Here is a 114,229-nt window from a genome sequence, read left to right as displayed (position 1 = left end):
CTCGAGCAGGAAGGTGGTTTCCGACAGGTTGGTCCAGTGCGCGATGCTCTGCATCTGCTGCGTATCGAGCGCTTCGGCGTCGAATACGACCGCTAGCGGATTGCCTTTGAACGGCACCGACGTGAACACGTCGACCTGTCTGAAACGAACCATGTTGGCGGGCATCGGGCGCGATCCTGCGAGTGCGGCGATTGAAAGGGCATCGCGGATTCTATCTGGTGAAGCGGTCGCGAGCCACCTCGTCACAAAGGTGGAGGGCCGCTGCCAGAGACAGGCGCAATAAAAAACGCGCCGCGGGTGCAGGGCACCTCGCGACGCGTCGAGTACAGCGCAGCCTTGTAGCCGACGCTTATTCGACTTCGGCGATCAATTCGATTTCGACGCATGCGCCCATCGGGATCTGCGCCACGCCGAACGCCGAACGCGCATGTTTGCCGCGCTCGCCGAACACGTCGGCGATGAGTTCGGACGCACCGTTCGTGACCAGATGCTGTTCGGTGAATTCGAGCGTCGAGTTGACGAGGCTCATCAGCTTGACGATGCGCGTGACACGGTTCAGGTCGCCCACGTGCGCGTGCAGCGTGGCGAGCAGGTCGATGGCGATCGAGCGTGCCGCGGCCTTGCCTTCTTCGGTGGTGAGCGTGGCGCCCAGCTTGCCGGCCCAGACCTTGCCGTCCTTCTTTGCAATGTGGCCGGACAGGTACACGGTGTTGCCGCTTTGCGCGCTCATCACATAAGCGGCTGCCGGTGCGCCGGCGGTGGGCAGTTCGATGCCCAGTTCCTTGAGCTTGTCGTAGACGTTGCTGTGTGCCATTTCGAGTCCCTGATTCGCGAGTTGGATAAAGCCGATAGGTCCGTTCGGGCGAGCGTGCCGCTCAAACCTTCGTGCGGATCAGCGCGGCGAGCGTCGACACGCCTTCGTCGATCTTCGCCGGCGGCACCGTCACGAACGACAGGCGCAGCGTGTTGTGTTGCGCTTCGTTCGCATAGAACGGGCCGCCCGGCACGAACGCGACGTTCTGCGCGACCGATTCTTCGAGCAGTTTCATCGTGTCGATCTGCGCGGGCAGCGTCACCCAGATGAACATGCCGCCTTCCGGGCGATTCCAGCTCACGCCGGCCGGCATGTGACGTTGCAACGAATCGAGCATGGCCGCGCACTGGTCGCGATAAAGCTCGCGGATGGTTGGCACGTGCGTGTCGAGGAAGCCGTCCTTGATCACTTCGTAGACGATGCGTTGCGTGAAGCTCGGCGTATGCAGATCGGTGGCCTGCTTGGCCTGCACGAGTTTGAAGATGAGTTCTTCCGGCGCGATGATGTAGCCGACCCGCAGGCCCGGCGCCAGCACCTTCGAGAACGAGCCGAGGTGGACGATGTGATCCGGCGCCATCGAGAGCATGGTGGGCAGCGGCTCGCCGGCGTAATCGAGTGCGCCGTACGGGTCGTCTTCGATGATGGGGAACGGCGCGGTCTTCGCGAGTTCGGCGAGTGCGCGGCGGCGTTCTACCGGCAGACGGCGGCCCGTGGGATTCTGGAAATTCGGTTGGGCGTACAGGAGACGGGCGCCGGCGGTCAGTTCGGGCGTGAGCGCCTCGGGAATCAGACCCTGCTCGTCGGTCGGCACCTGGACGTAGTTGGGTTCGTACATCGAGAACGATTGCAGCGCGCCGAGGTAGGTCGGGGTTTCGACCAGCACCGGGCTGTCCGGGCAGACCAGCACTTTGCCGAGCAGGTCGAGCGCCTGTTGCGAACCGGTGGTGATCAGCACCTGCGATGCGCGAATTTTCGCGCCGTTCACCGAGTAGCGTTGCGCGATCCATTCGCGCAGCGGCGCGTAGCCTTCGGTCGCGCTGTATTGCAAGGCGGCGGCGGGCGCGTCGCGCAGAATGCGGTCGGCGGCTTCGCGCATGCGTTCAGCCGGGAAGGTGGCCGGCGAGGGCAGGCCGCCTGCGAACGAAATGACTTCCGGCCGCTCCGTGACCTTCAGAATTTCGCGAATCGCCGAACTCGTGAGCTTGCGCGCGCGTTCTGACAGTTGCCACGTAGGGGCTTTCAAGTCGCTCTGGTCCATGCTTTCCTCTGCTCGTATCTCTGGGACGGGTCAAAAAAACGTCGATTATCGCGCGAGTTGGCGAGCTGCGCGCATTGCTTATTTAAGGGTCCGTAGACCTTCGGGTGTTTCGAACTCGGCGATCAACGCCGGAGCGCCGTCGTCGGGCTGGGGTTCCAGCGCAATCAGGTGTGCGGCGCCGAGCCATTGCAACTGCTCGGCGAGCGCCTCGATTCGGGGATGCTTGCCTTTCAAGGCTTTCAGCACGATGCCGGTTTCCGGCAGCACGTCCGACGGATGCCGCGGCGTGTCCCACTGGATCAGCGAGGGCAGCACGCCGTCGCCGACACCTTGCCAGGCCGGGAACGCGCCGTCGTCGGGGACGCTCAGGCTCCAGCCGAAATCGCCGCGCGTCATCGGCACGATCGGCGCGATGCGCTGCGGATACTGCTTTTGCCACGCTGCGAGTTGCCTGGGACGTTCGACGCGGGCTACCCAGTGAGACAGGTACGGGCCGCTCGCGAGACGGTCTTGCGTCGCCGGATCGTCGAGCGCGAAGAGTCGGGGCCGGGCGGGACTGCTGTCGTGCACGGCAGCCGCGGCCAGCGGATCCACTGCGATCACCTCCAGATACACGCCGCCCCACAGGTTCAGAAGCCGGTTGTGCGTGCGCATCAGCGGATGCGCGCCGCCGCCGGACGGCGCGACGCCCAGCGAATCGGCGACGTATTGCGTGCCTTCGTCCAGGGTACGGGCGGAAATCACAAGGTGATCGAGGCGGATCGAGTGAACGGTCATGGTGGATCGATGAATCGGTTACTGCGCCAACCACATGCGAAACCCGCGGCGAAATTCGGTGAGCGGGGCGACGGCTGGCGCTGCCGGGTCGTAAGCATAACCGTTTGCCGCTTCTCCCCGGCATCCCGTCTTGAATAAGTTCCCGAATGTAACGGCGCCCACCGGCACAGTAACGGTACAATCGCCGCGATACTATTCGGTACAGTCGGAGCCCCTGTCATGTCCGTGACGCTTGCCCATATTCCCGCCCCGCACGACACGGCGTCGCTGACGCTGGTCGAACAACTCGTTCAGTGGGCGCGTCGCCGCATCGAGGAACGCGTGTTCCGGCCGGGCATGCGCATGCCGTCCATCCGCAAGCTGGCGCTCGACAAAGGCGTGTCGCGCTTTACCGTGGTCGAAGCCTACGAACGGCTGGTCGCGCAGGGTTATCTGGAATCGCGGCGCGGCTCGGGTTTCTACGTACGCGAGCGGTTGACCGGCGCGGCGAGCGTCGACAGTTATACGAGCAGCCAGACGAGCGCGCAGGCCGCGCCCGCGCCCGCCACGATCGATGTGGTCTGGCTGCTGCGCAACATGCTGCACACGAGCGCGCGGCCCGAGCGCAGTCCCGGCCTCGGGTTTCTGCCGGCGCGCTGGCTCGACGGCGATCTCATCACCAACGCGTTGCGCACGCTGGGTCGCCAGAGCGGCGCGCATATGCTCGGCATCGGCTCGCCGCAAGGTTTTTTGCCGTTGCGCCAGCAATTGCAGACGCGGCTCGAAGAGATCGAAATCGGCGCGTCGCCGGATCAGATCGTGATGGTGTCCGGCATCACGCAGGCAATCGACCTGATCTCGCGCATCTACGTCAAGCCGGGCGACGCGGTGATCGTCGGCGATCCGGCCTGGTTCCAGATGTTCGGGCGCTTTGCGTCGCAGGGCGCGCGGCTCGTCGGCATGCCATACACGCCGGACGGCCCGGACCTCGATGCGCTCGAAACGCTGGTGCAAACCTGGCGCCCCAAAATGCTGGTGATCAATTCGGTGCTGCAGAACCCGACCGGCACATCGCTCACGGCCGCGCAGGCGTTCCGCATTCTGCGGCTGGCCGAAGCCTACGACTTCATCGTCGTCGAGGACGATATCTACGGCGACCTCTGTCCGCCCAGCCATGCCGGCACGCGGCTCGCCAGCCTCGACCAGTTGAAGCGCGTGATCTACCTCGGCAGTTTTTCGAAGACGCTCGCGCCGAATCTGCGCGTGGGCTTTGTCGCCTGCGCGCCGGAAGTGGCGACGGCGGTGGCCGATCAGAAGATGCTGGTCGGCATGACGAGCCCGGAGTTGAACGAGCGCGTGCTGTACAAAATTCTCACGGAAGGCCATTACCGGCGCCACGTCGAACGCCTGCGCGCGCGGCTCGACAGCGTGCGCGAGAAGTCGGTGCGCATGCTCGAGAAGACCGGGCTGAAGCTGTTCCTGACGCCGCCGGCCGGTATGTTCCTGTGGGCCGACACCGGCGTGGACGCCGACGGACTCGCTGCCGCCGGTCACGAAGCGGGCTTTCTGCTCGCACCGGGCAGCCTGTTCTCGCCGCAGCAATCGCCGACGACGTGGATGCGCTTCAATATCGCCAATTGCGGCGATCCGGAACTGGCCAGTTTTCTCGGCCGCTATCTGGAGAGCGTGGCGCGGCGCGGAGGCGTCCCCCTTGAAACCGCGCCGGATCGTCCCCAGTTAGGCGAACGATCTGGCGGCCCGGCTGGCAGTCCGGCTTGAACACCACTTCGGGCCCTGCGCCGCGCCCGACCCGAACCCCATTCGCAACGAAGAGGAAGTCCGACCATGGCACAAGAAACCATGAGCTTTCAGGCAGAAGTGAAACAGCTTCTGCACCTGATGATTCATTCGCTGTACAGCAACAAGGAAATTTTTCTGCGCGAGCTGATTTCGAACGCGTCCGACGCGTCCGACAAGCTGCGCTTCGAAGCCATCGAGAACAGCGCGCTGTACGAAAACGATCCGAATCTGCGGATTCGCGTGTCGTACGACAAGGCCGCGCGCACCATCACGCTCGAAGACAACGGCATCGGCATGAGCCGCGACGAGGCGATCGCCAACCTCGGCACGATCGCGCGCTCGGGCACCAAGGAATTCTTCGGCAAGCTCTCCGGCGACCAGCAGAAAGACGCGGCGCTGATCGGCCAGTTCGGCGTGGGCTTTTACTCGGGCTTCATCGTCGCCGAGCGCATCACGGTCGAATCGCGCCGCGCGGGCTTGCCCGCTTCGGAAGGCGTGCGCTGGGAAAGCGCGGGCGAGGGTGACTTCGCCGTCGAGCAGATTGAACGCGCGGCACGCGGCACGACCATCACGCTGCATCTGCGTGCCGACGAAGACGAACTGCTGTCGTCGCACCGCCTGAAGTCGATCATCCAGAAGTACTCGGACCACGTCGCGCTGCCCATCCTGATGGCCAAGGAAGAATGGGATGCGGAAAAGAGCGAGATGGTCACGAAGGACGAGGACGAGACCGTCAACCAGGCGAGTGCGCTGTGGACCCGTTCGAAGAACGACATCACCGAAGAACAGTACAAGCAGTTCTATCAGCATCTCGCGCACGATCACCAGGATCCGCTGACCTGGACGCATAACCGCGTCGAAGGCCGCAGCGAATACACGCAGTTGCTGTACGTGCCGACCCACGCGCCGTTCGACATGTTCAACCGCGATCATCGGGGTGGACTGAAGCTGTACGTGAAGCGCGTGTTCATCATGGACGATGCCGAGCAACTGTTGCCGGCGTATCTGCGTTTCGTGAAGGGCGTGGTCGATTCGGCCGATCTGCCGCTGAACGTGTCGCGCGAAATCCTGCAGGAAAGCCGCGATGTGAAGGCGATCCGCGAGGGCGTGACCAAGCGCTCGCTGTCGATGCTCGAAGAACTGGCCAACTCGGAGAACGAAGCGGACCGCGAAAAGTACGCCGGTTTCTGGAAGGAGTTCGGTCAGGTGCTGAAGGAAGGCATCGGCGAAGACTTCGCCAACCGCGACCGGATTGCGAAGCTGGTGCGTTTTGCATCGACGCATACCGAGTCGCCCGAGCAGACCGTGTCGCTCGCCGACTACGTCGCGCGCATGAAGCCCGAGCAGACCAAGATCTACTACGTGACCGCCGACGCGTGGCAAGCCGCCACCCACAGCCCGCACCTCGAAGTGTTCCGCAAGAAGGGCGTCGAAGTGCTGTTGCTGACCGATCGCGTGGACGAGTGGATGCTGTCGTTCCTGAACGAATTCGATGGCAAGCCGCTGCAGAGCGTGGCGCGCGGCGACCTCGATCTGGGCGCGCTGAACGATGAAGAGAAACAGGCGCAGGAAAAAGTCGGCGAAGAGTTCAAGCCGCTGGTCGAGAAGATGAAGGAGTCGTTGAAGGACAAGGCGAAGGACGTGCGTCTGACGTTCCGCCTGACCGATTCGCCTTCGTGCCTCGTCGCGGACGACGGCGAAATGAGCGGCTACCTGCAGCGCATGTTGAAGGCAGCGGGACAGGACGCGCCGGCGGTTCATCCGATTCTGGAAGTTAATCCGGAACACGCGCTGGTGAAGGGCTTGCATGCGGACAGCGCGAATTTCGACGACTGGTGCCACCTGCTGTTCGATCAGGCATTGCTGGCCGAAGGCGGCGCACTGGAAGACCCGGCGAGCTTCGTGAAACGCACCAACGCGTTGCTGTTGGCGCGGGCTGGTTGAGTGAAGTGGGATGGGCGTCTTCGCGACGCCCGTCGTTGAAAAAGCGCTGCTTCGGCAGCGCTTTTTTTGTATCGGCGTCAGCTTTGATAATCCGATACCACGCCGTGCAGATGACGCACTTGCGAGAGCACGCAACCGGCCAGTTCTTTGGCTTCGTAAGTGGACTCGTGGTCGCTCAACACCTTGGCGGCCAGACTGCCGATAGCCGTGCTGGTTTCTTTGTGCGTGTGATGCTGCGCGAGCGCGGAGCCGGCCAGTTCTTTCTCCAGATGCGAAGCTCCCGGACGTCGCAAAACGACAGCGGCCAGATGAGCGATGCGGTCCGACGTTTCCTTGTGATTAGTGGTGTTCACGTGTACTCCCTGCGGTTGGTTTTTCGAACGGAAAAATCATTATGGTTAACTGATTAAAACTAATCAACGACCTTAAATTGAGATTGGTTTATGAGACGCGAACTTCGGAACAGCCCTTAAGATTGCGCGCTCCCGTTGCGACAACTCCTCAGTTTTCTCATGTCCGTTTCCGTTCCGGCGCAGCCCGCCGATCCCGTGCATCTCTTATGGTCGATCCTGCGCGCTCAGGGTCTGGACGCCGCCGTGCAGCACGCGAGCCAACTCGCCGCAAGCGGCGTCACTGCGCAACTGCATGCCGACCTGCTGGCGAGCGCGGGCCATTTCGAAGCGGCGTATCACAGCGCGTCGCAGGCTCCCGCGGTTGCGAACGGCCTGCGTCATGCACGGCTCGCGCTATTTGCCGATGGGCTGGGCGACGCCGCCGGCGCGCAACGCCACAGCGAGCTGGCCGTGACCGCGCAGCCGTTTGCCGCGACGCTCGACTGGATCGTCTGGTTAATCGATCGTTGCGGCGCGCACACGGCCGCGGCGCACCTGCTGCGCGCCTACGAACGCGCCGTGCCGCGGGACGCGCGCGCTCCGTGGTGGCTGGCCATCGCGCTCGCCGGCACGCCCACCGAAAGCGCTCGCGCGGAACGTCACGAAGCGTTGCTGAGAGCGTATGCGCTCGACCCTATGCTCGATCCCGCGTTGCCGTTGCAACTCGTGCTGGCGCTGCGTGAACGTCGCGATTGGCCGCTGCTCGAGCGCGTATGCCGCGCCCGCCTCGCGCTGGACCCGACGGATGCCGAGATGGCCTGGCAACTCAGTCATGCGCAATGGCAGTGCAACGACGCGCGTGCCGCCGAGGCCACCATGCGCGCCGTGGATGCCGCCGCGCCGCGCCAGGCGGAGGTGCTCGCCGCGATCGGCATGTATCTCAACGAGCAGGCGCGTTACGAAGAAAGCGAAGTGGTGCTGCGCGCAGCGTTGAATGTCGATCCAGCCAGCGTGCAGGCGGCGGTCGATCTGGCGGATCTGGAATTGCGTCGCGGGGCGTGGTCGAGCGGCTGGCCGCGCTTCGAGGCGCGCCTCGCGCGGATGGACCGCGAGCCGAACAACATAGTCAGCCTGATGGCGCGACTGGCGCCGCGCTGGCAAGGCGAACCGCTCGCCGGCAAGACCCTGGTCGTGCACAGCGAGCAGGGCAATGGCGACGATATCCAGATGGTCCGGTTCGTCGCGCAGTTGGCCGAGCGGGTGCGCGTCGAAGGCGGCCGGCTGGTGCTCGCCGTGCGTCGCACGTTGTTGCCGTTGCTCGCGCGTCTTTACGACGATTGCGTCTCGATAGAAGACGGCCCGCTCGAACCGCCCGACTTCATCTTGCCGATGATGAGCCTGCCGCTAATGCTGGGCTTTCAGCCGCACCAGGTATGCGGCACGCCTTATCTACGGGCCGATGCGACGAGAGTGTCGGCATGGCGCGAGCGGATCCTGGGCAGCGCGCCCGACGCGCGGCTCAATGTCGGCCTCGTGTGGCGCGGCAGTCCGACACATCGGCGCGACGCGAAACGGTCGATTCCACTGACGGCGCTTTCGCCGTTGTGGAAGCTGCCGGGCGTCGTGTTTCATCCGCTCACGCCCGGCCTTCACGCCGATGTTGCCGCACTGGCCGAGCAGGGCGCGCGCGTGTGCGATCTGAGCGACGGCTATCTCGACGGATTCGACGACGTCGCCGCGCATCTCACCGTGCTCGACGCACTCGTGACCATCGACAGCGCGCCCTTGCATCTCGGCGGCGCGTTGGGCCGGCCGGTGTTCGCGATGCTCGATCATGTCTCGCACTGGTCGTGGGGCAACGTGGAGAAACAAAGCTGGTACGACTCGGTGCGGTTGTTCCGGCAGCCGCGGCCGGGCGACTGGGCGCCGGTCGTGGACCGGGTCGCGCTGCATATCGGGCAGTTGGCTTTCGACCGCACCGGGCATGCGGGCAAAGCCGATGTGCACCGTCCGGACGGGATGGCCTGAGCCGATGAACGAGCAAAGCGCACTGTCCCTGCCTGATCCTTTGCCATCGGCACAGCAGCATCTCGATGCAGCCGCGCTGATCGCGCAGGCCGATGCCAGCGCTGCGGCCGGCCAGCATCTTCAAGCGCTGCAGGCCTACCAGCGCGCGGTCGAACTCGAGCCCGCTAGTGCCGATCTGCTTCATTGTGTTGGTCTTGCGGCTTTTCGCGCGGACCGGATCGACCTCGCGTGCGGCTATCTCGATCGGGCCTTGCATCTCGCGCCGCATCGAGCGCAATGGTGGGAGCATCGTGGTTTGATCGCGGCGTTGGGCGGCGATCACGTCGCGGCCGAGGCGTTCTATCAGCGTGCGTTGTCGTTGAGCGGAGGCACGGCGAGCCAGCATCGAAACCTCGCCGATTCGTTGAAGCTGTCGGCGCGCGTGGACGAAGCGCGCACGCATTATCGGCTCGCACTCGACTTTGATCCGTCGCTGCGTCATGCGCTGCGTGCGCTCGCGCGAATCAGCACGGAACAGGCGGCGCGGGATGACGCCGCGGACTACTGGCTGCGCGCGTGGACCGTGGATCGTACCGATCGCGCCGACCTGCCAGAACTGTTCTCCGCACTCGCGAAAACGCAGCGCGACGCAGAACTACAAAGCGTGCTGGCCCAGCTCCGCAAGGACTTCGCCGCCGACCCGTCCGCGCTCCTGCAACTCGCCTTCGCGCTGAACGGCGTGGCCCGCTTCCGCGATGCCGCCAGCGTTGCAGCGCAAGGTCTCGCCATCGATCCGCACGACGCGCTGCTGCATCACAACGCGTCGTTCGCGTTCAACATGCTGGGCGACTCCTCGGCGATGCGGCAGCATGCCGGCGAGGCAGCGCGTCTGCTGCCCGAACACGCGCTGATGCAATTCAATTTCGCCGCGGCGCAACTTCGCGACGGCGATTTCACAGACGGCTGGCGGCGCTATGCATGGCACGAGGCGCTGCCGGAAAACGCCGATCTGGTGCGCCCGGATTTCCCCGAGTGGCGCGGTGAAGCGCTGGCCGGCTGCCGATTCCTTCTGATCGGCGAACAGGGGCTGGGCGATCAGATCCAGTTCTTATGTATGGCCGACTGGTTGCATCGTCAGGGCGCTATCGTCGATGTCTGGGTGGAAGATCCGTTGCGCGAAATAGCCGCCGATGCGGCCGGCGTGCATACGGCATGGAGCAGTGCGCCGCCCGGGCCGTACGACTACTGGTGCCGCATGCTGCGAATGCCGATGCACATGCAACTGAGCGAGCCGATGCTGCCGCTCGCCAGGTCCTACCTTGTCGCCGACGCCGCGAACGCGGCCCGCTGGGAAAGTCGTCTTAACGAAATCGCGGCCGGCGCATCGCCATCGCTATCGCCGAACGCGCCAGGACTGCGCGTGGGCATTGTCTGGGCAGGCAATCCCGCTTATGAACTGGACCGCTACCGCTCGATTCCATTGCAACAATGGCGATCACTTCTGGAGCAGCCGGACGTCACGTGGTTCTCACTGCAGAAGGGCGCCGCGCAAGATCAGGCGGATGCATGGTCCGTTCGGCCCGGTCTTCATAGGCTGGGGGCGGAAATCGACGGCTTCGCCGATACGCTGGCGATCGTCCAGTCGCTCGATCTGGTGATCACCGTCGATTCCGCCGTGGCTCACCTGGCCGGCGCGTGTGGCACGCCGGTCTGGCTGCTGGTGCCCACCTTCACCGACTGGCGCTGGATGACCGGCCGGGACGATAGCCCGTGGTATCCGTCGCTACGCCTTTTCAGGCAGCGCGAACTCGGCTGTTGGCAGCCGGTGCTGGACGACGTGGCGCGTGCGTTGCGCGAGCGTGTCGAACTCAAGGCTTGCCCATCAACGTCTCCATCGTCTCCCCGCGCACGGTGATTTCCGTGCGACGGTTCAGCGCGCGTCCTTCGGGCGTATCGTTGCTGGCGACCGGATCGTTGTACGCATTGCCTTTGGTGCGAATGCGACCGATCGGGATGCCACGCGCGACCAGCGCATAGCCGACCGCGGTCGCACGATCTTCGGATAGCTGCTGGTTGTACTCGAGGGTGCCGACGTTGTCGGTGTAGCCTTCGACGAGGATCGGCTTGCTGCTTCGCTTCAGCAGGACGGCCGAGCGGTCGACCACGGCGGAAGCATCGGCGCGCACTTCCGATTTGCCGAAATCGAACAACGCCGTCTCCGGCAGTTTGACGGCGACGCCGCCCGCAACCGGCGCCACTTCGATGCCGACTGCCTTGTTCAAACGTGTTTCCTTGTCGCGATTCAGCGGGCTGGCGCAACCGGTGACGAACAGGACCGCAAGGGCGCAAACCGTGGCTCTCAATGTTGTTTTCATCGTGTTTTATCTCCTTCTTTCTACGATTGTCTGGTGCGTTATCGGGAGTGCTCGTGGATGACAGCCGCGCCGTCGATCGCGTCGAGCACGAAGGTTTTATCGTGGGCCGTGGGTTTGGGAATATCGGAACTATCCGAATTCGAATCACGTCGCGTGGTTCTTAACCCGGTGCGTCGGAATGTGCGTCGCAGCTTGTCGGAGAAGGGCTGCGAGCTTGCCGATGTGCCGATAGCCGCGCCGTTATAATCCGACACCATGTCCCTACGTTTCACTGCCGCCGACGCTCATTGGCGCGTCGCACCCGCGCCTGGCCTTGGCGCTGTCCAGAAAGACTGGCTCACTCGTGAAGGTTCGCTGACCGCGCATCTGCGTGCGCTCGGCGAGGTCACGGTGCGCGTGACGCGTGAAGGCGTCGCGTTGCCGTGGGCTGACGAACGCGCCGCGCTCGCGCTCGCTTCGCGTGCGCCGGTGTGGGTGCGGGAAGTGGTGTTATCGGTGGAGGGTGTGCCGTTCGTTGCCGCGCATAGCGTCGCGCCGCTCGCCGCGAGCGTCGGCGTCTGGCAGGCTACCCGAGATCTGCGCACGCGGCCGCTGGCTGAACTGCTGTATAGCGATCGCAGCGTCGCGCGTTCGGCGCTGGTCAGCCGCAGGTTGACCGCGCGTCATCCGATGTACCGGTTGGCTGTGCGCGAGATCGCCGCGCCTGCGCGGCGCAGCGAGTCACCCGTGCAGAAAGATAGTCACGCCGCGCCTCATGCACTGGTCGCGCGTCGCTCGGTGTTCGAGCGCCATGGCGCGCCGCTGATGGTCACCGAGTGCATGCTGCCCGCGTTGTGGGCGTGCACGTCCGACGAACGGAGCCGTTGATGCTGCAAGGCTTTCCTCCCGTAACCGCCGCGAACACCCACACGCTGATATTGGGCAGTTTTCCCGGCGAAGCGTCGCTGGCCGCGACGCAGTATTACGCGCATCCGCGTAACCAGTTCTGGCGGCTTCTGGGCGCCGTGCTCGGCGAGGCGTCGTTGCACGAGTTGCCTTACGACGCGCGACTCGAGCGTGTGCTTGCTCATGGCGTGGGTGTGTGGGACGTACTCGATGCGTGTCAGCGCGAAGGCAGCCTCGATTCGGCGATCCGGCATGCGCAGCCGAACGATTTCGCGTCGCTGCGCGAGCATGCGCCGCTGCTCAGAAAAGTCTGTTTCAACGGCAAGACGGCGGGGCGCTTCGCCCCGGTGATCGGCGCCGCCGGCTATGCGACGCTCGTGCTGCCGTCGTCCAGTCCGGCGAATGCTATGCTCTCGTTCGACCAAAAACTGGCGGTCTGGCAGACGTTGTTTGATTAGCGTGGGCCGTTGCCATTCATCAACGGGATTTGACCCCGGCGAAGTTGGGCGATCGTTACGGGTGGGCGACGATTGGCGGTGAGTGAAGCACCTGGATAGCTTCGATCAATCTTTCGTAGTGATCTTGAGACATCAGGACGGCGTTTGGCGCGTCGCTTCGTGTGATGAGCGTGACATTGGCATCGTCGACGGCCTGCTCGATGAGAGCCTCCAGATTATTTTCGGCTTTGGCAAAGCAGACTATGCGCATAGCGCTCCCCTGTGAATGGCAAAGGTCAGGCGCGATCATAAGACATGTATCGCGCCGCCGGCTATGCGACGCTCGTGCTGCCGTCGTCCAGTCCGGCGAATGCTATGCTCTCGTTCGACCAAAAATTGCGTCTCTGGCGCGACCTCCTGACATGACGAAACTGATCAAGCGGGCTTCGGCCGAAGCGCGCGCTTTCCGCAATAAAAACGCCGACGTCGCCGGCGGCAAACAACGCGCGGAACAAACGGGCCGCAACAAGAAACAGAAACGCGAGCGGGACGACGACGATCTGCACGACGCGCCGCAAATCGAAACGCCGCGCAAACCGCGTTTCGCTCCCGTCACGTTTTCGGAAGAGGGCGGTGTGCGCTTCCTGCATTTCGGCACGGAATGGGTGCAAGGCGCCATGCGTCTGCGCAAGCCCGATCACATCGAACTCGAATACGCGCAGCAGATGATGGCCTGGCTGCTGTTCATCGAAACGCCCAGGCGCATCGTCCAGCTCGGTCTGGGCGCGGCCGCGCTGACCAAGTTCGCGCATCGTTACCTCAAGCGTGCGCAGGTCGAAGCGGTCGAAGTGAATCCCGCGGTCGTCGTGGCCGCGCGCACGATGTTCGAACTGTCGCGCGACGACGCACGCCTCACCGTGCATGAGATGGACGCGTGGGACTTCGTCAACGACCGCGCGAATCACGGCACCATCGGCGCATTGCAGATCGACGTGTACGACGCTACCGCGCGCGGACCGGTGCTCGACAGCGTGGGTTTCTATCGCGCGGTGCGGGCGTGCCTGACCGAAGCCGGCGTCGTGACGGTAAACCTGTTCGGCGATCACCCGAGCTTCGTGCGCAACATGAAGCGCCTGAACGAAGCGTTCGACGGTCGGGTGTTCGCGCTGCCGGAAGTGCACGACGGCAACCGTATCGCCATCGCGTTCTCCGGTCCGGCGCTCGAGATTCCGTTCAAGGCGCTGCAAGCCCGCGCGAAGGTGATCGAGTCGAAGCTCGGCCTGCCCGCGCGGCAGTGGATCAAAGGCCTGCAGGAATCGACCGGTCAAACCGGCGAGACGTTCTCCATCTGAGCGTCCCAATCTGAGCGTCCCAATCTGATCGACCCGCCACCCGGCCAACCGAAGCCGGGTGAGCGCCGCGCCGTGCCGTTGTGCGCGCGCGACAGCACCATCTTTACCTACGTCGCACCACCTCGCAGCCACCCGGCGTCCCTCCCCGCCGCCGTGCCCGTCTGTCTCCGCGAAATCCCCTCAAAGCACCGCCGGGCCTCGGGTCACCCCGTCTTGACCGCGAGTTCGCCGCTCCTATACTCTTTCCCAGCTTTCGGAGCAGCCCTGCCATGCGCGGGGCGGCGCTCCGCTGGGGACCCACCACCCGTGCACACACGGGCCAACAATTCAATAAAAGGGAAGAGGAGACGTCATGGCTCACGACGCCGACGCGAACAAGGCCAGCAAGCACTGGCTCTGGTTGCTGCTATTGCCCTGGATCGCGATGATCTGGGTGCCGTCCTACAACAAGATCGAACCGCAGCTGTTCGACTTTCCGTTTTTCTACTGGTATCAGCTCCTTTGGGTGCTGATCAGCGCGGTCATCACCGCGCTCGTGTACTTCAAGACCAAGACCCGCTCGAAAGGGGGCGCACGCTCATGAACGCCACCGCAACCTTCGTCTTCGTACTGTTTTTCATCGGCGTGACGATCCTCGGCTTTATCGCGGCCCACTGGCGGCGCGGCGATCTGGCGCATCTGGAAGAGTGGGGCCTGGGCGGACGCCGCTTCGGTACCGTCGTCACGTGGTTCCTGCTGGGCGGCGACCTGTACACCGCCTACACCTTCATCGCCGTGCCGGCGCTGGTGTTCGGTGCGGGCGCCACCGGTTTCTTCGCGCTGCCGTACACCATCCTCATCTACCCGTTCGCGTTCGTGGTGTTCCCGAAACTGTGGAGCATCGCCAAACGTCAGGGCTACGTGACATCGGCGGACTTCGTGTCGGCGCGCTATGGCAGCCGGATGCTCGCTCTGGCGATCGCCGTGACCGGTATCGTGGCGACCATGCCGTATATCGCGCTACAACTGGTCGGGATCGAAGTGGTGATCGGCGCGCTCGGTTTCGACACCACGGGCTTCGTCGGCGACCTGCCGCTCATCATCGCTTTCGCGATTCTCGCGGCGTACACGTACACCTCGGGTCTGCGCGCACCGGCCATGATCGCCGTGGTCAAGGACGTGCTGATCTACATCACGATCTTCGCCGCGATCATCGTGATTCCGCCGCAACTGGGCGGCTTCGGCCATATTTTCAGCATCGTGCCGCCGGCCAAGCTGCTGCTCAAGGCGCCGGACGTGTCGAGCCTGAATGGCTATAGCGCGTACGCGACGCTCGCGGTCGGCTCGGCGCTCGCGCTGTTCCTGTATCCGCATTCGATCACCGCGGTGCTGTCGTCGAAGTCGGGCAACACCATCCGCCGCAACATGGCGATGCTGCCGGCCTACTCGCTGGTGCTCGGTCTGCTTGCGCTGCTCGGCTTCATGGCGTTGGCCTCGGGCGTGAAGGACATGCCGGAATTCGCGCCGTACTTCAAGGCCTTCGGTCCGAACTTCGCGGTACCGGCGCTGTTCCTCCACTACTTCCCGTCGTGGTTCGTCGGCGTGGCCTTCGCGGCGATCGGGATCGGCGCGCTGGTGCCGGCGGCGATCATGTCGATCGCGGCGGCCAATCTGTACACGCGCAACATCCACAAGGAGTTCGTCAACCGCAATATGACGAACGAGCAGGAGACCAACGTCGCCAAGCTCGTCTCGCTGATCGTCAAGGTCGGCGCGGTGGCGTTCATTCTGGGCCTGCCGCTGACGTACGCGATCCAGTTGCAACTGCTGGGCGGCATCTGGATCATCCAGACGTTGCCGGCGATCGTGCTGGGTCTCTACACCCGCGTGCTCGACTACCGTGGCCTGCTCGCCGGCTGGGCGGTCGGCATCGCCACCGGCACGTGGATGGCGATCTCGCTGAAGCTGGCCGGTTCGATCTTCGTGATCCATCTGTTCGGCATGGCGATTCCAGGCTATGCGGCGGTGTGGTCGCTGATCGTCAACCTGGTGGTGTCGGTGGTGGTCAGTCTGCTGGTGCGCGCGTTCGGCATGCAGCGCGGCGTGGACCGTACTCATCCCGAAGACTATCTGGACGTGGTGGAAAGTTAAGCGGCGGCGTCATTCCGCTGACAACGCAGCGCCCGCGGACGAAAGTCGGCGGGCGTTTTTCATGGTGTCATTCCGGACGAGTCCAGGGCAGGATAGCGAGACCGTCCTCCAACGCGTGATCGCGCCGTCATGGCCTCTGCCGATTCCCGTCCTTCCCGCACCGTGGTCCCGCGCCGCCCGGCCCTGAGCCGGATGATCCGCGCGGTCACCTCGCCGTATTACCGCTACCGGCACGCCAAGGTGCTGCACAGCCTGCGCGTCGGCCTCGCGATGCTGGTGTCGATTCTCGCGACCACCGGCATCGACATTCCGCATGGCATCTGGTCGTCGGTCACGCTGCTGGTGGTGATCGGCGGCTTGCAGCATCACGGCAATATCCGCAAGAAGGCCGCCGAGCGCGCCGCGGGGACCCTGCTCGGCGCGACGATCGGGCTGCTGCTGATCCTGCAGCAGAACCTGATCGGCTCGTTGCCGCTCACCTACGTGCTGATGGCGATCGTCGCGTCCATCTGCGCGTGGTTCGCCATCGGTTCGGCCGGCTATATCGGGCTGCTGACGGCGATCACGATGTGTATCGTCGCGGGCCACGGCGACAATCTCATCGACACCGGCTTGTGGCGCACGCTCAACGTGCTGATCGGCATCGTCATTGCGCTGGCGTTCTCGTTCGCGCTGCCGCTGCATGCGACCTATTCGTGGCGTTATGGACTCGCCGCGAATCTGCGCGAATGCGCGCGCATCTACACGTATCTGATCGAGGGCGAGACGCTCGGCGAAGAAGAGCAGGTGAAGCAGTTTCTGCGAATCAACCGGCGGCTCGTGCAGTTGCGCTCACTGATGCCGTCGGTCGCGAAAGAGATCGACGTGCCGCAGTCGCGGCTGGAAGAAATCCAGCGGCTGCATCGCTCGGTGCTCAGTTCGCTCGAACTGCTCGCCACGGGCTCGCTGATGCACGCCGACGAGACCGCGCGGGCCGCGTATGCCGCGCGCTGCGGCTTCGAAGTACGCGCCGTGCGCGGCATGCTGCTGGCGATGGCGCGCGGTTTGCGCTTCGGGCACGCGACGCATTTCAGTATTCCGGGCGCGTCGCCGCTGATGCGACTGGAACCGCAGACGCCGCCGCAAAATCCGGGCGACGCGTTGCGCGACCTGCCCGCCGATCTGCAAGGACCGTACTGGCTCGGACAGCGATTGTCCGAGCAGGTGGAGCGTCTGCGCGCGCTGTTGCAGGAAACCGAGCCGAACTGGAACATCGAGCGGCATTCGCGGACTTTGCTGAAGTCGACATGACAAGGCCCCGAGCCGTTGCGGGCTCGGGGCCTTGTCGGAGCGCCGCCGGTTCGCACTGGCGGCGGGCGGTGGGCGGCGCGCGGTGGCTCCGCGCGGGACTTAGCGCAGCGCTTCGATCAGCTTTTCCAGCTTCACGGCGTCTGCGGCAAAGGCGCGGATGCCTTCGGCGAGTTTCTCCGTGGCCATCGCTTCGTCGTTGACGAGGAAGCGGAACGTCGATTCGTCGACCGGCACGCGTTCGATATCCGCGCCATCGGCGAGATCCGGCGACAGCTTGCGTTCGATCTTGTCGGTGCTGTCCTGCAGCTTTTGCAGCAGGTCCGGGCTAATGGTCAGCAGATCGCAGCCGGCCAGTTCCAGAATCTGACCCGGCGTGCGGAAGCTCGCGCCCATCACCTCGGTCTTGTAGCCGAACTTCTTGTAGTAAGCGTAAATACGGCGCACGGACTTGACGCCCGGGTCGTTCGCGCCGCCGTCTTTGGCCTCGTCCCACGCGCTGCCGGCGTTCTTCTTGTACCAGTCGTAGATGCGGCCGACGAACGGCGAGATGAGTTGTGCACCGGCTTCGGCACAAGCCGCTGCTTGCGCCAGCGAGAACAGCAGCGTCATGTTGCAGTGAATGCCTTCTTTCTGCAGCACTTCGGCGGCGCGGATGCCTTCCCACGTCGAGGCCAGCTTGATCAGCACGCGTTCGCGGCCGATGCCGTGGTCTTTGTACAGCGCGATCAGTTCGCGGCCTTTGGCGATCGACGCTTCGGTGTCGAACGACAGTCGGGCGTCGACTTCGGTGGACACGCGGCCCGGAATGATCTTGAGAATTTCGGTGCCGAAAGCAATCAGCAACTGGTCGATGATCGCGCCGACCGGCTTGCTCGCGTGCGCCTTCACGGTTTTTTCTAGCAGCGGACGGTAGTCGTCTTTCTGCACCGCTTTGAGGATGAGCGACGGATTGGTGGTCGCGTCCTGCGGCTTGTATTGCGCAAGCTGCTGGAAGTCGCCGGTATCGGCGACGACGGTGGTGTACTGCTTGAGTTGATCGAGTGCGGTTGTCATGTTCGAGCCTTCAGGACGCTTACGCGTCGTGGTTCAGGAGAAATGAGATTGCCGCCGCGCGGCAGGATCGAACTGCAATCCAGCCGCGCCGGCGGCCGCGGGTCACGCTGCAGTCTTTTTTCCATACGGCTGGAAAGACTGACGGATGCCTCTATTCTAGGGTGGATCGCCCGATCCGGTTGTGACAGCGGGCATCGCCCATCCGTTCAGGCGTTCTGGCGGAGGTTTCTGCCGGCGTTCAGCACCAGTTGCGTCAGCACGCCCGCGACCAGCCCCCAGAATGCCGAGCCGATCGACAGCAAGGTCAACCCCGAGGCCGTCACCATGAACGTGACCAGCGCCGCCTCGCGCTGCTTCACGTCCTGCATCGCGTTGGCGAGTCCGCTCATGATCGAGCCGAACAGCGCCAGCGCAGCCACCGAGACTACCAGCGCCTTCGGCAGCGCCGCGAACAGCGCGGCGATGGTGGCGCCGAACGTCCCTGCAACCAGATAGAAAATGCCGCACCAGACCGCCGCCGTGTAACGTTTGGCGGGATTTTCGTGCGCTTCCGGGCCAGTGCAGATCGCTGCCGTAATGGCAGCAAGATTGATGCCGTGCGATCCGAACGGCGCCAGCAGCAGCGACGCGATACCCGTGGTGGAAATCAGCGGCGCCGACGGCGTCCGATAACCGTCCGCGCGCAGCACGGCAATACCGGGCACGTTCTGCGAGGCCATGGCCACGACGAACAGCGGAATGCCGATGCTGATGGCCGCCGCCACGCTAAAGGACGGCATCGTGAAAACCGGATGCGCGAGCGCGATGTGGAAGTGGCTGAAGTCGAGCAGACCGAGTCCGCCGGCCGCCACCGTGCCGACGATCAGCGTGGTGACGATCGCATAGCGCGGCGCGAGGCGTTTGACGATCAGGTAGGTGAAGAACATCGTCAGCACGAGCGCGGTCTGGAACTGCGCGGCGCGAAAAATCTCGATGCCGATTTCGAACAGGATGCCCGCGAGCAGCGCGGCGGCAATGCCGGCCGGAATCTTCTTCATCAGCGTGTCGAACCAGCCGGTCAGGCCGACCACGGTCAGCAACACCGCACATACGATGAACGCGCCGATGGCTTCCGGATACGGAACATGCGGCAACGACGACACCAGCAGCGCAGCGCCGGGCGTCGACCAGGCGACCACGATCGGCGCGCGAAAACGTAGCGACAGGCCAATGGTACAGACCGCCATGCCGATGGACAGCGCCCAGATCCACGAGGAGATCTGCGCGTCGCTCAAATGCGCGGCCTGACCCGCCTGAAACATCAGCACGAGCGAGCTGGTGTAGCCGGTCATCATCGCGACGAAGCCGGCGACGATGGCGGACAGCGACGTGTCGGCCAGCGGATTGAAGCGGCCGGGCCGGGTGGCGGCCGGAGATAACTCGGGTGAAGAAGACGGACTCATGCAGAAACTTTCTTATCGTTGGAACGTTGAGGATGGAACGGATGAGGTTACTTGCTGAGCATGCGCATGGCGGCTTCGAGGCCGGCCAGCGTCAGCGGATACATACGCTGACCCAGCACTTCGCGGATCGCGCCGACCGATTGCCGGTAAGCCCATAGCCCTTCGGGCTCGGGGTTCAGCCAGGCGTGTTGCGGGAACTGGTCGGCGAGACGGCGCAGCCAGACTGCGCCGGCTTCCGCGTTGTTGTATTCCACCGAGCCGCCCGGTTGCAGCACTTCGTACGGACTCATCGTCGCGTCGCCGACGAAGATCAGCTTGTAGTCGGGCGTGAACTTGTGCAGCACGTCCCACGTCGGCATGCGCTCGGCGTGGCGGCGGCGATTGTTCTTCCACAGGAAGTCGTACACGCAGTTGTGGAAGTAATAGAACTCGAGGTGCTTGAACTCGGCTTTCGCCGCCGAGAACAGTTCTTCGGTACGCTTGATGTGGTCGTCCATCGAGCCGCCCACGTCGAGCAGCATCAGCACTTTCACTTTGTTGTGGCGCTCCGGCACCATCTTGATGTCGAGCCAGCCGGCGTTCGCGGCGGTGCTGCGGATGGTGTCGGGCAGATCCAGTTCGTCGGCTGCGCCTTCGCGCGCGAAGCGGCGCAAGCGTCGTAGCGCGACCTTGATGTTGCGCGTGCCGATTTCGACCTGGTCGTCGTAGTCGCGATACGCGCGCGCTTCCCACACTTTCACCGCCGTGCGGTTGCCCTTCGCGTCGCCGCCGATCCGCACGCCTTCCGGGTTGTAGCCGCCGTTGCCGAACGGCGAGGTGCCGCCCGTGCCGATCCACTTGCTGCCGCCTTCGTGGCGCTCTTTCTGTTCGTCGAACAGTTCCTTGAGACGCTCCATCAGCTTGTCGAGGCCGCCCATGGCTTCGATCTGCGCTTTTTCCTCGGGCGACAGGTCGCGTTGCAGTTTCTTCTTGAGCCAGTCGAGCGGAATGTCGAAGGCCAGCTCCGATGCCTGCGCGACGCCCTTGAAATACGCGCCGAACGCCTGGTCGAATTTGTCGAAGTACTGCTCGTCCTTCACCAGCGTGATGCGCGCGAGGTAGTAAAACTCGTCGAGCGACGGCGCGATGACGTTGGCTTTGAGCGCTTCCAGCAGTGTCAGATATTCCTTCACCGACACCGGCAGTCTGGCGGCGCGCAACGAGTAGAAGAAGTCGATCAGCATGCTGGGTCCTCCGCGAAGGCGGATGTGCGCATCAACGGTTATTGCGGTTCATGAAGATCAGCCGTTCGAACAGGCTCACGTCCTGTTCGTTCTTGAGCAGCGCGCCGTGCAGCGGCGGGATGATCTGCTTCTGGTCGGTCGAGCGCAGCGCTTCCGGCGGAATGTCTTCGGCGAGCAGCAGCTTGAGCCAGTCGAGCAGTTCGGAAGTCGACGGTTTCTTTTTCAGTCCCGCGACGTTGCGCAGTTCGAAGAAACTCTGCATGGCCGCGGCCAGCAGTTCTTTCTTGATGCCGGGGTAGTGGACTTCGACGATCTGCTGCATGGTGAGCGGATCGGGAAACTTGATGTAGTGGAAAAAACAGCGGCGCAAAAACGCGTCGGGCAGCTCTTTCTCGTTGTTCGACGTGATAATGACGAGCGGGCGCTGTTTTGCGCGGACCAGCTCGTGCGTCTCGTACACGTAGAACTCCATGCGGTCGAGTTCGCGCAGCAGGTCGTTCGGGAACTCGATGTCGGCCTTGTCGATTTCGTCGATCAGCAGCACGACCTGCTCGTCCGACTGGAATGCCTGCCACAGCACGCCCTTGACGATGTAATTGCCGATGTCCTTGACGCGCTCGTCGCCGAGTTGCGAGTCGCGCAGACGCGAGACCGCGTCGTATTCGTACAGGCCTTGCTGGGCTTTGGTGGTGGACTTGATATGCCACTGCAGGAGCGGCATGCCGAGCGCGGCGGCGACTTCTTCGGCAAGCATGGTTTTGCCGGTGCCGGGCTCGCCCTTGATCAGCAATGGCCGCTTGAGCGTCATCGCGGCGTTGACCGCGAGCTTGAGGTCGTCGGTGGCGACGTACTGCGATGAGCCTTCGAAACGCATGGCGAGGTGCTCTTTTCGGGAAAAAACCCAGTATAAGTCAGAAGGGGTGTTGGCTCGAAACCGGCTCGCGTATGGTGTCACGGCGCTGTCGTGGCGGCTTTGTCGCGGTTGGGGCCGCAGGGTGGCGGGGTGGCAACCGCCTGTTTATCCAAGGCGACAACGCGCTCGTCAGGGATGACCCGGATAGCGACGCGAAGTCCCACGGCGTATGCATTGTGGCCGCGCGCGGCGAGTGCGGCGGCGAGTGCGGCGGCGAGTGCGGCGCGGGCCTCGCCCGGTGGACGTTCGCCGTAGCGTCGCGGTACAATTAGCCCGATTTTTTTGCCTGCGTGGCTACCCCATAAGAAGAACGGCGCGGGCCGTCGCCTATCCGGGCGCCCGTTTCCCCTCATGCCAGGTTACATGCTATGAATAAATACGTTGGCAAACACGTCGTGATCGCAGCGCTGTCGGTGCTGACGGGTTACGCGGCCAGTGCGCAGGCAGCGGATGTCGTCGGCAACGCGAAGGCGGGCCAGGGCAAAGTGGCAATGTGTATCGGTTGCCATGGCATTCCTGAATATCGCACCGCTTACCCTGAGGTCTACCGCGTGCCGATGCTCGGCGGCCAGAATCAGGCGTACCTCGAAAACGCCTTGCATGGCTACAAGAAGGGCGACCGGCACTTCGAAACCATGCACGCCATCACCGTGTCCTTGTCCGATCAGGACATAGCCGACATCTCCGCCTATTACGCAGCGCAAAATTCCTCTTCGAAAAGCAATCCCGACAAGTGATCGGCTGAGGCCATCCTTCCAGTCACACGGTTATCACTATTCGCGGGATAGGAGAATTCATGAATAAGCCCCAACAGGCACGCCACCCGGCGCGTGCGATGCGGACGATGCACGCGGCGGTCAAAGCGGCTTGCGCATCCGCGGCAATGGCCGGTCTGGTTGCAGCGAACCTCGCCTATGCGGCGGATGCCGGCAACGGCAAGGTGCTGGCCGACAGTCATAACTGCGCGGCGTGTCATGGTGTCAATCTGAACAAGCCGGTGAGCCCCGAGTATCCGAAGCTGGCCGGTCAGCATGCGGACTATGTGTACTGGGCGCTGCGTCAGTATCAGATGGGCAATGGCAATCCTCACCTGGGCCGCAATAACGCGATCATGCAGGCACAGGTGCAGAGCCTGTCGCCGGGCGATATGAAAGACATCGCGGCGTATATCGAATCGCTGGACGGCGATCTGGTGCAGAAGAAGTAGTCTCGCTGTTTCGTTCATGAGCTTGCAGCTAAAAGAAAACACCCCGCCATGGCGGGGTGTTTTCTTATGTGCGTCGCGCGCCGGGCAAAGCGGTCGAGCGCGTTAATCGCGCGTCGCGCGTCTTTCTATGCGTTGCAGATAAGCCTCTGTATCCGGCGGCGTGCCGGTACGCTGCGCTTCCCAAATGGTTTCGCCGAGACATTCCATGATTGCGTGCTGCGCGTCGTGCGTCGAACCCAGACGCGCCGCCAGGCGCTCATGCGCGGCGCGAATGCCGGGCGGCTGATCGATCGACAGTTGCTCGGTAATGGCGAGATGCATCGACAGATGCAGGAACGGATTGGTTTGACCGCGCTCGGGCGAATAGTCTTGTGCCTGGGCGGCCTCGGTGTGACTCAGGTCGGTGTGATATTCGGGATGCTCGACGATCCAGTCGGCGGCGATGGCTTCCAGCGGCGTCAGAATTTCGCCCTGACGTTGCTTGCGCCAGGTATCGGTGAAAAATTGGCGGACTTCGTCGCGGCTGGGATTAAACATCGTGGGATCGCTGTGTGTGAGTGTGGGGGTGCAAAGCGTGGGGCGCGGTAGCGGGCTATTTTACGCTCGGGGCGATTCGCTTGCCGATGCAGGACCGGCGCGCCCAGGGTGTACCCGAAGTGTTCACGCCACGTCATGCCCGCGGCCCGCTCAAAGATCCGGCGGCGGCGTCTTCGGACGGAACTCGCATAGCGGTTCGATCGCGCAATGCCAGCATTCCGGCCGGCGCGCCTTGCAGACATAGCGGCCATGCAGGATCAGCCAATGGTGCGCATCCTGTTTGAACTCGGCGGGCGTGAATTTTTCGAGCGCGGTTTCCACCGTGCGCACGTCTTTGCCCGGCGCGAGTCCGGTTCGATTGGCAACCCGAAAGATATGTGTGTCCACCGCAATCGTCGGATGGCCGAACGCGGTATTCAGAATCACGTTCGCGGTTTTCCGGCCGACGCCCGGCAGACTTTCCAGCGCCTCGCGATCTTCGGGCACCTCGCCGCCGTACTGATCGAGCAGAATCCGGCAGGTCGCAATGACATTCTTCGCCTTCGTGCGATACAGGCCGATGGTCTTGATGTAGCCGCTCACGCCTTCTTCCCCGAGATCGAACACGGTCTGCGGCGTGTTGGCAACCGGAAACATCTTGCGCATGGCCTTGTTGACCGACACGTCGGTGGCCTGCGCGGATAGCAGCACGGCAAGCAGCAGTTCGAACGGACTGGTGTACTCCAGTTCGGTCTTCGGATGAGGATTGAGACTCTGCAGCGTTTCGTAGATGGCGCGGCGTTTGTTCGCGTTCATGCGGAGCGGGCGGATGCGGTCGAGGAGTGAAAGTAGGGGCTTGGCCGTGAGCGAGTCGCTGTCACTGTCGCTGCCGTGATGAATCAGTGCTTGCCGGAAGAAGGCGAGGGCGTCGGACCATCGTCCACGGTGAGACCCAGACGACGGCGCCGTGCCTCGGCGGCATCGATCTGCGCCTGCACGTCGGCGCTGACATGCTCCGTGTTTTTCGGACCGTGGCCCTTTGCGGCGAGTTCTTCTTTCTTCTGACGGGCGCGCTCGAGCGCAGCCTGGATAATCGCGCGCTTCTTTGCTTCGGGATCCTCCGCACCGGGGGCAGCCTGGGAATCCGCAGTGCCCCCATGCTCGCCCGCAACCGCCGCGACGGTTTGCGCCGCGCTCCCGGCTCGCCGCGCTGCAGCACGCGCTTGCGCGGCTTCGCGCTCGCGCTCCAGACGACGTTCACGGCGGTCATGGCGTTCGCGCGCGGCACGCGCCTGCGCGTCGCTCCACGCGTCCCAGCCGGTTGCCGAACCGGTGACGGGCGGCAGCGCGATGCAGTCCACGGGGCAGGGCGGCACGCAAAGATCGCAGCCGGTGCACAGTGCCGCGATGACCGTATGCATCTGTTTCGGTGCCCCAACTATCGCGTCGACCGGACACGCCTGCATACACAGCGTGCAGCCGATGCAAACCTGTTCGTCGATGACCGCCACGGGGCGCGGCCTTTCGACGCCGTTCTCCGGATTGAGCGGCAGTACCGGTTGGCCGAGCAGGGCGGCGAGGCGCGCGACGCCCTCGGCGCCGCCCGGCGGGCACTGGTTATAGCTTGCCGCGCCGCTTGCAACGGCCTCTGCGTACGGGCGGCACGCGGGGTAGCCGCACTTGGTGCACTGCGTTTGGGGAAGCAGATCTTCAATGCGATCTGCGAGTGTTCTGATCTCGGGGACGGTCACAACGTGGGGGCTCGCCTTGCGGCCGGGTAGCTTTAATTAAATGGCGCATTATCGCCGATTTCCCCAATTGCCATCGGCAATCCATGTGCCATAATCGAGACGCTTTTTCGAAAGACCGCAGAAGGGTGTCCCCCAACCATGGCGCGCCCGTTCAACGCTGTCGGTGTACGGCCCGAGGAAGCGGCCGGCGGCGCGATCCGGATAACGCGGCTCACGAAGACATGCCACCATGAATCAGCCGAAAATCAAAAGAGATCCTGAAGGCACACGGCGTCGCATTCTGCTCGCGGCGGCCGAAGAGTTTGCAAATGGTGGGTTGTTCGGCGCACGCGTCGACCAGATCGCCCGCCGCGCGGAAACGAATGAACGCATGCTGTATTACTACTTCGGTAGCAAGGAACAGCTATTTACGGCAGTGCTCGAGCACGCGTTCAGCGCGCTCAACGAAGCGGAACGCACGCTCGAATTGAACGGTATTGCACCGGTCGAAGCGGTCACGCGTCTCGCGCATTTTGTTTGGGATTACTACCGCGATCATCCCGAGTTGCTGCGCCTCATCAATAACGAAAATCTGCACGAAGCGCGCTACATGCAGAAGTCCTCGCGCATCCGCGAAATGATTTCGCCGATCGTCGCGACGCTCGGCGGCATTCTCGAACGCGGCCAACGGGCCGGCCTGTTTCGCGGCAATGTCGATCCGCTGCGTTTTTACGTGACGCTGTCCGGCATGGGTTACTACATCGTGTCGAACCGTTTTACGCTCGAAGCCACCCTTGGCCGCGATTTCAACGGCGCGAGCGAACGCAGCGAAGTGATTCAGATGAATACGGAATTGCTGCTCGCTTATTTGATGCGCAAATAGAAAACGGCCTCCTGCTGGAGGCCGTGTTCGTTGCATCGAACGCATCGGACGAAACGCTCAGGCTTCGACTTTTTCCTTGGCGGCTTTCGGCGCCTTGTTGTGCTCGAGAATAAAGTCGCGCAACTGCGGATAAATAATCGTGCGCCAGCGGCGGCCCGAGAAAATACCGTAGTGACCGCAAGCTTCCGCGGTGAAGTGCCGCTTGTCCTTCTGCGGAATGCCCGTGCACAAATCGTGCGCGGCATACGTCTGACCGTCGCCCGAAATGTCGTCGAGTTCGCCCTCGATGGTGAACAGCGCGGTCTTCGTGATGTCCTGCGGGCGCACCCGTTCGCCGGACACGTCCCACGTTCCTTCGGCCAGACAGAATTCCTGGAACACCACGCGGATCGTTTCCAGGTAGTAGTCGGCGTCCATGTCCAGCACGGCGTTGTATTCGTCGTAGAAACGACGATGAGCTTCCGCGTCGTCTTCGTCACCGCGCAGCAGGCTCTGGTAATAGTCCCAATGCGAAGCCGCGTGACGTTCCGGGTTCATCGCGACGAAGCCGGTGTGCTGCAAAAAGCCCGGGTAAACCTTACGGCCCACGCCCGGATAATTCGGCGGCACCGTGAAGATCACGTTGTTCTCGAACCATTCGAACGAATGCTGCGTGGCCAGCGAATTGACCGATGTCGGGCTTTTGCGTGCGTCGATCGGCCCGCCCATCATGGTCATGGTGCGCGGCGTGTCTTCGCCGCGACTCGCCATCAACGAAATGGCGGCGAGCACCGGCACGGTCGGCTGGCAGACGGAAATGACGTGCAGGTTTTTCGCGCCGATGTGGCGGATGAATTCCTGGATATAGGCGACGTAGTCGTCCAGATGAAACTCGCCGGCTTCGAGCGGCACCATGCGCGCGTCGATCCAGTCGGTGAGGTAGACCTTGTGGTCCTGTAACAGCGTGCGCACGGTGTCGCGCAGCAACGTGGCGTGGTGACCGGAGAGCGGGGCGCAGACCAGCACCGTCGGCTCGTCCTTCAACTGGGTCACGGCGTCGCTGTCGTCGGCGAAACGCTTGAAGCGCATCAGACGGCAAAACGGCTTTTCGACGATCGTCTGCTCGATGATCGGAATGTTGTGGCCGTCCTTGACGATCTGGTGGAGATTGAACTCCGGCTTTTCGTAGTCTTTGCCAAGCCGGTAGAGCAATTCGTAACCGGCCGAGAGGCGCGTCGCGCCAGGCACATAAGCAAGCGGACTGGCGGGATTCGCGAACGATTTCGACGCGGCCTGAGCCCAGGCGGTCAGCGGGCTCAACATCGCGCGCTGGAATTCATGCAATTGGTAGAGCATGGGTGCTCCGTTTTTTAGGCGGTTCGCTCGAGGCTACGCGAACACGCAATTGGCGACTGGCCATTCTGGTTGTGAACACATCGAATTGGCCAAGGTGCGCGGCCAAAGGTGCGGTCGATCATATCTAACTCGGCTGACTTGTGCAATGCAGCAATTCGCGTACTGGCCAAGGGTTTACCGCCCCCCGGCCGCACACGAATTGTCATGAAATCATGCTACTGGCGATGTTGCAGCGCCGCTATCCGGGCTTGCCTGAGCATCAAGTTCAGCACTATTCGTGCCGTTATTCGACGGCTGCCCGGTGGCCTCGGCCATTTCCTGTTCATGCTGCATCAGGTTCAGACCGGTGTGCACCAGCGCCACGTGTGAGAACGCCTGCGGGAAGTTGCCGACCTGCCGCTTCGCCGTCGGATCGTACTCCTCGGCAAGCAGGCCGACGTCGTTGCACAGGTCGAGCAGACGTTCGTACATGGCGACCGCTTCGCTGATACGACCCTGCAGCGCGAGGTTGTCCACCATCCAGAACGAACAGGCGAGGAAAGTGCCCTCACCCGGCGGCAGGCCGTCGTTGTAGTCGGTGGTGCGGTAGCGCATCACGAAACCGTCGTGCATCAGATCGCGCTCGATGGCCGCCACGGTGCCTTTGATTCGCGGGTCGTCCGGCGGCAGAAAGCCAATCAACGACATGAGCAGCAGGCTCGCATCCAGCTGATCGGTCCCGTACGCCTGCGAGAACGCACCGAGCGTCGGATTCCACGCCTTCTCGCAGACCTGCGCATGAATCTTCGCGCGGGTGGCGCGCCAGTCGTCGAGCGGACCTTCGAGTTCGAACATCTCCGCCGACTGGATCGCGCGATCGTAGGCGACCCACGCCATCACCTTCGAAAAGGTGAAATGCTGGCGGCCGCCACGCGTTTCCCAGATGCCTTCGTCCGGTTCTTCCCAGATCGTATCGAGGTGGCCGAGCAGCGCGCGTTGCACGTTCCACGCGGTGTCGTCCGCCTGCAGACCCCCGACGCGCGCGAGGTGCAGCGCGTTCATCACTTCGCCATACACGTCCAGTTGCCGCTGCCCGACCGCGTTGTTGCCGATCCGCACCGGCTTGGCGCCCTGGTAGCCTTCCAGCCAGTCGAGTTCGAACTCGGGCAGACGCCGCTCGCCGGCGATGCCATACATGATCTGCAACTGATCCGGCGCGCCTGCCATCACGCGACCGAGCCAGCTGCGCCAGGCGCGGGCTTCGTCGTAGTAGCCGCCGCGCATCATCGCCAGTAGCGTGATGGTCGCGTCGCGCAGCCAGCAATAGCGATAGTCCCAGTTGCGCGTGCCGCCGAGTTGCTCCGGCAAGGACGTGGTGGGGGCCGCGACGATGCCGCCGGTCGGCTCGTAGGCGAGTGCTTTTAGTGTGATCAGCGAGCGGCGGATCGGTTCGGCCCAGCGGCCTTCCACCGTGCCGCGCGCGGACCATTCGAGCCAGTGGTTTTCGGTACGGGCGAGCGACGTGTGCGGGTCGCGGGCAGGTGGATTACGCAGATGCGATGCGGCATACGCCAATGAAAACGGCACGCGTTCGCCTTCGCTCACGCTGAATTCGGCGATGGTCTTCATGTCTTCGCCGCGCAGGTCCACGGGCGTGCGCAACACGGCATTGTCCGGGCCGACGATGGCTTTGACGCCGCTTTCGTTGTCGAGCCGGTCCACCCACGGCACCGAAAACCCGTAGTCGAAGCGCAGCACCAGTTCCATGCGCATGCGCACCGTGCCGCGCCGGCCGACGACGATGCGGACCATCTCCGACCAGCCGTTGCCCGGCGGCATGAAGTCGATCAGCGTGACCGCGCCTTCGGGGGTCTCGAAGTCGGTTTCGAGAATCAGCGTTTCGCCGCGATAGCGGCGCGTGACGGTGGGCGGCGTATCCGAGACGGGGGAGATCAGCCAGCGGCCGTTTTCCGGCGTGCCGAGCAGCGCGGCGAAGCACGCGCCGGAATCGAAGCGAGGCCAGCAAAGCCAGTCGACGGAACCTTCGCGGGAGATGAGCGCGGCCGTGTGGCCGTCGCCGATGAGCGCATAGTCTTCGATGAGTGCAGGCATAGTGTCTGGCGTGTAGGTGAGTGGCAAATGAAGGGCAAACGACAGGAACCACACGGAAGTCGCCTGGGCGGTGCTTCGTTTGCGCATCGTTCGAGTTGTTATTACGGGACCGGCTTCATCTGCATTGGTTCAGCTTTGTCGTCACGCCGAATGCGGCAAAACGCGGGTTGGTATTCTGGCAGGTGCTGCCTACAATCGGATTTTCCTACGCCGTCTTTCGAGGATGAAAGCTATGCTCAACCCATCGAAAACCGATTGCATCACGATACTCTCCGCGGCCAGCGAGCTGACCGACGACGCCATCCTGCCGCTCGATCACGGCCGCCTGGGTCTGAGCCGCAACGGCATGCAGGCGGCCGCGGCGTTTCTCATCGAACGGGCCTGTTTCCAGCGGCATCAGGAAGGCGACGGCCAGTATGCGGTGGGCGCTCTGTCCTTGCAGGGCCGCTTACGGCTCGAACAGCTTGCCAACGGCTGAACGCCATTCATTCTTCCTGCAGTAAAACGAAGCGCGCCGGGCCGACGAGGCACCGGCGCGCTCGTGCTGGTCGCCGATAACTAGGTCGCGTTGCGGCTCAGAAGTGCGACGCGCCCACGCCAAACAGCCCGATGACACCGATGATGATCAGATAGAGCGCGACGATGTAGTTCAACAGACGCGGCATGACGAGAATCAGAATGCCGGCGATCAACGAAACGAGCGGGCCCAGGCTGAGTGTGAGGTTCATGAAGACTCCGTAAGTAGTTGTGGCGCGTCGATGTCGTGACGGACACGGGAAGACGCGATTGAAAAAATTCCCCGCCAGGCGAGGCAATTGCTACACAAGCTGCGCAGGCCGGAAGCCGGCCTCGCTGCATGATCCGAACCAACGCTTTTATACTTGCCCGCCAGGACCGACGCTCGACTTGTCGCGCGGCATCTCCGTGACGCCCTGATCCACCGATCGATTCGATAACCGATATCCAGGAGGTCTCATGTTTTGCCTTCGTCGAGCTACTGTGCGAGCCGCTTCATCTGTTCGCCCTACACCTTCAACAACTTCCGCCCGCTCGATCATAAAAGGTTTTGTGCTCATGGTCTCGATTGTTGCTTCGCATGCGTTTGCGCAAGATTCCGGCCCGGTTCCGGCCGATGGCATATACGACCTGCTGGTCGGCACGTATACGTCCGGCAAGAGCGAAGGACTCTATGTCTATCGCTTCGATACGAAGACGGGCGCGGCGACCCGCGTGTCGGTCGCACAGACGGTCAACCCGTCGTATCTCGTGGTGAGCCACGACCGCCGCTTCGTCTACGCGGTCAACGAATTGCCCGGCGACGACGGCCCCGCTTCACAGCGCGGCGGGATCAGCGCGTTCCGCTTCGATGCCGCTAGCGGCCAGTTGAGCTTCATCAACAAGGTCTCGTCGGATGGCAACGACCCGTGCTATCTGAGCCTCTCGCCGGACGGCAAGTATCTGGTCACCGCCAACTATTCGGTGGCGGCCGATCCCGGCGGCAGCTTCGCCGTGTTTCCGTTACAGTCCGACGGCCAGGTGGGCGCGTCGGTGTTGACGGTGCATCACGAAGGCGGCGGTCCGGTGAAGGGCCGTCAGGACAATTCGCACGTGCATTCCGCGGTGTTCTCGCCGGATGGCCGCTATCTGTTCGCGCAGGATCTCGGCACCGACAAGCTTTATGGGTATCGCTACACGCCCGACGGCAGCCGCGGTCTGTTCGGTCCGACCGATTCGCGCTACACGCAGGAGAAAGCAGGCAGCGGCCCGCGTCATCTGGTGTTCGACAAGCAAGGCAAGCATGGCTACCTGACGAGCGAAATGGCCGGCACGGTCAGCACGTTCGACTACGACGACGGCAAGCTCAGCCAGGTGCAAACGCTCCCGCTCGTCGAGCCCGGCTTCAAGGGCGCGGTGGGTGGCTCGGCGATTCATCTGTCGCCGGATGGACGGTTTCTGTACGCGTCGAATCGCGGCGATGCAAACGATATCGTGATCTTTTCTGTCGACCCGACCGACGGCAAGCTGAAGCAGGTCGGCCGTCAGTCGAGCCTCGGCAAGTCGCCGCGCGAATTTGCGATCGACCCGACCGGCAACTGGCTGATCGTCGGTAATCAGAACAGCGACTCCGTGTATATCTTCAGGCGCGATCAACAGAGCGGTTTGCTCGAGGCGAACCCGCAGCGTATCGAGATCGGCTCGCCGGTGGATTTCAAGCTGGTTTCGCCGTCGTGACAGGGTGACGCGTTTCGGCGCTCTCTAGGAAAACGGGCCGCTTCGAGCGGCCCGTGTTCATTCCGATGCGCCATTCCGATGCGCCATTCCGATGCGTCATTCCGATGCCGGCACGCCGGTCGCTTATTCTGCCGGTCCAGGTGCCAGCACTTCGCGACTGCCGTTGATGCCCATTGCCGAGACGAGGCCGGCCGTTTCCATCTGCTCGACGAGCCGCGCCGCGCGGTTATAGCCGATGCGCAACTGCCGCTGCACCGACGAGATCGACGCCCGCCGCGTGCGCACCACGAAGGCCACCGCCTCGTCGTAGAGCGGGTCGGCTTCGGCCTCCGGCGAATCTCCGAACAGATCCTGCGCTGCACCGCCGTCCGTGGCCGGGCCGTCGAGAATCCCTTCCTCGTACTGCGGCTCGCCGAACTGCTTCAGATATTCGACGATGCGATGCACCTCTTCGTCGGCGACGAACGCGCCGTGCACCCGTTGCGGATAACCGGTGCCCGGCGGCAGGAACAGCATGTCGCCCTGACCGAGCAGCGATTCGGCGCCCATCTGGTCGAGGATCGTGCGCGAGTCGATTTTCGACGACACCTGAAAGGCCACGCGAGTCGGAATGTTCGCCTTGATGAGGCCGGTAATCACGTCCACCGAGGGCCGCTGCGTCGCGAGAATCAGATGGATGCCGGCGGCGCGCGCCTTTTGCGCGAGCCGCGCGATCAACTCTTCGATCTTCTTGCCTGCGACCATCATCAGGTCGGCCAGTTCGTCGATTACCACCACGATGAGCGGCAGCGGCGCGAGCGGTTCGGGTGCGTCCGGCGTGAGCGAGAACGGGTTGCCGAGTTTCTTGCCGCGCGCTTCGGTATCGCGGATTTTCTGGTTGAAGCCGGCGAGGTTGCGCACCCCGACCGCGGACATCAGGCGGTAGCGCTTTTCCATTTCGCCGACACACCAGTTCAGCGCGTTGGCCGCGAGTTTCATGTCGGTGACGACCGGCGCCAGCAGATGCGGAATGCCTTCATAGACCGACAACTCCAGCATTTTCGGGTCGATCATGATGAGCCGCACTTCTTCGGGCGTCGCCTTGAACAGCAGCGAGCAGATCATCGCGTTGATCGCCACCGACTTGCCCGATCCGGTCGTGCCCGCCACCAGCATGTGCGGCGCTTTGGCGAGGTCGGCGACCACAGGATGCCCGGTGATGTCCTTGCCCATGGCCAGCGTCAGTTGCGAATGCGAGTTCTGATAGACGCTGGCTTCGAGAATCTCGGACAGGCGGATGGTTTGCCGCTTGGCGTTCGGCAATTCGAGACCCATGCAGGTCTTGCCAGGAATCGTTTCGACCACGCGGATGGAAGTCAGACCCAAGCCGCGCGACAGATCCTTCATCAGACCGACGATCTGACTGCCGCGCACGCCGAGCGCCGGCTCGATTTCGAAGCGCGTGATGACCGGGCCGGCCGAATGACCGACCACGGTGACGGGCACCTTGAATTCCTGCAGGCGTTGCTCGATGAGCAGGCCGGTCTCGATCAGCTTTTCCTCGGAGACGGGTTCGACATCGGTGTCGGCGAGCGCCAGCAGATCGAGGGTCGGGAGTTCGACCATCGATGCCGCCGGCGCATGGAATTCGAAGCCGTTAGTCGGACCGTGGCCGCGCAGCGGCGCGCGCTCGGCGATGGCCGGCGCGGGTGGCGGGGCCGGGAAGTCGAGCGGGGGAAGCGCTTCGGGTTGCGGGAAGGAGTCTGGGGGTGGTGGGGTGTCCAGTGTGTTGGGTGTGCTCGGCGTGCTGGGCGTGCTGGGCGCGCTCGGCGTCTCGTTATAGACGGGCAGGGCGGCTGGTTCGGTGATCGTCGGGATCGTGCTTGCCGTGGGCGTGCTTGCCGTGGGCGCGTCGAAGTGGCTCGGCGTTGCAGGCGCACTCAGCGTGCTGGTCGACGGTGCCTGGTTCGGGACGGGCCATGGAGTGACCGATGTTGCTGCGGACGGCAGATGATCGGCTGGTTCGTCGATCGGCGGCGTGCCTGGCATCCCTGCGCTCGCAGGTGTTTCGATCGATGCTGCTGCGACAGCCGGTAGCTCGGCTTCACTCACGGTCGCATCTGCGGTTGTGTTTGCGTCCGCATCCAGGTTCGCATCTGCGATCGCATCTGCGACCGCATCGGGTTGCATGTCGCTGGCTTGCAACTGCGCGGCGAAGCTCTGGAACGGCGTAGGCGTGACCGTCGGCGCTACCGGTGCGACGAATTGCGGAACCGGTGTCGGCAACGGCAACGGCGCAGGCACGGCGACCGGGGCAGACTCGGTGACCGGCGCTTCGATCGGCCAGTGCGCGACAGGATCTTCGCTCGGTAACAGCGTGTCCGACTGCACGTCGTGGTGCGCGCGATCCTGGATGTCGATCGGCTGTGCCGTCGTCGTGTCGATCGGTGCGGCTTCAGCCGTTGCAGGGGGATCGACGGGCAGGCTTGGAGGCGTGGGCGCCTCCCGCCATGGGGCCACCGCTATCGTTTCTCCTAGCGCGGGAAGCGGCGGAGGCGATGCAGTCTCTATCGGCTCAATTTCAAAAGATAACGGTTCGCTCGCGGCAGGCGTCGAGGCCGGCGCGACGGACAAGTCTTCCACAGGCAAGGGCGCAGTTGCGGTCTTTGCACTCTCCGCGCTGCTGCTTCGTGCGAGGCTGACCCCTGCCAGGTCCGTCCAGCGCGCGGCATTTTCCGCAATGCTGCGCAGGGTTTCCTGAACGCTTTCCGGTGGCGAGGCCGTTTGTGTGCCCGTCAGCGGACGGGTGAAGCTGGGCGCCGTCGAAGCCGGGGAGCGAGGCGTCGGTCGAGTGAGGTCGACGCCAGGGGCCGGCGCAGGCGCGGCCGACTGGCGAGGCTGCACGGGACGGCCTGCTGCAATGGGCCGGCTCGCTGTGGCACCGCTTGTTGAGTTGTGTGACGAGGTCTGTGAGGTCGTTATGGGTTGTGCCGCGGTTCGCGCAGCCGCAATGTGCGTGGCTACGCTTGCGGCGTCAGCAGCAGCCGCACCAACGCCAGCAGCGCTAGCGTTACCCGCAGCACCAAGCGCACCAGCAGCAAGCCCGCCCGTGGCAGCCACGGTTCTCTGCTCACCCACCGACCGACGTCCCACCGGCGAAGCGCTGTCGCGTGCCGCGGCTTTCTGCGCCGCGACGCCAGCCGTCGAACCCAGAACGACCGTCGGCGCTCGCGCAGCAGGCGTCGATTCGCGCAACCATCCGGCAGGTGCCACCGGCTCGGTGGGTAGCCAGGCCGGTTTGCCCGCATTGCCTGAATTAGCCGCCGCATTGGCGTTGGTATGCGCATTCGCCCCCACAAACTCCTGCGACGAAGCCTGACGAACCGGTGCGCTAGCACCCGTGCGCAGCACCTGCTCGGCTTGTCCTGCCACGCCGCCGCGCGCTCGGGCATTTCCCGCGCGCCAATCCGCTGCACCGCTGCGCACCGGACGATCCTTGGCCGCCGCCGCCGTCTGGCCGGCCGCCGCTCCCGCCACGCCACCCGCCGATCCGCGCGCATTCGCTGGCGGCCGCCAAACCGTTGGCCGGGCATAACGCCGGTTGCTACCGGGCGCCATCGTGTTGCTGGCGGATGAAACCGGCGAGCCATGCGACGGCAGTCCGTCGTCGGCCCGATGCCGGCGCGCATCCTCGTCGCGTTTGGCGAGCCCGCGCGACAACCCGAGGCCGAACGCGCCGTCGGCCCACACGGCCACGTCGCGCCAGCGAAAGTCGATCAGCCAGGGCAGGCTGATCAGAAACAGCACGAGCGCTGCGAGCGGCGTACCGATGTGTCCCAGCAAACGACCGAATCCCGCCGCAAACGCATGACCGATCGCGCACCAACCGGACGCGCCCACCAGCGATCCTTCCAGCGTGCAACTGGCCACCATCACGCAGACGAAGCCCAGCCACAGGCGGATCGTGCCCGGACCGCGCAAGCCCGCGCCGCCCGGCAGCGCCGATCTGACGAGACGCCACAAAAGAGGAATGAACCAGACGGCCGATGCGCCGAACCAGCCGAAAACTACCGTGTGCATACTAGACATCGACGAATGACGGACACGCGCAAGACGCGATCCGTCGGGTTTAAACCGGCGAAGACCGAGCCTTCGACGGTGGACGCGGGCAAGCTCGCATCCCGGAAACGCGCGGGCCGGCTTGCGTGCCGCGCGAAAGTCATTGGGCGTTGCGCTCGTAGGTCAGCGTGTCGCCGTTATCGAGCACCAGTTGCATCTGCTGAGGCGCGCGCATCTGCACGCCGGTGCGCTCGATGTGAGTGAGGGCCTGCAGGTACGCGCTTTCTATCTGACCGCCCGGAGTCGCGCACGCCATGCGCGTGCCGCCCAGCGTGCCGAAACTCAACTTGCCGTCTTTGAGCGCATAGGAACCCATGTACCGGTTGCAGCCCGAAAAACCGCTGGCGTGCCGCTGGCCTTTTTCGGTGGACAACGTGAGCGTGATAGGCGTCCCGCTGCCGGCAGCCGGAATGGAGGGGATTGGGCGAACCGTGCCGTCCGCCTGCTTCCAGCTGCTGAGCACCCAGCTGGTGTCGTCGAGTAACTGTGTGGCCGCCGGGTTGAACGGATCGGGCGCGGGGGCCGCGGCGTCGGTGTGTTTCGGCATCGCGCAGGCGCTCAATAGCGCGGCGACGCTCAACGCGGCGAAAGCATGGCGCGCGTACGGGATGAAGCGCACAACTCGTGGCGCGGAGGAGTTGTGGAGCATGGCGTCGTTCCTCTTCAAACTGGCGAAGGCGTAAGCGTAACGCACTCCACACGCCGCACGCGAGCGCCGCGACGGGGGGGCTGAATTCCGTCGGGGGGGTGTCGGGGGGTATGGGTGTGCATCGGGGCGTGCATGTTAACATCGTGGTCCACGCAAAACCGCCCCCACCCCCCACTTTCCCCACTTTTATCTGGAGACCCCATGCAGATCGGCCAACGGATCGGCACGCCGCTTTCTGAATCCGCCACGCGCGTCATGCTGCTCGGCGCCGGCGAGCTCGGCAAGGAAGTGATCATCGCGCTGCAACGGCTGGGCGTCGAAGTGATCGCCGTTGACCGTTACCCGCATGCACCAGGTCATCAGGTCGCACATCGTTCGCACGTCATCGACATGACCGACCATGCCGCGCTGCGTGCACTGGTCGAACAGGAACGCCCGCATCTGATCGTCCCCGAAATCGAGGCGATCGCCACCGACGCGCTCGCCGCCATCGAAACCGACGGTCTCGCCGAAGTCATCCCCACCGCGCGCGCCACGCAACTCACCATGAACCGCGAAGGCATTCGCCGGCTCGCCGCCGAGGAGCTCGGTTTGCCGACCTCGCCCTACGCGTTCGCCGACTCGCTCGAAGAACTGCGCGCGGGCATCGCCCAGGTGGGCTACCCGTGCGTCGTGAAGCCGGTCATGTCGTCGTCGGGCAAGGGGCAGTCGGTGCTCAAAAGCGAGGCCGACGTCGAACCTGCGTGGCAATACGCGATGGCGGGCGGCCGCGTGAATCACGGCCGCGTGATCGTCGAAGGCTTTATCGACTTCGATTACGAAATCACCCAGCTCACCGTGCGCGCCATCGACCCGGCGAGCGGCGAGGTCGACACGTATTTCTGCGACCCGATCGGCCATGTGCAGGTGGCGGGCGACTACGTGGAATCCTGGCAACCGCAGCCAATGAGTCCGCTCGCACTGGAGCGCTCGCGTGAAGTCGCCCGCAAGGTGACCGCGGCATTGGGCGGCAGGGGCCTGTTCGGCGTGGAACTTTTCGTGCGCGGCGATGACGTATGGTTCTCGGAAGTGAGCCCGCGTCCGCACGATACCGGGCTCGTCACGTTGAGCTCGCAACGCTTTTCCGAATTCGAACTGCACGCGCGCGCCATTCTCGGTTTGCCGGTCGATACGTCGTTGCGCTCGCCGGGCGCGTCGGCGGTCATTTACGGCGGCCTCGACGAGGCGGGCATCGCGTTCGAAGGCGTGGCCGCCGCGCTCGCTGTGCCGAACGCCGATCTGCGTCTGTTCGGCAAGCCGGAGAGTTTCGTCAAACGCCGCATGGGCGTGGCGCTCGCCACCGGCGAGACGATCGACGAAGCGCGCGGGCGCGCGAAGCAGGCCGCGGCAGCCGTACGGCCGGTGTCGGCGAAATAAGCTGCGCGAACGTCTTGCTCGTCGCAGTCCGTTTTTATTCTGAAGCTGGTTGAAGTCGAGGCTCGTATGCTGCAGCAACCGCAATCCCGCAGGCCCGCGTCGCGCCCGTGGCATCGAAGTCTAAGCCGGCTTGGAGCATTCGGCGTGGCGCTCGCCGTGTATGCCGGCATGACGGGCTGCGGCCTTGCGGCTGCGCCTTGCCGCGTGGCATCGGCGGGGTTGAAGATCGTGCCGCTGGTCGGGCACGTGGCCGCGGCGCCCACCGACGCGTGTGCGAGCGTGATCGATCCATGAGCGGCGCATGCACCGCGTCCCATCCAGAGCGAGGCGTTTCATGAAGAAGTGGCTTTCCGTACTCGTGACCGTCGCCGGTCTCGCCGCGCTGAACGGCAACCTGTGGGCTGCGCCGCTGCGGCTTGCCGAGATCCAGACCAAAAACCGTCAGACCAACAAATACACCTGCGCGACCGGCAAGATTCTCCAGGTGACGTACTGGAACACCGCGAACGGCCAGAGTTTCGCGCTGGTGCCGGTCAAAGGCCAGACGCTGCTGTTCGTCAACACCTTGTCCGGCTCGGGCGCGAAGTATCAGGCGGGCAGCTACACGTGGTGGACCAAAGGCCCGCGCGCCGATCTCTACGATGCAACCGAGGGCGAGAACGCACCGCCCATGTTGTCGGACTGCGTGACGATCGTCCGCTGAGCGGCGTCGTCCGCGCGTCTTTCGACAGGCTTGCCGGAAGCCCGCCAGCGCACGCATATTCCGTTCGGGTAGTAAGCTCTCCCGCACGGGCGGCCATGGCGTCGCCCGCAGCAGCCGTCGGCAAACGTCGGCCGTCTTCGTCTTCGATCGTCCCAGTCATCAAGCGAGGCCTCAATGAAAGCATCGGACCTGTTCGTCAAATCGCTGGAGGCCGAAGGTATCGAGTATGTGTTCGGTATCCCCGGTGAAGAGAATCTCGATCTGCTCGAATCGCTGCGCCGCTCGAAAATCCGTCTCATCCTCACGCGTCACGAACAGGCCGCCGGCTTTATGGCGGCGACCTATGGCCGGCTCACGGGCCGCATCGGCGTCTGTCTGGCCACGCTCGGGCCGGGCGCGACCAACTTCGTGACCGCCGCCGCCTACGCGCAACTCGGCGGCATGCCGATGCTGATGGTGACCGGCCAGAAGCCGATCAAATCCAGCAAGCAGGGGCATTTCCAGATCGTCGACGTGGTGCGGATGATGGAACCGCTCACCAAATACACGCGGCAAATCGTGTCGATCGCCAACATTCCCGCCGCCGTGCGCGAAGCGGTCCGCCAGGCCGAAGAAGAGCGGCCCGGCGCCACGCATCTGGAATTGCCCGAAGACGTCGCCGACGAAGAGGGCGACGGCAAACCGATCCCCAAGAGCTACAGCCGCCGCCCGGTTGCGGAGGAAAAAGCCGTGGCGCACGCGGTGCAGGCCATCACGAAGGCGAGGCATCCGTTGCTGATGATCGGCGCCGGTGGCAATCGCAAGACCACCACCAAGATGCTGCGCGAGTTCGTCGACCAGATCGGCATTCCCTTTTTCACGACGCAGATGGGCAAAGGGGTGATCGACGAATCCCATCCCATGTGGCTCGGCAACGCTACGCTGTCGGACGGCGACTTCGTGCACCGCGCGATCGATCACGCGGATTGCATCATCAACGTCGGCCACGACGTGATCGAAAAGCCGCCGTTCTTCATGCGCAGCGGAGACACGGGCGAGAAGACCGTGATTCACGTGAACTTTCTCGGCGCCGAAGTCGATACCGTGTATTTTCCGCAGATCGAGGTGGTGGGCGACATCGCGAACGCCGTGTGGCAGCTCAAGGAAAGCTTGAAGGAGCGCCAGGAACATTGGGATTTCACGCGCTTCAAGGAGATCAAGGCGCACTTCGAAGCGCATCTGGTGAAGGGCCAGCACGACGACCGGTTTCCGATGTACCCGGTGCGGATCGTCCACGACGTCTACGAGACCACGCCGGTGGACGGCATCGTGTGTCTGGACAACGGCATGTACAAGATCTGGTTCGCGCGCTATTACCGCGCGCACGAACCGAATTCGCTGCTGCTCGACAACGCGCTGGCCTCCATGGGCGCCGGTTTGCCGTCGGCCATCGCGACGAAGATCGTCCATCCCGACCGCAAGGTCATGGCCGTGTGCGGCGACGGCGGCTTCATGATGAATTCTCAGGAACTGGAAACGGCAGTGCGTCTGAAGCTCGATCTGGTAGTGCTGATTCTGCGCGACGATGCGTTCGGCATGATCCGCTGGAAGCAGGAAAACATGAATTTCCCCGATTACGGCATGACGCTGAGCAATCCCGATTTCGTCGCGTATGCGCAAAGTTATGGCGCGAAGGGGCACCGTATCGAGACGGCGGCGGAGTTCGCGCCGTTGCTGCGCGAATGTTTCGCCACGCCTGGCGTGCACGTGATCGACTTGCCGATCGATTATTCGGACAACGAGCGCGTGCTGAACCGGGAGATCAAGCGCCTGAGCGCCCAGTTGTAAGCGGCGGTTAGTCAGCGCTCGGAGGCGACGACGTGCATTTGGGGCCGGTACGGCGAGCCATGACGGGGTCCAAGCAGAAATCGCGCGTATGCGCCATGAGTGTTTTTGCTGAAGTGCTACAATACCGGCCTTTCCGGCGGGTGTTTCCGTCGGCCGGAGCCTGCCGCCATTTCCCGAGTTTCAGATGGGACCCGTGCGGAACGCCGTGGCTCCGCCTTCATCCTGATGCCTTCTGCGGTTCCGACCGTTGCCGCGCGCAACCGCGCCAAGCGCATTTTTAGCGAAAGCCACCATGTCCGACACACCCGTCACACCCGACACGCCCAGCACTGCGAGTTTTGATCAATTCGGCCTCGCGCCCGATATCCTGAGAGCCGTCAAGGAATCGGGCTACACCACGCCGACGCCGATCCAGGCTCAGGCGATTCCCGTCGTGCTGGCTGGCCGCGACGTGATGGGCGCCGCGCAAACCGGTACCGGCAAGACCGCGAGTTTTTCGCTGCCGATCATCCAGCGCCTGCTGCAGCACGCGAGCACGAGCGCTTCGCCGGCCCGCCATCCGGTGCGCGCGCTGATTCTCACGCCGACTCGCGAACTGGCCGACCAGGTCGCCGCGAACGTGCATGCGTATGCCAAGCACACGTCGTTGCGCAGCGCGGTGGTCTTCGGCGGGGTGGACATGAACCCGCAATCCGATCAACTGCGCCGCGGTGTCGAAATTCTGATCGCGACGCCGGGCCGTCTGCTCGACCATGTGCAACAGAAAACCGCCAACCTGGGCCAGGTGCAGATTCTGGTGCTCGACGAAGCCGACCGGATGCTCGACATGGGCTTTCTGCCCGACCTGCAGCGCATCCTGAACCTGTTGCCGAAAGAACGTCAGACGCTGCTGTTCTCGGCCACGTTCTCGGGCGAAATCAAGAAGCTGGCCAATACGTATCTGCGCGATCCGCAGACTATCGAAGTCGCGCGCAGCAATTCGACTGCGACCAACGTCACGCAAATCGTGTTCGAAGTCGCCGAGGGCGACAAGACCGGCGCGGTCGTGCAGCTGATTCGCGAGCGCAGCCTCAAGCAGGTCATCGTGTTCTGCAACAGCAAGATCGGGGCGAGCCGTCTCGCGCGCAGTCTGGAGCGCGACGGCGTGGTCGCCACCGCGATTCACGGCGACCGCTCGCAGAACGAGCGCATGCAGGCACTGGACGCGTTCAAGCGCGGCGAGATCGTGGCGCTGGTCGCGACGGACGTGGCGGCACGCGGGCTGGACATTGCGGAACTGCCCGCGGTGATCAACTTCGATCTGCCGTTCAGCGCGGAAGATTACGTGCACCGGATCGGCCGTACCGGCCGCGCGGGCGCGTCGGGCGATGCGTTGTCGCTGTGCAGCCCGAACGAGAAGAAGCAGCTTGCCGATATCGAAAAGCTGATCAAGCGTCCGCTGGACGTGCAGCGTTTGACGGTGGATGCGCCGCCGCGGCACCACCATGAAGAACGAGCACCGCGCCGCGAGCGTACCGAGGGTCGCGAAACGCGTGACGACCGCTCCGGCCGTCGCCGTTCGGGCCCGGGGTCGTCGGGCTCGTTCGATCGCCCGCATCATCACCGCGCCCCGCCGGTCGACGATTTCTTCCTCAAGCCCTACGAGCCGTCGCCTGCGTCGGTGCGCAAGATCGAAGAGGCCGATGCCGCGTCGGGCGCGCCGCAGAAGTCGTCGTCCAAGCAGCCGCTGGCAGCGTTGCTGGGCGGCTTTGGGATGCCGCGGAAGTCGTCTACCTGAGTTGGCGGGCTTTGCCCTGAGCTGCACAGCCTTGGGCGGCACGGTCTACGGCCCGTTCAGACGCAGAAGCAGACGCAGACGCTCACGCGTTCATCGCCGTCTTTTTCGCCCATGCGGCAATCGCTGCCGCATAAAAATCTTCCAGAGTAGCAGGCGGGCTCCCGCCTGAGTCCAGTCCCAGATGGCGTGCGGCCGCAATGAGCGCCGCGAGCGGCCGAGCCGGATCGAGCGCGGTCGCGCCGTTCTGCTTGCTGAGCTTCTCGCCGTGCTCGTTCACGACGACCGGTACGTGCATATACGCAGGCGTCGCAATGCCGAAGCATTGCTGCAAATAAATCTGCCGCGCCGTCGAATCCAGCAGATCGGCGCCACGCACGATGTGGGTGATGCCCGCCTGCGCATCGTCCATCACCACCGCCAGTTGATACGCCCATTGCTGGTCCGCGCGCTTCAGCACGAAGTCGCCGACCTCGGTGGCGAGATTCTGCGTCTGCACGCCTTGCCAGCGATCCTGAAACGTCACGATGGCGGAGTCGCCATCCGGCACCCGCAGACGCCACGCGCGCGCGGGCTTGCCATGCAGACCGTCTCGGCAGGTGCCCGGGTAGGCGAGGGTGGTGTTGCGGGCGTGCGCCTGCAACAGCGAATCGGCGATTTCCTTGCGGGTGCAGCCACAGGGATAGACCAGACCTGCCTGCTGCAATTGCTCGAACGCCCGCTGATAGAGCGCTTGCGCAGCCGGCTGGCTTTGCCAGACAGGCGGCTCGTCGGCGCGCATGCCGAAGCGCTCGAGCGTGGCCAGAATATCTTCGGCAGCGCCGGGCACGGTGCGTGGCGCGTCAATGTCTTCGATACGCACGAGCCACGCACCCTGGTTCGCGCGCGCGTCGAGCCAACTGGCAAGCGCGCTCACCAGCGAGCCGAAATGCAGCGGGCCCGTGGGAGACGGCGCGAAACGTCCGCGATAGGGGGTCATCGGTCGCTCATTGCGGGTTCGGCGCGGGTTCGGCGCGGGTTCGGCGCGGGTTCGGCGCGGCGCGGGCGGTACACGCAGCACTCGCAGCGACCGCGCGAGCGCACGCTCTGGGCACGCAATGCAAACGCAATGAAACGCAATGAAACGCAATGAAACGCAATGAAACGCAACGGGTACGCGATCGGCACGGTCAGCCCCAAGGGTCACGCGGCGTGCGCGGCCTTGCTGTCCGGATGACAGGCCGGACAGGTCTTGCCCGCCACGTAGAACGGCGATTGCTGTTCTTCGGGCGTCACCACCGCGCGGCAGCCGAAGCATTGCACGGTGGCCGTGGGCTCCAGTTGCGGATTGAGCGCGGTGCGGTAGTCGAATACGAAGCAGTCGCCGTTGTAATGGGCGCCGCCCACTTCCTCGAAATACTTCAGAATGCCGCCTTCGAGTTGATACACGTGGTCGATGCCGACTTCTTTCATGTGGATCGCCGCTTTTTCGCAGCGAATCCCACCCGTGCAGAACGACACCACGGTCTTGCCTTCCAGATCGGCGCGGTTCTGCTCGATCACTGCCGGGAATTCGCTGAATTTCGTAATGCGGTAATCGAGCGCGTTGTCGAAGGTGCCGACATCCACTTCGAACGCATTGCGGGTGTCGAGCATGACCACGGGCCGGCCTTCGTCGTCATGACCGCGGTCCAGCCAGCCTTTCAGCGTGGGGGCGTCGACGAACGGCGCACGGCCCAGTTCCGGCCGGATAGCCGGCTTCTTCATGGTGATGATTTCGCGCTTGAGCTTGACCAGCATGCGGCGGAACGGCTGCTTTTCCGACAGGCTTTCCTTGAATTGCAGCGTGGCGAACTTGCCTTCGAACAGCGCGTCGTGGCGGATGTAATCGATGAAGGCGTCTGCCGCGTCGCGCGAGCCGGCGACGAACAGGTTGATGCCTTCCGGCGCGAGCAGCACGGTGCCGCGCAGACCGAGCGCGTTGCAGCGGTCGGTGACGGGTGCGCGCCATGCGGCGGTGTCTTCGATGGTCGCGAAATGATACGCGGCGAGATTGACGATACTCATAGATGTGGAGCGGTAAGGCGTAACGGGCGAAACCGGCATTATCCCTCAAGCCGGCGTTTTTCCCGACTCGGCCGAATGGCTAAGCCCTTGATCCAGCGCAAAACCGTGTGCCAATTGGGCTACGTCCTGCTGTCCTAAGCCGGATGGCCAATGCACTGGTTTGGCCTGAAAACTCCGGGAGGGTGGAGTTACAATGTCGCCCATGTCAGATCCCCGCTTCGTTCATCTTCGCGTCCACTCCGAATTCTCGATTGCCGACGGCATCGTGCGTCTGGACGACATCGTCAAAGCCGCCGCCAAAGACGGGCAAGGCGCGCTCGCGCTCACCGACCTCGGCAATGCGTTCGGCCTCGTCCGTTTCTATAAAGAAGCCCGCGGCAAGGGCGTGAAGCCAATTGCCGGCTGCGACGTCTGGATCACCAATCCAGACGACCGCGACAAGCCTTCGCGTCTGCTGTTGCTGGTCAGAAACAAGGTCGGCTATCTCAACCTCTGCGAACTGCTGAGCAAAGCCTCGCTCACGAACCAGTACCGCGGCCGCGCGGAAATCGAGGCTGGCTGGCTCGAGTCCGGTTTGGGCGAAGGTTTGCTGGCGTTGTCCGGCGCGCAGCAGGGCGATGTCGGGCTCGCCCTCGCGGCCGGCAACGAAGAGGCCGCGCGGCGCAACGCGCAGCGGTGGGCGACGGTCTTTCCGGGTGGCTTCTATATCGAGTTGCAGCGCTGCGGGCAGCCGGGCGGCGAGCAGTACGTGCAGCAGGCCGTTGCGCTGGCGGCGGCGCTCAGATTGCCGGTGGTCGCAACCCACCCGATGCAGTTCATGACGCCGGACGACTTCACTGCGCACGAAGCGCGCGTGTGTATTTCCGAAGGCGATATTCTTGCGAATCCGCGCCGCTCCAAACGCTTCACGTCGGAACAGTATTTCCGCACGCAGGACGAGATGGCGGCGGCGTTCGCCGACATTCCATCGGCGCTCGCCAATTCGGTCGAAATCGCCAAGCGTTGCAACCTCACGCTCGAACTCGGCAAGCCCAAACTGCCGCTCTTTCCGACACCCGACGGCATGTCGCTCGACGACTACCTCGTTCAACTGTCGAAAGAGGGGCTCGAAAAACGTCTCGAGCAGTTGTATCCGCTCGAGTCCGAGCGCGACGCGCAACGCGAAACGTACTACCAGCGGCTCGAATTCGAGTGCGGCACCATCATCAAGATGGGCTTTCCCGGCTACTTCCTGATCGTCGCGGACTTCATCAACTGGGCCAAGAACAATGGCGTGCCGGTCGGGCCGGGCCGGGGTTCGGGCGCGGGCTCGCTGGTCGCGTATGCGCTCGGCGTAACCGACCTCGATCCGTTGCGCTACAACCTGCTGTTCGAACGTTTCCTGAATCCTGACCGCGTGTCGATGCCCGACTTCGACATCGACTTCTGTCAGCAAGGGCGCGACCGCGTCATCCAGTACGTGAAGGAGAAGTACGGCGCCGACGCGGTATCGCAAATCGCGACGTTCGGCACGATGGCCGCGAAAGCGGCGGTGCGCGACATCGGCCGGGTGCTCGATCTCGGCTACATGTTCACGGACGGCATTGCCAAGCTGATTCCGTTCAAGCCGGGCAAGCACGTCACGATTGCCGACGCAATGAAGGAAGAACCGCTGCTGCAGGAGCGCTTCGACAACGAAGACGAAGTGCACCAGTTGCTCGAACTCGCACAGCGCGTGGAGGGCCTCACGCGTAACGTCGGCATGCACGCCGGCGGCGTGCTGATCGCGCCGGGCAAGCTGACCGACTTCTGTCCGCTCTATACGCAAGGCGACGAAAGCGGCGTGGTGAGCCAGTACGACAAGGACGACGTGGAGGCGGTCGGCCTCGTGAAGTTCGACTTTTTGGGCTTGACCACACTCACCATTCTCGACTGGGCGGAGCGCTATATCCGCCGGCTCGATCCGTCGAAACAGGACTGGTCGCTCGCTCAGGTGCCGCTCGACGACCCGGCGTCGTTCTCGATTCTCAAGAAAGCGAACACGGTCGCCGTGTTCCAGCTAGAAAGCCGCGGCATGCAGGGCATGCTGAAAGACGCGCAGCCCGACCGCTTCGAGGACATCATCGCGCTGGTGGCGTTGTATCGTCCGGGCCCAATGGATCTGATCCCGAGCTTCTGTGCGCGTAAGCACGGGCGCGAAGTGGTCGAGTATCCCGACCCGCGCGTCGAATCTGTTCTGAAAGAGACCTACGGCATCATGGTCTACCAGGAGCAGGTGATGCAGATGGCGCAGATCATCGGCGGCTACTCGCTGGGCGGCGCCGACTTGCTGCGCCGCGCGATGGGTAAGAAGAAGGCCGAAGAAATGGCCGAGCATCGCGAACTGTTCCGCCAGGGCGCCGCGAAGAACGGCCTGACCGGCGAGAAAGCCGACGAAATTTTCGACTTGATGGAGAAGTTCGCGGGCTACGGCTTCAACAAGTCGCACGCGGCCGCGTATGCGCTGCTCGCGTATCACACCGCGTGGCTCAAGGCGCATCATCCGGCGGAATTCATGGCGGCGAATATGTCGCTCGCCATGGACGATACGGACAAGGTCAAGATCCTGTTCGAAGACTGCCTGACGAACAGGATGTCGGTGTTGCCGCCGGACGTGAATCTGTCGGCCTACCGTTTCGAACCGGTCGCGGAAGCGGACGGCAAGCGCTCGAAAACCATCCGCTACGGTCTGGGCGCGATCAAGGGCAGCGGTCAGAACGCAATTGAAGAAATCCTGCGCGCACGTGAAGAAGGCCCGTTCATCGATATTTTCGACTTCTGCAACCGGGTCGACCGTCGCATCGTCAATCGCCGGACGGTCGAAGCGTTGATCCGTGCCGGCGCGTTCGACAGCCTGCACGCCAATCGCGCGCAACTCATCGCATCGGTGTCGCTGGCTATGGAAGCCGCCGAACAGGCGAGCGCGAATGCCATGCAGGCAGGCCTGTTCGACATGGGCGACGCACCGTCGCAAGGTCACGAACTGGTCGACGAGCCGGAATGGGCCGAGAAAAAGAAGTTGCAGGAAGAGAAGGCGGCGCTCGGCTTCTATCTGTCGGGCCATCTTTTCGATGCCTATAAAACCGAAGTGCGCCGCTTCGTGCGCCAGAAAATCGGCGAGTTAAAAGAGGGGCGCGACAAGCTCGTGGCTGGCGTCATCGCGTCGCTGCGCACGCAGATGACCCAGCGCGGCAAGATGCTGATTGCGCTGCTCGACGACGGCACCGGCCAGTGCGAAGTGACTGTCTTCAACGAGACCTTCGAAGCCAACAAGCCGCTGTTCAAGGAAGACGAACTGCTGGTCGTGCAAGGCTCGGCGCGTAACGACGCATTTACGGGCGGCATTCGCTTCACGGTCGACACGGTCATGGACCTGGGTCGCGCGCGCTGTCGCTATGCGGAGGCCGTGAAAGTCCAGATGAACGGCAATGCGGATGCGCTCGCGTTGCGGCGTGTGCTCGAAGCCCACAGCGCGGGCAAGGACGAACCGGCGCCGGTGGCCGCGCCGCCCGCTGCTTCACGCGGCGGCGGCAACGGCGGCGGAGGTGGCCGGAACGGCGGCGGATACGGTGGCGGGGACAACGGCCGCCAACGTCAGGCGGTGCAAATTCCGAACGGGCTCGCGGTTCAGGTGGTGTACCGCAGCGAAAATGCCGAGGGCGAAATGCGCCTGGGCGACGCCTGGCGCGTCAAACCGACCGACGAACTACTCGCGGCATTGCGCGGAGAATTCGCGGGAAGCTCGATCGAAATCGTGTATTGATGCGGCAAGGGCGAGCCTGAGGTTGCCCCTCAATCGCCCCTTCATTCGCCCCTTCATTCGCCCCTTCATTCGCCCCTCATTCGCCCCTCATTCGCCCCTTCATTCGCCCCTTCATTCGCGGCTTCGATCGGCCCGCTCCAGCCAGGCAAGCTTGAGAAACCGGTAATACACGGTTTCCGCGTTGAACACCGCGATCATGAAGCCGGCGCGGCCATCGAGAAAGCCACGCCGCAACACGTAAGTTCGCACGAATGCCCAAAGTCCGCGCCCGAGCGCCTGGCCGAAGCTGCTGCGCTTACCCTTCGCATGGCGTTGCTGCGCACCCGCCGTCGAATACGTATCGAGCTTGCGCAGCACGCCCTCGAAGTCTTCGTACGAGTAGTGCATGAGCTTGCCCGTGAGACGCTGCGCCGGCGTATCGAAAACGAGTCGCTCGTGCACGAGGTCGGCGGAAAAACGCGCAGCGCCACGCTTGAACAAACGCGGAATCCAGTCCGGATACCAGCCGCTGTGATGCACCCACTGGCCGCAAAAACTCGACAAACGGTCCACCGCGTAGACATCGGCCGTGGGCGCGGCAAGCGCCGCGCGGATGGCCGCGGCGAGTTCGGGTGACACGATCTCGTCGGCGTCCAGCGAGAGAATCCAGTCGGTCGTGAGCGCGTCCACCGCGCGATTCTTTTGCGGGCCGAAACCCGGCCAGTCGGTTTGCTCGATCACTCGCGCGCCGTGAGCGCGGGCAATCTCCGCGCTGCCGTCGGTACTGCCGCCGTCGATCACCACGATCTGATCGGCGAAGGCGACGGCCCGCAAACAGTCGGCCAGTCGCACGGCCGCGTTTTTCGTGATGATGGCGACGCCGAGAGTGGTTTCTTGCATACCGGATGACGTGGAATTGGCGTAAGAGAGGCGGCTGGGCGCAAAGAGTCGCGCAAGTATACACAGCGTCCGTCAGCCGTCGTCGAGCGTTTACAATGCTCATTTTTGATATTGCGCACGGCAGGCATTCCCGTCACCGCGCGTGAGCCGTTCCGCATTCCCAGAGGATTCCTTGAGCGCGAAGCCAACGTTAAGCAAACCCATCGGTTCAGGCGAGGCATCGTCGCCTGCGGTCGTTTTCCGGCGCTTGTGGCCGTATCTCAGGCCGCTGTTGTGGGTGATTCTCGCCGCCATCGCGGCCATGGCTGTCAGCGCCGGCACCGACGCCGCCATCCCCGCCTTGCTCAAACCGCTGCTCGACCATGGTTTCGGCACGCACGCCAGCGACAAGGCCGCCTGGTTCGTGCCGCTCGCCGTGATCGGGCTGGCGCTGGTTCGCGGCCTGTCGCAATACGCGTCCGGCTATCTGCTGGCTTACGTGACCAGCAAGATCCTGCTCGATCTACGGCTCAAGATGTTCGAGCGCATGGTTCACACGAGCGTCGCGTTCTTCCAGCGCGAAACGGCGAGCACGGTCATCAACGCCATTGTCTTCGAGGTCAACCAGATTCTCACCGTGCTGCAAAGCGTGCTGGTGACGCTGGTGCGGGACTCGCTCACCGTCATCTTTCTGCTCGGCTATCTGTTTCTGTTGAACTGGCGTCTGACCTTGATCGTCGCCGTGCTGTTGCCGAGCATCGGCTGGCTGGTCGGCAAGATCAGCCGCCGTCTGCGGCGTCTGAACCGCGAGCAGCAATTGCTGACCAACGAGCTGTCGTACATCGTCGAAGAGACGGTTGGCGGCTACAAGGTCGTCAAGGTGCATAACGGCGAGCCGTACGAGATCGAACGCTTCACGTCGATGGCGCGCCGGCTGCGCGGCTACGCCATGCGCGTGACCGTGTCGGGTGGTCTTGCCCAGCCGCTCACGCAATTTCTGGCTTCCATCGCACTGGCCGTGGTCATCACCATCGCGGTGGTGCAGTCGTCGTCGGACCAGACCACGGTCGGCGGCTTCGTCGCCTTCGTCACGTCGATGCTGCTGATCATCTCCCCGCTGAAGCATCTGATGGACGTCAACCAGCCGCTGCAGCGCGGCATGACGGCGTGCGAACTGATCTTCGGTCTGATCGACGAACCGCTCGAGCCGGCCGGCGGCGGCAAGACGCTCGAACGCGCGCGCGGTGAAGTCGAGTTCCGCGACGTGTCGTTCAGCTATGGCAGCAACGCGACCCACAACCGCCACACGCTCGATCAGGTGTCGTTCAAGGTCGCGCCGGGCGAAATGATCGCGCTCGCCGGTCCGTCGGGTAGCGGCAAGACTACGCTGGTCAACCTGCTGCCGCGCTTTTTCGATCCGAGCGGCGGCGCGATTCTCGTGGATGGCGTCGCGTTGCCGGAATACGATCTGCACGCGCTGCGCAGCCAGATCGCGATGGTGAGCCAGGACGTCGTGCTGTTCAACGACACCGTGGCGAACAACGTCGCTTACGGGCAGAAGGCCGACGCCGCCAAGGTCGAAGCGGCGCTGCGTGCGGCTAACCTGTGGGAAACGGTCGAGGCGATGCCCAACGGCATCGAGACGCTCGTCGGCGACAACGGCATGATGCTGTCGGGCGGCCAGCGCCAGCGCCTCGCCATCGCGCGCGCGATCTACAAGGACGTGCCGATCCTGATTCTCGACGAAGCCACCTCGGCGCTGGACTCCGAGTCCGAGCGTCATGTGCAGGCCGCGCTGGAAACCTTGATGAAAGGCCGCACGACGCTCGTCATCGCGCACCGCCTGTCGACTATCGAGCGCGCCGACCGCATCCTCGTGATGGAGGGCGGGCGTATCGTCGAGAGCGGCAGCCATCGCGAACTGCTCGCGCAGAACGGCATGTACGCCAATCTGCACCGCATCCAGTTCCAGCAGAGCGGAAGCTAGGCCTCGACGCTACGCAACACAAACGCAACACAAACGCGACACTCAGCCGCGCTCGCCCCGCACCTTCCGTTTGAGCCAGATGCCCGGCGCATAGACCGCCGGGCAACTCGCATAGAGGAACATGCGCACCCGCAAGCCGGGCTTCACGCCTGCGCTCTTCAGCAGCAGCGCCACCCGCTCACCGCCCGAACGCGCCTCGAACATGTCATGGATGAAGCGCTCGCGCGCGAGCTTGGGCGCGAGCGCCGCGCGCATGCGTTCGCCCACACCGGCGACCTCGGCGTCACGCTGCAACTGCGCCAGCTCCGCCAGACCATATCGATTGCTCTGCCGCATGCGCGCGATCAACTCGGCCACCGAGCCGTAACGGCGTTTGCGCGACAAGCCACCACGCCGGTAACGCACCAGTGGTTCGCGCAGGCTCATCGCGCCGCCCGACAGGATCGCGCGCAACACCATGATCTGATCCTCCGCCGCGGCGCCCGGCAGCATGGGCCCGAAGCGCTCGAACAACCGCCGCGACCACGTGTGCGCCGCACCGATCAGCCAGGGCCGGCGCACCAGCCAGTCGTCGAAGCTGCGATAGGTGTCGAGTTCGGTCGGCGCCATCCGCTCGTGGACGTGGCCCGCTTCGTCCATATCGGCGAGATCGGTGGCGATCAGGTCGGGGCGGCGCTCGTGCGCGAGCCAGAAATCGACCACGCGCTCGCAACGGTTCGGCGCCGACATGTCGTCGCCGGCCGCCACGAACAGCAATTCGCCCTGCGCGAGTTGCGCGAGTTGCGACAGATGCGTGCTGATGCCCTGGTTGGTCGCATTGCGCCGTGCGCTCACGCGATGCGGCCCGGTGTAGCCGGCCAGCGTCGCTTCGATGGCGGCGAACGTGCCGTCGCTGGACGCATCGTCGGACACGAGAATTTCGAGCGGTTGATAAGTCTGCGCGAGCGCGCTCCGGATCGCGTCGACGATCGGCTTTTCCTGGTTGTAGGCGATCAGCAGGATCGACACCAGAGGGCGGGCGGGGTCCGACGCGGCGGCGGTAATCGAGGGCGACGGGCTATCGGTCATGGAATCGGTGGAGAAGCGGATCGGCTCGATTCTAATCGGTCGCGGCCAGCCTGCGCGAGGGGAGCGCGCCAACCCGCGCCGACCCGGACCGACCCGGACCGAGGCATGCAGACAACGCGTACCCCTGAACCCATCCTTTACAATTGCCGCTGCCGCCGGAACCGCCGCGTCGTCGTCACATCACCGCGGCGTCCCCGGCACCTCACCGGCACACTACCCGCGCCTCCGCCACGCAGGTGCGCTTCAACGAGATCCGATCCTTGTCCGACCCGACCCGTGCTTCACTCACCGACATCGCCCTGACTGCCCAGGCACTGAAGAACAGCGGCGGTGCCGAACGCTACACGCGTGACGTGATTGCCGGTCTGCATCGTTTGGGAATGCGTCCCACGCTGTACGCCCGCGAAATCGACCGTTCGCTGCCCGAGGCGGCATGGATCGACGCGCAGCCGCTGAACGTGCGCTGGGCGCCGCGCAAGCTGCGCAATCTCGCGTTCGACTGGCGTCTGAAGCAACGGCTCAAACGTCATCGGCCGGCCTGCGTGTTTTCGATCAACCACTCCACGCATGCCGATGTCGCGTTGTGCGGCGGCACGCATCCCGGCTCGCTGGAAGCGGCGGGGCGTAGCGCACGCCGCAGCGACCAATGGCAGATCGAACTGGAGCGGCGCGTGTATCGCGAGGCGCGCGGGATCGTCGCCCATTCGCAGTTGATGAGCCGCGAGTTGCAGCGTTTCTACGACGTCCCGGCCGAACGCATCGACGTGCTCTATCCGCCGGTCGATACGGCGCGCTTCCAGCCGCTCGACGACGCGGCGCGCGCGGCGGTGCGCCGCGAATTCGATTTGCCGTCCGATCGGGCGATCTTCGTGTTTTCGTCCACCAGTCACGAGCGCAAAGGGTATCCGCTGCTGGAAGCTTTTTTTGCGCAGACCACGTTGCCGGTGTGCCTCGTGGTAGCCGGACGTCCGGTGCCGAAAACCAGCGAGACGATCCGCTATGTCGGCTATTGCAACGAAATCGGCAAGCTGTTCGCGGCGGCCGATTTCACCGTGGTGGCGTCGTCGTATGAGCCGTTCGGTCTGGTCGGCGTGGAGTCGGTAATGTGCGGTACGCCGCTCGTGATCGCCGATAACGTCGGCTCGGCGGAGACCGTCACCGGATCGGCAAAAATCGAATTTTCGCGGCAAACGCCGGGGAGTTTCGAGCGCGCCATCCAGCTTGCGCTCGCGCAACTGAACAGCGGTTACGCTCGCATCGAGGACCCGCGCAGCAGTCTGGTCTACGACCCCAGCGTGGATGCGCACGTCGCGGCGCTGGTTGAACTGTTCACGCGGTAGACGAGGCGCGTGGTCGCTTCAGTCGCTTCAGCGCTTAGTCGACGGTTAGCGGCGCAACGCCGCACCACCCGCCGCCAGTTCGCGCTTGCGCGAATCGATCACCGCGAGCAACGCGGCCACGAGCAGCGCGAGCAGCACGGTCACCATGATCGGCACCAGCACGTCGATGGTCAGCCCGAAGACGACGGTGCTCGTGGCAACGGCGAGCCCGGCATACGAAGCCGCGCGGATCGCCGGGTCGGTAGACCGCCGGTGCCGCCAGAAATACACCGACATGCCGAAGTAGAGTAGCAGCAGGCAGACGACGCCCACCGCGCCCATTTCCGCGAGCGTCGAGAAAAAGTCGCTATGCGCGCGTTCATTGACGATCTCGGGCTTCACTTCGCCGCGTTTGGCAAGCAGACCCAACTCGTCGACGAGGCGCCCCTTGCCGATCCCGTAGACGGGATGGTGCGCGAAGATCAGCCGCGACGCGTTCCACAGTTGCAGACGCAGCCCGACCGAGGTGTAGTCCTCGCCCTGATGCATCATCGAGACGTCGGTGGTGACTTCGTCGAGCCGCTTGTGAATGCGCTCGGTGGAATACAGCGCGACGGCCAGCACGACGATGGCGAGCGTCGCGACCAGCAGCCGTTTCTTGTGGACGAACCACTGATACTGAAACCCCAGCAGCACGACGAACACCGGCACGGCGAGCCAGCCGCCGCGCGTGCCCGACAGATACGAAGCGTAACCGCCGGCCACCAGCGCCACGAGACGCACGCCCAGCACGCGCCAGTCGCGCGGGCTATCCCAGCCGAGCGTGAACACCGACAGGAAGCCGAGCAGCAGCGCCGTGTCGCCGAACGGAATGGCATTCGTGTACGAGTTCGCGAGGCGGTTCGCATCGGTCCAGCCGCCGGGCGGCTGATCGACCACTGCCCAGACGCCGACCGCGACGGCGCCCGCCGCGCAGCCCCAGCCGATCATCCGCAGATGGCGCGACGGCAATTGCCGCAGCAGCAGAAAGATGGGTAACGCGAGCACGAAGCGCGACAGCGCGTCGAACTGGCGTGGCAGCCAGTAGCCGAACAGCGCCTGCTGCACGGCGATCGCGACCACCAGCGCCAGCATGCCGATGGAGTACCAGCGATAGGTGCGCAAGCCGGAGAAATAGCCGGGTGTGCGCCGGTTGACGATCGCGGCGCCGAGCGCCAGCGCCAGTAAAGCGAAGAAGCAGTAGCCGGTGCCGCCACGCCACACGAGATTCACCGCGGGCGCCAGAAACAGGAGTGCCGTGCTGAGCCAGACCAGACTGGGAGCAAAAATCATAGAGTCGGAATATTTATAAACACTACCGTTCCGGTGGTGAAGTTGCGGGGCCGGACGCCTCGTTGGCAGTTTTGAGACGGTAGAGCGAACGGGATTATAACCGTGCCCCTCCTTGCAAAATGCTTGCTGTCGCACACGGTAAGGTTCTCCCCAGGCCCGCGCGACCGGGCAAGGGCGGAATTTGTCGGCGCGTCGAACGCGGGCGGTACAATTCCGGGCAAAACGGAAGGTCGGCGGATGGCCGTCGGCAAGCTCAACGGACCGAATCGATGTTCTCAATCATCATCCCGACCTGGAACAACCTGCCTTATCTGCGGCTCGTGATCGAGAGTCTGCGGCGTCATTCGACGCATGCGCATCAGATCATCGTGCACGTGAACGACGGGTCGGACGGCACGCTCGCCTGGGTGCGCGACGAGGGCATCGAACATACCGCGTCGCCCGGCAACATCGGCATCTGTCATGCGGTGAACCTGGCGGCGGCGCGCGCCACGCAGGAGTACGTCGTGTACATGAACGACGACATGTACTGCTGTCCCGGCTGGGACGACGCGCTCGTCAGGCGGCTCGCGCAGATGCCGGCGGATCGTCTGTTCATGCTGTCCGGCACGATGATCGAACCGGTCGATTCGGGTAATCCCTGTGTGGTCGTGCAGAACTTCGGCCGCGACGTCGAGAGTTTCCGGGCGGACGAACTGGTGGCCGCCACGTCGACACTCAAGCGCGCCGACTGGCGCGGCGCCACCTGGCCGCCCACGCTCGTGCATCGCGACTGGTGGCACAAGGTCGGCGGCTACAGCAGCGAATTGAGCCCGGGCATGAGCAGCGACAACGACTTCTCGATGAAACTGTGGGACGCCGGTTGCCGCGTGTTTCTCGGCGTCGGCGACAGTCTCGTCTATCACTTCCAGCAGAAGAGCACCGGCAAGGTCGTCAAGAACGACGGGCGTCGCCAGTTCCTCAACAAGTGGGGCATGACGCAGGCGACGTTCGACCGGTATTTCCTGCGCCGCGGCCGCGCGGTGGAAGGCGGCGTAGCCGTGAGCGAGCCCGAGCGCACGGGCCGGTTGCGCCGCGCGCTGCTCAAGTCGCGTATCAAGCGCGCATTCAGTTGAGCCGGGCGGCGCGGGCTCGGCTAGCCGGCCGCGCCCGCGTCGTCATATAGAATGGCGCGCTTTTCCTGCTCGACATTCCCTGCCCATGTGGTTCAAAAACCTCCAGCTTCACCGCCTTCCCGCTCCGTGGTCCGTCAACCCCGAACAGATGCAGAAGTGGCTCGCGCCGCATGCGTTCGCGCCGGGTAACAGCGTCGAGATGCAAAGCCAGGGCTGGGCTTCGCCGCGCGACGACGACTCGCTCGTGTACACCTTGAATGGCCAGATGCTGCTGGTGTTTCGCGCCGAAAAGAAATTGCTGCCCGCATCGGTGGTCACGCAGGTGACGAAGGCGCGCGCCGCCGATCTCGAAGATCAGCAGGGTTTCAAGCCCGGGCGCAAGCAGATGCGCGAACTCAAGGAACAGGTCACCGACGAGTTGCTGCCGCGCGCCTTCAGCATCCGGCGCGATACGCGCGTGTGGATCGATACGCGTCATGGCTGGCTCGTGATCGACGCCGCCTCGCAGGCGGTAGCCGACGAGGTGCGCGCTCTGCTCGTGAAGTCGATCGACCAGTTGCCGCTCGGCACGGTGCGCGTCGCGCACGCGCCGGTCTCGGCGATGACGGGCTGGCTGTTGTCGGGCGAAGGCCCGGCCGGCTTCACGCTCGATCAGGACACCGAGTTGCGCTCGCCCGCCGAAGGCAACGCGACCGTGCGTTACGTCGGACACACGCTCGACACCGACGACATGCGCCGGCATATCGAAGCCGGCAAGCAATGCATGCGACTCGCGATGACGTGGAACGACCGCGTGTCGTTCGTGCTGACGCCGTCGCTGACCATCAAGCGCGTGACGCCGCTCGACGTGTTGAAGGAAGCGAGCGATCCCACCGCGCAGAACGACGACGAACGCTTCGATTCCGACTTCACGTTGATGAGCGCCGAACTCGACCGCATGCTGGCGGATCTGCTCGACGCGCTGGGCGGTGAGCAGGGGAGCGGGCAAGGCGCCGGCAGTCTCGCCACGCCGCAGGCCGCGACGGCCTGACTGCGCTGGTCGGTCGAACCGTTGCCGCCGTGAATGTGGTTAAGATGCGTGCAGTGCGCGCATCGACTACGGAGGTCCCGCGATGGTTCGGCTGGTGATGATCCTGCTAGGTGTCGATTACCTGCGCCAGCGCTGGCGCTCGCTGCGACTGATGGGCTGGCTGAGTCTGCTGCTCGGCGTGCTGGTGTTCATCGACGCGCTCGACGGCGCGCTGTATTTTCCGATCACGCCGTTCGCGGCCTTGCTGCTGATCGAAGGTCTCGCCACGCTGGCCGTCGCGTGGACCGGCATGGGCGGCCAGCGCACGCTGCGCTATGCGAAAGGTCTGACGTTCTGCGTCGCGGCCTCGCTGATTCTCGCAGGCCATCATCACGGCCACTTCATCCTGTCGATGATTTTCGGCACGCTGTTTCTCGCCGACGGTCTGCTGCAGATCGTCTCTGCCCGCGTCGTGCGTTACCGGACGTGGCGGCTCGCGATGATCGGCGGCGTCGTCGAAATCGCGCTGGCGATTTTCTTCTATCAACCGTATCCGACGCACTATGCGGGCACCGTGCCGTACTGTCTCGGGCTTGGCCTGATCTTCGGCGGCTGGAACATGCTGCTGCTGAGTACGCGGGTGCGACGGCTCGCGGTTATCCCCGCTTCTTCCCTCGATGACGCCGTGAGCGAGGCCGATGCGACGGCTGCGCGCGCAACGACCGCTGGCGCATCGGCGCCCGGCGCGTCGGCGCCCGGCGCAAGCGCGGCGATGGAATGGGACGGCCCGCCCGCCGTCGACGAAGCCGCGCTGACCGTGCACGTTTGGACGCCGGTCGGCTCCGCGAAAGGCGAAGCGCGCCGTCAGCTCATCGTGGATCGCTACATCGCGGCGGTCGACCGCAACGGCGTGATCTCGACTGGTCACGCCGCGCTCGAATCGCCCGAGGGCATTTATATCAGCCTGTATCCCGGCGTCGAGATCGACCGCTCGCCCGACGACTTCGCGCGACTGCTGCGCGCTACTCGCGAGAACGACATACCGGGCTTATTCCAGCCCGATTACCCGACCGAATCGAAAGCGTGGTGCCCGTCGACGGTTCAGGTGCGCATCCGTAATTACGACCCGGTGCGGTTGCAACGTTTCTGGGACGTGTATCGGCAGGACACGACTTATAACCTCACGCATCGCAACTGTTCGAGCACGGTGTCGCGCGCGCTGGAAGCGGCGATCGAAGGTGCATCGGCGCGCGTGTGGGGCAGGCTCGGCGGATGGCGGCCTTTCCTGCGGGTGATCATGACGCCCGAGCTGTGGGTCGCCGCGCAACTGCGCAAGCGGGCGGCGACGATGGCATGGACGCCCGGTCTCACACTCGACTACGCGCGCGCGTTGAGCATGCTCGCGGACCCGCGGCCATCGGGCTGGGTCAAGATGGCGCGGCTCGCGGTGCGCAGGATGGTGCGCTCCCGTCAGCAATGGCGTGCGCAGGCGCGCGAGACCGATGCGTCGACTGCGGCCGCTTCTCAGGACGCGTCCGGCGTCGCGCGCGAATAACTCATTGCGAGCGCTGCTGTGCTTTGTCGTTGCGGTAAAAATGGCAAGCACTTCAACGGCTTATGGGTTTTGTGGGGTATTAGACGTGGTGGAGACCTGCGAGTGTGCTGGTAAGGAGGATGCGGTGAAATCGTCGCACTCCTGTCAATGGGTCAACCCGATCTCAAACGGTTCATGACATTCACGGAAAGCCCGTTAGACAAGCTCTTATAAGATCGATGGCGCTTCGAGGGGAATCGGTGGCGTCACGTTCAACAATGCAGGGGGTATTGATGGTCAATCATCCGCCGTATTCCGTGGTCGTCACTTACACCGACGATCCTCGTCAATTGACAATGCAAGCTGTAGATTCAGCAAAGCTGGCTCCGCTCGTGGCTGCAAGCATGGCGGTGCCATTTTTCCTTGACGATGAAGCAGTCAGATTCGACGACGAACTGGCTCGACAGCTTGGAGTCGCAATGCTCAACGTGATTGCCTTGGGCCGGCCGGATGTCAGGAAACTTCTGAATCTCACACAACATCCCATTGGCAGACCATCAGAAGAGTAACTGATCGCAGATTCGGCGCATAAAGCGCGCGACAGCTTCCGCCGACAACTTCGCCTTCTGCGACATCGCCTGCTTGCACCAGGCAGACACCCGCGAATTCACCCCCCCGCCACCCGCAAATGAATGTTTTCCATTAATTAGGCGGGTGTATGCTCGACCGATCGCTGCTCATTGAGCGCACCCGACCTCGCTGATTCCGGCGGTGGCTCATTCCGTGTCAGGTCGTGCCGTGCGCTTTCGGATGCCACGGGCGCGGCCACCTGCAAACGAGAAAGCGATGGTCACAGTAACGCCCGCCGCACATTCAGATCACACCGTTCACTGCGAATGCTCCGATGAATGAGCCGCAGCGATTCACGGTTCGTCACCTCAGCATCTATCGTTACTCGGAACCCGTGCGCTTCGGCGAACACCGCATGATGTTCCGCCCGCGCGCCAGTCACGATCTACGCCTCGTCACTACCGAACTGGTGATCACCCCGAAGCCCGAGCGGCTGCACTGGTTGCACGACGTGTTCGACAACTCGGTGGCGGTCGCGACTTTCAAAGGTAAGGCCCGGGAATTGCGTTTCCACAGCGAAGTAACCATCGAGCACGTCGAAACGCCGATGCCCGACTACGCACTCGAACCGTACGCCGTGAACTGGCCGTTCGCCTACACCAACGAGGAAGCGTCCGATCTCGTCAACGCGCGCAGCCGCCAGCATCCGGACCCCGAAGTCGACGAGTGGGCGCGTCGTTTCATCCCGGTCGCGGGGAGCGGCGCGGCATCGGGCAAAGGCGGCGGCACGATGGCGTTGTTGCGCGCGATGACGCTCGAAATCAAAAGCAGTTTTTTTTACGTGCGCCGCACGGAGAAAGGCGTGAATCGTCCCGGCGACACGTTGCGCACGCGCAGCGGCAGCTGCCGCGATTTCGCGGTGCTGATGATGGACGCAGTGCGCTCGCTGGGTCTGGCGGCGCGTTTCGTCAGCGGCTATCTGTTCGTGCCGGAGCACGACGCGACGCAAGGCGGCGGCGCGACGCACGCGTGGTTGCAGATTTATCTGCCGGGCGCGGGCTGGGTCGATTTCGATCCGACCAATAGCATCGTCGGCAACCGTCACCTGATTCGCGCCGCGGTTGCGTGGAATTATTACCAGGCGCTGCCGCTGTGGGGCACCTGGCATGGCAAGCCGAATTCGTTTTTAGGTCTGGAGGTCGAGGTGAGCGTGACGGCGGGCGGTTAGGCAAGGCGTCCCGGTCATGGCAGGGCAAGTGAGAGCGTGTGAACCAGGAGTCGCCCGAGCGGCTCGCTGTGCGCGTCAACCGTGTGTTTCAACCGAAAGAGGGCGCCGCGATGAAATTACGCGTTGGCTACGAGCTGGTCTATGAGTGCGTCCAACCGACGCCGATGTTGTTGATGCTGAACACGCACTATTCGCACGCCAAAGAAGTGCTGGAGCCGGACCTGCTGAGCGTCGATCCACCCGTGCCGATTCATCAGTACCGCGATAGCTTCGGCAATCTGTGCAGCCGGCTGGTGGCGCCGCCGGGGCGCACCGGATTTTCGACGCGCGCGGTGCTGGAAGTGCCGTCCATGCCGGAAGAGCGGCCGCCGTTCGTGCTGCAGCATCCGGTCGAAGATCTGCCCGACGATGCGCTGCTGTACCTGCTCGGCAGCCGTTACTGCGAAACGGATCTGCTGTCCGACTTCGCGTGGCAGAACTTCGATCATCTTCCGCTCGGCCGCATCCGGGTGGAGGCGATCTGCAACTACGTGCACGAGCACATCAAGTTCGGCTATGGCTTTGCCCGGCCGACCAAAACCGCGTTCGAAGCGTGGCAGGAAGGGCAGGGCGTGTGCCGCGACTTCGCGCATCTGGCCGTCGCGCTGTGCCGGGCGATGAACATTCCGGCGCGTTATTGCACGGGGTACATCAGCGATGTCGGTTTGCCGCCGCCGTATGCGCCGATGGACTTCGCGGCATGGTTCGAGGCGTATGTGGGCGGCTGCTGGCAGACCTTCGATCCACGCAACAACGCGCCGCGCACCGGCCGGGTGCTGATGGCGCGTGGCCGTGACGCGGCCGACGTGGCCATCAGCAACGCGTTCGGACCGACCAAACTGCTGAAGTTCGAGGTGGTGTGCGAAGCAACCTGAAATGACGCGGCGTGGCGCGGGATGATCTAAAGTGAATCGATCCGGGACGGACCGTACAGAGCAGGCTTAAGTTTTCGGTGAAAATGCCGACAAAACCTGAATCTCCTTCCGTCCCGTTTTATTCCGGTCACCATGATGCTTCGCAACCGAGCCGCCGCGTTGGCGGCAACCCTGACGATTCTGGCGTTGCCGACGGCGTCCGACGCGGCGCCGACGGAACTCGCGTCGATCGCCGTCAGTCTCGTCGTGCAGGAAACCTGCAGCGTGCAGTCCGCCGATCTGGTCAGCGTGGCCGACCAGCCCGCGGTGACCTGTCTGCACAGCGCGCCTTTCCAGGTCAACCAGCTCGGCTTCGACCCGGTCGGACCCGAAGATACTGCGACGAGTACTGCGCAGCCGGTGGATTTCGCCGCCACGCATGGCGTGCAGCAGACGGTCTGGACCGTCAAATTCTAGGCGCCTTCGTCATAGCCGCTGTCGCTCCAGTCGCTATCGTCCTGGTAGCGCTCGCGCCATCTCAGGCGCTTTCCCCCTCTAAAAGCTGATCGTCGCAGTAATCGTGTCGCTGTAGGAGCCTGGCATCGGCGTGCTCTGCGCTGGCACGCGTCCGTACACGTTGATCGTCACCGCATTGCCGGTCCCAACAGCGTCCACCGTCGAGGTGCCGGCCGAGCCGTCGCCCCACGCGATGCTGCGGCCCGAGTCGGTGTAGAGCTGATAGTTCACCACGCCGCCGCCGCCCGTGCGCTGCATCTGACGAGCCGTCATGCTGCCGCTCGAACCCGCGCTAAGCGCGATCCGGTAAGCGTCGCCATTGGTGCAGCGTGCGCTGATCGTGCTGCCGGCGTCGAGCCGCGAGCTCAACACCCCGCTCGCGGAAAACGCCATGTTGGTCGCGCTGATCAGGCAGTTGTTCACGACCGTCGCCCCCACCGTAAAGCCGAAGCTGCCCGCGCTCGTGGTCAACGCGCCGCAGCCCGGCGAGAGCAGCAGAAAAAACCCATAGGTCAGCGAAGTGGAACCCACCGTCTGCGAATAGTCGGTGCTGGCGTTGTTGACGCTCGGCACGGTCGGCTGATTGGCGGCGATCTGGCCGTAGTAATTGACCGACGCGGACGCGGTTGTGCCGGTCAGCGGCTTGTTGAGCACGAGCGAGATCGGCGTGGTGCCGAGCGTCGTGGAACCCCATAGCTGCGAGTGCCCCGCATCCTGATACAGGTCGTACTGCAACTGGTTGGACCCCGCGCTCATGTAACGCGGCGACGTGCCGCCGAGATTGAGACACACCTGCACGCTGACCAGCAAGGTGGTGGCGGGCCAGGTGCAGGATACGGTCACCGTGCCGGTGCTTGCTACCGCGCTGAGTGCGATCGGGCTGACATTGCCGAAGCTGAGCGGCGACGCGCTCGCGTTGCAGGTCTGCGCGCTCGCGTGCGTGGGCAGCATGCCGAACATGCCGCCGAGCAGCACACACAACGCGAGACGCAGAACGAGCCGCTTCATGGCGCCGCCTGAGCCGCGTTCGCGTTCGCGTTCGCGCTTGTGCCCGAGCCCGAGCCCGAGCCCGAGCCCGAGCCCGAGCCCGAGCCCGAGCCCGAGCCGGCGCAGGTCAAAGGCCCATAAGTCGGCAGACCCCCGTTCGCGGGCCGTTCGTAGACGAAGGTGACGCTGCAATGCATCGCATCGCGATCCACGTCGAGATGATTGTCGTGCTGCAGATTCTCGATGAACGTCAGGCCGTCGTAGCCGACGATCGTCTCGCCGCCGCTTTCGACGTGGCGCACGCGCGTGCCGGGCGCCAGCAGCTTGCCGTCGGCGCCGCGCAAGATGACCGAGGCGGCGCTGTAGCGCGACACCCGGAAAGTCGCCAGCACGCCCGCATGCGACTTCGGCACGAGGTCCATCGAGGTCGTGGCGATCTGCGCATCGGCGGGCAGATTCATCGAGTTGATCGCCACCTGGTTGTGCTGGTACGCGTTCAGGTCGGGAATCAGCAGATGGCCGCCGCTGTCGGTCTTGCCGATCACCCGGTTCTCGTGCAGCACCGGCACGCCGGCGACGCCGTCGGTGGAGACCAGCGCGAAGCCGTCGTCGATGCGCCGCGATGGCTGGATGGTGTGATCCATCAGCACGATCGCGCCGGTCATGTCGAGCGACGCGCCCGCGCGCCGGTCGATGTCCTGGGCGACCGCCGTCACTTCGCCGTACTTGCCGAGGTACTGCGCCTGCGCCTGGCGATATGGCACGGCGCCCGAGCCGCCCGCCTGCACACCCCAACCCCAGCCGCCCGCGTAATCGGGCGCGCGTTGCGCATTGAGGTTGTACGAAGATTGCCCGTTCTGACGACCGACCGTCGTGTTGATCGACGTGTTGTTGCCGAGGCCGAAGCTGGCGGTCAGAAACGCGCCCTGCGCGTCGTGTTGCAGAAAATCCTTGTACGCACTGAGCGTGAGCGAAGCCAGATTGCCGAAGTTGACCGTGTACGACAGCGAGCCGATGCGCGAGGCCTGCACGCCCGGAAACCGGTAGCCGATGTAGCTGAGCGCCACGGTCTGCTGGCCGAAAAACGGCAGCGCCAGCGTCACGCGATCGGTCGCGGTGGGCACGGGCGTGCCGTCGCGCGCGGCGAGATCGCCGTAATGCTGATAGGCCCGCAGCGTTTGCGCTTCGATCGAGAAGCCGGGTTCGATCAGTTGATAACCGAGGCCGGCCTGAGTGCCGGTCAGCTTGCCCGCACTCGCCGACAACGAGCCGTTGATCACGCCCGCCATGCCCAGCCGGACCAGACCGCCGGCGCCTGCGTTGACGAGGCCGCCGGTTGCTTCGGCATGACTCTCGAGCGTCACGCTGTCGGTAATCCCGCGTCGCGCGGTGGCGCTCACGGCCGGACGTGGATCGTAGGAAAACGAATCGATGCCGTACTGGCGGCGCAGGAAGCCGGCTTCGAACGAATAGCTCGACAGGCCGGCGGCGAGCATGCGCGTATCCACGTAGAGCGGGATCGACGTCGCAATCGTGCGGCCGAGCGCGTCGTGCGTAATGACGGTCGCCTGGCCCGCGCCGTTGATGCCCGGCACGTTGTTGACGATGAACGGTCCGCTCGGCACGTTCGCGCTGTACTGCCGCACGTTGTTCACGTACAGATCCACTGCCGATGGCACGACCGCGGTGCCGGACAGCGCCTGCACCGGAAACGTCACGAGGTCGGGGCGCAGCGTGAAGTTGCTGCGCCACTGGAAACCGCCGATGCGAATCGAGCGGCTCCAGTCGAGCGACGAGGAGATGGTGTCGCCGAATTGCGTGGTGCTGAGCGCGGTGGGATTCGACATGCTCCACGACGTGTCGTAACGCACGTAGCGATGGATATCGCGGTACAGGTACGCGATGCCCGTGTTGCTCAGCACGCCGGCCGGATCGAAGTACCGCTCCTCGCTCCAGAGCGCGAATTGCGCGGCTTTGTCGGTCTGCGCGAACGCGTCGTAGTTGATCAGGACGCCGCGCCCCGAGGTGGCGTTCGGCGTCGGCGTGAGACCGCGGGTGTCGAAGGTATACGGCTTGCGGATCGCGTCCGGCACCAGCAGGTCGATGCTCTGGCCGGCGGCATCGTAGTGGAACTGCAGGCCGTCGATCTGATCGAGATACAGCGAAGCGGAATCCGCGCCGCTGCGGTTCGTGACAATGCCGATGTCGTCGAGGTCTTTAACGGTCGCGCTGAGCCGGCCGCCCGATTCGCGGAAATGCGCGATCAACGAAGTGCGCTGGCCGTTGAGCATGACTTCGAGATAGAGATCACGACCGGCAGCGATCGCGGCGGGCGGCGCATTCGAGGCGGCGGACGCGGGGGCCGCGGCAGCGGTCACCGTGACCTTCGCGCCCGCGCCCATATCGACGCGCGCATCGGCCGCGGTATCCGCGAACAGCAACGGTGCCTGCGCACCCACCGGGCTTGCGCCGAGCAGGGATAGCGTGACGGCCAGCGCAAAGGTGGAGGGCTTGCATCGATGACGTTGTCGGCGTCGTGTCATTCTGTTCGCTAGCTTGGCGGTGCATCGTGTGCGTTCCCTGTGACCTTGGGCGCAACCGTGGGGCGCGGCGGCGGGCGCGACCTTACTCGACGTTCACGGTGGCCTCCGCCGGCAGCGAGTTGATCGCGGCGCGCAGTTTCAGCGCGCCGCTTCGCGCGACGTTGTCGGGCAGCGTGATGGGCCAGTTCCGGGTGCGGCCCGCCAGCGCATAGCCGAGTAGACCCTTGTTGACCGGATAACTGTTGCCGGCCCGGTCGAGCAACTGGACGGCTGCGATCTGCGCGCGTTTTCTGCCCGAGTTATCCACCCGCAGCAGCCACCCCTGCGGGCCTCGTACGAGATGCCAGTTCAGTTTCGGCTGACCGATATCGACCGGCGGTTCGACGAACACCGGCACCGAGTAGCGCAAACGGATCGTCACGCCGTTGGCGGGCGCGGCGTTGGGCTCGGGCAGTTCGTCAATCAGCACGCGATAGCTCTGCTCGGCCGTGGTCGGCGCGGGAATGGTCCGCACCAGCCGCACCAGTTGATCGGCGTGACCGGCGATCTGGATCAGCGGTGGGCTGGCGACGAGATCCTGCGTTGCGTCGAGCGCGTCGTCGCCACTCGCCTGATCCCAACGGAACACCCGCACCTGTCCGAACAGCGGCTTGTCGCCGGGGTTCTTCAGCGTGATGCCGGTGGCGTTGGCGTCGGCCTGCATGTCGACCATCACGGGCGAGATCTGCAAGGTCGCGGCGGGGGCGCACGAGGCGAACGCGAGCCCCAGCCACCCCATGCACCCCACGCAGACACCGATGATCCGCCGACGACGCGGCCCGGCCACGGCGCGCGCGCCGTGCTCAGGACCGCGTGTCAAAAGTAGACCGTGGCGGTGACCGTGGTTTGGTAGGTGTCGGGTCGCGGGGTGGCCTGGGCGGGCACCTGACCGTACACGACGATCGATTGCGCGCTGCCCGAGCCCGTGCCGCTGACCGTGTTGGTGCCTTGCGTGTTACCCCAGGGCACGCCGTGGCCGGCATCCTGGTAAAGATTGAAGGCGACGGTGGTCGCGGTGTTGCCGGTGGCGGTGCCCGCCATGAGCCGCGTGCCGACGGTGGAGCCGGTGACGGTGCCGGCATCGAGTCCGACGTTGTAGGGCGTGGTGTTGGTGCAGGTGACTGCGACGGTGCTCTGCTGGTTGATCGCGGTGCCCAGCACGCCGTTGGTGCCGAAATTCAGCGGGTTGGCCGTGATCGAACAGTTCGCGTTGAGGATGATCGTGACGGTGAAGGTTGCCGTGGCCGTGCCGTTGTTATAAACGGCGGCTCGTGCGAGTTGTAAAGGGACGCCGAATACCAATGCGGCGATCAGGCTTGATGCGACCAGTTTCTGTTTCATGACGGCACCTCTCAGGCTCTCTGAACAGCTGTTTTAATTGCGCGATTCGTTTGAAATCGATTTCTTCCCTTAAACGGAATTCATTAGATAAATGCCGTTTAAATAATCGCCCGATCGGGTGATTCGCAAATTGTGAAATGAGTCTACACAGACTTGCTAACTCATACAAATAGTCGAAGAAGGAAAGTGTGTCGATTTTGTAACGCTTTGTGAGGGCGGAGAGGTAGGACCAGCAGGGGTAAGGAAAATAATTCGTATTTTAGTTATCAGGGAAAATACTTAAATCGGGTAGTTTTTTCTGATTATATTAATTCGCATATTCTTAGTGGTGGGCATCATCCGGATTCTCGTGTAGCGCGCTGGATTTAAAAATTCTATTCGCGCGAAGGGATTCTCAAATTAAATGCCCGCCACATAATTTTATTGTCGTGAATTCTGCAGCGGTTTTCAGCGGATCGACCGCGCGGCTGTTTTTGTAGGGATTACTTCATCGACGCCATCGCTTGCTGGATCTGTTCGACGCTGAGGTCTTTGATATGCGTGGCGAGCGACCAGCGATGGCCGAACGGGTCGGTCAGTTGCGCGTAGCGATCGCCCCAGAACATGTCGGTGGGCGGCATCATGACCGTCGCGCCTGCGTCGACGGCCTGTTTGAAGCTTGCGTCGATGTCCTCGACGTAGTGGTGGATCGTGACCGGCGTGCCTTTGATCGTGAGCGGACCGAAAACCTGGTGCTCGGGCCATTCGTCGGTGAGCATCAGCATGGAGTCGCCGATTTTCAGGCATGCATGCATCACCTTGCCGTTGGGCCCCGGCAGCCGGAACTGCTCGACGGCGTTGAAGGCTTTGGCATAGAACGCGACCGCTTCGGCCGCGTTGGCGCAAATCAGATAGGGGGTGAGCGAGTGCATCCCGTCCGGGATCGGTTTGACGGTGGAACTGGACATGATGGAGGCTCCTTGATCGACTGGTTCTTGAGATGAAATGCCACGGCCTGAGTCGGGCATTCAACGATACGACGAGCGACGAGTCCTGGGATCGACAAGGGTGGGAAAAAGAATTTTTACTGGGAGCGAAGCGACTCCCACTCACCCCGCCGGACTATCGTCATCCGCCGGCGCACTCGTCGCTGACCCGGGCGGCGCGCCCAGCACGCTGATCTGAAAAATCGGCGTCCCCGCCAGCGATTGCAGCGTCGCGTCCTCCGCAATGTGTTCGTCCAGCGGCAAAATCACCGAGCCGCCGATCACCGCGCGCCGGCTGTCGTCGGCCGGGCGTAGTCCCCACACGTCCTGATACACCACCGGCACGACCACGCCGTGTCGCGTCGTCGTGCCGATATACAGCATCACGTGACCGCCGATGTAGATCAGCGTACGCATCTGCACGCCGTGCTGGACGAGGTAGTCGAGCCGTTGCGCGGGCGACGACGCCGACAGGTCGGTCATGCGCCCGGCGCTCATCTGCGTGGACGAGTGACGCGGCAACCACACGCCGAACACCGCGAAGATACTTTGCAGTTCCGACGAACAGTCGTTGTTCAGTCCGCTATTGCCCCATCCGTACGGCCGGCCGATCAAGCGCTTCATCAGCATCGCGAGATGGCGCGGCGTGGCGGCGAGCGGCATCGGCGCGATCTGCGTGTCGCTCAATTCGGCGTCGCGTATCAGCGCCTCGCCATCCGCATCGCGAGCCGGCACCAGCACGTGGAGGGGACCGCCGCCGGAGGCCTGCGAACCCTGCGGCACCAGCGGCAGCAAGGTGCCGGCCGGCGCGTCGAAACGGAACGTGCCGCGGCTATCGCGCACCGGCGCGGACGCGACCGTCACCGCGCCGAGCGACGTCGCCGTGGCGGCGCGCCAGCGATCGACGAAGCGGTCGTCCGTCATCGCCACGCCGTCGCTGCGCACCCAGCCTTGCACGTCGGGCGTCTGCACGTAGTACCACGCACCATCGACACTGCTGCCCAGCACGTAGAGCGGCGTACCCGGGCGGCTCGCCGAAATCTGCAGGTTGTCGAACGGATAACCTTCGCCCGCGAGACGCCGGTCGTAGAACGACGGGTCGATCGTCGGCAGTTCGCGCACCAGCAGATTGCCGGTGGCGATCGCCCGTCGCTCAGGGCGATACGCCGCGTCCGCCGTGAATTGAGCGACGTTCATGTTTTGCGCGATCGCGTCGATCCACGCCTTGTCGTGCGGACGGAAATTTTCACCGTAGCCGACATCCGCGCCGTGTTTTTCCGCATTGTCGAAGCGCGCGATGCGGCGTTGTTGCAAGGCGGCGATGTCGGCGCCTTGCTGGCGATACACGCGCATCGTGACGAACGCCGCGTTCCACGGCGAAGGCGAGTTCGAACCGGTGCCGAAGTAGCGCGCGTAGAAGAGGCGCAGATGCGCCTTCTGATCGGCGGCACTGAGAAACGGCTGATCGTAGCCGGCGCTGTCCGGCTCGATCCAGTGATCGACGTTCTGGTCGTAATGCTCGATCGGAAACAGCGTGATGTTGTCGGGCTGCAATCGCGTCGCGCCGCTGTCCGGTGCAGGATTGCCGCAAGCGCACAGCGCGGCCAGCGCGCAGCCAGGCAGGACGGCGCGTAACCGCCTCAGCGAGGCTTTCGACGAAGCGGCAGCAACGAGGCCGGACAGGACGGCGGCGGGCAAGGTGGAATCGGGCGCCATAGGGTGCGGTAGCGGTAGGGCAGGAACTGACCAAAGACCAAAGGCCACGATGATACGGTTTCCCCGAGGCGATCGGAAATCGGACCTTGGGCCACGACCGCAGGACGCGACGGGACGATATAACCAGCGCGGATTCCGCCGCAACGAGCCCGGACCCCGCGGCTTCGGCTAAACTCGCGCGGTAATTCCAGCGCCGCGCTCGACTCGCAGCGGCGCGACCCATTCAAGGAGATCGACATGCAAACCAGCGCACGCAACCAATTCGCCGGCGTGGTCACCGAGGTCAAACACGGCGCGGTGAACGACGAAGTCATCCTGCGCACCCAGGACGGTCTCGAGATCGTCTCGGTCATCACGCACGGCAGCGTCGCCACGCTGGATCTCGCGGCCGGCAAGAACGCCTTCGCGCTGGTCAAGGCGTCGTCGGTGATCGTGATGGTCGACGTGTCGGCCAATCAGGTCTCGGCGCGCAATTGTATTGCCGGTAAGGTGTCGACCGTCACGAAAGGCGCGGTGAATTCGGAAGTGGTCATCGCCGCGGAGGCTGGTGGCGCGCAGATCGCCGCCATCATCACCAACGAGAGCGTCGAGCGCCTGAAACTGGCGAGCGGCTCGGCTGCCACGGCTATCTTCAAGGCGTCCAGCGTGATCGTCGGCGTGGAATGAGCGGCTCCCGTTTCTAATCAACCGTTTCTGATCAACCGTTTCTAATCAATCTTTCTCAGCTTTCATCACGGACTCTGTCATGTTCGAAGTTTCCTCCGCCTCGTCACTCCCCAAAGCCGCTCACTACGAAGAGCTGGTCACCCAGGCGCGCGCGCTGCTCGCGGGCGAAACGGAATGGATCGCCAACGCCGCGAATTTTTCCGCGTTCGTGTTCCATTCGCTAAGCGGTCTGAACTGGGCCGGCTTCTACTTTCACGACGGCCAGGAACTCGTGGTCGGGCCATTCCAGGGCAAGCCTGCCTGCGTGCGCATCGCGCTCGGCAAAGGCGTCTGCGGGACGGCGGCGCAAACGCGCGAAACCCAGGTGGTTCGCGATGTGCACGACTTTCCCGGCCACATCGCATGCGATGCAGCGTCGCAATCGGAAATCGTCGTGCCGCTGGTCGCGCCCGACGGTACGCTGATCGGCGTGTGGGACGTCGACAGTCCGCTGGTGGCGCGCTTCGACGACGACGACCGCCGGGGCATGGAAGCGCTTTGCGCGGTGTTCATCGAAGCCGCATTGCCACGTTGAACCGGCTGCCGGCGCCTGTTTCGCGCAGGCTTCCGGCACGCTGGTGTCGTGTGCGAAAGCCGCTATCATAGGCACCCATGGTTTCGCATAGATAGACAGGTGGTGCACGGGAGGTCGGACCGGATTACTCCCGCAGTCACCCCGCCGTTTGCACGCATCAAGAACAGGCTCATCCGCACTCAATCACAGGACCATAAAAGGCCGGCGCGATGCACGATCACCCCTACGCGCAAGCGCGTATGCGCGAAGCCGCCCTCGCGGCGGCGCCCTATGGCATGTTCATCTGCACTGCGGACGGCCAATTCGACAGCGTCAACCCGGCTTTCGAAAAGCTGACGGGTTTTGCGGCCGGTGAACTCGTCGGCCGGCGCAGTTTCGACTCCTTACTCGATCCCGCCGAACTCGCGCGGCGGCGCGCCGAATTGCCGTCGCTCGCGACCCTCACCGGTCGTTACGAAGGCGAGTGGAGTTGTATGCGCCGCAGCGGCTCGCCGCTACGTGTGGTGCTCGCGCTGGCGCCGGTCGCGCCCGAAGCCGCCGCACCGGAGAGCGGCGCGCCAGGCCCGGCCTGCTACGTCGGCATCGTGATCGATATGACGCGCTATGCGCAGTCCGAAGCGCGTCTCTGGTACGTCGCGCACCACGACGGCGTGACCCGCCTGCCGAACCAGACACTCTTCACCGAACGGCTCGAACTGACGATCTCGCGTTGTCAGCGCGGCGGCGGCGGTTTCAATGTGCTGATCGCCGAACTGGACCATCTGCGCAAACTGCGCGACGCGCTCGGTCTGCACGCGGCCGAACTGGTGCTGCAGATCGTCGGCGAAAGGCTGCGCAGTCTCTTTCCCAACGACGGAACGATCGCCTCGATCGGCGGCACGCAGTTCGCGTTGCTGATCAAGGAAACGGGCGCCGCAGCGGATGCTTTCGCGACCGAGGCGCTCGGGCGCATCGGCGAAGCAATCGACTACGCCGGCACGGCGCTCAACATCACGGCGAGTATCGGCATCGTCGCGTACCCGGACGACGGCGCCGACGCGCCGACGCTGATGCGTCGCGCGGGCGTCGCGCTGTCGGCGGCGTCGGCGGTGAACGGCAACGCGGTGCGGCGATTTTCCACCGCGCTCGAAGGCCAGGCGGCGCGCCGCTTCGAACTCCAGACGATGTTGCGCGAAGCGTTGGAGCGGCAGCAACTTCATCTCGTTTATCAGCCGCAGGTCACGCTCGCCACCGGGCAGATCGCCCAGGTGGAAACGCTGCTGCGCTGGAACCATCCGCAACGCGGATCGATCAGTCCGGCCGAGTTCGTTCCCGTGGCGGAAGAGGCGGGCCTGATCGAACACATCGGCGAATGGGTGATACGCACGGCGTGCCGAGACGCTGGCAAATTGCTGCGTCTCGCGGGAACGTTGCCGCGTATCGCGGTGAACGTGTCGCCGCAACAGTTCCTGCGGCAGAACCTGTACGAGACGATTCGCAGCGCGCTGGAAGACGCCGCGCTCGACCCGTCGTATCTCGAAGTGGAGATTACCGAGGGCGTATTGCTGGGCGACACCGAACAGGCGTTGCAGACCTTGCACGCATTGCGCGAGCTGGGCGTCGAAGTCGCGGTGGACGATTTCGGCACTGGCTATTCGAGCCTCGCCTATCTCACGCGTTTTCCGCTGAACCGGCTGAAGATCGACCGCTCGTTCGTGACGCGTATGGGCACCGACGCGCAATGCTCGGCGCTCGTCGGCGCGATCATCGCGATGGCGCATGCGCTGAAGCTTCGCGTGACCGCCGAAGGAGTCGAGACGGCCGAACAGGCCGCGCAACTGCAGGCGCTCGGCTGCGATGAAGTGCAGGGCTACTGGTTCTCGCGGCCGATCACCATTTCCGCATTGCGTAATCTGCTCAAGCCATTGAGCACAGAGTGACCCGGGCCGCCCGGTTCTTGTAACCGTCCACTTTTCAATCGAGCCGCTTGAGCGCCGCGCCGCGATGCACGGCGTGCTTGCCGCTTTTTTCGCTTTCGACCTCGTATTGCGGATCGTCCTTCGACGCGTCGACCGTATGTCCGTCGACGCTCGTGTGCGTAGAAATGACACGCACCACCTTGCCGTGCGTCATGCCCTGCGGGGTGTTCCAGCTGACGCGGTCGTGCACTTTCAGATGTCCGGACATGTTCGACTCCTCGGTAGGTTAAGGTCTCGCCCACATACCCTTCCCGCCGATCCGCGCAAGCGGCGTGCCGCTCCATTCCCCGACACGCAAGCCGGGAACGCATCCTGCTGAATCCTCTGATCGGAATTCCATCGCAACGGAACGAACAAGATGAACGATCTGCTACCTCGTCTATTGCACTTTCAGCCGTCGCTGCTGGTCACGTTGACGCACGACGCCCTGCATGTGGTATTGGCCGTGGCGATCCTGACGATCGGCTGGTGGCTGTCGAACCGCGTTGGCGCGAGCTTCGCGAAACTGCTTGCGCACACCCGCGCCGATCCGACGCTCGCGCCCATGCTGGCGGCGCTGGGCACTTGGGCCGTGCGCGTGCTGGTCTTTATCGTCGCGCTCAGCGAAGTGGGGATTGCCACCGCGAGCGTGCTCGCCGTACTTGGCGCGGCAGGTCTCGCGATCGGTCTTGCTCTGCAAGGCACCCTGCAGAATATCGCCGCCGGCATGATGTTGCTGATGCTGCGGCCGTTCCGCGTAGGCGATGTGATCGAAGGCAGCGGCGCGGTCGCGGGCATCGTGCGCGAAGTGGGACTGTTCACCACGCGTATCGAGCGCAGCGACGGCAATCTGGTGTTCGTGCCGAACAGCCAGATCTGGAGCAACCCGGTGATCAACTACAGCAGCAGCGGCACGCAGCGCATCGAGATCGAAGTGGGTCTCGCGCAGCGTAAGGACGTCGATGCGGCCATCGGCGAATTGAAGAAACTCGTGGCCGACGAACCGCGCGTGCTGACCGGCTCGACACTCGCGCCGATGGTCACCGTTGCTGATTACCCGGACAAGGGTGGCGCCACATTGCGGATCGCGGCCTGGGTGCGCACGCCGGACGCGTCGTTGACGAGTGGCGATCTGCAAAGCCACGCGCAGGCCGCGCTCGAAGAAGCCGGTTGTCCGGTGGCGGCATAATGGCCGATGCAGTGCGTGAGGTGCGGGCGAGTGGGCGTGTAAAGCAAGGCACCCCGTGCAAAACGCGCCTCCCACTGCTGATCCGTCGCCTTTATAATCGTGCTCTGCTTAATCCATGCTGAACCGGACTGGTTTGATCGACTCATCTGATTCTTCTCCGGGCAACCCGGCTGGCGTGATCCCTGCGCTGCGGGCGGCCACGACCGAACGTCACGAACTCCTCCATCGCATCATGCCGCTGTCGCTCGACAGCGCTGCACTGCGCGACTACCTGCTGCATATCGCATTGCTGCGCGAATGGCTGGCACCGCTCGAAGCGTGGCTCGGCCAGTTCAGCGACGGTCCGCAGTCCGCCGCGCTGGCGCCCCGGCTGAACCGGCTTGCGTTGATCGATGCCGATCTCGCGCATGATGCCGCCCGCGATTCGATGGGTGCACGCGAGCCGACCGACGCTGACGCAGCGTCTCATCCGCAACGTTGGCATGGCGACGCCAGTGCCGCCTACCGCTGGGGCGCCTGCTATGTCGTCGAAGGCTCGCAGCTGGGCGGCGCGGTGCTGTATGCGCGTTTAAAGGACCGATTCGCTTCGCATCCGCTCGGCTTTCTCAGTGCGGGACGCGAGTCGCTCGGGCCGCGCTGGCAAGCCTTCGTTCGTGCGATGAGCGCCGAGGTCAACACGCCGTCCGCCATCGACGACGCATGCCGCGGCGCGGCCGATGCGTTCGACCGCCTGATCGAACTCGCGCAGCGCCCGACACGGGCCATTTGCGCGAGCGCCGGTTGAACCGCGCCGGGACCACGCCGATGGACACTCGTCTCCACGATTCGCCCACGGCGGAATTGCCCTTCGATGCCGCATTGGCCTTCGAACTTTTGCCGGACGCGTATCTGATCCTGAACCGGCGCTACCAGATCCTGCTCGCCAATGCGCACTACCTGGCCTTCACCGGACAGGCGCTAGGCGATCTGCTGGGCAAGTCGCTGTTCGACGTCAATCAGTTCGGTGCGGTCGAACAACGTGAAGCGCGCCGCGACTGGCTGCTGGGTGCATTGAACGGATTGTCGACCGGTCACTCGGTCTGGTCGCCGCTGTTCCGCTACGAGATGCCCGAGCCGCAGACACACCGCGACGACAGCGCGGAGCCGGCCGAACCCGGCATGCCGCGCTACTGGAAGATCAAAGCGAGCCTGCTCGGCGCGAGCGAGGGGCAAGGCGGTTATATCGCGTTGCGTGTGAGCGAAGTCACCGACCGCGTTTCCGAACTCGAGCGCGACCAGCGCGAGCGCGCGAAGCTGCGCTCGCAGGCCCAACTGCGGCTGCTGCTCGCCGACGAAGCGAAGGCGCAATTGCGCGAGCATCAGGAGCGTTTCCAACTGGCTCTGGCGTTCTCGCAACTCGGTGCGTGGGAACTCGATCCAACTACCGGCGTCTTCGAGTGCACGGATCAATGCAAGACCAACCTGGGCCTAGGGCAGACCTCGGTGCTGACCGAGCGGCGCCTGTACGGCGAGCTCGTGCATCCCGAAGACCGCATCCGGTTGCGCGATGCCATCGGTCATGCGCATATCGCGCCGGAGCATGTGGAAGTCGATTTCCGGATCGGCTGGGCGAGCGGATCGATCCGCTGGATTCTGGTGCGCGGCGTGGGCCGCTTCGCGGCGGACGGTTCGCTGAGTTCGGTGATCGGCTTCACGCTCGACATCACCGCGCGTAAAGAGGCGGAACTCGAGCAACGCGAAATCGCGGCTTCGGAGAAACGCGCGCGCGAACATAGCGAACGCCTGACCATGGCGATGGATCATTTCGTCACGACGGTGAGCCACGAATTGCGCTCGCCGCTGTCGGCCATCATGTCGTGGACCGACCTGCTGCAGCGCGCCGCCGACCCCGCGCACATCGGGCGTGCCACCGGCGTGATCAGCCGCAATGCGCGGCAGCTTTCGCATATGGTCGACGATCTGCTCGACAGCGGGGCGATCGTGACCGGCAAGCTCTCCGTGCATCTCGAGCCGGTGGATCTGGGCGCGCTGGCCGGCATCATCGCCGAAGACATGCGCATGCACGCCGAAGCCAAGGGACTGCGCCTCGTCGCAACCGATCTCGCCTCGGTCACGGTGCTCGCCGACGAAGGGCGCATGAAGCAGGTGATCTGGAATCTGGTGTCGAACGCGGTGAAGTTCAGTCCGCAAGGCACCGTCGAGCTATCGGTGCGCGTGATTGGCGACCGCGTCTGCGACCGCGTCGAACTAGCTGTGCGCGATACTGGGCTCGGTCTGGATGAAGAATCGCTGGAGCGGATTTTCGAGCGCTTCCAGCAATTCAGCGCCGATGGCTCCGGCCGCGTCGCCGGCTTGGGGCTCGGATTGTGGCTCGTGAAGAATCTGGTGGAACTGCACGGCGGCACGATTGCCGCCGAGAGCCCGGGCATGGGGCAGGGCGCGACGTTCAGGGTCAGCCTGCCGATAGCCCGCTGAGCAGCGAGCCTGCTTCAGATACGGTTCAACGCGGATAGGGCGGCGGCTCGTTGAGCACGGCCCAGAACATCCCGAGGTCGTTGATGGCGGCCATGAAGTCGTCGAACGCGACCGGCTTCACCACATACGCGTTCACGCCGAGATCGTAGCTGCGCAGCAAATCGCTTTCTTCCCGCGACGACGTCAGCATGACCACCGGAATGCGCTTGAGCTTGTCGTCGCTGCGCACCGCCTTCAGCACCTCGTGACCGTCGACCTTCGGCAGCTTCTTGTCGAGCAGAATCACGGCGGGGTTTTCTTCCGGACGATCCGCCCAGGGTCCTTCGCGGCGAAGATATTGAAGCGCTTCCTCGCCGTCTCGCAGCGAAACGACTGGATTGGCCAGACGCGTTTTTTCCAGTGCGATCAGCGTGAGTTCCACGTCGTTCGGGTTGTCTTCAACCAGCAGAATGGGTCTCAACACGCTTCTTCCTTCAGGTTTGTTCATCTTTGGATTCCTTCGGCACGGGACGGAAGCGCTTGCCCGGTGACAATGCAATCAGTCGTGCTACCGCCGCCGCGGCGGACTCTTCGCCCTGGCTCGCGTCGGCCTTGAAAATATGCGGCAGAGAAAAATACAGTGCCGCGCCCCTATCGATTTCGCCGACCGCCCACGCCTTGCCGCCGTGGCGCTCGACAATGCGCTTGACGCCCGCCAGTCCGATGCCGGTCCCGCTGAACTCCTCGACCCGATGCAAACGCTGGAATACGCCGAACAGCTTGTCGACATAGCGCATGTCGAACCCCACGCCGTTGTCTTTGACGAAGAACACGTCCTGACCGTCCAGTTCGCCTTCCCCGTCGTATCGACCGATCTCGATGACCGCCTGCTCGCGCGTCGCGGTGAATTTTACCGCGTTCTCGATGAGGTTTCTGAGCACCACATGCACTAGTACGGCGTCGGCGTTGACCTGCCCCAACTTGCCGACCTGCCACGTGATTGCTCGCGACGGCGCGTCTTTCGTCTCGTCGGCAATCAGGGCGTCGACGAGCGCATTCAGATTGATGATCTGCGGGCGCAGCGCCGCCCGGCCCATCTGCGAAAAGGCGAGCAGGTCGTCGACCAGTTTGCCGCCGAAGCGTGCCGACGAAATGATGCGCTCGACAAAATGATTGCCTCGCTCGGACAGCCGGCCCTGTTCGATTTCGCGCAGTAGATCGGCGAAGCCGATGATATGCCGCAGCGGTGCGCGCAGGTCGTGCGACACGGTGTACGAGAAGCCTTCGAGTTCCTTGTTGGCGCGGCCCAGTTCGAGCGCCAGTTGCGCCAGTTCCTCGGCGCGGCGCAACACGATGCCAAGCAGCGCCGTGCGGAATTCGAGCGCGATTTCGAGTTCGGGCGGCTGCCACTCGAGCGAACGGTCGCGCACCGTGTCGGTCCAGACCTCGAAGCTCTTGCGCGGCGAGAGCGAGTCGGCGAGTCCGCTTAATTTGGCGCGCGGGTCGCCGGCCCACTTGATGGTCTGCACGACCTCCGAGCGAAACCACAGCACGTAGTTGCGGAACAGCTTCGAAATCGACACCGCGAGCAAGCCGGCGTAATCCGGATGCGCGGGCAGGACCGGGCAGTCGACGGCGAGCGAGTCGGTGGCGAAGGTGTCGTCCACTTTCGTGTCGAGCCATTCGACCAGCTTCGTCACCTCCGCTTCCGGCGGCGTGTGGCCGACCAGCAGCACGCGTCCGTCGAAGACGATCGCCGCGCCGTCCGAGGCGGTCAATCCGAGCAGGTCTTTGGGGTCGTTGGCGAGCGCGTCGGTGAAGCTCTCGGTGTTCGCCATCGCGGCGAGCAGGCGGGCCAGCGTGTGGCGCAACTCGAGCCGGTATTGCGCCTGCGCATAGTCTTCTTTCGCTTCGATCTGCAACGACAGGATCTGGGCAATGTGCTCGCAGGCCGTGCGCACTTCGAACGGCGGCACGCGGGCGCTGTCGTGGTGACAGGAAATCAGCCCCCACAGCTTGCCACGCACGACGATCGACATGGACATCGAGGCGAGGGTGCCCATGTTCTTCATGTACTGCACATGCACGGGCGAGATGCTGCGCAGCGACGCGAAGGTCAGGTCGGTGGGTTTCTGCGTGGACGGATGCAGCGGCGGCACGAGCGGCGCGGCCTGGTAGTCGGCATCGGCGATCAGGCGGATGCGGTTGCGCACGTAAAGCGCGCGCGCCTGCATGGGGATGTCGGACCCCGGGAAACGCTGACCGGCGTATGACGCGTAGCCCGGCTCGACGTGTTCGGCGAGCACATGGCCGCTACCGGTCGCGTCGAAGCTGTAGACCATCGTGCGACCGAAACCGGTGATGCGCTGTACCTCGTCGGCGACGATCTGTGCGAGGTCTTCGACACTGGCCGCTTCTTCGAGACGATTGATGAACGTGCGCACCAGCGGGTACATCGACGCGAACACGTCGTGCGTGTCGCGAGCCGGTTCGAGTTCGACGATCGTGGCGCCTTTGTAGCGATGCACGGTCACCGCGAACGGGGTGGCGCGCGGGCTGTCGTGTTCACGGTCGTGCCCACGAAGTTCGTCCAGCGAGCCGAGGTAAAGCGGGATGCCTTCTTCCCGATGCTGGGACAGCGCACGGAGCACCCGGGCGGCCCATGCTTCGCCGAGCAGGACCGCGAGCGGCTGGCCGAGCGTGGCGTCGGCCGGCGCGCCGGTGAGCGTCGCGATATTGGCGCTCACCTGCAGGATTGCGCCGTCGTCGCCAATGCTGATCAGGAAGCCGTGCGGCTGGATGCCGCCCGGAATATGGATGGGTTCTCTCGCGCAGTCGGTGGCGATCGTCGAAGATGCGGAAGAGGTGAGGTCAGCCATGCGGGCTCCACGAACGGGATGCGGCATTTTCGCATAGGCGCCGGGATGGGGTCGGGGCGGTGGGTGAGCCAGGTCCGCGACATGGTTAACACTCGCAGAAAGCAGAAAGGGGCCGACTGGCCCCTTTCGTTTGCTGCTTCCTACTGCTATTGCCTACTGCTATTGCAGGCTGTGACGCAGCGTTTACTCGGCCACGATCACCGCCGTGCTGGCCGCGGGCGGCACCATGCCAGACGCGCGTTTGATGCTGTCCTGCAGCGCCGTGCCCGACTGGATCATCGACGCCATCACCGACTGCATCGCGCCGAACCCGCCATCGGTGCCGAACGACTTGACCTGACCGAAGCCCGCGCCGAACTGCGCGAAGCTGTTGCTGAACTCTTCACGCAGCGCTTCGCCGGCTTTCGTCAACGCCGTGTTGAATTGCGTGTCGATTTCCTTCACATGCTGCGCGTACGAGAGGCTGCGCTGCACGAATTGCTGCTGCATGTCCGCTGCACCGGCGAACGCCGTGCCATTGAGCTGCCCCGTGCTCATTGCCGTCTGGCCTTCGCTGACGGTGGCCTTGAAGGCGGCCAGATTCAGTTCGCCCAGCTTCTGCAGGCAGGCGAGGCCGTTCATCTGCAAGTCGGAGAAGATCGCGAGGGTGCGCTGGCCGAAAGCGGCGGACGATTCGATGGCGGGATTTTGCATGGTGAGCTCCTGAGGTGACCTGACGCAGGCGTCCAAGGGATTTGGAGGCGTGGGCCCGTCGGCATCGGCGTGGATCGCGCGGCTGCCGGTCGCCTGAACGACGGCGAAGCGGCGGCGCGAAAGCCGATGAACGGACGGGAGGTCGGTGCGGCACATGTTTGCTGCGCTGCAACATGGGCCACTCTATAGAGTTGCGGCGGGATGTACAGCGTTTTTTCGCGCGCTCTCGTCAGGTGAATACCGCTCAGCCGCGCTGGGGATGGGCGAGGAAGAATCGCAGCATTTCGGCGCTGGCGTCGGGGCCGGATGGATCCGTGTACGAACCGCGCTGGTTACCGCCCGACCATGCGTGACCGGCGCCGCGAATCGACCAGGATTCGGCCGGCACGCCGTTCGTCGCAATCAGATGCTGGACCGTATAGCCGCGTTGACGGCCTTGCGAGTCGACAGGCTGGCTCGACGTCGTGCTGCCGCCCGCGAAGGGCGCGACGAGCGCGCTGGCGTTCGACGGATGCACGGTCGAGTCGGCATCGCCCTGAAACACGATCAGCGGACGGGCCGGTTCCGCTTGGGAGCGGCCGCGCGGGGTCTTGCCGCCTTTCATGGCGGCGAGCGCGGAGGGCAAGTCGCGCGCCGATCCGCACGCGAGTCCCGAATGCACGCCGGCCGCCGCGTAGAGATCGGGCCAGGTTTTCAGCATGATGTCCGCCATCGCGCCGCCAGCCGACAGGCCGGCCACGTACACGCGCGCAGGATCGACGCGATAGCACGACATGACTTCGCGCGTGATACCCGCGATCAACGACGGCTCGCCGCTCTCGCGGTGCTGGTCGCCGGGTTTGAACCAGTTCCAGCAGCCCGAGTGATTGGCGGAAGCCGCCTGATTCGGATACACCACCAGCATGCCGTGCCGCTCGGCCAGTTCGTTCATGCGCGTGCCCGCGGCGAAGTCGTCGGCGTTCTGGGTGCAGCCGTGCAGCATCACGATCAGCGGGACCGGTTCGTTGCCGTACGCGGCGGGGACGTAGAGCTTGTAGTCGCGTCGGCCGGCGTTGTTGCTGAAGCTATGGGTGCTGAAGGTGCCGGGCGTGTCGGCATCGACGGTGTAGGCGGCCTGCGGTTGCGGACGCGTTTGGGTTGGAGCGTGAGCTTGCGTGTTTTTCCACGCGTTGACCCAGTCTGCGGCGCTTTGCGGCATGGGCGGTATCGGTGGCATGGGTGGCATCTGCGGCATCTGCGGGTCGCCCAGGCCAGCGCTCGGGTGAGCGCCGCCGCCCAGTGCGCGCTGGACCGCTGCGGTCGCTTCCTTCGGGCCTTTCGTGCGCAGCAGGTCGAAGGCTTCTTTCATCGAATGCAGGAAATCGTCGTTCATGGTCGGGGTCGCTTGCGAATGGGGGGTGAGGGCGGGGCGCATTTAAGCGATGCGGCCAGCTAGTGCCGCCTTCACCGCGGGCGACGCGTGAAACGCGCCGAGCACGGTGATGGACGCGATCGTGGCCGCCGCCAGTTCCGGCGGGACATCGGCGGCAATGCTGGCAAGGCCCAGCACGTGAATGGCGAGTTGCTCGCCGGCGGTCTGCGCGGCTTCCAGATCCTTGCGCGAGAAATGCTGCAGACCGAGCACCAGTTCGCGGCGCGTCACCGTTTCCGTGACGACCTGCGCGTGCACGGCGAGCTGGTTGCGGATTGCCGTGCGGATCAGATCGGTGCGGTTCGAATAAAAACCTTCTTCGACCAGCAGGTCGATCTGGCCAAGATCGATCGGGCCTAGGTTGATGGTGATCTTTTCGGTCTCGCCGCCTTTCGGGCGAGCCGTGTCGATCAGGCTCAGGGCAGGGGATTTTGCGGGCTGTGGCATCTCAGGACCATCCAATTAACATCCAATGGGATGGTTATACGCCCGATGCGCCTTTGCGGCAATGGAGAAATTGAGGGCCGGTGCAGCAAGCGTATGGGGCTATTTCGTCTGTGGCAGAAACTAAGGGTTTACCCAAATCCAACAACAATCCTCTCCAGCGCCGCCCGTTAATCTTAAGCGTCCGCTTATCTAGACTATGTTCACTGTTCTACGGACAGGGCTGTTCGTAGCAGGCAAACCGAAGTCTAGAGGTACGTACCATGAAGTCCATGATTCAGGCAGTTGTCGTCGCAGTCGCGCTCGCTGCGCCCGTCGTGTCGTTCGCCCAGTCGAATTCGCCCGTCACTCGCGCACAGGTCCGCGCGGAACTGCTTCAACTCGAGCAAGCGGGTTATCACGTGGGAGATGGCGACAACGCGCACTATCCCGAAGCGCTTCAGGCTGCCGAAGCCAGGGTCGCCGCCCGGAATGGCGCGACGAGCGGTTTCGGCGGTGTGGCGAATGGATCGTCGGAGACGAGTCGCCCGGCAGTGTCGCAGGCGGACTGGAAGGCGATGTATAGCCGCCCGTGAGCGGGGCGTGAAAGCGGGCTGACGGTGTCAGCCCGTTGCTGCCGATGAACGGGCGTTACATCAGCACGATGTCGTATTGTTCCTGACTCAGATTCGACTCCACCTGCAGCGACACCGGCTTGCCGATAAAGTCGATCAGCATCGCCAGATGCTGCGACTCTTCTTCCAGAAACAGGTCGATGACCTGCTGCGACGCCACCACGCGAAACTCACGCGGATTGAACTGGCGCGACTCACGCAGAATCTCGCGCAACACGTCGTAGCACACGGTGCGCGGCGTCTTCACCTGCCCCTTGCCCTGACACACCGGACACGGTTCGCACAGCACGTGCGCGAGCGATTCGCGGGTGCGTTTGCGCGTCATCTCCACCAGCCCCAACTGCGAGAAGCCGTTCACGGTCACGCGGGTGCGGTCGCGCGACAACGCTTTCTTCAACTCGCCGAGCACCTGGTCGCGATGCTCGACGTTTTCCATATCGATGAAGTCGATGATGATCACGCCACCCAGATTGCGCAGCCGCAACTGACGCGCGATGGTATGCGCGGCTTCGAGGTTGGTCTTGAAGATGGTGTCGTCGAAATTGCGCGCACCGACATAACCGCCGGTGTTCACGTCGATGGTGGTCATCGCTTCGGTCTGGTCGATCACCAGATAGCCGCCCGACTTCAGATCGACGCGACGTGACAACGCACGCTGAATCTCCGCTTCAATGTTGTACAGATCGTAAAGCGGCCGCTCGCCGGTGTAGTGATGCAGCTTGGACGAGACCGCCGGCGTGAACTCCGCGGCGAAGTCGGCGAGCATCTGATACGTCTCGCGCGAGTCGACCTGGATGCGCGACGTCTCGTCGTTCACGAAGTCGCGCAGCACGCGTTGCGCGAGATTCAGGTCCTGGTACAGCAGGCTGGTCGGCGGCATGCGCTGGCCTTGCGACAGAATGGTCGCCCACGTCTTGCGCAGATACGCGACGTCGGCGGCTAGTTCTTCGCTGGTGGCGTCTTCGGCGATGGTGCGCACGATGTAGCCGCCTTTTTCATCGGCGGGCAGCACGGCGGTCAGACGCTTGCGCACGGCTTCACGTTCGGCTTCGCTTTCGATTTTCTGCGAAATGCCGATATGCGGCTCCTGCGGCAAATACACCAGCGTGCGCCCGGCAATGCTCACTTGCGTGGAGAGGCGCGCGCCCTTGGTGCCGATCGGGTCTTTCACGACCTGCACCATCAAGGTCTGACCTTCGAAGACGATCTTCTCGATAGGTTGATGAGGCGGCTGATGCTGGGGTTCGCCCGCGATACGCGGATGCCAGATGTCGGCGACATGCAGGAAGGCGGCACGTTCGAGACCGATGTCGATGAAGGCGGATTGCATGCCCGGCAACACGCGCACCACCTTGCCGAGATAGACATTGCCGACGCGGCCGCGAGACAGCGTTCGTTCGACGTGAAGTTCCTGGACGGCGCCTTGCTGGACGAGCGCGACTCGCGATTCCTGCGGCGTGACATTGATCAGGATTTCTTCATTCATAGTGTTGTTCTAGAAGTCGATGCGCGCTGCGCGCAGGAGGGCAGCGGTTTCAAAAAGCGGCAAACCCATGATACCTGAATAGGACCCGTCGATATGTTCGATGAACTCCGCGGCGCGCCCTTGCACGCCGTAAGCGCCGGCCTTGCCGAGCGGCTCGCCGCTGGCGGCATAGCGGCGGATCGCATCCGCGTGCAGTGCAGCAAAGCGCACCTTCGAGACCGACAACGCAGCGGGTAGCAAGGTGCCGGCGGCATCGACGACGGCTAGTGCTGTCAGCACTTCGTGCGTGCGTCCGGCGAGGCGGGTGAGCATGGCGATGGCGTCGTCGGTATCGACCGGCTTGCCGAGAATCGCATCGTCGATCGTGACCGTGGTGTCCGCGACCAGGATTGGCCGCGCTTCGCGGCCGCTTACTTCCAGATGCGCAAGACGCGCATGCGCCGCACGTGCTTTGGCCACACAGACCCGCTGCACGTAGTCGCGTGCGCGCTCGCCCGGCAACTCGGCTTCGAGTGCTTCGGCATCTTCATCGGGACGCGGCAGCAGCAGTTCATAGCGCACCCCGAGTTGCTGCAGCAACTCCTGGCGGCGAGGGCTCTGCGAAGCGAGGTAGACGAACGGATAAAGCGCAGTGACGGGTGTTGACATGGAAAGGTCTCGAGCAGGCGGATGGCGCCGTGAGCGTATCGAAAGACGAGGCTTTGGGAAAGGCCTGGCCCGACTTGCACGCAGAAGCCGCAAGCCGGCCGCGCCCCGCGCTCAGACGCGATGGTAGGGATGGTTCTGCGTGATGGTCCACGCGCGATACAGTTGCTCGGCGAGCAGCACCCGCACCATCGCGTGCGGCAAGGTCAGGCTCGACACGCGCAACAGCATGTCGGCGCGCGCTTTCAGATCGGGATCGAGCCCGTCGGCGCCGCCGATCAGAAAGGCCACGTCGCGGCCGTCCTGCTGCCAGCCGGGCAGCGCGTTCGCCAGTTGCATCGTGGTCCAGTCGCGACCGCGTTCGTCGAGCGCGACGATGCGCGCATTCTTCGGCAACGCGGCTTCGATCTTCAGACGCTCGGCAGCCATCACGCTCTCGGCGGGACGTCCGGACGAGCGCTGCTCGGGCTTGATCTCACGCAACTCGATGCGAAGCTCGGGCGGCATACGCTTCGCATACTCGTCGAAGCCGGTCGCGATCCAGTCCGGCATCTTGTGGCCGACGGCGAGAATGTGCAGTTTCACGGCAGGGTTAAGAAGAGAGTGGACGGTTCGACACGCGTCACGCGGATGACGGAGGACATCCCGCCGCGCTTACTTGCGCCGTGCCGCCGTTTTGCGCGCGGGCTTCTTGACGGCCGGCGCTTCGTCCTCTTCGTCCTCGTCGTCGAGCGGTTCGCTGGCGCTCGCGCCGCCGAACGGGCTCGGCGTGGAGAGCTTGATGCGCACCGGCTTGTCGCCCCAGATTTCTTCGAGGTTGTAGTACTGGCGCAGCGCCGGTTGCAGGATGTGGACGATCGCGTCGCCGCAATCGACCAGCACCCATTCGCCGACGTCGTCGCCTTCGGTGCTGATCACGTCGCCGCCATTTTCCTTGACGCTCTCGCGCACGCTCGACGCAAGCGCCTTGGTCTGGCGATTCGAGGTGCCGCTCGCGACGATCACGCGGTCGAACAGCGAGGTCAGATGGGTGGTGTTGAACACCTTGATGTCTTGCGCCTTGACGTCTTCGAGAGCGTCGACGATCACGCGTTGCAGTTTGCGAATATCCATGAGGTTACCGGTGGTACAGATGATGTTGAAGAATATAGTCCCACACCGCAGTGGGGACATGGCTCGCGGCGGCCTGATCCTGCTGTTCGTCGCCCACGAGGGCGAGCCGCCGGCTGACGTGTTCGCGCAGATGCGCGCGAATCTCGGTAGCCGACACGTCGAAAGCAAGCGTCGTATCGATCAGCAAGTGGCCGCAGGGCGTCGCTTGCAGAACGTCGGCGCGGGCACGGCGCGCGTCGATTTCCCGGGCGACCACGGGCGGAATCGACGCAAGGTCGAAACCGGGCCGCGTGGCCGCGCAAATATGCGCATAGTCGAACAGGCGCCGCCAGTCGCGCCATGTGTCGAGATGAACCAGTTGATCCGCGCCGATCAGCAGCGAAATCGAGGCGGCTTCGCCTTCGCGCTCGCGCCATGAGCGCAGCGTGTCGACCGTGTAAGTCGGGCCGTCGTGCTCGATCTCGTCGGTCGCGACCCGCACCTCGACGCCCGGCAACTGCAACTCGCCGGCGGCGGCGCGGGTCATGGCCAGCCGGTGAACGGCGGCGGACACGTCGGTTTTCTGCCAGGGCTGGCCGGCGGGCAACAGCACCAGTTCGGTGAGTTGCAGCACGTCGGCGAAGCGCCGCGCGAGCGCGAGATGGCCGTCGTGGATCGGATCGAACGTGCCGCCGAGCAGTCCGATGCGGCGCGGCAAGGCGACGGGATGAGCGTTCGGCTTCAGATGAAGCTCCTTTGTCGTGACGTCGACGGCCATGAAGGGCACTCGGGCGCGCGCCTCATAGCCACTCGCGCGCGACCAGAAAATCGCTATAGAGACGCGCTTCCGGCGTGCCCGGTTCGGGCTGCCAGTCGTAGCGCCAGTTCACGACGGGCGGCATGGACATCAGGATCGACTCCGTGCGCCCGCCGCTTTGCAGCCCGAACAGTGTGCCACGGTCGAACACCAGATTGAACTCGACGTAGCGGCCGCGCCGGTAAGCCTGGAAATCGCGCTCCGCTTCACCATACGGCATGGTGCGGCGCTTTTCGATGATCGGCAGGTACGCTTTGAGGAATCCCTCGCCGACGCTCCTGACCATCGCGAACGATTGCTCGAAGCCCGCGGCCGAGAAATCGTCGAAGAAAATCCCGCCGATGCCGCGCGGTTCGTTGCGGTGCTTGAGGAAAAAATACTCGTCGCACCAGCGCTTGAACTTCGGGTAAAGGTCCGCGCCGTAGGGCGCGAGCGCGTCATGGCAAACCCGGTGAAAGTGTTGCGCGTCTTCTTCGTAGCCGTAGTACGGCGTCAGGTCCATGCCGCCGCCAAACCAGAACACCGGCTCTTCGCCGGGTTTGGTGGCGATCAGCAGGCGCACGTTCATGTGCACGGTCGGGCAATGCGGATTGCGCGGATGCATGACCAGCGACACGCCCATCGCTTCGAAGCCGCGACCGGCCAGTTGCGGACGCGCGGCGCTCGCGGAGCCCGGCAACGTATCGCCGGCGACATCCGAAAAGCCGATGCCGGCCCGTTCGAAGAAATTGCCGCCTTCGAGAATCCGTGTGCAGCCGCCGCCGCGCAGTTTTTCGCCGGGAGCGCGTTGCCATGCGTCGGTGGCGAACGGCTGACCGTCGAACTCGCCGAGCGTGTCCGCAATTTGCGTTTGCAGGCCTTGCAGCCAGCTGCGCACGGCTTGTGCGTCGTAGCTCGAATCGGTCATGAATGCGGGTGCGGAGGGCGGCACGCTCGGTGTGCCGCGGGTTCTTCGTGATGGGCGGGGCCCGGGCCGGTGCAGGACGAGCCTGCCAAAGCGCGGCGTGCTTGCGGGCGGCCCGGAGTCGACCTCAGCCTGCAGGTCGGCACACCCGGGTGCAGCGTGCCCTGCCAGTGCGACCGGGCAGGCCGGTGCGATGTCGGTGCAATGACGCAGCGACCCTGGCCGCCAAAACCCGCAGTGTAGCGCCGTTGGCGCCACCCGCGAGCGTAAGACGCCTGTAGGGCGCGGGTTACTTGACTTCGGTCTTGCCGTCCTGCTTGCCTTCCTGCTTTCGATTCAGCGCTCGGTAACCGATGTCACGACGGTATTGCATGCCGTCGAACGAAATCTGGTTGATCGTGCCGTAAGCGGCCGATTGCGCGCTGCGCACCGAGTCTGCCAGACCGACCACGCACAGTACGCGGCCGCCCGACGTGGTCAGCTTGCCGTTGGCGAGCGTGGTGCCGGCATGGAACGTGACCGAATCGGCCGTTTCAGCCGGAATGTCGTTGATGCGGTCGCCTTTGCGCGGCGTGTCCGGGTAGTTGTACGCGGCCAGCACGACGCCGAGCGCGGTACGGCGGTCCCATTCCAGTTCGACCGTATCGAGCGTGCCGGCGATGGCCTGTTCGACCACCTTCGAGTAGTCGCCCTTCAGACGCGCCATGATGGGCTGCGTTTCCGGGTCGCCCATCCGGCAGTTGAATTCGAGCGTCTTCGGGTTGCCCTGCGCGTCGATCATCAGACCGGCGTACAGAAAACCCGTGTAGCGGATGCCTTCCTTCTCCATGCCGCGCACCGTCGGCAGGATGATTTCGCGCATCACGCGGGCATGCAGTTGCGGCGTGACGATGGGCGCGGGGGAGTAAGCGCCCATGCCGCCGGTGTTCGGGCCCTGGTCGGCGTCCAGCAGACGCTTGTGGTCCTGGCTGGAGGCGAGCGGCAGCACGTGCTTGCCATCCACCATCACGATGAAGCTGGCTTCCTCGCCGGACAAGAATTCTTCGATCACGACACGCGCGCCGGCGTCGCCGAGCTTGTTGTCCGACAGCATCATGTCGACCGCGGCATGCGCTTCTTCCAGCGTTTGCGCGACCACGACGCCCTTGCCGGCCGCGAGGCCGTCGGCCTTGATCACGATCGGCGCGCCCTTGGCGTCCAGATACGCATGCGCGGCGGCGACGTCGGCGAAGGTTTCGTACTCGGCAGTCGGAATGGCGTGGCGCTTCATGAACGCCTTCGCGAAATCTTTCGAGCTTTCCAGCTGCGCGGCTTCTTTGGTCGGCCCGAAAATCTTCAGACCGCGCGCGCGAAACAGATTGACGATGCCTGCGGCGAGCGGCGCTTCCGGCCCGACCAGCGTGAACGCAACCTGCTCTTTCTCGACGAAGTCGGCAAGCGCGGCCGGGTCGGTGATGTCGATGTTGCGCAGACGGTCGTCCTGAGCCGTGCCGCCGTTGCCGGGCGCGACGTAGACCAGCTGAACCCGTGGCGATTGCGCGAGCTTCCATGCGAGCGCATGTTCGCGACCGCCGGAACCGACGACGAGTAACTTCATGTGAATCCCCGAAACTTAAAAACCATAAACGGCCGGCAGAGGGCGCCCAGCCGTGGAAATGACAACGCGAACCAACCGCAACCTGCTACGTCCCACTACGACCCATCACGACCTGACGACTGAACCTCGCAGCAAGCCGTCGGCCTGAAAACCACCGGGCGGCCGCGGCGCGGTTCGCAACGAACCTTCGCCGCGCGGCCCGTCTCGCTTACTCTTCGGCGATAGCCGCGTTTGTATAGACTTCCTGCACGTCGTCCAGATTTTCCAGCGCGTCTAGCAGTTTCTGCATCTTGATCGCGTCGTCGCCGGTGAACTCGACTTCCGTTTGCGGCTTCATGGTCACCTCGGCAAGTTCGGCCTTGAAACCGGCCGCTTCGAGCGTGCTCTTCACCTTCGGGAAATCGTTCGGCGGGCACAGCACTTCGATGCTGCCGTCTTCGTTCGTGACGACGTCGTCGGCGCCGGCTTCGAGCGCGGCTTCCATCAGCGTGTCTTCCGGCGTGCCGGGCGCGAACAGGAACTGGCCGATGTGATCGAACATGAACGACACCGAGCCGTCCGTGCCCATGTTGCCGCCGTTCTTCGAGAACGCGTGGCGCACTTCGGCCACGGTGCGCGTGCGGTTATCGGTCATGGTGTCCACGATCACCGCCGCGCCGCCGATGCCATAGCCTTCGTAGCGGATTTCTTCGTAGCTGGCGCCGTCGACGCCGCCCACGCCGCGCTGGATCGCACGGTTGACGTTGTCTTTGGGCATGTTGGCGTCGTACGACTTTTCGACGGCGAGCCGCAGACGCGGGTTCGAGTCCATGTCGCCGCCGCCCATGCGCGCCGCGACCTGGATTTCCTTGATGAGCCGCGTCCAGACCTTGCCGCGCTTGGCATCTGCCGCTGCTTTCTTATGCTTGATGTTGGCCCATTTCGAATGACCCGCCATACCTTTCTCCATCGCGCGCGCCAGTCGGGCGCACGCATAGTGCGATTGTCGTTGCGATGTCGGGCGCTCGCGAATGCGCGCCTCGATGTCGTACCGCCCGGAAGCGTTCCGTGCGGCGTCAGACCTGGTTCGGCTCGATCACGTCCGGTCCGGCCCGGCTAGCGGGACCGAAGCTCGGTGGCTCTTCGGTGGCTCGATAGCGCGGGGAAGGGGACGTGCGGCCAGCAGACCGGAAACAGGCCGCTTTATAGCATTGCTTCATAGCGTTGCTCTGCAGCCTTGCCGCCGACAGCGCGCTGCACCGAACGAAGCCGGGTGCCTGTCAGGGCGATGGTGCAAGCTGCGCCGCTTTTTCAGCGGAGCCGAATTTTATCACGCCGGGAGGGCGCGGCAGGAGGGGAGCGGCGATAGATCGGCGGCGCAAAGCGCCACGCCGGGATTTTTCACCCGCGGTGGCGCTTCGGCCGACCGACCCTCAATTCTTCGTGCCGAACAAGCGGTCGCCGGCGTCGCCGAGACCCGGGATGATGTACGCGTGCTCGTTCAGATGCGAATCGAGCGACGCCACGTACAGCTTGACGTCGGGATGCGCGTCCTGGAACACCTGCACGCCTTCCGGCGCGGCCACCAGCGCGAGGAACATGATGTTCTCGCCGGCCACGTTGCGGCGTTTCAGCACGTCGACGGCATGCACCGCCGAATAACCGGTTGCCACCATCGGATCGCACAGAATGAAAACCCGGTCTTCCAGATCCGGCAGACGCACCAGATATTCGACCGGCCGATGGTCGTCCGCGCGATACACGCCGATGTGGCCCACGCGCGCCGACGGCACCAGTTCCAGCAGACCGTCCGACATGCCGATGCCGGCCCTCAGCACCGGCACGATCGCCAGTTTCTTGCCGGCGATCACCGGCGCGTCGATCTCGACCAGCGGCGTGGTGAGGCGGCGCGTGGTCATCGGCAGGTTACGGGTGATTTCGTAGCCCATCAGCAGCGTGATTTCGCGCAGCAGTTCGCGGAACGTGCGCGTGGAGGTGTCCCGGTCGCGCATGTGCGACAGCTTGTGCTGGATCAGCGGGTGATCGAGGATGAAGAGATTGGGAAAACGGCTGTCCTGGGTCATGGCGGGCGCACGAGCGGCGGGTAGAAAGCGATAAAGGGCGAGGAGGAGCGCCGACGTGCCAGGCCTGCCGGGTCGGGCCAAGTCAGGCAGATACTGGCAAATACAGGCAACGGCGGACGACCTCGCAATCGGTCCGGCGCGTCCGTGCAGCTCGACAAAACCGGCGGCCGGACGCGCCACGGCGCAAGTTTACCGAAAGAGTGGCGCCAGAAGATACCGGAGATTGTGGAGATTACAGCCGCCCCGGCGCAATCCGGCACCGATTCTTCTAGAATCGGGGAAAACTTTGCAACGCATGGGGTTGCGCCGGCCATGAGACGCGCCAGCACCCCGCCACGAGGACACACATATGGATCTGGGAATCGCCGGACGCAGCGCACTGGTTTGCGCTGCCAGCAAGGGTTTGGGGCGCGGTTGCGCGGAAGCGCTGGCCGCGGAGGGCGTCGAGCTGACCATCGTCGCGCGCACCGCCGACACGCTCGAGGCAGCGGCAGACGAGATTCGCCGGCAAACCGGCGTCACCGTCAAAACCGTCGCTTGCGACATCACCACGCCCGAGGGCCGCGCCGCCGCGCTCGCCGCGTGCCCGCAGCCGGACATTCTGGTCAACAACGCGGGCGGCCCGCCGCCGGGCGACTTCCGCAATTTCACGCATGAAGACTGGATTCGCGCGCTCGAAAGCAACATGCTCACGCCCATCGAGTTGATTCGCGCCACCATCGACTCGATGAGCGCGCGCGGTTTCGGACGCATCGTCAACATCACGAGCTCGGCGGTGAAGGCGCCCATCGACGTGCTGGGTCTGTCGAACGGGGCACGCTCGGGCCTCACCGGATTCGTCGCGGGTCTCGCGCGCAAGGTCGCGCCGACTGGCGTCACGATCAACAACCTGCTGCCCGGCATGTTCGACACCGACCGCATTGCCGTCACCTTCGAGGCGCGCGCCAAGGCCGCGAACATTTCCATCGAACAGGCACGCGAGGAGCGCGCGCAGACCATTCCCGCCGGCCGCTTCGGCAACCGCGACGAGTTCGGCCGCGCTTGCGCGTTCCTGTGCAGCGTGCATGCGGGCTACATTACCGGGCAGAACTGGCTGATCGACGGCGGCGCCTATCCGGGCACCTTCTGACCGGCAGCCTGAGACACGACTACAACAACAACGACATCGAGGAGTATCGAAACATGACCCGCATCGCGCTGATCGCACACGATCACAAGAAGGACGACATCGTCAGGCTGGCCGGCGAGTACGTCGAGACGCTGCGGCGTTGCGACATCGTCGCGACCGGCACGACCGGCACGCGGATCGGCGACGCGCACGGCCTGACGGTCGAGCGCATGCTGTCCGGCCCGCATGGCGGCGATTTGCAGATCGGTGGCCAGCTCGCCGAAGGCCGCGTGGACATGGTGATCTTTCTGCGCGACCCGATGACGCCGCAGCCGCACGAGCCCGACATCAACGCGCTGGTGCGCGCGTGCGACGTCCACAATATTCCTTGCGCCACCAATATTTCCACTGCCCGCATGGTGCTCGACGTGCTGACGCTGCGCATGTCGCAGCAGGTCTGATCCATCGACTCCGATGCAGCGCAGTGGCATCTCGGCATTTCCGCATCACATAACGAAGGAGGCATGATGGTCAAAGCAATCCGCTTCGAAAAAGCCGGCGGCCCGGAAGTCATGAAATGGGTCGATGTCGAAGTCGGCGAGCCCGGTGCGGGCGAGATCCGCATCCGGCAGACCGCGGTCGGTCTGAACTATATCGACGTGTATTTCCGCACGGGTCTGTATCCGTTGCCGCTGCCCGGCGGGCTGGGCATGGAAGCGGCCGGCGTGGTCACCGCGGTCGGCGCGGACGTGAGCGCGCTGCAGGTAGGCGACCGGGTTGCCTACGTGGCACGGCCGCCTGGCGCGTACGCGCAGGAGCGTGTGTTGCCGGCCATCCAGGCGGTCAAGGTGCCCGACGCGCTGAGCGACGAGCAGGCCGCCTCGGTCATGCTGCAAGGGCTGACCGCGCAATATCTGCTGCGCCGCACGTATCCCGTGAAAGCCGGCGACACGATCTTGATTCAGGCCGCCGCCGGCGGTGTCGGTCTGCTGGTGTGTCAGTGGGCCAAGGCGCTGGGCGCGACGGTGATCGGCACGGTGGGTTCGGACGAGAAAGCGGAGATTGCGCGCGCACACGGTTGCGATCACGCCATCGTCTACACGCGCGAGAACTTCACGCAGCGCGTGCGCGAGATCACGAACGGCGCGGGTGTGCCGGTGGTGTACGACTCGATCGGCAAGGACACGTTTACCGCTTCGCTCGACTGCCTCGCGCCGCTCGGCATGTTCGTGAGCTTCGGCAATGCGTCGGGGCCGCTGCCGCCGATCGACTCGTCGGAATTCGCCGGACGCGGTTCGCTGTTTTTCACGCGCCCGACGTTGTTCAGCTATATCGCGAAGCGCAGAGATTATGAAGCGATGTCGGCCGAACTGTTCGACGTGCTGGTGTCAGGCAAGGTGAAGGCGAGCGTCAATCAACGCTATGCGCTCGCCGATGTCGGCGAGGCTCATGCCGATCTCGAAGGACGCCGCACGACGGGGTCGACCATCCTGTTGCCGTGATGCTATCGGGGCGCCTTTTTGCAGACGCCCTCGCAGACGTTATTGCAGGCGCCCCTTGCAGGCGCCCCTTGCGTGCTCGGTCAACGTGCAACCTGCGGCGACCGTTGCACGCTCTCATCGACCCGTTTGACAGTGAACCCCGCCGGCAGCAAATCCGGACCCGTCTGCCGACTCGCCGGGCGCAAATCCGGCAGCACGACGCCGCCGCCATGACCGCCGGCATCGTTCACGCTGTTGTGTTCGCCTTCGATGTAGATCAGCGTGCAGGCGCCCAGCGCCACGCCCAACGTCGATGCGCCGGCAAACTCGGCGACGAGCCGCCGGCCGGTTCGATAAAACTGGCTTCTGTTCATTTCGATCGCTCCTTGAAAAAGCGCAGACGACGCGACGTCACTCGCGCCGTCCCTGGCGCCGATCAGTCCTTCACGTTGACGCCCTTGCAGTAGAGCGGCGCCATATCCACGGCCTGGGTGATCGCCTTGCCGCCGAGCCCTTCACGCGCGGCGTTGAGCAGCACGCCGTTGTCCATTTCGATGGTCCACGTGAACAGGCCGCCGAGTCCGCGTTCGCGCACGTAATCGCCCTTGGCTTTCACCGAGCGCGGGGTGTCCACCGACATGAACAACTGCGTGCCGGGGTTGTACAGGTAGTCCGCATCGGCAATCTCGTCGGTGTACAGATTGAAGCCGTTCAGCCCGGTCTGATGCTCGAAGTCGACGTAGTTGTAGATCAGGTCGTACCACTCGGTCGTGCCCGATTCGAAGGTGCCGACGGTGGTGCCGCTGCCCGCGTCGTAGGTGCCCGTGAGCGGCGACCATTCGCTGATCTCGGCATTGCGCGCGTTGCGCGAGTAGGCCGCGTAGCCGATAAAGATCTGCTTCGACGGCACGCCGTTCGCAAGCAGGTAGTCGACGGCGGCATCGACGCTGAACTCGTCGGGGTCGTCAGGATGCGACGCATGAAGATTGGTGTGATGCGCGAGCGTCGGCGCCCACGGTGTGCCGAAGAAATCGTAGGTCATCAGGTTGATGCCCTCGACGCCCGCAGCGATCATGCCGGGAATGTCCGCCGACTGCAGGTTCGTGAGCGACGCGCCGGCGGCAATGCTGATCTTGAGCTTCGGCAGTTTCTTCTTGATGCCGCTCACCAGCAACTGAAAATTGGCGGCGTCTTCCGGGCCGTGCGGGTTGCCGTTGCCCACGGCGTTCGGGTATTCCCAGTCGAGATCGATTGCTTCGAACATCGGGAAGCGCTGCAGCAGCGACGCGATGCTGTCGACCAGCGTCTGACGGCGGCCCGCGTCGGCGCAAACCCGGTGAAACGCTTCGCTCATGGTCCAGCCGCCGAGACTGAACGACAGCGTCAGATTGGGGTTCTTTTTTTTCAGTTTGGCCAGCCCGCCCAAAACGCCTTGCGCGGTCTCCTGCGTGAACAGGTCCATGTAGTCGTTGCTGATCCAGCCAGGGAAGCCGCAATTGACGTACGACGCCACGTCGCCCCATGCATCGACGAACGTGGCCTCGTTGGTCTTGCGTTCGAAGTCGGTCGCGGCCCGGGAGATGGTGCTGGCTTTCTCGCCCATGTCGCCGACGATGCCCGCGAAACCGATGATCAGCTTGTCGTACGCGGTCGCGCTCAGCAGCATCAGATCCGCGCCGCGGCCGGCATCGGCGGGATAGGTGTCGCCCTCGAGGCGCGCATCGTATTGCGACCAGTCGGTGTAATAGCCGAACACCGTGAGATCGTTCGCCGGGTAGCGGTTATAAACGCGCTTCGCGACGCGTGTCGACGTGTACGAAAAGTTCTCGACCTCGCTTTTCGGGTTGTATCCGGTCGCCTTATAGGTCGTCTCGCTGGCCTTCTTCGACCCGGGAAATTTCTTGTCACCTGGGTCGCCGTTGAAGACCAGCTTGCTGGACGCCCGTCCGCCGGCGGGCGCTTGCGGTGCGGCATCCGCGTTCCCCGCGTTGTCGATTACGCTCGCCGCCGTTCCGGCTCGTGCGCTGTCCGTTTCCTTGGGCGCACCGCTGCGATACACCGGGCTCATGCTGCCTGCACGGCCCTGACCACTCTTGTCCGACGTTGCCATCACACACCTCGCTCGATATGAAAAAGGTCACGCTGGGCACGTTGAAAAAACTCCCCCGCCGTGACGTAACGATGATTGAACAAAGCGCGATCCGGGGACATGGAAAAGGGATAGAAAAGAGATGGAAAATACCGCGCCTTTATTATTCGATTATTCCTGATCAGGATAAAAATTATCGATGCAAAGATAATTGGCTTTTATTCTCGGGAAGCGGGCTGATTAATTCCGAAAATAAGCGTTCGTGTTGCGATCTGATTTCAATCGCCCGATCCAGCGATGAAGGACCGCAGGCCGGCTCTCGCCGACCTGCGACTGCAAGTCGCCTTGTCTGAAAACGACCTTTGTCGTGGCCGCCTCACGCCACGACGCCAGCGCTAAAACCCATTCGCGTCGCTTCGCCGCAGTGCGTCGCCCCTCAAGATCGGGTGTGCCGCTGCCGTTGTCCCGACAGGCCGTCTCGACAGCGGCCAGCGCACGTCGCGCGAACGCACGGACCGGCGCCGGCCGCCGCTATTATTTGGGAAACCCCACGATCAGCCACTTCTCTCTATTCGAAATCCATTCAAATTAAAGCTAATGTTTCAACGGAAAAATATGTTCCATTGGTCTGCATAAGTCGCATGGCTACGCTTGGCGTCTCCCGGGTCATGACGAGGCACGCCAAATGAATTGCGATGCGAATGAAATTATCTTTGATTGGGACCGAGATCGCGTCTTGCGCGGAACAGTTCAAACCAGAATAACCGGTCAGCAGAAAGCTTTATTACGGTTGCTGGTCGATCGCGAAACGACGGTCAGCCCGCGCGAATTTCTGCTCGATTGCATCTGGGGAGAGCGGGCGCCTTATGTCGACGAACTGTACCTGGTGCAACTGGTGTATCGGCTGCGCAAGTCGTTGACGGCGGTCGGTCTCGACCGGTGCATCGTGACCGTGCCGCGGCGAGGCTACCGCTTCGTTCCGCTCGCGCAGACCGGCCGGCCGGAGGTCGAGCGCATGGCCGAGGCCAGTCCAGCTTCCCGGAGCGAATCGCGTGCCGCCTGCGCGCATGCGCTCGGCTATCTGCTGTCGCGGCTGGGCGCGGCACCCGCCGAAGCGCCGCTGACCGCGTCGGTGTTCATCGCCGATCTTGGCCTGCACCTGGACGAGTCGCATGGCGTCGTCACCTATGGGCAGGTGGTCGCGCGGCTCACGCGGCTCGAACTCCGTCTGCTGGCCGCGCTGACCCAGCATCCCGATACCGTCTTGCCGAAGCACGAGATCATCGCCAGCGTGTGGGGCGAGCACGTGATGATCGACGAGAACTCGCTGACGCAACTCGTCTCGCGTTTGCGCCGCGCGCTGCTGCCGCTCGGTCTCGACTGCTGTGTCGCCGTGGCGCCCAAGGTCGGCTACCAGTTCGACTGCACGCGCGTCGCGGCGACCGCCTGTTCGTGGTGAGGCAAACCTGAATCGCTCCCAACATCCCGGCGTTTACACGATTTTTATACGCACCTCCCGCTCTTTGATCAGCCCTTTATGTGCTTCGGCATACCGTTCTACCCATCCAAAGTCCGTGAATGGAGAACAAAAATGGATGTGCTGTATGTCGGGGGGCTTGCGCTGTTTGCCGCGCTGACCTTTGCGTTAATCGTCGGCTGCGAAAAATTGCTGCGCTCGCGCGGTGGTCAGGGAGCGCGCTCATGAACTGGATTCTCTGGTTGTCGAGCGCAGCGACCGTGCTGCTGTTCGTGTATCTGGTGTATGCGCTGCTGCGCGCGGAGGACATTGAATGAACCCGAACAATGTCCTGCAGATCGTCGTCTTTCTGGTCGTGCTGCTCGCGGCCGCCGTGCCGATGGCGCGTTACCTCAGCAACGTGATGGACGGCAGCTCGCGCGTGCTGCGCGTCGGCGGCTGGCTCGAACGCGGGTTGTATCGCGTGGCCGGCGTCGACGCGACGCGCGAAATGAGCTGGAAGCACTACGCGATCGCCACGATCGCGTTCAACGTATTGGGCGTCGCGTTCCTGTACGTGTTGTTGCGCGTGCAAGGGTGGCTGCCGGGCAATCCGCAGCAGTTCGGCGCGATGACCGTGGACGGCGCCTTCAATACCGCCATCAGCTTCGTCACCAACACCAACTGGCAGGATTACACGCCGGAGCAGACCGTCGGCTATCTTACGCAGATGCTCGGCCTGACGGTGCAGAACTTTCTGTCGGCCGCGACCGGCATCGTCGTGGTGATCGCGCTGATTCGCGGCTTCGCGCGGCATACGGCGAGCACCATCGGCAACTTCTGGGTGGATATCACGCGGGTGACGCTGTACGTGTTGCTGCCCATGTCGATGATCGTCGCGGCCGTGCTGATGAGCCAGGGCGTGATCCAGAACTTCAAGTCCTACCAGGACGTCCCGACGCTGCAGACCACGACGTACGCCGCGCCGAAACTCGACGCCCAGGGCAATCCGGTGAAGGATGCGAAGGGCAATGCGGTGACGGTCGATACGCCGGTGAAGACGCAGACCATCGCGATGGGTCCGGTCGCCTCGCAGGAAGCCATCAAGATGCTCGGCACCAATGGCGGCGGCTTCTTCAATGGCAACTCGGCGCATCCGTACGAGAACCCGACGCCGTTCGCCAACTTCCTGCAAATCTTCTCGATTCTGATCATTCCGGCCGCGCTGGCGCTGGTGTTCGGTCGCATGATCGCGGACCGCAAGCAGGGCATCGCCGTGCTCGCGGCGATGACGGTCGCGTTCGCCGTCTGCGTGGCCGGCGAAGTCGGCGCGGAACAGCGCGGCAATCCGGCGTTGACGGCATTGCATGTCGATCAGTCGGCGAATGCGGGGCAGTCGGGCGGCAACGCGGAGGGCAAGGAAACCCGTTTCGGTATCGCGCAATCGGGTCTCTTCACCGTCGCGACCACGGCGGCTTCGTGCGGCGCGGTGGCCAATACGCACGACTCGCTCACGCCGATCGGCGGTCTCTATCCGATGTTGCTCATGCAACTGGGCGAGGTGATCTTCGGCGGCGTGGGCTCGGGGTTGTACGGGATGCTCGTGTTCGCGATGCTCGCCGTGTTCGTGGCGGGTCTGATGATCGGTCGCACGCCGGAATACGTCGGCAAGAAAATCGAGTCGTACGAGATGAAGATGGTGTCCATCGTCGTGCTGCTGACGCCGCTGCTGGTGCTGGTCGGCACGTCGATCGCGGTGCTCAGCGACGCGGGCCGCGCCGGCATTCTGAATCCGGGCGCACACGGCTTCTCCGAAATCCTCTACGCGTTCAGTTCGGCCGCCAACAACAACGGCAGCGCGTTCGCCGGGCTGACGGTCGGCACGCCGTTCTACAACTGGCTGACGGCGATTGCGATGTGGTTCGGGCGCTTCGGCACGATCGTGCCGGTGCTGGCGATCGCCGGCTCGCTGGCCGCGAAAAAGCGCCTCGGCGTCACGGGCGGCACGCTGCCCACGCACGGTCCGCTGTTCGTCGCGCTGCTGCTCGGCACCGTGCTGCTGGTCGGCGCACTCACTTACGTGCCCGCGCTCGCGCTCGGCCCCGGTGTCGAACATCTGATGATGATGGGCGCGCACTGAGCGCCCGGTTCGATCGTCCTGTTCAGGCGCTAACGGAGTATTCGAGGATTTCATGACTCAACATAATGCAACCCGATCCCTGCTCGACCCGGCGCTGCTGCGCCCGGCGATCGTGGATTCGTTCAGGAAGCTGACGCCGCGCACGCAGTTGCGCAACCCGGTGATGTTCTGCGTGTACGTCGGCAGTCTGCTGACCACGCTGCTGTGGATCGCCGCGCTCGCCGGTCAGGCGGAAGCGCCGGCCGGCTTCATTCTCGCGGTCACCTTGTGGCTGTGGTTCACGGTGCTGTTCGCGAACTTCGCGGAGGCGCTCGCCGAGGGCCGCTCGAAGGCCCAGGCCGCGTCGCTGCGTAGCGCGAAGCAGGACGTGATGGCGAAAAAGCTCAACGAACCGCATCCGAAGTCACCGATCCGCATCACGACGGCCTCCGATCTGCGGCGCGGCGACGTCGTGCTGGTGGAAACCGGCGACGTGATTCCCGCCGATGGCGAAGTGATCGACGGCGTCGCGTCGGTCGACGAGTCGGCGATTACCGGCGAATCCGCACCGGTGATCCGCGAGTCGGGCGGCGACTTCTCGTCGGTGACGGGCGGCACGCGCGTGCTGTCGGACTGGATCGTGGTGCGGGTCACGGCCAATCCCGGCGAAGCGTTTCTCGACCGCATGATCGCGATGGTGGAAGGCGCCAAGCGCCAGAAGACGCCGAACGAAATCGCGCTGACCATTCTGCTGGTCGCGCTGACCATCGTGATGCTGCTCGCCACCGCCACGCTGCTGCCGTTCTCGATGTTCTCGGTCGACGCCGCGAAAGCGGGGCACGTGGTGTCGATTACCGCATTGGTCGCGTTGCTCGTGTGCCTGATTCCGACCACGATCGGCGGCCTGCTGTCGGCCATCGGCGTGGCCGGCATGAGCCGGATGATGCAGGCCAACGTGATTGCCACGTCGGGACGCGCGGTGGAAGCGGCCGGCGACGTCGACGTATTGCTGCTTGACAAGACCGGCACGATCACACTGGGCAACCGTCAGGCCGCGTTGTTCGTGCCGGCGCCCGACACGAGCGAAGAAGCGCTCGCCGATGCCGCGCAACTCGCGTCGCTTGCCGATGAAACGCCGGAAGGCCGCAGCATCGTCGTGCTGGCCAAGCAGCGCTTCAACATCCGTCAGCGCGATATGGCCTCGTTGCAGGCAGTGTTCCTCGCGTTCACCGCGCACACGCGGATGAGCGGTGTCGATCTGCCGGGGCGTGAGATTCGCAAGGGCGCCGCCGATGCCGTGCGGCGTTACGTCGAAACCAATGGCGGACGCTTTCCGAACGAAGTCGGCAATGCGGTCGACGAAGTGGCGCGGCGCGGCAGCACGCCGCTCGTGGTCGCCGAGAAGGACGCTCACGGGGCGCGCGTGCTCGGTGTGATCGAGTTGAAGGACGTGGTGAAGGGCGGCATCAAGGAGCGCTTCGCCGAGTTGCGCAAGATGGGCATCAAGACGGTGATGGTGACCGGCGACAACCGGCTCACCGCCGCGGCCATCGCCGCCGAAGCCGGGGTCGACGACTTCCTCGCCGAAGCCACGCCGGAGGCCAAGCTCGCGACGATCCGCGCGCATCAGGCCGAAGGTCGGCTGGTCGCGATGACGGGCGACGGCACCAACGACGCGCCGGCGCTCGCGCAGGCCGACGTCGCGGTGGCGATGAACACCGGCACGCAGGCCGCGAAGGAAGCCGGCAACATGGTCGACCTCGATTCGAACCCGACCAAGCTGATCGAAATCGTCGAGATCGGCAAGCAGATGCTGATGACACGCGGCTCGCTCACCACGTTTTCGATTGCCAACGACGTCGCCAAATACTTCGCGATCATTCCGGCCGCGTTCGCTACGACCTATCCGGCGCTCAACGCGCTGAACGTGATGCATCTCGCGACACCGGCTTCCGCGATCATGTCGGCGGTGATTTTCAACGCGCTGATCATCGTGCTGCTCATCCCGCTCGCGCTCAAAGGCGTGCGCTACCGCGCGCTCGGCGCGGCGGTGCTGTTGCGTCGCAATCTGCTGGTGTATGGACTGGGCGGGATCGTCGTGCCGTTCATCGGCATCAAGCTGGTGGATATGCTGCTGTCCGCGTGCGGTTGGGTTTAACAAGGAACCATCATGAACACATTGTTTCGTCCGCTGCTGGTGATTTTCGTGGTGCTCACCACGCTCACCGGCCTCGCGTATCCCGCGGTGATGACCGCGTTCGGCCAGACGGTGTTCGCCGATCAGGCCAACGGCAGTCTGCTCCAGCAGAACGGCAAGCTGGTCGGCTCGGCGCTGATCGGTCAGCAGTTCGATGCGCCGCAGTATTTCTGGGGCCGTCTGTCGGCCACCAGTCCGATGCCGTATAACGCGCAAGGCTCGAGCGGCTCGAATCTCGGGCCGACCAATCCGGCATTGCTCGACGAAGTCAAAGGTCGCATCGACGCGTTGAAGGCGGCCGGCACGGACATGTCGAAGCCGGTGCCGGTCGATCTGGTGACCTCGTCGGGCAGCGGTCTCGATCCGGAAATCAGCCCGGCGGCGGCCGCGTATCAGATCGATCGCGTGGCCGCCGCGCGCAAGCTCGCGCCGAACGACGTGGCGGCGCTGGTCGATCGCTACACCAAAGGCCGTCAGTTCGGTCTGTTCGGCGAAGCGCGGGTGAACGTGCTGCAACTGAATCTGGCGCTGGACGAGATGAAGCGCGGATGAGGGCCGACTCGAGGCGATTCACGGCGACGGTCGCGACGACATTTGCGGCGGCGCGGCCGTCGTGCCACCATGCGCACACCGCCGCAAACCGCTATCCGAAACCCCGAGCATGAACCGCCCCGATCCCGACGAACTGCTCGACAAACTGCAGCGCGACGAAGCGAAACGTCAGCGCGGCGCGCTGAAGATTTTTTTCGGCGCGTCGGCCGGGGTCGGCAAGACCTATGCGATGTTGCAGGCCGCGCGCCGGCGTATCGACGAAGGCGTGGACGTGCTGGTCGGCGTGGCCGAAACGCACGGCCGCAGCGAGACGGCCGCGCTGCTCGAAGGTCTGGCGGTGCTGCCGCTCGCGCAACTCGTCTACCGCGGCCGTGAACTCGGCGAGTTCGATCTCGATGCCGCGCTCGCCCGCCGTCCGCAACTGATCCTCGTCGACGAACTCGCGCATTCGAACCTGCCCGGCGCGCGGCATCTGAAGCGCTGGCAGGACGTGCACGAACTGCTCGATGCGGGCATCGACGTCTATACGACGGTCAACGTTCAACACCTCGAAAGCCTGAACGACGTGGTAGGCCAGATTACCGGCATCCGCGTGTGGGAGACCGTGCCCGACCGCGTGTTCGATCGCGCCGACGAGGTCACGCTGGTCGACCTGCCGGCCGAGGAACTGCTTGACCGGCTGCGCGACGGCAAGGTGTATCTGCCGCAGCAGGCCGAGCGCGCGGTGCGCAATTTCTTTCGCAAAGGCAATCTGATCGCGTTGCGCGAGCTGGCGCTGCGCCGCACCGCCGACCGCGTGGATGCGCAGATGCGGGAATATCGCGCCGACCGTTCGATCGAGCGGCTGTGGCAGGCGCGCGAGCGCTTGCTGGTGTGCGTCGGTCCCGGTGCAGAGGCGCCGTTGCTGGTGCGCGCGGCGGCGCGGCTCGCGGCGAGTCTGAAGGCCGACTGGCTTGCGGTTTACGTCGAAACACCGGCGCTGCAGCGCTTGCCGGCGGCGCGCCGCGAACGCACGCTGAACGCGCTGAAGCTGGCCGCCGAACTCGGTGCGGAAACCGCCACGCTGGCCGGCTCGGATGCGCTTGCGGCGATCGTCGGGTATGCGCAGGCGCGCAACGTGTCGAAGCTGGTCGCGGGCGCCTCCACGCGCACCGGAGTCTGGCGCTGGCTGCGCCGGCCGTTCGGCGAGCGCCTCGCGCAACGCTCGGGCGAACTGGATCTCACGCTGATTCGCGCGTCGTCCGAACGCGACGGCGGCGCGCAGCGGCGGCTGCTCGATACCACCGCGAACGCGTGGCGCGATGCGCTCAGCGCGGCCAGGGAGCGCCGTTCGCCGCCGCGCGCTTACGGTCTCGCGGTGGCGATGTGCGCGGCCATCTCGTTGCTCGCGAGCTGGCTCAGCGCCCACATCGATCTGACGAACCTGGTGATGCTGTACCTGCTCGGCGTGGTTTTTACCGCCGCCAGACTCGGGCGCGGGCCGGGTGTCCTGCTGTCGTTTCTCAGCGTCGCCGCGTTCGATTTCTTCTTCGTGCCGCCGCGCATGTCGCTGTCGGTGTCGGACACGCAGTATCTGCTGACCTTCTTCGGCATGCTGTTGACCTCGCTCGTGATCAGCCATCTCACCTCCAGCCTGCGCCGCGAAGCGCGCGTGGCGCGGCGGCGCGAGCAGCGTACCGGCGCGATGTACGCGATGGCGCGCGAACTGGCCGCGGCGCTCACCACCGAGCAGATCGTCGGCATCGGCAGCCGGCATGTCGGCGAAGTGTTCGGTGCGCGCGTCGCGATTCTGCTGCCGGATAGCGCCGACCGGGTCAGGCAGAAGCTCGACGATCCCGATCCCGCAGCCTTCACGCTCGATGGCGATGCGCTCGATATCGACGTCGGCCAGTGGGTGTACGACCGGCAGCAGCCGGCCGGGCATGGCACGGACACGCTGCCGGCCGCCGCCGCGCTGTATCTGCCGCTGAAGGCGCCGATGCGCACGCGCGGCGTGCTCGCCGTGGTGCTGCGCGAGGCGCGCGAAGTGCAGCCGCCCGAACAGCAGCGCATGCTCGACGCGTTCGCTGCGCAGATCGCTCTGGCGCTGGAGCGCGTGCATTACGTGGATATCGCACGCGATGCGCTCGTCAACATGGAGTCGGAGCGCTTGCGCAATGCGTTGCTGTCCGCGATTTCGCATGACCTGCGCACGCCGCTGACGACGATCGTCGGGTTCTCGTCGATGCTCGCGCAAGGGCGTGAAAGCGCGGCGGCTGAATTGCCTGAATCGCCCGAATCGTCTGAATCGCCCGCGCGCCGCCAGGCCGACGACGAACTGGTCGACGCGATCCACGAAGAAGCGCTGCGCATGACCAGCATCGTCACCAATCTGCTGGACATGGCGCGGCTGCAGGCGGGCAGTCTGCGCTTGAACCAGCAATGGACGCTGCTCGAAGAAACCGTCGGCGCGGCGCTGCGGGCGTGCAAGCGGGTGCTGGCCAGACATCCGGTGCGGGTGCTGCTGCCGGCGGATTTGCCGCTGCTGCATCTGGACGCCGTGCTGATGGAGCGGCTCTTTTCCAATCTGTTCGAGAATGCCGCGAAATATGCCGCGCCGGGCACCGAGGTGACGATCGGCGCGCAACGCCTCGACGCCGACGGGCAGTCGTTCGTGCGCGTGAGCGTCGACGATCTCGGGCCGGGCCTGCCTGCCGGCATGGAAGCGCGGGTGTTCGAGAAATTCACGCGCGGCGAGAAGGAGTCGGCCAAGCCGGGCATCGGCTTGGGACTCGCGATCTGCCGGGCGATCGTGGAAGCGCACGGCGGTACAATCGGCGCCCTCAACCGGCAAGGGGCAGAAGGGCAGATCGAAGGCGCGCGTTTCTGGTTCACGCTGCCGGTGTTGACGGCGCCCGCCGTGCCCGAAGACGAGCACGAGGATGAACAGGAGCACGAGTCCGTGCCCGCGCACGCGCCGGAAGAAGCCGCAGGCGCTTCCATTTCCCACTTGCCGCCCGACTTGAACCATGACTGACCCGAGCATCACCGTCGTCCTGATCGAAGACGAAAAGCAGATCCGCCGCTTCGTGCGGACCGCGCTGGAAGGCGAGGGCATCGCCGTGTACGACGCCGAAACCGGCAAGCAGGGGCTCGTCGAAGCGGCGACGCGGCAGCCGGATCTCGTCATCGTCGATCTGGGTTTGCCCGATACGGACGGACTCGACGTGATCCGCGAACTGCGCGGCTGGAGCGAATTGCCGGTGATCGTGCTGTCGGCGCGCACGCAGGAGAGCGAGAAAGTCGCCGCGCTCGATGCCGGCGCCGACGACTACCTGACCAAACCGTTCGGCGTGTCCGAACTGCTGGCGCGGATCCGCGCGCATCTGCGGCGGCGTAATCAGGGCGGCGCGAGCGAGTCGCCGCAGGTGCGCTTCGGCGCGGTCACCGTCGATCTGGCCTTGCGTCAGGTGAGCCGGGACGGCGCCGCGATTCATCTGACGCCGCTCGAATACCGGCTGCTCGCGACGCTGGTGCGGCACGCCGGGCGCGTGCTGACGCATCGGCAACTGCTGCGCGACGTGTGGGGACCGTCGCACGTGGAGAGCTACCACTATCTGCGTATCTACATGGCGCATCTGCGAGGCAAGCTCGAACGCGACCCGGCGCAGCCGGAGCATATCGTCACGGAAACGGGTGTGGGCTACCGGCTGGTGGGCGTGTCCTGAACGCATGAGGTCGACCGGCGGCGCGGCGCGCTTTGTTATAGTGCCCGGCTGTAAGGACGGCCTTACGCATTCGACAAACGGGGACGGCCCCACTCGTCATGGAGCGTTCATGTCCTGGTTTCTTCTCTTTATCGCCGGTTTGCTCGAAGTCGCCTGGGCCGCCGGTCTCAAAACTTCCGAAGGTTTTACCCGGCTCTGGCCGTCCGTCTTCACGGTGGTGACCGCGCTCGGCAGCTTCGTGCTGCTTGCCATGGCCATGCGGCAACTGCCGCTCGGCACGGCCTACGCGGTCTGGACGGGCATCGGCGCGGTCGGCGCGTTCATCTTCGGCATCGTGGTGATGGGCGAGGCGCTGACGGTGGCGCGGGTCGCCAGCGCAGTGCTCATCGTGATCGGGCTGATCGGGCTCAAGCTGTCGTCGGGACACTGAATCGCGCGCCGCAGCAGATCGGGCCGCGGCCCACGCCCGGCCGACGGGCGTTTCGCCGCGGCGTTTTGTTTGCTGCTCTGCGATCTGCGAATTAAGGTGGCTATAATGAGACGGAATCCAACCTGAAATTGCCCGCGGCCTCTTTGGCGCGGCCGGCTTGGCGCGGGTCTGACGAGTTCGGTGCGGCGGGGCTCTCCGCCTTGCCCACCGACGCGCCCGGCACGCCCAGCGCGCCCGGAGACGGCCATGCTTGAATCACTCTCGCTCGCAGCGGGCCTTTCGTGGGGCAGCGGTCTGCGGCTCTACCTCACTGTCCTGCTGGCCGGCGTATTCGGACGCCTCGGTCTTGTTCATTTGCCCGATACGCTGTCGGCGCTGATGTCGCCCTGGGTCATCGGCGTAGCGGGCGTGCTGACGGTCACCGAATTTCTCGCCGATAAAATCCCCGCGTTCGACTCCCTGTGGGACGCCGTTCACACCTTCATTCGAATTCCCGCCGGCGCGATGCTGGCCGCAGGCGCATTAGGCCATGCCGATCCCGCGTTGCTGACGGTTGCCGCGCTCGCCGGCGGCACGCTCGCCGGCACCTCGCATCTGGCCAAAGCCGGCACGCGCGCGCTGATCAACCTGTCGCCGGAACCCGTCTCCAATGTCGTGACCTCTACCGCCGAAGACGGTCTGGTGTTCGTCGGCATGCTGCTCGCGCTGTTCGTGCCGTTCCTCTTTCTCGTGCTGATGATCGGGTTTCTGATGCTCGCCAGCTGGGCTTTGCCGCGGCTCTGGCGCGGCGTGCAAGGCGGCTTTCGCGGCATGGCGACGCATATGGTGTCGCACTTCGCGAGGAGCCGGCACGATTGAGCGATACACGACGTAACCAGACGGGGCACGGCTTGCGCGGGATGGATCTGCTGCGTCAGGCCGTTCGGATGACGGCGCGCGACTGGCGCGCGGGCGAGCTGACCATGCTGCTGCTCGCACTGGTGCTGGCGGTCGCCGCCCTGTCCAGCGTCGGATTCCTCGCCGACCGTTTGCATCTCGGGCTCGAACGCGACGCGCGTCGCATGATCGCCGCCGACTTCATCGTGCGCGCGGATCATCCCGTCGATCCGCAATTCGCCGCGCAAGCCAAAGCACTCGGTCTGAACACCGCCACCACGGCGATTTTCCCCAGCATGATCAGTTCGGCCGGCACGCAGCCGGTCTCGCGGCTCGCCGCCATCAAGGCGGTGTCGCCCGGCTATCCGTTGCGCGGCGCGTTGCAGATTGCCTCCGCGCCCGGCGCCGCCGATCGTCCCGCGCAATCGATTCCCGCGCCCGGCACCGTGTGGGTCGACGAGGCGCTGCTCGACGCGCTCAAGCTACGGGTCGGCGATACGGTGAAGGTGGGCAATCGCGGCTTCACCATCGGCGCGGTGATCAAGCGCGAGCTCGACCGCGGTTTCTCCTTCGTCAATTTCTCGCCGCGTTTGATGCTGCGCGCCGACGACGTGCCGTCCACCGGGCTCATCACGTTCGGCAGCCGCGTGACTTACCGGCTGCTGGTGGCGGGCGCGGACCCGTCCGTGGCGCGCTTCGCGCAGTTCGCGCACGGCAAGGTCGACGACGGCAAGATGCGCGGCGTCGCGCTCGAATCGCTGCAGGACGGCCAGCCCCAAGTGCGTCAGACGCTCGATCGCGCGAGTCACTTTCTCACGCTGGTGTCGTTGCTGACGGCATTGCTCGCGGCGGTCGCGATTGCGATGGCGGCGCATCGGTATATGCGCCGCCATCTGGACGGCTGCGCGGCGATGCGTTGCCTCGGCGTCAGCCAGGCGGCGTTGCGCACGCTGTTCACGCTGGAATTCGTCGGGCTGGGTCTGATCGGCGGGGTGCTGGGTATCGCGCTGGGTTTTTTGGGGCATCTCGCGCTGTTGACGTGGCTCGGCAGTCTGATCGACGTCGCGTTGCCTTATCCGACCGCGTGGCCCGCGCTCGAAGGCATCGCCGCCGGTCTCGTGCTATTGCTCGGGTTCGCGTTGCCGCCCTTGCTGCCGCTCACGCGCGTGTCGCCGGTACGCGTGCTGCGCCGCGAGTGGGGCGAGGCGGGCCGGACCGCGTGGGCGGCCTACGCGCTCGGCATCGTGCTGTTCGCCGCGCTGCTGATCGTTGCGGCGGGCGAACTCAAACTCGGCGGGATCGTGGCGGGCGGCTTCGCCGGCGGCTTGCTGATCTTCGCCTGTATCGCGCGGCTGGCGTTGTGGGGCGCGGCGCGCCTCGTGCGCAGCGAACGCGTGAATGCGGGACTCGGCTGGCGCTACGCGCTCGCGTCGCTGGAACGGCGCAGCAGTGCCAGCGCGCTGCAGATCACCGCGCTCGGCATCGGCCTGATGTGCCTGCTGCTGATTGCGATGACGCGCGACGACCTGGTGGCCGGCTGGCGCAAGTCGACGCCGCCGGATGCGCCCAACGAATTCATCATCGATATCCAGCCGGATCAACGGCAAGCGGTGGCCGGGTATCTGAACACGCACGGGGTGCCCGATCCGGCGCTGTCACCGATGGTGCGCGGCCGCCTCACGGCGATCAACGGCCGCGCGGTGAACCCGGACTCCTTCAAGGAAGAGAACGCCAAACGGCTGGTGGATCGCGAGTTCAATCTGTCGTACACGACCGAGTTGCCCGACGACAACCGGCTGACCGCCGGCACGTGGTATGGCAATTCGACTACGCCGCAGATTTCGATCGAAGAGGGTCTCGCCAAGGTGCTCAAGGTGAAGCCGGGCGACACGCTGCGCTTCGACGTGACCGGCTTGCAGATCGACGCGCCGGTGACCAGCGTGCGCAAGCTCGACTGGGGTTCGTTCAAGGTCAACTTCTTCGTGCTGATGCCGCCGGCTGCGTTGCGGGACTTCCCGGCGACCTTCATTACGAGCTTCCATCTGCCGCAGGACAGGCAGTCGACCATCGACGGCCTGATTGCCGCGTATCCGAATCTCACCGCGATCGACACCGGGCCGATTCTCGCGCAGGTGCAGCGCGTGCTGGAGCAGGTGATCGGCGCGGTGCAGTTCCTGTTCGCGTTCACGCTCGCGGCGGGCGTGCTGGTGCTGTACGCGGCGCTCGCCGGCACGCGCGACGAGCGCATGCGCGAATCCGCGCTGTTGCGCGCGCTGGGCGCGTCGCATCGCCAGGTGCGCTCGGTGCAGGTAGCCGAGTTCGTCGCAGTGGGCGCGCTGGCCGGTTTCATGGCGGCGCTCGGTGCACAGGCGATCGGCTGGGTGCTGGCCACGCGCGTGTTCGAGTTTTATCTGAGCTTCAATCCGTGGATGCTGCCGGTGGGCATCGCCGCGGGTGTCGCGTGCGCCGGCCTGGGCGGCTGGCTGAGCTTGCGGCACGTGTTGTCGCGGCCCGCGTTGCAATCGCTGCGGGACGCGTGATTTTTCTTTCTGTCGACGAGTGGGTATGAGTGATCTGGATGACGAAGTGTCCGCGGCGCAGCCGACGGCCTTCGAACTGGTGGGCGGCGAAGCGCGCGTGCGCGAACTGATCGACCGCTTTTACGACTTGATGGATCTCGAAGCGGAGTTCGCCGGGATTCGTGCCTTGCACCCCGAGTCGCTCGACGGCTCGCGCGACAAGTTCTTCTGGTTTCTTTGCGGCTGGCTGGGCGGGCCGGATCATTACATCAGCCGCTTCGGGCATCCGCGTTTGCGGGCGCGCCATCTGCCGTTTGCCATTGCGTCGGGCGAGCGCGATCAGTGGCTGCGCTGCATGGCGTGGGCCATGGAAGACATCGGCCTGGCCGAGCCGCTGCGCGAACGTCTGCTCGGCTCGTTCTTCGAAACCGCGGACTGGATGCGCAACCGGAATGGTTGACGGAGGGGACGAGTACGCGAGCTTGCCCGAGGAGGCGCGCGCCGTGCTCGATGTCTGGTTCGGTGCGCCGGACTCGCCGGACTTCGGGGCGGAGCGCAAGCTCTGGTTCGCCCGCAACCGGAGCTTCGACGCGATGCTGCGCGAGCGGTTCGGCGCAATGATCGAAGCGGGCTGTGCCGGCCGGCTGGACAGTTGGACCGCCACGCCGCTCGGCGCGTTGGCGTTGATCGTCGTGCTGGATCAGTTCTCGCGCAATTGCCATCGCCATACGGCGCGCGCGTTCGCAGCCGACCCCTGCGCGCTGCGTGTCGCGCAACGGATGGTCGCGCGCGGCGACGATCTTTTATTGCCGGGCGCGCATCACCGCGCTTTCGCCTATCTCCCGTTCGAACACGACGAGACGCTCGCGAGTCAGCGGGAATCGTTGCGACTGTTCGGGCAGATCGAGGCCGAGCCGGGCGGGAAGTCTTATTACAGGTTCGCGGAAAGGCACGCGCGGATCATCGAGCGCTTCGGGCGGTTTCCACATCGTAATGCCGCGTTGGGCCGGACATCGACGGACGAAGAAGCCGCTTTTCTGCGCGAACGCGGCTCTTCTTTCTGAGTGAACGCTCGAGCGCGTCGGCGCTTTTAGCGCCCGCCCGCGACGTCGAGCAACGCGCCGGTCACGTACGACGCGGCATCGCTTAGCAACCAGACGATGCTTTGCGCCACTTCCTCCGCGCTGCCGGGACGACCGAGCGGTGTGCTCGCGCCGAGTTGCGCGGCCCGGTCGGGCTTGCCGCCGCTCGCATGAATTTCGGTATCGATCAGCCCCGGACGCACGGCGTTCACCCGCACGCCTTGCGGACCGAGTTCCTTCGCGAGACCGATAGTCAGCGTGTCGATCGCGCCTTTGGAGCCGGCGTAATCGACGTATTCGTTCGGCGAACCCAGCCGCGCCGCCGCCGACGAGATATTGACGATCACGCCGCCCGCGCCGCCACGCTGTGTCGACAGACGGCGCGCCGCTTCGCGCGCGCACAGATACGCGCCGAGCACGTTGACGTCGAACACGCGCTTCAGGCGCGCGAGGTCCATGTCGGCCAGCTGGCTCGACGGCGCGACGATGCCTGCATTGTTGACGAGCGCGTCGAGCCGGCCGAACCGTTGCTGGACCGTATCGAACATGGCGATCACGTCGGCTTCGCTGGCGACGTCGCCGGCTATCGCGACAGCCTGGCCACCCGCGCGCTCCACCTCGGCTACCGTGGTCTGTGCGGCCTCGAGATTCTGCGTGTAGTTCACGCCTACGCACCAGCCTTGCGCGCCGAGCAGACGCGCGCTCGCGCGGCCAATGCCGCGGCTGCCACCGGTGATCAGAACGGCTTTTGTCATTGCAACCTCATCGTGGGAGACGGCGCGCACGGAACGTGCGGCCGGGTGCCGCTCAAACCGCGTCGCGTTTGATTGCCCACTTGTCCGTGGACGGCGGCGAATAGTGTTGGAGCTTGCCGATCAGCGCGGTGGGATCGGCGTCGATCTGTAGCAGGTCGACGTAAGTCTGGCGCATGAAGCCTTCGTCGACCGTGTGCTGCAGCATCGCGATCAACGGGTCGTAGAAGCCGGCGATATTCAGCAAGGCCACCGGTTTCTGGTGATACCCAAGCTGCGCCCACGTGAACACTTCGAACAGCTCTTCCAGCGTGCCCGCGCCGCCCGGCATCGCGACGAACGCGTCGGACAGGTCGGCCATCATCTTCTTGCGCTGATGCATGTCGGGCACCACATGCAGTTCGGTCAGACCGTTATGGCCGACTTCCTTGTTGACCAGCAATTCGGGAATCACGCCGATCGCGCGGCCGCCTTCGGCCATCACCGTGTCGGCGATCACGCCCATCAGGCCGACCTTGCCGCCGCCGTAGACGAGCGCGAGATCCGCCTCTACGAGCGCGCGGCCGAAGGCGCGCGCCGCTTCGGCGTACAGGGGTTTGGCGCCGTTGGAGGAGCCGCAATACACACAAACCGACTTCATGTTCGAACGTCCTTCGATTCATTACGGGGCGCCGCGCCTTCCTTGGGCGGAAGGTAGTCGTAAAACTCGCGCTTGGGCAGCTTACCGGAAACAAGATCGTCGAAGATCTGCCGCGAGCGGCCGCGTAGATAAGGGGCCATCAGCGAGACGATCTGCACGCTCACCTGATGCAGTTCCGCCTGAATCGCTTCCTGCTCGTTGTACTTGCGCGGATTCATCACGAACTGATACGACAGCCAGTAAGTGCCGATCACGCCGACGTTGGTCGCAATCACCTGCAACTCGGCCGGCGTCGCGACCATTTCGCCGTCGGCCACCAGCTGTTCGCAGAACTGGCTGGCGAAGCGGACCTTGTGACTGATGATCTGCTTGAAGTGCGTTTCGAGCGTGCGGTTGCGCGCCAGCAGGTCGTTCAGATCACGATATAAAAACCGGTAGCGCCAGGTGAAATCGACCATGTACTGCAGATACGACCACATTTCGTCGATGGTCGCGCGGTGATTGTCGGGGAAGCGCAGACGCTTTTCGATCTCCTGCTCGAACTGGCTGAAGATGCTGTTGATGATGTCGTCTTTGTTGCGGAAGTGGTAGTACAGGTTGCCCGGACTGATCTCCATTTCCTCGGCGATGGTCGTCGTCGTGACGTTCGGCTCGCCGATTTCGTTGAAGAGTTTCAACGAGAGTTCGAGAATCCGTTCGCGCGTGCGGCGGGGAGGTTTGGCTTCCATGTCGTCCGGCCCTGGTGACGCCGGGCTTGTCGCGCGGCAGCGTAGGCTGCCACATGATCCGCCCGGACGCGGTTGGTATAGTGAGCGCCCCTAAACCCGTCGCTGTCAGACGGACTCCCCCGAGAGGCAGAAAAACCCGAGACGGGCTCGGTATTTTCCCTAGAGACTGTCGGACGATTATAAACCGAGGCTTCTTACACCCAACAGGGGATCAGGGTTTTCATTACCGGCGTGTATTTGGCCTTACAGCCATGCTTTCACCCAGCCAGGCACGAGTGGGCCGACGATCAGAACCCACGTCATCAGACACATGCCGAGCGCCACCATCACGGCAGCGCTGCCCAGGTCCTTGGCGCGGCGCGACAGTTCGTGCCGTTCGAGCGAAATACGGTCGATGGCCGCCTCGACGCTCGAATTCAGCAACTCGACGATCAGCACCAGCAGCACCGAGCCGAGCAGCATCACCCGCGCGACCGGTTCGACCGGCACGACGATGCCGCACGGAATCAGCAGCGCGGCGAGCGTGAGTTCCTGACGGAACGCGCTCTCTTCGCGAATCGCGACGCGGAACCCGGCAAGCGAATTTTTCATCGCATGCCAGGCGCGCGTCAGACCGCGATTGCCTTTGTAAGGATTGACGGGCAGCGGCGCGAGCGGATCGTCGGGGCCGAGCGGTTCGTGGATGTCGCTGCTGGAACTGTCTCTTCGCATGGGTGGAACTGGCGCGTCGCCTCAGGCGGCCGCGCTTTCCTCGCTATACGATGCGCGCGGCAGCGGCTTCAGATGCGCCGCGAATTGCGCGGAGGCGGCGGCCCACGAAAAGCGTTCGGCCCACGCGCGCGCATGATCGCGATCGATTTTCAGCGCGTCGAGGCAGGCTTCACGCAGATCGTCGTTCATCGCGCCCGCACCGCCGTCGGCCAGCACGTCGATCGGACCGGTCACGGGATAGGCGGCGACCGGCGTGCCGCAGGCGAGCGCTTCGAGCAGGACGAGGCCGAACGTGTCGGTGCGGCTCGGGAACACGAACACGTCGGCGGCCGCGTACACCTTGGCCAGTTCAGTCTGCGTGAGCACGCCGAGATAATTCGCCTTCGGGTAACGCGATTTCAGTTCGGCGAGCGCCGGGCCTTCGCCCGCCACCCACTTCGAGCCGGGCAGATCGAGCTTGAGGAACGCCTCGACGTTCTTCTCGACGGCGACGCGGCCCACGTACAGGAAAATCGGCCGCGCGCTGTTGAGCACCTTCGAATCCATCGGGTGAAAAATGTCGAGATCGACGCCGCGCGTCCACAGCACGACGTTGGTGAACCCGAATTTCTCGAGATCGGTCTTGACCACCGGCGTGGGCGCCATCACCGCGAGCGAAGGCTTGTGGAACCAGTGCAAAAAACTGTAGGTGAGCGCGACCGGAAGGCCGAAGCGCGCCTGCACGTACTCCGGAAAACGCGTGTGATAGGCGGTGGTGAACGGCAGCTTGTGACGGATCGCGTAAGCGCGCGCCGCCATGCCGAGCGGCCCTTCGGTAGCGATATGCAAGGCGTCCGGCGCGAACGCGTCGATCCGTTCGCGCAGCTTGCGGCGAGGCAGCAGCGACAGGCGGATCTCCGGATAGGTCGGGCACGGAATGGTTTTGAATTCGAGCGGCGTCAGCAATTCGACACGATGGCCGAGCAGGCCCAGTTCGCGCGTGGTGTTTTTCAACGTGC

Annotated in this window: 103 protein-coding genes and 4 pseudogenes (2 of these 107 cut by a window edge); 55 read left to right on the top strand and 52 right to left on the bottom strand. The window is 64.3% G+C overall.

Features of this window, described 5'->3' with window-relative positions; translation table 11 throughout:
* From FQ746_RS08120 to FQ746_RS08105, 4 genes are all read right to left on the bottom strand, one after another.
* A protein-coding gene (locus tag FQ746_RS08120) for a PhzF family phenazine biosynthesis protein (RefSeq protein ID WP_144108420.1) crosses the window boundary here: on the bottom strand, positions 1–165 show its 5' portion. Its footprint begins 747 nt before the window's first position; 165 of the gene's 912 nt are visible here — the first part of the coding sequence; its start codon is at positions 163–165; its stop codon lies off the left edge, out of view.
* 184 nt (positions 166–349) lie between these two features.
* A complete protein-coding gene (locus FQ746_RS08115) occupies positions 350–814 on the bottom strand; it encodes a RidA family protein (RefSeq protein ID WP_144108419.1) in 465 nt (154 codons plus the stop codon).
* Between the two features lie 61 nt (positions 815–875).
* A complete protein-coding gene (locus FQ746_RS08110) occupies positions 876–2,072 on the bottom strand; it encodes a PLP-dependent aminotransferase family protein (protein ID WP_144108418.1) in 1,197 nt (398 codons plus the stop codon).
* 78 nt (positions 2,073–2,150) lie between these two features.
* On the bottom strand, positions 2,151–2,849 hold the full coding sequence (locus FQ746_RS08105; protein WP_144108417.1) for a VOC family protein: 699 nt from the start codon (positions 2,847–2,849) through the stop codon (positions 2,151–2,153).
* A 219-nt stretch (positions 2,850–3,068) separates the two neighbouring features.
* Between FQ746_RS08105 and FQ746_RS08100 the strand changes: the two genes are divergently transcribed.
* The gene (locus FQ746_RS08100; protein ID WP_260853937.1) at positions 3,069–4,607 is read left to right on the top strand and encodes a PLP-dependent aminotransferase family protein; all 1,539 of its coding nucleotides are present in this window, start codon (positions 3,069–3,071) and stop codon (positions 4,605–4,607) included.
* 66 nt (positions 4,608–4,673) lie between these two features.
* Positions 4,674–6,572: a molecular chaperone HtpG gene (htpG, locus tag FQ746_RS08095; protein ID WP_144108416.1), complete on the top strand. Its 1,899-nt coding sequence runs from the start codon at positions 4,674–4,676 to the stop codon at positions 6,570–6,572.
* 77 nt (positions 6,573–6,649) lie between these two features.
* Here the strand turns inward: htpG and FQ746_RS08090 are convergent, their stop codons facing one another.
* Entirely contained in the window at positions 6,650–6,925 is a 276-nt protein-coding gene (locus FQ746_RS08090; RefSeq protein WP_144108415.1) for a hypothetical protein, read from the bottom strand.
* Positions 6,926–7,084: 159 nt separating this feature from the next.
* On the opposite strand from FQ746_RS08090, the gene FQ746_RS08085 reads away from it, so the two are divergent.
* Positions 7,085–8,932, top strand: coding sequence for a hypothetical protein (locus FQ746_RS08085; protein WP_260853936.1), 1,848 nt, complete (start codon positions 7,085–7,087; stop codon positions 8,930–8,932).
* Between the two features lie 4 nt (positions 8,933–8,936).
* Positions 8,937–10,826 carry a hypothetical protein gene (locus FQ746_RS08080; protein WP_260853935.1) on the top strand — a complete coding sequence of 630 codons (1,890 nt, stop codon included), beginning with the start codon at positions 8,937–8,939 and terminating at the stop codon, positions 10,824–10,826.
* Here the strand turns inward: FQ746_RS08080 and FQ746_RS08075 are convergent.
* Positions 10,780–11,286, bottom strand: a complete 507-nt coding sequence (locus tag FQ746_RS08075) for an OmpA family protein (protein WP_144108414.1) — start codon at positions 11,284–11,286, stop codon at positions 10,780–10,782. The genes FQ746_RS08080 and FQ746_RS08075 overlap by 47 nt on opposite strands.
* Before the next feature lie 255 nt (positions 11,287–11,541).
* Between FQ746_RS08075 and FQ746_RS08070 the strand changes: the two are divergent.
* Together FQ746_RS08070 and FQ746_RS08065 are read left to right on the top strand one after the other, a co-directional pair.
* Positions 11,542–12,123: pseudogene (locus FQ746_RS08070) on the top strand (chorismate--pyruvate lyase family protein); the annotation flags it as partial.
* A gap of 29 nt (positions 12,124–12,152) precedes the next feature.
* On the top strand, positions 12,153–12,629 hold the full coding sequence (locus tag FQ746_RS08065; RefSeq protein WP_144108412.1) for a DNA-deoxyinosine glycosylase: 477 nt from the start codon (positions 12,153–12,155) through the stop codon (positions 12,627–12,629).
* Between the two features lie 55 nt (positions 12,630–12,684).
* On the opposite strand, the gene FQ746_RS08060 is transcribed toward FQ746_RS08065, so the two are convergent.
* Positions 12,685–12,918 carry a type II toxin-antitoxin system Phd/YefM family antitoxin gene (locus FQ746_RS08060; RefSeq protein WP_260853934.1) on the bottom strand — a complete coding sequence of 78 codons (234 nt, stop codon included), beginning with the start codon at positions 12,916–12,918 and terminating at the stop codon, positions 12,685–12,687.
* Between the two features lie 14 nt (positions 12,919–12,932).
* On the opposite strand from FQ746_RS08060, the pseudogene FQ746_RS35125 reads away from it, so the two are divergent.
* The 5 genes and pseudogenes from FQ746_RS35125 to FQ746_RS08035 form a co-directional block, all read left to right on the top strand.
* Positions 12,933–13,034 (top strand): annotated as a pseudogene (locus FQ746_RS35125) (DNA-deoxyinosine glycosylase); the annotation flags it as partial.
* On the top strand, positions 13,031–13,960 hold the full coding sequence (locus tag FQ746_RS08050) for a spermidine synthase (protein ID WP_144108411.1): 930 nt from the start codon (positions 13,031–13,033) through the stop codon (positions 13,958–13,960). The pseudogene FQ746_RS35125 and the gene FQ746_RS08050, both read left to right, overlap by 4 nt.
* Before the next feature lie 352 nt (positions 13,961–14,312).
* On the top strand, positions 14,313–14,543 hold the full coding sequence (locus tag FQ746_RS08045; protein WP_144108410.1) for a DUF3311 domain-containing protein: 231 nt from the start codon (positions 14,313–14,315) through the stop codon (positions 14,541–14,543).
* The gene (gene mctP, locus FQ746_RS08040) at positions 14,540–16,090 is read left to right on the top strand and encodes a monocarboxylate uptake permease MctP (protein ID WP_144108409.1); all 1,551 of its coding nucleotides are present in this window, start codon (positions 14,540–14,542) and stop codon (positions 16,088–16,090) included. The genes FQ746_RS08045 and mctP overlap by 4 nt, the downstream gene beginning before the upstream one ends.
* A gap of 129 nt (positions 16,091–16,219) precedes the next feature.
* Positions 16,220–17,380, top strand: a complete 1,161-nt coding sequence (locus FQ746_RS08035; RefSeq protein ID WP_144108408.1) for an FUSC family protein — start codon at positions 16,220–16,222, stop codon at positions 17,378–17,380.
* Between the two features lie 99 nt (positions 17,381–17,479).
* Here FQ746_RS08035 and tal read toward each other — a convergent pair whose 3' ends face one another.
* The 4 genes from tal to FQ746_RS08015 all read right to left on the bottom strand — a co-directional run bounded on the left by tal (position 17,480) and on the right by FQ746_RS08015 (position 21,972).
* Positions 17,480–18,433: a transaldolase gene (gene tal / locus FQ746_RS08030; RefSeq protein WP_144108407.1), complete on the bottom strand. Its 954-nt coding sequence runs from the start codon at positions 18,431–18,433 to the stop codon at positions 17,480–17,482.
* A gap of 206 nt (positions 18,434–18,639) precedes the next feature.
* Entirely contained in the window at positions 18,640–19,875 is a 1,236-nt protein-coding gene (locus FQ746_RS08025) for a benzoate/H(+) symporter BenE family transporter (protein WP_144108406.1), read from the bottom strand.
* Between the two features lie 47 nt (positions 19,876–19,922).
* Positions 19,923–21,098: a vWA domain-containing protein gene (locus tag FQ746_RS08020; RefSeq protein WP_144108405.1), complete on the bottom strand. Its 1,176-nt coding sequence runs from the start codon at positions 21,096–21,098 to the stop codon at positions 19,923–19,925.
* A 31-nt stretch (positions 21,099–21,129) separates the two neighbouring features.
* Complete coding sequence (locus tag FQ746_RS08015) at positions 21,130–21,972, bottom strand: AAA family ATPase (RefSeq protein ID WP_144108404.1); 843 nt, start codon at positions 21,970–21,972, stop codon at positions 21,130–21,132.
* Between the two features lie 407 nt (positions 21,973–22,379).
* Between FQ746_RS08015 and FQ746_RS08010 the strand changes: the two genes are divergently transcribed.
* Together FQ746_RS08010 and FQ746_RS08005 are read left to right on the top strand one after the other, a co-directional pair.
* Positions 22,380–22,748: a c-type cytochrome gene (locus FQ746_RS08010; RefSeq protein WP_144108403.1), complete on the top strand. Its 369-nt coding sequence runs from the start codon at positions 22,380–22,382 to the stop codon at positions 22,746–22,748.
* 59 nt (positions 22,749–22,807) lie between these two features.
* Entirely contained in the window at positions 22,808–23,218 is a 411-nt protein-coding gene (locus tag FQ746_RS08005) for a c-type cytochrome (protein WP_144108402.1), read from the top strand.
* 102 nt (positions 23,219–23,320) lie between these two features.
* On the opposite strand, the gene FQ746_RS08000 is transcribed toward FQ746_RS08005, so the two are convergent.
* The 3 genes from FQ746_RS08000 to rsxB form a co-directional block, all read right to left on the bottom strand.
* Positions 23,321–23,755 carry a DUF1841 family protein gene (locus tag FQ746_RS08000; RefSeq protein WP_144108401.1) on the bottom strand — a complete coding sequence of 145 codons (435 nt, stop codon included), beginning with the start codon at positions 23,753–23,755 and terminating at the stop codon, positions 23,321–23,323.
* 150 nt (positions 23,756–23,905) lie between these two features.
* Positions 23,906–24,550 (bottom strand): endonuclease III, encoded by a 645-nt coding sequence (nth, locus tag FQ746_RS07995; RefSeq protein WP_144108400.1) that lies wholly within the window; start codon positions 24,548–24,550, stop codon positions 23,906–23,908.
* 83 nt (positions 24,551–24,633) lie between these two features.
* Positions 24,634–25,485, bottom strand: a complete 852-nt coding sequence (gene rsxB, locus FQ746_RS07990) for an electron transport complex subunit RsxB (RefSeq protein WP_144108399.1) — start codon at positions 25,483–25,485, stop codon at positions 24,634–24,636.
* Positions 25,486–25,714: 229 nt separating this feature from the next.
* Between rsxB and FQ746_RS07985 the strand changes: the two genes are divergently transcribed.
* Positions 25,715–26,347: a TetR/AcrR family transcriptional regulator gene (locus tag FQ746_RS07985; protein ID WP_144108398.1), complete on the top strand. Its 633-nt coding sequence runs from the start codon at positions 25,715–25,717 to the stop codon at positions 26,345–26,347.
* A 57-nt stretch (positions 26,348–26,404) separates the two neighbouring features.
* On the opposite strand, the gene FQ746_RS07980 is transcribed toward FQ746_RS07985, so the two are convergent.
* Positions 26,405–27,682 carry a polyhydroxyalkanoate depolymerase gene (locus tag FQ746_RS07980; protein ID WP_144108397.1) on the bottom strand — a complete coding sequence of 426 codons (1,278 nt, stop codon included), beginning with the start codon at positions 27,680–27,682 and terminating at the stop codon, positions 26,405–26,407.
* A 210-nt stretch (positions 27,683–27,892) separates the two neighbouring features.
* Entirely contained in the window at positions 27,893–29,773 is a 1,881-nt protein-coding gene (locus FQ746_RS07975) for a glycoside hydrolase family 15 protein (RefSeq protein WP_144108396.1), read from the bottom strand.
* Positions 29,774–30,005: 232 nt separating this feature from the next.
* Between FQ746_RS07975 and FQ746_RS07970 the strand changes: the two genes are divergently transcribed.
* On the top strand, positions 30,006–30,251 hold the full coding sequence (locus FQ746_RS07970; RefSeq protein ID WP_144108395.1) for a hypothetical protein: 246 nt from the start codon (positions 30,006–30,008) through the stop codon (positions 30,249–30,251).
* Between the two features lie 97 nt (positions 30,252–30,348).
* Here the strand turns inward: FQ746_RS07970 and FQ746_RS07965 are convergent, their stop codons facing one another.
* Positions 30,349–30,501 (bottom strand): DUF3096 domain-containing protein, encoded by a 153-nt coding sequence (locus FQ746_RS07965; RefSeq protein WP_144108394.1) that lies wholly within the window; start codon positions 30,499–30,501, stop codon positions 30,349–30,351.
* Positions 30,502–30,847: 346 nt separating this feature from the next.
* Here FQ746_RS07965 and FQ746_RS07960 point away from each other — a divergent pair, with 346 nt between their 5' ends.
* Positions 30,848–32,005, top strand: a complete 1,158-nt coding sequence (locus FQ746_RS07960; RefSeq protein WP_144108393.1) for a lactonase family protein — start codon at positions 30,848–30,850, stop codon at positions 32,003–32,005.
* Between the two features lie 123 nt (positions 32,006–32,128).
* Here the strand turns inward: FQ746_RS07960 and FQ746_RS35580 are convergent.
* Positions 32,129–33,667: pseudogene (locus FQ746_RS35580) on the bottom strand (DNA translocase FtsK); the annotation flags it as partial.
* Between the two features lie 2,536 nt (positions 33,668–36,203).
* Positions 36,204–36,752, bottom strand: coding sequence for an META domain-containing protein (locus tag FQ746_RS07950; RefSeq protein ID WP_144108391.1), 549 nt, complete (start codon positions 36,750–36,752; stop codon positions 36,204–36,206).
* 201 nt (positions 36,753–36,953) lie between these two features.
* Here FQ746_RS07950 and purT point away from each other — a divergent pair, with 201 nt between their 5' ends.
* The 5 genes from purT to FQ746_RS07920 all read left to right on the top strand — a co-directional run bounded on the left by purT (position 36,954) and on the right by FQ746_RS07920 (position 42,475).
* Complete coding sequence (purT, locus tag FQ746_RS07945) at positions 36,954–38,168, top strand: formate-dependent phosphoribosylglycinamide formyltransferase (RefSeq protein ID WP_144108390.1); 1,215 nt, start codon at positions 36,954–36,956, stop codon at positions 38,166–38,168.
* A 66-nt stretch (positions 38,169–38,234) separates the two neighbouring features.
* Positions 38,235–38,462 carry a DUF6726 family protein gene (locus tag FQ746_RS07940; RefSeq protein WP_144108389.1) on the top strand — a complete coding sequence of 76 codons (228 nt, stop codon included), beginning with the start codon at positions 38,235–38,237 and terminating at the stop codon, positions 38,460–38,462.
* A 40-nt stretch (positions 38,463–38,502) separates the two neighbouring features.
* Positions 38,503–38,871: an MliC family protein gene (locus FQ746_RS07935; RefSeq protein ID WP_144108388.1), complete on the top strand. Its 369-nt coding sequence runs from the start codon at positions 38,503–38,505 to the stop codon at positions 38,869–38,871.
* 174 nt (positions 38,872–39,045) lie between these two features.
* Positions 39,046–40,698, top strand: coding sequence for an acetolactate synthase large subunit (locus tag FQ746_RS07930; RefSeq protein WP_144108387.1), 1,653 nt, complete (start codon positions 39,046–39,048; stop codon positions 40,696–40,698).
* A gap of 292 nt (positions 40,699–40,990) precedes the next feature.
* On the top strand, positions 40,991–42,475 hold the full coding sequence (locus FQ746_RS07920) for a DEAD/DEAH box helicase (RefSeq protein ID WP_144108386.1): 1,485 nt from the start codon (positions 40,991–40,993) through the stop codon (positions 42,473–42,475).
* Between the two features lie 82 nt (positions 42,476–42,557).
* Here the strand turns inward: FQ746_RS07920 and gluQRS are convergent, their stop codons facing one another.
* Together gluQRS and FQ746_RS07910 are read right to left on the bottom strand one after the other, a co-directional pair.
* A complete protein-coding gene (gluQRS, locus tag FQ746_RS07915; RefSeq protein ID WP_144108385.1) occupies positions 42,558–43,451 on the bottom strand; it encodes a tRNA glutamyl-Q(34) synthetase GluQRS in 894 nt (297 codons plus the stop codon).
* A 203-nt stretch (positions 43,452–43,654) separates the two neighbouring features.
* On the bottom strand, positions 43,655–44,518 hold the full coding sequence (locus FQ746_RS07910) for a sulfurtransferase (protein ID WP_144108384.1): 864 nt from the start codon (positions 44,516–44,518) through the stop codon (positions 43,655–43,657).
* 193 nt (positions 44,519–44,711) lie between these two features.
* Between FQ746_RS07910 and dnaE the strand changes: the two genes are divergently transcribed.
* A complete protein-coding gene (dnaE, locus tag FQ746_RS07905) occupies positions 44,712–48,299 on the top strand; it encodes a DNA polymerase III subunit alpha (RefSeq protein ID WP_144108383.1) in 3,588 nt (1,195 codons plus the stop codon).
* A 111-nt stretch (positions 48,300–48,410) separates the two neighbouring features.
* Here the strand turns inward: dnaE and FQ746_RS07900 are convergent, their stop codons facing one another.
* Positions 48,411–49,178 (bottom strand): glycosyltransferase family 2 protein, encoded by a 768-nt coding sequence (locus FQ746_RS07900; protein WP_144108382.1) that lies wholly within the window; start codon positions 49,176–49,178, stop codon positions 48,411–48,413.
* 172 nt (positions 49,179–49,350) lie between these two features.
* Here FQ746_RS07900 and msbA point away from each other — a divergent pair, with 172 nt between their 5' ends.
* Positions 49,351–51,144: a lipid A export permease/ATP-binding protein MsbA gene (gene msbA, locus FQ746_RS07895; protein ID WP_144108381.1), complete on the top strand. Its 1,794-nt coding sequence runs from the start codon at positions 49,351–49,353 to the stop codon at positions 51,142–51,144.
* 42 nt (positions 51,145–51,186) lie between these two features.
* Here the strand turns inward: msbA and FQ746_RS07890 are convergent, their stop codons facing one another.
* On the bottom strand, positions 51,187–52,212 hold the full coding sequence (locus FQ746_RS07890; RefSeq protein WP_144108380.1) for a glycosyltransferase family 2 protein: 1,026 nt from the start codon (positions 52,210–52,212) through the stop codon (positions 51,187–51,189).
* Between the two features lie 260 nt (positions 52,213–52,472).
* On the opposite strand from FQ746_RS07890, the gene FQ746_RS07885 reads away from it, so the two are divergent.
* Entirely contained in the window at positions 52,473–53,552 is a 1,080-nt protein-coding gene (locus FQ746_RS07885) for a glycosyltransferase family 4 protein (RefSeq protein WP_144108379.1), read from the top strand.
* A 45-nt stretch (positions 53,553–53,597) separates the two neighbouring features.
* Here FQ746_RS07885 and FQ746_RS07880 read toward each other — a convergent pair whose 3' ends face one another.
* Positions 53,598–54,863 (bottom strand): O-antigen ligase family protein, encoded by a 1,266-nt coding sequence (locus FQ746_RS07880; protein WP_144108378.1) that lies wholly within the window; start codon positions 54,861–54,863, stop codon positions 53,598–53,600.
* A 269-nt stretch (positions 54,864–55,132) separates the two neighbouring features.
* On the opposite strand from FQ746_RS07880, the gene FQ746_RS07875 reads away from it, so the two are divergent.
* The 7 genes from FQ746_RS07875 (at position 55,133) to FQ746_RS07845 (ending at position 61,689) form a co-directional block, all read left to right on the top strand.
* Positions 55,133–55,978 (top strand): glycosyltransferase family 2 protein, encoded by an 846-nt coding sequence (locus tag FQ746_RS07875; protein ID WP_144108377.1) that lies wholly within the window; start codon positions 55,133–55,135, stop codon positions 55,976–55,978.
* Positions 55,979–56,063: 85 nt separating this feature from the next.
* Positions 56,064–57,008 carry a recombination-associated protein RdgC gene (locus FQ746_RS07870; RefSeq protein WP_144108376.1) on the top strand — a complete coding sequence of 315 codons (945 nt, stop codon included), beginning with the start codon at positions 56,064–56,066 and terminating at the stop codon, positions 57,006–57,008.
* Positions 57,009–57,090: 82 nt separating this feature from the next.
* The gene (locus tag FQ746_RS07865; protein WP_144108375.1) at positions 57,091–58,542 is read left to right on the top strand and encodes an HdeD family acid-resistance protein; all 1,452 of its coding nucleotides are present in this window, start codon (positions 57,091–57,093) and stop codon (positions 58,540–58,542) included.
* A gap of 272 nt (positions 58,543–58,814) precedes the next feature.
* On the top strand, positions 58,815–59,090 hold the full coding sequence (locus FQ746_RS07860) for a hypothetical protein (protein ID WP_144108374.1): 276 nt from the start codon (positions 58,815–58,817) through the stop codon (positions 59,088–59,090).
* A gap of 335 nt (positions 59,091–59,425) precedes the next feature.
* Positions 59,426–60,319 (top strand): transglutaminase N-terminal domain-containing protein, encoded by an 894-nt coding sequence (locus FQ746_RS07855; RefSeq protein ID WP_144108373.1) that lies wholly within the window; start codon positions 59,426–59,428, stop codon positions 60,317–60,319.
* A gap of 110 nt (positions 60,320–60,429) precedes the next feature.
* Complete coding sequence (locus FQ746_RS07850; protein WP_144108372.1) at positions 60,430–61,233, top strand: transglutaminase-like domain-containing protein; 804 nt, start codon at positions 60,430–60,432, stop codon at positions 61,231–61,233.
* Positions 61,234–61,368: 135 nt separating this feature from the next.
* The gene (locus tag FQ746_RS07845) at positions 61,369–61,689 is read left to right on the top strand and encodes a hypothetical protein (RefSeq protein ID WP_186310672.1); all 321 of its coding nucleotides are present in this window, start codon (positions 61,369–61,371) and stop codon (positions 61,687–61,689) included.
* Between the two features lie 78 nt (positions 61,690–61,767).
* Here the strand turns inward: FQ746_RS07845 and FQ746_RS07840 are convergent, their stop codons facing one another.
* From FQ746_RS07840 to FQ746_RS07815, 6 genes are all read right to left on the bottom strand, one after another.
* Entirely contained in the window at positions 61,768–62,736 is a 969-nt protein-coding gene (locus tag FQ746_RS07840) for a spore coat U domain-containing protein (protein WP_144108370.1), read from the bottom strand.
* A complete protein-coding gene (locus FQ746_RS07835; protein WP_260853933.1) occupies positions 62,733–65,258 on the bottom strand; it encodes a fimbria/pilus outer membrane usher protein in 2,526 nt (841 codons plus the stop codon). The genes FQ746_RS07840 and FQ746_RS07835 overlap by 4 nt, the downstream gene beginning before the upstream one ends.
* Positions 65,259–65,340: 82 nt before the next feature.
* Positions 65,341–66,036, bottom strand: a complete 696-nt coding sequence (locus tag FQ746_RS07830) for a molecular chaperone (RefSeq protein WP_144108448.1) — start codon at positions 66,034–66,036, stop codon at positions 65,341–65,343.
* A gap of 77 nt (positions 66,037–66,113) precedes the next feature.
* A complete protein-coding gene (locus FQ746_RS07825; protein WP_144108369.1) occupies positions 66,114–66,638 on the bottom strand; it encodes a spore coat U domain-containing protein in 525 nt (174 codons plus the stop codon).
* Between the two features lie 482 nt (positions 66,639–67,120).
* Positions 67,121–67,585 (bottom strand): VOC family protein, encoded by a 465-nt coding sequence (locus tag FQ746_RS07820; protein WP_144108368.1) that lies wholly within the window; start codon positions 67,583–67,585, stop codon positions 67,121–67,123.
* A 141-nt stretch (positions 67,586–67,726) separates the two neighbouring features.
* Positions 67,727–69,301, bottom strand: a complete 1,575-nt coding sequence (locus FQ746_RS07815; RefSeq protein ID WP_409932383.1) for an SH3 domain-containing protein — start codon at positions 69,299–69,301, stop codon at positions 67,727–67,729.
* Positions 69,302–69,556: 255 nt separating this feature from the next.
* Here FQ746_RS07815 and FQ746_RS07810 point away from each other — a divergent pair, with 255 nt between their 5' ends.
* From FQ746_RS07810 to FQ746_RS07800, 3 genes are all read left to right on the top strand, one after another.
* Complete coding sequence (locus FQ746_RS07810; RefSeq protein ID WP_144108366.1) at positions 69,557–69,985, top strand: molybdopterin-binding protein; 429 nt, start codon at positions 69,557–69,559, stop codon at positions 69,983–69,985.
* A gap of 79 nt (positions 69,986–70,064) precedes the next feature.
* Positions 70,065–70,559, top strand: coding sequence for a GAF domain-containing protein (locus FQ746_RS07805; protein WP_144108365.1), 495 nt, complete (start codon positions 70,065–70,067; stop codon positions 70,557–70,559).
* A 209-nt stretch (positions 70,560–70,768) separates the two neighbouring features.
* Positions 70,769–72,478 (top strand): putative bifunctional diguanylate cyclase/phosphodiesterase, encoded by a 1,710-nt coding sequence (locus FQ746_RS07800; protein WP_144108364.1) that lies wholly within the window; start codon positions 70,769–70,771, stop codon positions 72,476–72,478.
* Between the two features lie 34 nt (positions 72,479–72,512).
* On the opposite strand, the gene FQ746_RS07795 is transcribed toward FQ746_RS07800, so the two are convergent.
* Complete coding sequence (locus tag FQ746_RS07795; RefSeq protein WP_144108363.1) at positions 72,513–72,725, bottom strand: DUF2945 domain-containing protein; 213 nt, start codon at positions 72,723–72,725, stop codon at positions 72,513–72,515.
* 150 nt (positions 72,726–72,875) lie between these two features.
* Here FQ746_RS07795 and FQ746_RS07790 point away from each other — a divergent pair, with 150 nt between their 5' ends.
* From FQ746_RS07790 to FQ746_RS07780, 3 genes are all read left to right on the top strand, one after another.
* A complete protein-coding gene (locus tag FQ746_RS07790) occupies positions 72,876–73,685 on the top strand; it encodes a mechanosensitive ion channel family protein (protein ID WP_144108362.1) in 810 nt (269 codons plus the stop codon).
* Between the two features lie 133 nt (positions 73,686–73,818).
* On the top strand, positions 73,819–74,469 hold the full coding sequence (locus FQ746_RS07785; protein WP_260853932.1) for a biliverdin-producing heme oxygenase: 651 nt from the start codon (positions 73,819–73,821) through the stop codon (positions 74,467–74,469).
* A gap of 20 nt (positions 74,470–74,489) precedes the next feature.
* Positions 74,490–76,160, top strand: a complete 1,671-nt coding sequence (locus FQ746_RS07780) for an ATP-binding protein (RefSeq protein WP_144108360.1) — start codon at positions 74,490–74,492, stop codon at positions 76,158–76,160.
* Between the two features lie 25 nt (positions 76,161–76,185).
* Here FQ746_RS07780 and FQ746_RS07775 read toward each other — a convergent pair whose 3' ends face one another.
* From FQ746_RS07775 to FQ746_RS07755, 5 genes are all read right to left on the bottom strand, one after another.
* A complete protein-coding gene (locus FQ746_RS07775) occupies positions 76,186–76,623 on the bottom strand; it encodes a response regulator (protein WP_144108447.1) in 438 nt (145 codons plus the stop codon).
* Positions 76,624–76,633: 10 nt separating this feature from the next.
* The gene (locus FQ746_RS07770; protein ID WP_144108359.1) at positions 76,634–79,018 is read right to left on the bottom strand and encodes an ATP-binding protein; all 2,385 of its coding nucleotides are present in this window, start codon (positions 79,016–79,018) and stop codon (positions 76,634–76,636) included.
* 183 nt (positions 79,019–79,201) lie between these two features.
* Positions 79,202–79,711 carry a phasin family protein gene (locus FQ746_RS07765; protein WP_144108358.1) on the bottom strand — a complete coding sequence of 170 codons (510 nt, stop codon included), beginning with the start codon at positions 79,709–79,711 and terminating at the stop codon, positions 79,202–79,204.
* Between the two features lie 244 nt (positions 79,712–79,955).
* Positions 79,956–81,083: an alpha/beta hydrolase family esterase gene (locus FQ746_RS07760; RefSeq protein ID WP_144108357.1), complete on the bottom strand. Its 1,128-nt coding sequence runs from the start codon at positions 81,081–81,083 to the stop codon at positions 79,956–79,958.
* Between the two features lie 42 nt (positions 81,084–81,125).
* Positions 81,126–81,569 (bottom strand): CopG family transcriptional regulator, encoded by a 444-nt coding sequence (locus FQ746_RS07755; protein ID WP_144108356.1) that lies wholly within the window; start codon positions 81,567–81,569, stop codon positions 81,126–81,128.
* 260 nt (positions 81,570–81,829) lie between these two features.
* On the opposite strand from FQ746_RS07755, the gene FQ746_RS07750 reads away from it, so the two are divergent.
* On the top strand, positions 81,830–82,141 hold the full coding sequence (locus FQ746_RS07750) for a DUF4148 domain-containing protein (RefSeq protein WP_144108355.1): 312 nt from the start codon (positions 81,830–81,832) through the stop codon (positions 82,139–82,141).
* A 55-nt stretch (positions 82,142–82,196) separates the two neighbouring features.
* Here FQ746_RS07750 and rng read toward each other — a convergent pair whose 3' ends face one another.
* The 9 genes from rng to upp all read right to left on the bottom strand — a co-directional run bounded on the left by rng (position 82,197) and on the right by upp (position 90,784).
* Complete coding sequence (gene rng / locus FQ746_RS07745) at positions 82,197–83,666, bottom strand: ribonuclease G (protein WP_144108354.1); 1,470 nt, start codon at positions 83,664–83,666, stop codon at positions 82,197–82,199.
* Between the two features lie 9 nt (positions 83,667–83,675).
* Entirely contained in the window at positions 83,676–84,314 is a 639-nt protein-coding gene (locus FQ746_RS07740; protein WP_144108353.1) for a Maf family protein, read from the bottom strand.
* 111 nt (positions 84,315–84,425) lie between these two features.
* Positions 84,426–84,896, bottom strand: coding sequence for a 23S rRNA (pseudouridine(1915)-N(3))-methyltransferase RlmH (rlmH, locus tag FQ746_RS07735; protein ID WP_144108352.1), 471 nt, complete (start codon positions 84,894–84,896; stop codon positions 84,426–84,428).
* 69 nt (positions 84,897–84,965) lie between these two features.
* On the bottom strand, positions 84,966–85,424 hold the full coding sequence (rsfS, locus tag FQ746_RS07730) for a ribosome silencing factor (protein WP_144108351.1): 459 nt from the start codon (positions 85,422–85,424) through the stop codon (positions 84,966–84,968).
* Positions 85,425–85,428: 4 nt separating this feature from the next.
* Complete coding sequence (locus tag FQ746_RS07725; RefSeq protein WP_144108350.1) at positions 85,429–86,181, bottom strand: nicotinate-nucleotide adenylyltransferase; 753 nt, start codon at positions 86,179–86,181, stop codon at positions 85,429–85,431.
* A 22-nt stretch (positions 86,182–86,203) separates the two neighbouring features.
* Entirely contained in the window at positions 86,204–87,127 is a 924-nt protein-coding gene (hemF, locus tag FQ746_RS07720) for an oxygen-dependent coproporphyrinogen oxidase (RefSeq protein WP_144108349.1), read from the bottom strand.
* A gap of 286 nt (positions 87,128–87,413) precedes the next feature.
* Positions 87,414–88,721 carry a phosphoribosylamine--glycine ligase gene (gene purD / locus FQ746_RS07715; RefSeq protein ID WP_144108348.1) on the bottom strand — a complete coding sequence of 436 codons (1,308 nt, stop codon included), beginning with the start codon at positions 88,719–88,721 and terminating at the stop codon, positions 87,414–87,416.
* 208 nt (positions 88,722–88,929) lie between these two features.
* Positions 88,930–89,658: a YebC/PmpR family DNA-binding transcriptional regulator gene (locus FQ746_RS07710; RefSeq protein ID WP_144108347.1), complete on the bottom strand. Its 729-nt coding sequence runs from the start codon at positions 89,656–89,658 to the stop codon at positions 88,930–88,932.
* A 475-nt stretch (positions 89,659–90,133) separates the two neighbouring features.
* A complete protein-coding gene (upp, locus tag FQ746_RS07705; protein ID WP_144108346.1) occupies positions 90,134–90,784 on the bottom strand; it encodes a uracil phosphoribosyltransferase in 651 nt (216 codons plus the stop codon).
* Positions 90,785–91,133: 349 nt separating this feature from the next.
* Here upp and FQ746_RS07700 point away from each other — a divergent pair, with 349 nt between their 5' ends.
* The 3 genes from FQ746_RS07700 to FQ746_RS07690 all read left to right on the top strand — a co-directional run bounded on the left by FQ746_RS07700 (position 91,134) and on the right by FQ746_RS07690 (position 93,394).
* Complete coding sequence (locus FQ746_RS07700) at positions 91,134–91,913, top strand: SDR family oxidoreductase (protein WP_144108345.1); 780 nt, start codon at positions 91,134–91,136, stop codon at positions 91,911–91,913.
* Between the two features lie 53 nt (positions 91,914–91,966).
* On the top strand, positions 91,967–92,353 hold the full coding sequence (locus FQ746_RS07695; protein WP_144108344.1) for a methylglyoxal synthase: 387 nt from the start codon (positions 91,967–91,969) through the stop codon (positions 92,351–92,353).
* A gap of 66 nt (positions 92,354–92,419) precedes the next feature.
* Complete coding sequence (locus tag FQ746_RS07690; protein WP_144108446.1) at positions 92,420–93,394, top strand: quinone oxidoreductase family protein; 975 nt, start codon at positions 92,420–92,422, stop codon at positions 93,392–93,394.
* A gap of 80 nt (positions 93,395–93,474) precedes the next feature.
* Here FQ746_RS07690 and FQ746_RS07685 read toward each other — a convergent pair whose 3' ends face one another.
* Together FQ746_RS07685 and FQ746_RS07680 are read right to left on the bottom strand one after the other, a co-directional pair.
* Positions 93,475–93,747: a hypothetical protein gene (locus FQ746_RS07685; RefSeq protein WP_144108343.1), complete on the bottom strand. Its 273-nt coding sequence runs from the start codon at positions 93,745–93,747 to the stop codon at positions 93,475–93,477.
* 62 nt (positions 93,748–93,809) lie between these two features.
* Positions 93,810–95,483 (bottom strand): glycoside hydrolase family 18 protein, encoded by a 1,674-nt coding sequence (locus FQ746_RS07680; RefSeq protein ID WP_260853931.1) that lies wholly within the window; start codon positions 95,481–95,483, stop codon positions 93,810–93,812.
* A gap of 17 nt (positions 95,484–95,500) precedes the next feature.
* On the opposite strand from FQ746_RS07680, the gene FQ746_RS07675 reads away from it, so the two are divergent.
* From FQ746_RS07675 to FQ746_RS07610, 14 genes are all read left to right on the top strand, one after another.
* Positions 95,501–95,815, top strand: coding sequence for a hypothetical protein (locus tag FQ746_RS07675; RefSeq protein WP_144108342.1), 315 nt, complete (start codon positions 95,501–95,503; stop codon positions 95,813–95,815).
* 383 nt (positions 95,816–96,198) lie between these two features.
* On the top strand, positions 96,199–96,921 hold the full coding sequence (locus FQ746_RS07670) for a transcriptional regulator (RefSeq protein WP_186310671.1): 723 nt from the start codon (positions 96,199–96,201) through the stop codon (positions 96,919–96,921).
* 132 nt (positions 96,922–97,053) lie between these two features.
* Positions 97,054–97,167 carry a potassium ABC transporter ATPase gene (locus FQ746_RS07665; RefSeq protein WP_144108340.1) on the top strand — a complete coding sequence of 38 codons (114 nt, stop codon included), beginning with the start codon at positions 97,054–97,056 and terminating at the stop codon, positions 97,165–97,167.
* Positions 97,164–97,256 (top strand): K(+)-transporting ATPase subunit F, encoded by a 93-nt coding sequence (kdpF, locus tag FQ746_RS07660; protein WP_144108339.1) that lies wholly within the window; start codon positions 97,164–97,166, stop codon positions 97,254–97,256. Before FQ746_RS07665 ends, kdpF begins: the two co-directional genes overlap by 4 nt.
* Positions 97,253–99,058, top strand: a complete 1,806-nt coding sequence (gene kdpA / locus FQ746_RS07655) for a potassium-transporting ATPase subunit KdpA (RefSeq protein WP_144108338.1) — start codon at positions 97,253–97,255, stop codon at positions 99,056–99,058. Before kdpF ends, kdpA begins: the two co-directional genes overlap by 4 nt.
* A gap of 52 nt (positions 99,059–99,110) precedes the next feature.
* Positions 99,111–101,195, top strand: a complete 2,085-nt coding sequence (kdpB, locus tag FQ746_RS07650) for a potassium-transporting ATPase subunit KdpB (protein WP_144108337.1) — start codon at positions 99,111–99,113, stop codon at positions 101,193–101,195.
* 12 nt (positions 101,196–101,207) lie between these two features.
* Complete coding sequence (gene kdpC / locus FQ746_RS07645) at positions 101,208–101,786, top strand: potassium-transporting ATPase subunit KdpC (protein WP_144108336.1); 579 nt, start codon at positions 101,208–101,210, stop codon at positions 101,784–101,786.
* Between the two features lie 109 nt (positions 101,787–101,895).
* On the top strand, positions 101,896–104,802 hold the full coding sequence (locus FQ746_RS07640; RefSeq protein WP_144108335.1) for a DUF4118 domain-containing protein: 2,907 nt from the start codon (positions 101,896–101,898) through the stop codon (positions 104,800–104,802).
* Entirely contained in the window at positions 104,795–105,493 is a 699-nt protein-coding gene (gene kdpE / locus FQ746_RS07635) for a two-component system response regulator KdpE (RefSeq protein WP_144108334.1), read from the top strand. Before FQ746_RS07640 ends, kdpE begins: the two co-directional genes overlap by 8 nt.
* Before the next feature lie 109 nt (positions 105,494–105,602).
* Positions 105,603–105,923 (top strand): quaternary ammonium compound efflux SMR transporter SugE, encoded by a 321-nt coding sequence (sugE, locus tag FQ746_RS07630; RefSeq protein ID WP_144108333.1) that lies wholly within the window; start codon positions 105,603–105,605, stop codon positions 105,921–105,923.
* Positions 105,924–106,169: 246 nt separating this feature from the next.
* Entirely contained in the window at positions 106,170–106,781 is a 612-nt protein-coding gene (locus FQ746_RS07625; RefSeq protein WP_144108332.1) for a DUF4126 domain-containing protein, read from the top strand.
* Positions 106,782–106,822: 41 nt separating this feature from the next.
* Complete coding sequence (locus FQ746_RS07620; protein ID WP_409932382.1) at positions 106,823–109,339, top strand: ABC transporter permease; 2,517 nt, start codon at positions 106,823–106,825, stop codon at positions 109,337–109,339.
* A gap of 25 nt (positions 109,340–109,364) precedes the next feature.
* Entirely contained in the window at positions 109,365–109,778 is a 414-nt protein-coding gene (locus FQ746_RS07615; RefSeq protein ID WP_144108331.1) for a group II truncated hemoglobin, read from the top strand.
* The gene (locus FQ746_RS07610) at positions 109,771–110,382 is read left to right on the top strand and encodes a DUF924 family protein (RefSeq protein WP_144108330.1); all 612 of its coding nucleotides are present in this window, start codon (positions 109,771–109,773) and stop codon (positions 110,380–110,382) included. Before FQ746_RS07615 ends, FQ746_RS07610 begins: the two co-directional genes overlap by 8 nt.
* Positions 110,383–110,408: 26 nt before the next feature.
* Here FQ746_RS07610 and FQ746_RS07605 read toward each other — a convergent pair whose 3' ends face one another.
* From FQ746_RS07605 to FQ746_RS07585, 5 genes and pseudogenes are all read right to left on the bottom strand, one after another.
* Positions 110,409–111,155 (bottom strand): SDR family oxidoreductase, encoded by a 747-nt coding sequence (locus FQ746_RS07605; RefSeq protein WP_144108329.1) that lies wholly within the window; start codon positions 111,153–111,155, stop codon positions 110,409–110,411.
* 52 nt (positions 111,156–111,207) lie between these two features.
* Positions 111,208–111,792 carry a TIGR00730 family Rossman fold protein gene (locus FQ746_RS07600; RefSeq protein WP_144108328.1) on the bottom strand — a complete coding sequence of 195 codons (585 nt, stop codon included), beginning with the start codon at positions 111,790–111,792 and terminating at the stop codon, positions 111,208–111,210.
* The gene (locus FQ746_RS07595; protein WP_144108327.1) at positions 111,789–112,520 is read right to left on the bottom strand and encodes a TetR/AcrR family transcriptional regulator; all 732 of its coding nucleotides are present in this window, start codon (positions 112,518–112,520) and stop codon (positions 111,789–111,791) included. Before FQ746_RS07595 ends, FQ746_RS07600 begins: the two co-directional genes overlap by 4 nt.
* A 243-nt stretch (positions 112,521–112,763) precedes the next feature.
* Positions 112,764–113,204 (bottom strand): annotated as a pseudogene (locus FQ746_RS07590) (diacylglycerol kinase); the annotation flags it as partial.
* Between the two features lie 48 nt (positions 113,205–113,252).
* Positions 113,253–114,229: the 3' portion of a glycosyltransferase family 4 protein gene (locus tag FQ746_RS07585; RefSeq protein ID WP_144108326.1), read on the bottom strand. 55 nt of this gene lie beyond the right edge of the window; only the last 977 of its 1,032 coding nucleotides appear in the window; its start codon lies off the right edge, out of view; its stop codon occupies positions 113,253–113,255.

Source organism: Paraburkholderia sp. BCC1886 (genome assembly GCF_900996245.1).
In the GTDB taxonomy this organism is placed as follows: domain Bacteria; phylum Pseudomonadota; class Gammaproteobacteria; order Burkholderiales; family Burkholderiaceae; genus Paraburkholderia.
Note: the sequence above shows the minus strand (reverse complement) of the source record. Positions and strands in the feature narration are given on the sequence as shown.

Bases quoted from the DNA above. Each gene is read 5' to 3' on its own strand.
- FQ746_RS08115 (WP_144108419.1), bottom strand. From the start codon at position 814: ATGGCACACAGCAACGTCTACGACAAGCTCAAGGAACTGGGCATCGAA.
- FQ746_RS08110 (WP_144108418.1), bottom strand. From the start codon at position 2,072: ATGGACCAGAGCGACTTGAAAGCCCCTACGTGGCAACTGTCAGAACGC.
- FQ746_RS08105 (WP_144108417.1), bottom strand. From the start codon at position 2,849: ATGACCGTTCACTCGATCCGCCTCGATCACCTTGTGATTTCCGCCCGT.
- FQ746_RS08100 (WP_260853937.1), top strand. From the start codon at position 3,069: ATGTCCGTGACGCTTGCCCATATTCCCGCCCCGCACGACACGGCGTCG.
- htpG (WP_144108416.1), top strand. From the start codon at position 4,674: ATGGCACAAGAAACCATGAGCTTTCAGGCAGAAGTGAAACAGCTTCTG.
- FQ746_RS08085 (WP_260853936.1), top strand. From the start codon at position 7,085: ATGTCCGTTTCCGTTCCGGCGCAGCCCGCCGATCCCGTGCATCTCTTA.
- FQ746_RS08080 (WP_260853935.1), top strand. From the start codon at position 8,937: ATGAACGAGCAAAGCGCACTGTCCCTGCCTGATCCTTTGCCATCGGCA.
- FQ746_RS08075 (WP_144108414.1), bottom strand. From the start codon at position 11,286: ATGAAAACAACATTGAGAGCCACGGTTTGCGCCCTTGCGGTCCTGTTC.
- FQ746_RS08065 (WP_144108412.1), top strand. From the start codon at position 12,153: ATGCTGCAAGGCTTTCCTCCCGTAACCGCCGCGAACACCCACACGCTG.
- FQ746_RS08060 (WP_260853934.1), bottom strand. From the start codon at position 12,918: ATGATCGCGCCTGACCTTTGCCATTCACAGGGGAGCGCTATGCGCATA.
- FQ746_RS08050 (WP_144108411.1), top strand. From the start codon at position 13,031: ATGACGAAACTGATCAAGCGGGCTTCGGCCGAAGCGCGCGCTTTCCGC.
- FQ746_RS08045 (WP_144108410.1), top strand. From the start codon at position 14,313: ATGGCTCACGACGCCGACGCGAACAAGGCCAGCAAGCACTGGCTCTGG.
- mctP (WP_144108409.1), top strand. From the start codon at position 14,540: ATGAACGCCACCGCAACCTTCGTCTTCGTACTGTTTTTCATCGGCGTG.
- FQ746_RS08035 (WP_144108408.1), top strand. From the start codon at position 16,220: ATGGCCTCTGCCGATTCCCGTCCTTCCCGCACCGTGGTCCCGCGCCGC.
- tal (WP_144108407.1), bottom strand. From the start codon at position 18,433: ATGACAACCGCACTCGATCAACTCAAGCAGTACACCACCGTCGTCGCC.
- FQ746_RS08025 (WP_144108406.1), bottom strand. From the start codon at position 19,875: ATGAGTCCGTCTTCTTCACCCGAGTTATCTCCGGCCGCCACCCGGCCC.
- FQ746_RS08020 (WP_144108405.1), bottom strand. From the start codon at position 21,098: ATGCTGATCGACTTCTTCTACTCGTTGCGCGCCGCCAGACTGCCGGTG.
- FQ746_RS08015 (WP_144108404.1), bottom strand. From the start codon at position 21,972: ATGCGTTTCGAAGGCTCATCGCAGTACGTCGCCACCGACGACCTCAAG.
- FQ746_RS08010 (WP_144108403.1), top strand. From the start codon at position 22,380: ATGAATAAATACGTTGGCAAACACGTCGTGATCGCAGCGCTGTCGGTG.
- FQ746_RS08005 (WP_144108402.1), top strand. From the start codon at position 22,808: ATGAATAAGCCCCAACAGGCACGCCACCCGGCGCGTGCGATGCGGACG.
- FQ746_RS08000 (WP_144108401.1), bottom strand. From the start codon at position 23,755: ATGTTTAATCCCAGCCGCGACGAAGTCCGCCAATTTTTCACCGATACC.
- nth (WP_144108400.1), bottom strand. From the start codon at position 24,550: ATGAACGCGAACAAACGCCGCGCCATCTACGAAACGCTGCAGAGTCTC.
- FQ746_RS07985 (WP_144108398.1), top strand. From the start codon at position 25,715: ATGAATCAGCCGAAAATCAAAAGAGATCCTGAAGGCACACGGCGTCGC.
- FQ746_RS07980 (WP_144108397.1), bottom strand. From the start codon at position 27,682: ATGCTCTACCAATTGCATGAATTCCAGCGCGCGATGTTGAGCCCGCTG.
- FQ746_RS07975 (WP_144108396.1), bottom strand. From the start codon at position 29,773: ATGCCTGCACTCATCGAAGACTATGCGCTCATCGGCGACGGCCACACG.
- FQ746_RS07970 (WP_144108395.1), top strand. From the start codon at position 30,006: ATGCTCAACCCATCGAAAACCGATTGCATCACGATACTCTCCGCGGCC.
- FQ746_RS07965 (WP_144108394.1), bottom strand. From the start codon at position 30,501: ATGAACCTCACACTCAGCCTGGGCCCGCTCGTTTCGTTGATCGCCGGC.
- FQ746_RS07960 (WP_144108393.1), top strand. From the start codon at position 30,848: ATGGTCTCGATTGTTGCTTCGCATGCGTTTGCGCAAGATTCCGGCCCG.
- FQ746_RS07950 (WP_144108391.1), bottom strand. From the start codon at position 36,752: ATGCTCCACAACTCCTCCGCGCCACGAGTTGTGCGCTTCATCCCGTAC.
- purT (WP_144108390.1), top strand. From the start codon at position 36,954: ATGCAGATCGGCCAACGGATCGGCACGCCGCTTTCTGAATCCGCCACG.
- FQ746_RS07940 (WP_144108389.1), top strand. From the start codon at position 38,235: ATGCTGCAGCAACCGCAATCCCGCAGGCCCGCGTCGCGCCCGTGGCAT.
- FQ746_RS07935 (WP_144108388.1), top strand. From the start codon at position 38,503: ATGAAGAAGTGGCTTTCCGTACTCGTGACCGTCGCCGGTCTCGCCGCG.
- FQ746_RS07930 (WP_144108387.1), top strand. From the start codon at position 39,046: ATGAAAGCATCGGACCTGTTCGTCAAATCGCTGGAGGCCGAAGGTATC.
- FQ746_RS07920 (WP_144108386.1), top strand. From the start codon at position 40,991: ATGTCCGACACACCCGTCACACCCGACACGCCCAGCACTGCGAGTTTT.
- gluQRS (WP_144108385.1), bottom strand. From the start codon at position 43,451: ATGACCCCCTATCGCGGACGTTTCGCGCCGTCTCCCACGGGCCCGCTG.
- FQ746_RS07910 (WP_144108384.1), bottom strand. From the start codon at position 44,518: ATGAGTATCGTCAATCTCGCCGCGTATCATTTCGCGACCATCGAAGAC.
- dnaE (WP_144108383.1), top strand. From the start codon at position 44,712: ATGTCGCCCATGTCAGATCCCCGCTTCGTTCATCTTCGCGTCCACTCC.
- FQ746_RS07900 (WP_144108382.1), bottom strand. From the start codon at position 49,178: ATGCAAGAAACCACTCTCGGCGTCGCCATCATCACGAAAAACGCGGCC.
- FQ746_RS07890 (WP_144108380.1), bottom strand. From the start codon at position 52,212: ATGACCGATAGCCCGTCGCCCTCGATTACCGCCGCCGCGTCGGACCCC.
- FQ746_RS07880 (WP_144108378.1), bottom strand. From the start codon at position 54,863: ATGATTTTTGCTCCCAGTCTGGTCTGGCTCAGCACGGCACTCCTGTTT.
- FQ746_RS07875 (WP_144108377.1), top strand. From the start codon at position 55,133: ATGTTCTCAATCATCATCCCGACCTGGAACAACCTGCCTTATCTGCGG.
- FQ746_RS07870 (WP_144108376.1), top strand. From the start codon at position 56,064: ATGTGGTTCAAAAACCTCCAGCTTCACCGCCTTCCCGCTCCGTGGTCC.
- FQ746_RS07865 (WP_144108375.1), top strand. From the start codon at position 57,091: ATGGTTCGGCTGGTGATGATCCTGCTAGGTGTCGATTACCTGCGCCAG.
- FQ746_RS07860 (WP_144108374.1), top strand. From the start codon at position 58,815: ATGGTCAATCATCCGCCGTATTCCGTGGTCGTCACTTACACCGACGAT.
- FQ746_RS07855 (WP_144108373.1), top strand. From the start codon at position 59,426: ATGAATGAGCCGCAGCGATTCACGGTTCGTCACCTCAGCATCTATCGT.
- FQ746_RS07850 (WP_144108372.1), top strand. From the start codon at position 60,430: ATGAAATTACGCGTTGGCTACGAGCTGGTCTATGAGTGCGTCCAACCG.
- FQ746_RS07845 (WP_186310672.1), top strand. From the start codon at position 61,369: ATGCTTCGCAACCGAGCCGCCGCGTTGGCGGCAACCCTGACGATTCTG.
- FQ746_RS07840 (WP_144108370.1), bottom strand. From the start codon at position 62,736: ATGAAGCGGCTCGTTCTGCGTCTCGCGTTGTGTGTGCTGCTCGGCGGC.
- FQ746_RS07835 (WP_260853933.1), bottom strand. From the start codon at position 65,258: ATGACACGACGCCGACAACGTCATCGATGCAAGCCCTCCACCTTTGCG.
- FQ746_RS07830 (WP_144108448.1), bottom strand. From the start codon at position 66,036: ATGGGGTGGCTGGGGCTCGCGTTCGCCTCGTGCGCCCCCGCCGCGACC.
- FQ746_RS07825 (WP_144108369.1), bottom strand. From the start codon at position 66,638: ATGAAACAGAAACTGGTCGCATCAAGCCTGATCGCCGCATTGGTATTC.
- FQ746_RS07820 (WP_144108368.1), bottom strand. From the start codon at position 67,585: ATGTCCAGTTCCACCGTCAAACCGATCCCGGACGGGATGCACTCGCTC.
- FQ746_RS07810 (WP_144108366.1), top strand. From the start codon at position 69,557: ATGCAAACCAGCGCACGCAACCAATTCGCCGGCGTGGTCACCGAGGTC.
- FQ746_RS07805 (WP_144108365.1), top strand. From the start codon at position 70,065: ATGTTCGAAGTTTCCTCCGCCTCGTCACTCCCCAAAGCCGCTCACTAC.
- FQ746_RS07800 (WP_144108364.1), top strand. From the start codon at position 70,769: ATGCACGATCACCCCTACGCGCAAGCGCGTATGCGCGAAGCCGCCCTC.
- FQ746_RS07795 (WP_144108363.1), bottom strand. From the start codon at position 72,725: ATGTCCGGACATCTGAAAGTGCACGACCGCGTCAGCTGGAACACCCCG.
- FQ746_RS07790 (WP_144108362.1), top strand. From the start codon at position 72,876: ATGAACGATCTGCTACCTCGTCTATTGCACTTTCAGCCGTCGCTGCTG.
- FQ746_RS07780 (WP_144108360.1), top strand. From the start codon at position 74,490: ATGGACACTCGTCTCCACGATTCGCCCACGGCGGAATTGCCCTTCGAT.
- FQ746_RS07770 (WP_144108359.1), bottom strand. From the start codon at position 79,018: ATGGCTGACCTCACCTCTTCCGCATCTTCGACGATCGCCACCGACTGC.
- FQ746_RS07765 (WP_144108358.1), bottom strand. From the start codon at position 79,711: ATGCAAAATCCCGCCATCGAATCGTCCGCCGCTTTCGGCCAGCGCACC.
- FQ746_RS07760 (WP_144108357.1), bottom strand. From the start codon at position 81,083: ATGAACGACGATTTCCTGCATTCGATGAAAGAAGCCTTCGACCTGCTG.
- FQ746_RS07755 (WP_144108356.1), bottom strand. From the start codon at position 81,569: ATGCCACAGCCCGCAAAATCCCCTGCCCTGAGCCTGATCGACACGGCT.
- FQ746_RS07750 (WP_144108355.1), top strand. From the start codon at position 81,830: ATGAAGTCCATGATTCAGGCAGTTGTCGTCGCAGTCGCGCTCGCTGCG.
- rng (WP_144108354.1), bottom strand. From the start codon at position 83,666: ATGAATGAAGAAATCCTGATCAATGTCACGCCGCAGGAATCGCGAGTC.
- FQ746_RS07740 (WP_144108353.1), bottom strand. From the start codon at position 84,314: ATGTCAACACCCGTCACTGCGCTTTATCCGTTCGTCTACCTCGCTTCG.
- rsfS (WP_144108351.1), bottom strand. From the start codon at position 85,424: ATGGATATTCGCAAACTGCAACGCGTGATCGTCGACGCTCTCGAAGAC.
- FQ746_RS07725 (WP_144108350.1), bottom strand. From the start codon at position 86,181: ATGGCCGTCGACGTCACGACAAAGGAGCTTCATCTGAAGCCGAACGCT.
- hemF (WP_144108349.1), bottom strand. From the start codon at position 87,127: ATGACCGATTCGAGCTACGACGCACAAGCCGTGCGCAGCTGGCTGCAA.
- purD (WP_144108348.1), bottom strand. From the start codon at position 88,721: ATGAAGTTACTCGTCGTCGGTTCCGGCGGTCGCGAACATGCGCTCGCA.
- FQ746_RS07710 (WP_144108347.1), bottom strand. From the start codon at position 89,658: ATGGCGGGTCATTCGAAATGGGCCAACATCAAGCATAAGAAAGCAGCG.
- upp (WP_144108346.1), bottom strand. From the start codon at position 90,784: ATGACCCAGGACAGCCGTTTTCCCAATCTCTTCATCCTCGATCACCCG.
- FQ746_RS07700 (WP_144108345.1), top strand. From the start codon at position 91,134: ATGGATCTGGGAATCGCCGGACGCAGCGCACTGGTTTGCGCTGCCAGC.
- FQ746_RS07695 (WP_144108344.1), top strand. From the start codon at position 91,967: ATGACCCGCATCGCGCTGATCGCACACGATCACAAGAAGGACGACATC.
- FQ746_RS07690 (WP_144108446.1), top strand. From the start codon at position 92,420: ATGGTCAAAGCAATCCGCTTCGAAAAAGCCGGCGGCCCGGAAGTCATG.
- FQ746_RS07685 (WP_144108343.1), bottom strand. From the start codon at position 93,747: ATGAACAGAAGCCAGTTTTATCGAACCGGCCGGCGGCTCGTCGCCGAG.
- FQ746_RS07680 (WP_260853931.1), bottom strand. From the start codon at position 95,483: ATGGCAACGTCGGACAAGAGTGGTCAGGGCCGTGCAGGCAGCATGAGC.
- FQ746_RS07675 (WP_144108342.1), top strand. From the start codon at position 95,501: ATGAAAAAGGTCACGCTGGGCACGTTGAAAAAACTCCCCCGCCGTGAC.
- FQ746_RS07665 (WP_144108340.1), top strand. From the start codon at position 97,054: ATGGATGTGCTGTATGTCGGGGGGCTTGCGCTGTTTGCCGCGCTGACC.
- kdpF (WP_144108339.1), top strand. From the start codon at position 97,164: ATGAACTGGATTCTCTGGTTGTCGAGCGCAGCGACCGTGCTGCTGTTC.
- kdpA (WP_144108338.1), top strand. From the start codon at position 97,253: ATGAACCCGAACAATGTCCTGCAGATCGTCGTCTTTCTGGTCGTGCTG.
- kdpB (WP_144108337.1), top strand. From the start codon at position 99,111: ATGACTCAACATAATGCAACCCGATCCCTGCTCGACCCGGCGCTGCTG.
- kdpC (WP_144108336.1), top strand. From the start codon at position 101,208: ATGAACACATTGTTTCGTCCGCTGCTGGTGATTTTCGTGGTGCTCACC.
- FQ746_RS07640 (WP_144108335.1), top strand. From the start codon at position 101,896: ATGAACCGCCCCGATCCCGACGAACTGCTCGACAAACTGCAGCGCGAC.
- kdpE (WP_144108334.1), top strand. From the start codon at position 104,795: ATGACTGACCCGAGCATCACCGTCGTCCTGATCGAAGACGAAAAGCAG.
- sugE (WP_144108333.1), top strand. From the start codon at position 105,603: ATGTCCTGGTTTCTTCTCTTTATCGCCGGTTTGCTCGAAGTCGCCTGG.
- FQ746_RS07625 (WP_144108332.1), top strand. From the start codon at position 106,170: ATGCTTGAATCACTCTCGCTCGCAGCGGGCCTTTCGTGGGGCAGCGGT.
- FQ746_RS07620 (WP_409932382.1), top strand. From the start codon at position 106,823: ATGGATCTGCTGCGTCAGGCCGTTCGGATGACGGCGCGCGACTGGCGC.
- FQ746_RS07615 (WP_144108331.1), top strand. From the start codon at position 109,365: ATGAGTGATCTGGATGACGAAGTGTCCGCGGCGCAGCCGACGGCCTTC.
- FQ746_RS07610 (WP_144108330.1), top strand. From the start codon at position 109,771: ATGGTTGACGGAGGGGACGAGTACGCGAGCTTGCCCGAGGAGGCGCGC.
- FQ746_RS07605 (WP_144108329.1), bottom strand. From the start codon at position 111,155: ATGACAAAAGCCGTTCTGATCACCGGTGGCAGCCGCGGCATTGGCCGC.
- FQ746_RS07600 (WP_144108328.1), bottom strand. From the start codon at position 111,792: ATGAAGTCGGTTTGTGTGTATTGCGGCTCCTCCAACGGCGCCAAACCC.
- FQ746_RS07595 (WP_144108327.1), bottom strand. From the start codon at position 112,520: ATGGAAGCCAAACCTCCCCGCCGCACGCGCGAACGGATTCTCGAACTC.